Genomic DNA, 115,343 nt, shown 5'->3' with positions numbered 1-115,343 from the left:
CTTTTTTTAAAAGGAATTATAGCAAAACATTTCAGGTTAATAGCTCTGTCTTTTGTAGTAGTTTTTATCTATGGGAGTATGATTTGGTATACATTTCCAATTGATCCAAAAATATCATGGGAAGGTCATTTATCTGGACTGATTGTAGGAGTACTTTTGGCATTCATTATTAAGAAGGGAATTGCAATTCCTAAAAGGTATAACTGGGAGTCCGATGATTATAACCCTGAAGAAGATGAATTCCTAAAACACTTTGATGAGAATGGTAATTTTATCGAGAATCTGCCAGAGCCAGATATTGTGGAAAATATTGAGATTATGTACGAATATAATTCTCTGTCAAATAATAATACTGAAGAAGAGTAGAGGAAACTCTTATCTTTTATAACCTTTGTCTAATACATTCGTATAAAAATACTCCACAGGCTACTGAAACATTTAAAGATGCTATTTCTCCATACATAGGTAGTTTAGCCGTATGATCAGCAATCTTTAGAACAGAACTGGATATTCCTTTTCCTTCACTACCCATTACAATAGCCAAAGGAATAGATAGGTTGATATCATAAATAGAATTATTCGCTTTTTCTGTAGCAGCAATTACTTGTATTCCTGAGGCTTGTAGGTAAAACATAGCGTCTTTTATATGGTCCACTTTACAAATGGGTATTTTAAAAATTGCCCCAGTTGATGTCTTTACGGTATCTGCGCTAACAGGTGCGCCTCCTTTTTTCTGGATAATAATGCCATGTACTCCTGTGCATTCAGCGGTTCTGATAATTGCTCCAAAATTACGAACATCAGACAATTGATCAAGGATTAAAAATAAAGGTGTTTCTCCAGATTCTATAACTTTTAACGTCAGGTTTTCTAAATCATGAAATTCTATAGGTGATATAAAAGCAACTGCTCCTTGATGATTTTTACGAGTAAGTTTATTTAATTTTTCAATAGGAACATATGAAGATGATATGTTTTTGCCTTTTGCTAATTCTAATAATTCTTTAATCAGTTCTCCTTTTAACCCTTTTTGGATGAAAAGCTTATCTATTGTTTTTTCAGAATTAATTGCTTCGATTATAGAGCGTATACCGAAAATTAAGTGCTCTTTATTCATAATTTGAAATTATTAAAACAAAAACATCCTGATGAAATTTCATCAGGATGCTCAAATTTATTGTTAGAAACTAAATAAATTTAATTTTTATTAGCAACAAATGCCGCAGGGCTCCATCCACCTATACCAACTGATGCTCTTGCTGTTATAGTAAGAGTTCCAGTACAAGCGAATAAGAAACCAGTTCCTCTTGTTTCGATAAAACCTTGACCATAAGGGCAGCCAAAGTTGTCACAATGCCAAGCTTCTTGTCTTGCAATAGTCGCTATCCCAGAATTCGGGTCCACACTTATTACAACATTATAATCTTGCTCACCAGTTGCAGGGTTTACATGCTCAAAAGGATTTACCATAGTTATCTCGTTAGGACCTGGTCCAGCAATAACTTCGAATTGTCCGTCAGAACCACTTGCTTCATATCCCCATACATCATTTGTAATAGTATATGTTCCTACCGCTTCTTCAACTGTAAAAGGGCAAGAAATAAAAGTAGTATATACTAAAGCTTGTTGCAAACCAGGGTTGTTAATGTCTCCTAAGAATTGTGTTTCATCAAGACCATTAAATACAGTTCCATCATTACCTGTAATTTCAACAAAGAAATCAAATTGATCTCCAGGTCCTAGATCTGGAACAGTTACTCCCAAAGCAGCGGCAAGATCAGCTGCTGTTATTGAAAGATCGGCAGGGAAATCTGTAATCGTTCTTAAAGGAAATAAAATTCTGTTCTCATCTGCATCCTCAGCTAAATTATAGTTTACGAATATTTCATAAGATGCTACGTTGTCAAAAGGAGCAACTAGTTTTGCTTCAAAAGATGATCCTTCAATATTCGTTACGTCTATTACAGGTGAATCTATGCTATCAAAATATACCCAAGGGGCATTAACGGTGTCAGTAATTTGATTTTTCTCATCGTCTTCGCAAGAGAAAAATAGAGTGGTAGAAAAAACTACCAGACATAATTTTACTAAATTTTTCATATTTTAATTTTTAATTTTTTTTATTAGTCCACAAATCCTTCTGGGTTTGTATCCCAAAATACTGGAACCGCTTGATTTGGCTTTTGTTCAACATTGCTGTTTCTGTCAACCAAGTTACTTGGATATAAGAAAGATCTAATGTAAACACCAGGGTTAGCTAATAACGATGGCTGTAAGTTTTCTGGTTTACCAGTTCTTCTGTAGGTATTGTATGCTTCAATACCATTTCCAAATAATGCGATATAGTATTCTTTTATGATGATTTCTAATCTTTCATCATCATCAGCTGCAGAGTCATAATTAGCAAGAACCTCATCTATATAGTCTTGTACATCTAATGCAGTTGGAGCAAAAGCAGCAACGGTAAGGTCAGGTCTGAAGTTCATTACTTTAGCGAATGACTTTGTCATTCCATCTTCCAAGTATGTTCTTGCGTTACCTGTAGTTCCTAATTCTAGAGCAGCCTCTGCCAACATGAAATCAACATAAGTACTTAACATAATTGGAGAAATACCAGCACCTTGTGCACCAACTGTTCTATCATTTGTTCCATCGAAACTGTTGTCATCGAATCTTCCTCCAATAGGATATACACCCCAGTCTGCTCTGTCATTCTCATCTGGTGGGATACCATCATTATCGTGGTGATCTCTACCGTTATACCCTTCAGCAGCTGTACAGAAAACAGTACCTGCAGGATAGTGAGCAGGAGCAGTTTCTACGATACAAGGTAATGCGTTAGCATCTGTAGAACGGTTTCCTCTATTTCTATAGAAATAATATCTAATTCTAGGATCTGCAGCTGCTTTGTCGTTTAATAATAAATCCATATAAGAGTTAGACTGATAATCAGCTACACCATTATCAAAATTTCTTGCAAATACAGGGTGTCTACTATCTGGATTTGCATCAACAGTAGAATATTGAAATTGGAAATCCTGATCAGCGGTTTGGATATAGTCACCACTAGCAATAATAGCGTTAATACCTGTAGTAGATGCTGCAGCATTTACTAATCTTGTTTGTAAATATAATTTGATCTTTAACGTATTAGCAAAACGAATCCACTTATCCTTATCTCCATCGTAGTAAAGATCAACAGCAGGTTCCGCTGCAGGAGTTTGATTTAAATTCGCGATCGCAGAATCTAATAGGTCAAACATTGCATCATAAATAGCTTGACCACTGTCAAGATTAGGGTTTTCATTTTCTAAACCTAATATAGCTTCAGAATAAGGAATGTCTCCTAAGTAATCAACTAAAGTAGCGATCGAATACGCTTCTATAATCTGTCCAATACCAATGTGAGTAAATAGACTTAGTTCTTGCGCTAATGGAGCCATAGCTCTGTTATCCGCTAAAATACCTGCATAAGCAGTAGTGTATGGTCCATTTAACTGCGCCGGTCCGTATCCATTATCATAGGTTGGACCGAATTGGTGAAGTATACGAGTTACTTCCATTCCTTCTTCGGTTATTCCTTCGAAGAAGGTAGCACCACTTTGTTGGATACTGTTCAGGAAAAAGTCGATATCTGCCTGATCTGGTCTAAGTAAATTCGGACTTTCCAGAATCTCTAGCTCTGTTGTTTCACAAGAATTGAATCCCAAAGCCACAACCAGTAGGAATAAAATTCTTTTTATATTATTTTTCATATTTATCATTTTTGTATTAAATAAAATTAGAAAGTAGCTCTAAAACTAAGACCATATCTTCTTGAACTTGGTCCAGTTATAAAGTCAATACCTTGCCCGTTACCAACTCCTGTACTTAGGGTGTTAGTGTCAAAATTAACGTCATCAGGGAAGTTAAATGCTTTGTACCATAAATTAGATCCAAGTAACGTAATTGATAATGATCCAAAAGGAGTTTTGTTTAAGAACTCTTTTTTGAAATCATAACTAAGACTAACTTCATTTAATCTTAAAGTAGTACCATCATATATTTGCGATTCGTTTGGTCCAAAACCGAAGTTACCAAAAAATACGTTTGTAGCAGTGATAGGAATGTTATTTGGTGTTCCATCTTGGAAAACACCTGGTAGTATGTAAGCTCCTCTTCTGTCTAATGGATTATCAGAGTCTACAACACCACGACCTACAAGAGTAGAAGCAGTTTGTGAGAAAATGTCTCCACCATGTCTATATTGGAAATCAAAAGAGAATTTAAATCCTTTATAAGAGAAAGTATTCTTTAGTGTTCCTGTCCAATCTGGGTTAGGATCACCAATGATTTCAATATCTGTAGTAGCTAAATATAAACCATCACTACCAACAATTGGGTTACCATCAGCATCTCTTTGGATTGCTGTTCCTTGAAGGATACCAAAAGCTTCTCCAGCGATAGCATAGTTTGCAGGTCTACCTCCAATAGAAGCAGTTAGAGCAATTTGATCAGTTGGTAATTCTGTTACAACGTTTTCATCAGCATAGAAGTTACCGTTGATTAACCATTTGAAATTATCAGTTTTCCACGGAGTGATATCAAAATCAACCTCGATACCTTCGTTTTCAGATTTACCTAAGTTTACTACCTTGTTTGTAAATCCAGAAGCAGGATCTAAAGCTTGGTTTGTAATTAAGTCCTTAGTATTTCTTTTAAATAAACTAACGTTTAAACCTACTCTATTGTTGAAGAAACGAGTTTCAACTCCAATTTCAAATTCTTGGAATCTTTCTGGCTTCAAATCTGCATTACCTAATACATTAGATACAGCGTTGCTAGAAATTACATTTCCTTGGGCATCTACGAAAGCTCTAGAATTAAGTCCTAAAGTATTTCTAGTACTAAATGCTCCAGGTGCTCCTGCAGATTCTCCGTACGCTACTCTTGTCTTTAAGTAGTTAAACATATCTCCTTGTAAACCAGGTATAGCATCTGTAGCAATTAACGAGATACTCGCTCCAGGATATAAGATTGAGTTGTTGTCTTGTTCTAATGTAGAGAACCAGTCATTTCTAACAACTCCATTAAAGAATAAGTAATTCTTATAATCTAGACTAACATCTGCATATACACCGATCGTGTTATCTTCAAATTCTAAATCTAAACGACCACCATCGAAATCAGCTGTAGATTGATTAACGAAATTGAAATGTCTTAAAACTCCAAACGCTAACTGCTGAGTACTTAAAGTACCCTCTTGTTGGTATGTATTTCTCCTTGTATTCAAACCAGCAATAAAAGTTAACCCAATATTTTCGTTTAATTGCTCATAACCATTTAAGATTAAACTGTTATCAAAAATTGTGTTTCTAACTTGAATTGTTCTGTAGAATCCTGTTACATCACCATCAACACCACCTTTGTTTTGTCCGTTAGTGTTAAATTCAGTAAACGTATTTAAACCTGCTCTATATGTTAAAGAGTAGTTGTCATTAAAATTATAAGTAAGACTAGCATTACCAAAAATGTTATCTGTTTCCTGAGTAACTTTAGCGTTTGCTATTGTCCATAAAGGATTCTGGATATCATTACCTGATCTATAGTAAACACTTCTTCCGTCTTGTGCTTGGAAAGGTAAACCAAATAAATCAACACTTCTTGGTGTATAAAGAATATCACCAAAAACAGAACTACCACCACCAACAGTTCCACTACCAGCAGATGCTGAAATTGGAGGAGTTTTTAATCTAGAATTTGTATAGTTTGCAGTTCCTTGGAAAGTTATTTTGTTACTTAATTTTGCTTTACCACCAAAACCAATGTTATTTCTAGTTAACTGGTTTCCTGGTGTAAAACTGTCTTGATCAAAATAACTGTAGTTTGCACTAAAAGATGCATTTTCATTTCCTCCAGTCATACCTATAGAAGTATTGGAGATAAAACCAGTCTTGAAAAATCTGTCAACACTATCATAAGGTCTGTAAGCATAATCTGAAGCTGCGATATCTTCAAAACCAACAACTAATGATTGATCAGCTAATTGAGAAAGTGGATTGGCAACGAATTGGTTCCCTGGAGCACCACTTCTATATAAAGAGTTACCACTTATATCTCTGTTAAAACTTGGCCCCCAGTTACTAAAGAAGAATCCGAAGTTTTGATGGAAACCACCACCATATTCATCCTGATACTTTGGTAATACTGCTTCTTCAGCAAAAAGAGATTGAGAAAAAGTAACTTCAAATTTTTTGTTTGAAGCTTTTGCAGCTCCTGTTTTTGTAGTAATAAGAATTACCCCATTTCTACCTTCTTGTCCGTATAATACAGATGCACTAAGACCTTTAAGTACGTTTACGCTTTCGATGTTATTTGGATCAATATCCAAGAATCTACTTGATTCCGTAACGTTGTTAAAGAAAGCATTCTGTTGGTTTGTATTATTAGCGAAAGGAACACCATCTACAATAAATAGTGGCTGGTTACTTCCCGAAACAGTAGATAAACCACGAATAATGATATTTGTTCCAGAACCTGCAGTACCGTTTGTAGATGTGATATTCAAACCAGCTGCTTCACCCGATAGGATTCTACCAAGGTCTGCACTAGACTGTTCTTGAATATCATCAGATGCAACGGTAGAGATAGCATAACCTAAAGATTTTCTTTCTCTCTTAATACCTTGTGCAGTTACAACAACTTCTTCAAGTGTCGCTGCATCTTCTTCAAGTTGTACATTGATGGTGTTGCTGTCCCCAACCACAACTTCTTTTGTTGTAAATCCTAAGTAACTGAAAGAAAGTACAGCTCCTCTGTTCACTTCGATAGTAAAGTTACCATCAAAATCGGATTGAGTACCCTTACTGGTACCTTTTACAACGATGTTTACCCCTGGAAGCGGTAACCCACTATTGTCGGTCACATTACCTGAGATCGTTTTTTCTTGTGCAAACGTTAGTTGCACTACAAACGCCAGCAATAGCGTTAGAATTCCTCTAAACTTTGTTCTCATTTTATAATTTATTTGAATTAGCCAATGCCAAAAATCATAATAATATCTTAATTAAACAACTTTTATTTAGTTAAAAATTAAATTATTGTTCAGGTCAAGTTAATATAATGTGAAATCCCACTATAACGTTGTAGTTCTGTGATTAGGCATATTTTTGGTCTGTTTTTTGGTCGTCAATTTGATGGATTAAACTATTGTTTTAGGATTCATTTTTCAGTCTAAATCTTTTGTTTTGAGTTTGTTATAGTCTGGGTGCGTTCTTTAGGTTTTAGTGGGTAGGGTGGTTTTAAGAGTTTTAATTGATTTCTTGTTGAAATGTTAATTTTTTGGATTTTCTTAAATATGGAAATTGTAGTTAAAATTGACTTGTAATATTAGATTTTTAGTGTTTTTTCTATCAGAAGATGACTTTTTGAGCTATTTGGTGTTTAGAACGTAGCATTCAAGCTAAGGTGTACCTTAGTGTTTGAAAACTCAAAGTTAGCGTCGCTATTTTTTCCGTTAGCGAAGATTATTCTGAATAAACCAGTTTTTGTATTTAGGCCTAATCCAAATCCAAAGCTGGTTAGATTATCGGATATGTTGTTGGTTTCGTCTTCGAAGTAGGAGTAGTCAGTAATTGTGTGTATGTATATGTTATTTGATAAGATATATCGATACTCAGTTGAAAAAACATTGAATAATGAAGCATTGATGCTGTTTTCTTCAAAACCTCTAACAGAATTAATTCCACCAAATCTATAAAGCTCATTAAAAAAAAGATCTTCAGAAAAAATTGCAGCCGAACTATTTTTAATAAAAATGTTATTTCTAGTGTTTAACTTGAATATGTGTTCTATGTTGATAGTTCCTTTTATTTGATTAGTCTTCAATTCATCAGTATTTCGTGTCCCGTATTCTATTTCAAAGAGGTAATTGTTTTTTATTGGAAATAATATGTTGTTTTGTCTTTTTGTATGGTTGAAGCTTATTCCGAAAAAATTAGCAGAATAGTTTTCTATGTTTAAACTTGGTAGTGGTTCGTCTAGAAGATTGTCTGAAGAAATTGATTTGTATCCTAAGGCAATATTATTTTTGTCATTTATTAAATAGTTAAGCTTTAGTTTTTGTTCGGTAATCAAAAAACTAGAGTCTTTTTTGAAAATGTCGAGACCTGCTTCAATACCAATAGGGGATTTGAAAACATAAGGTAGGAATAAATTGGCTTGGAATCTTTGTTGTTCATTTCCGTCACTCTTATATATTAGATTTAATCTTTCTCCAAAATTAAGATTGTTTATCAAATTCAAATTTAGATATCCATTTAATTCAAGGTTGTTGGATTCAGAGTCGTTCGAAAACCCAAGAAATCCATCAAAGCTATTGGCTGATTTTTTTTCTAGATATAAATATACTTTGGTGGAATCTTTTTCAAATAATATTTCAGGAGGTTTTATGTTCTTGCTAAAACCTAGATTGTCGATTGCTTGTGATTTTTTTAAAACATCACTTTTGTTAAAAACGCTTCCCTTTCTTATTTTGCTATTATACTTTAAAAATGAATTTGGAAATTTGGTATAACCTTTTATGATTATATCATCGATTTTTCTTTCAACTCCTCTTTTGCTTATAAGTTTAGCAAAGACCTTTTGCTCTTTTTTTATGATTTCGGTTAAGGAAAGGTTGGTAAATGTGTTTCCTTGGTTTACTAGGTAATTGGTTAGGTGTTGTAAGGTGTTTTCTGTTTTTTCAATGGGGATAATAAATTCTGAAGTGGAGGGGTTTTTAGAGATCTCTTCTATTATTTTTAAGGGTAATGTTTCATTGTCATATTTTATAATAAGCTCGGTGTATTTTTGGTTAAGTATAAAGCTACTTAGAAATGTGGTGTCTGAGGTTTTTGTGATGCCTCGCCATTCTGCGTCAAGGTAACCTGTTTTTAATAATTTTTTGTGTAGGTTGCTCGTTTCTGTTCTTAAATCAATATAATTGTCGAATGTTTTCTTGTAAGAAATGCTATCAATCTTTGCTGTTTCGATAGAATCTTTTCCTTTTACTTGAAGGGTAATCGACGAATTTTGTCCATTACAAAAAGAATGTATACATATATTAAGGACGAAGATGTAAAAATATAAGGTTCTCAAACTGCAATTTAATACTGCTAAAATAACGGAAAATACAGGTATTTCTTACGGTTTAATCCTATCATTTTAAATGTATTTGAAAATTAATGCATTAGGATTTGAATTGCTGAAAAATATTTCTACCTTTGCAGCCCTCTATAAAGAGGTAATTTAAAATTATTTTAATAATAGTGTAAAGCAAATTATGCCAACAATTTCACAATTAGTAAGAAAAGGTAGAGCCAAAATAACTAAGAAGAGTAAATCGGCTGCTTTGGATTCGTGCCCGCAACGTCGCGGTGTTTGTACGCGTGTTTATACTACTACACCAAAAAAACCAAATTCAGCAATGAGAAAAGTTGCTCGTGTTAGGTTGACTAATGGTAAGGAAGTGAACGCATACATCGGAGGTGAGGGTCACAATCTACAGGAGCACTCGATAGTATTAGTTAGAGGTGGAAGGGTAAAAGATTTACCAGGAGTTAGATATCACATTGTTCGTGGAGCTTTAGACACCGCGGGTGTTGAAGGTAGAACGCAACGTAGATCTAAATATGGTGCAAAACGCCCTAAAAAGTAATTAAAAAACTTTAAGAAGAAGACATGAGAAAAAGAAAGGCTAAAAAAAGACCTATTTTACCTGATCCACGTTTTAATGATCAATTAGTGACTCGTTTTGTTAATATGATGATGTGGGATGGTAAGAAATCGGTTGCTTTCAAAATTTTCTATGATGCGATTGATATCGTAGAAGAGAAAAAACAAAACGAAGAAAAAACAGCTTTGGAAATGTGGAAAGATGCGTTATCAAACGTAATGCCACATGTAGAAGTAAGAAGTCGTCGTGTTGGAGGAGCTACTTTCCAAATTCCTAATCCAATCAGACCGGACAGAAAGATATCAACTGCGATGAAATGGTTGATTCAGTTTGCTCGTAAGAGAAATGAAAAGTCTATGGCACAGAAACTTGCTGCAGAGATTATTGCTGCAGAAAAAGAAGAGGGTGCTGCGGTTAAGAAAAGAGTAGATACCCATAAGATGGCTGAAGCAAATAAAGCATTCTCACACTTTAGATTTTAATCACGAACAGAAATGGCTAGAGATTTAAAATATACAAGAAATATTGGTATTGCTGCACATATTGATGCAGGAAAAACTACAACTACAGAGCGTATCTTATATTACACAGGTGTAAGTCATAAGATCGGTGAGGTGCACGATGGTGCTGCTACTATGGACTGGATGGAGCAAGAGCAAGAAAGAGGTATTACAATTACTTCTGCTGCTACCACTTGTGAGTGGAAGTTTCCGACAGAAAATGGTCAGGCTGTTGCAGATACAAAAGGATATCATTTTAATATTATCGATACTCCGGGACACGTTGATTTTACGGTAGAGGTTAACCGTTCTTTACGTGTTCTTGATGGGTTGGTGTTTTTATTTAGTGCGGTTGATGGTGTTGAACCTCAATCAGAAACTAACTGGAGACTTGCAGATAACTATAAAGTACCGCGTATCGGATTTGTAAATAAAATGGATCGTCAAGGGTCTAATTTTATGGCAGTGTGTCAACAAGTAAAAGATATGTTAGGTTCTAATGCAGTTCCTATTGTAATGAATATTGGTGATGAAGCTGATTTCAAAGGAATTGTGGATTTAGTTAAGAACCGAGCTATTGTGTGGCATGATGAAACACAAGGATCTACTTTTGATGTAATTGATATTCCAGAAGAATTAAAAGAAGAAGCGGCAGAGTTAAGAGGAAAACTTATAGAAGAAGTTGCTGCTTACGATGAGGAGCTTCTTGAGAAGTTTATGGAAGATGAAGACTCAATTACAGAGGAAGAAGTTCACGCTGCTTTAAGAGCTGCGGTAATGGACATGTCTATCATACCGATGATTTGTGGTTCTGCTTTCAAGAATAAAGGAGTCCAGTTCCTATTAGATGCGGTATGTCGTTACTTACCTTCTCCAACAGATAAGGAAGGTATTGTAGGTGTTAATCCAAATACTGATCAAGAAGAAATACGTAAGCCAGATGTTAAGGAGCCGTTTGCTGCATTAGCATTTAAGATTGCTACAGATCCTTTCGTAGGTCGCTTAGCATTCTTCCGTGCATATTCAGGACGTTTAGATGCTGGTTCTTATATCTTGAACAATCGTTCAGGTAAAAAAGAGCGTATTTCTCGTATCTATCAAATGCATTCTAATAAGCAAAATGCTATAGAATATATTGAAGCTGGAGATATTGGAGCTGCAGTAGGTTTTAAAGATATCAAAACGGGTGATACGATGTCGGATGAGAAAAATCCTATCGTTTTAGAATCTATGGATTTCCCTGATCCTGTAATTGGTATTGCTGTTGAGCCAAAAACTAAAGCTGATGTTGATAAGTTAGGTTTGGCGTTAGCTAAGTTGGCAGAAGAAGATCCAACATTTACAGTAAGAACAGATGAGGCTTCAGGACAGACAATTATTTCTGGAATGGGAGAGCTTCATTTAGATATTATCGTTGACCGTTTGAAAAGAGAATTCAAAGTAGAGGTTAATCAAGGTCAGCCACAAGTAGAGTACAAAGAGGCTATTACCGCTAGAGCCGAACACAGAGAGGTTTATAAGAAGCAGTCTGGTGGGCGTGGTAAGTTTGCGGATATTGTATTTACATTAGAGCCAGCAGAAGAAGGAAAAGTAGGGTTAGAGTTTATTTCCGAGATTAAAGGAGGTAACGTTCCTAAGGAATTTGTTCCTTCTGTAGAGAAAGGATTTAAAATGGCAATGCAAAATGGGCCGCTTGCGGGTTATGAAGTAGATGCTATGAAAGTTACTCTTACAGACGGTTCTTATCACGATGTGGATTCTGATCAATTATCATTCGAATTGGCTGCTAAGCTTGGTTTTAAAGCAGCGGCAAAAGCAGCTAAAGCTGTGGTGATGGAACCTATCATGAAACTAGAGGTTATTACACCAGAGGAAAACATGGGTGATATCGTAGGTGATTTGAATAGACGTAGAGGTCAGGTAAGTGATATGGGTGATAGAGCGGGCGCTAAAACGGTTAAAGCTACAGTACCACTTTCTGAAATGTTTGGATATGTAACAACATTAAGAACTTTATCATCTGGTAGAGCGACATCTACAATGGAATTTTCTCACTATGCTGAGACTCCTTCGAATATATCGGAAGAAGTGATTGCAGCAGCAAAAGGAGTTAACGCTTAATTTTACAGAAATGAGTCAAAAAATTAGAATAAAATTAAAATCTTACGATCATAATTTAGTAGATAAGTCTGCTGAAAAGATTGTTAAGACTGTTAAGAGTACTGGAGCTGTGGTGACTGGACCAATTCCATTACCAACACATAAAAAGATCTTTACTGTTTTAAGATCTCCACACGTAAATAAGAAGTCAAGAGAGCAATTTCAATTAAGTTCTTATAAAAGACTTTTAGATATCTATAGTTCTTCTTCAAAAACGATCGATGCGTTAATGAAGTTAGAATTACCTAGTGGAGTCGAAGTGGAAATCAAAGTTTGATAAAACTTCCAGTAAGAAAGTCTTACATGAAATGTCCCAAGCTGCGTGCGAGGGAAAAACGGCAAAAATACATTCAGGGTTGAAGTATTTTGACCCTGTTTTTTTGCGAAAATTTAAATAAGTATACTAATTAATAATTAATAAATATGTCTGGGTTAATAGGAAAAAAGATCGGTATGACCAGCATCTTCGACGAGAATGGGAAAAACATTCCATGTACTGTGATCGAAGCTGGGCCATGCGTGGTTACCCAAGTCAGAACTGAAGAAGTGGATGGTTATGAGGCTATTCAATTAGGTTTCGATGACAAAGCAGACAAAAATGCTACGAAAGCGGCTTTAGGTCACTTTAAAAAAGCAGGAACTGTTGCTAAGCGCGAAGTTGTAGAATTCCAAGGTTTTGATGAGGAGTACAAATTAGGTGATACAATCACTGTAGAGCACTTCGTAGAAGGAGAGTTCGTGGATGTAACAGGAACTTCTAAAGGAAAAGGTTTCCAAGGAGTTGTAAAGAGACACGGTTTTGGTGGTGTTGGACAAGCGACACATGGTCAGCATAACCGTTTAAGAGCTCCTGGTTCAATCGGAGCTGCATCGTATCCTGCAAGAGTTTTTAAAGGAATGCGTATGGCAGGAAGAATGGGTGGAGATAAAGTAAAGGTTCAAAACTTGAAAGTGTTAAAAGTAGTAGCTGAAAAGAATCTACTAGTTGTGAAAGGTTGTGTGCCTGGACATAAAAACGCTTACGTAACTATTCAGAAGTAATGAAGGTAGCAGTAATTGATATTAACGGAAAAGAAACAGGTAGAAAGGTAGATCTTTCTGATGCTGTTTTTGGTATAGAGCCTAATGATCACGCTGTTTATTTAGATGTTAAGCAGTACTTGGCGAATCAACGTCAAGGAACGCATAAAGCTAAAGAACGTGCTGAGATCGCAGGTAGTACAAGAAAAATTAAGAAACAAAAAGGAACCGGTACAGCGAGAGCAGGTAGTATTAAGTCTCCAGTTTTCAAAGGTGGAGGTAGAATATTCGGACCTAGACCACGTAATTATTCTTTTAAATTAAATAAGAATTTAAAAAGATTAGCACGTAAATCTGCGCTAAGTATAAAGGCGAATGACAAGGCAATTACAGTGGTAGAGGACTTCACTTTTGATACAATTAAAACAAAGAATTTTACTGCAGTTTTAAAGTCGTTAGGGCTGGAGGATAAAAAATCTTTATTTGTGTTGGGAGAGTCAAATAAAAATGTATATTTGTCGTCACGTAATTTAAAAAGCTCTGAAGTTATAACTTACTCAGAATTAAGTACTTATAAAATACTTAATGCTAAGAATGTTGTTCTTTTAGAGGGTTCTTTGAAAGGAATTGAAACGAATTTAAGTAAATAGAAGCCATGAGTATCTTAATAAAACCTATTATTACGGAAAAGGCTACTGCAGATAGTGAGGTTTATAATCGCTATGGATTTGTGGTAGATAGAAATGCGAATAAGGTAGAGATCAAAAAAGCAGTAGAAGCTGCTTATGGGGTATCTGTTACTAAAGTTCGAACTATTAATGTCCGTCCAGATCGTAAAACACGTTATACAAAAACGGGAATGATCACTGGTAAAACAAAAGCTATTAAAAAAGCTATTGTACAGGTGGCGGAAGGTGATGTAATTGATTTATATAGTAATCTTTAAGACTAAAAAATGTCAGTAAGAAAATTGAAACCAATTACCCCAGGTCAGCGTTTTAGAGTAGTTAATGGGTTTGATGCCATTACTACTGATAAGCCGGAGAAAAGTTTATTAGCTCCGAAAAAAAGATCAGGCGGTAGAAACAATCAAGGAAAAATGACCATGCGCTACAAAGGTGGAGGTCATAAGAAAAGGTATCGTATTATCGATTTTAAAAGAGACAAGCAAGGAATTCCTGCTACTGTTGCTACTATCGAATATGATCCAAACAGAACTGCTTTTATAGCGCTTTTAAACTACCAAGATGGTGAGAAGCGTTATATTATCGCTCAGAATGGGCTGCAAGTGGGTCAGAACGTAGTTTCTGGTAATAATGTTGCTCCAGAAATTGGAAACGCAATGCCGCTTAGCGATATCCCTCTAGGTACTATTATTTCTTGTATAGAATTAAGACCAGGTCAAGGTGCTGTAATGGCACGTAGTGCTGGTTCTTTTGCTCAGCTTATGGCGAGAGATGGTAAGTTTGCTACAGTAAAATTACCTTCTGGCGAAGTGAGAATGGTGTTAGTAAATTGTATGGCTACTGTCGGGGCAATTTCTAACAGTGATCATCAATTAGTTGTTGGTGGTAAAGCGGGTAGAGGAAGATGGTTAGGTCGTCGTCCTAGAACTAGACCAGTAGCAATGAACCCTGTAGATCATCCAATGGGTGGTGGTGAAGGACGTTCTTCTGGAGGTCACCCACGTTCTAGAAAAGGTCTTCCTGCTAAAGGATTTAGAACCCGTTCTAAGACAAAAGCGAGTAATAAGTATATTGTAGAACGTAGAAAGAAATAATAAGATATGGCACGTTCATTAAAAAAAGGACCTTACATTCACTACAAGTTAGAGAAGAAAGTTGCAGCGAATGTTGAGGCTAATAAGAAAACTGTTATCAAGACTTGGTCAAGAGCTTCTATGATTTCTCCTGATTTTGTTGGTCAGACGATCGCAGTTCACAATGGTCGCCAGTTTGTTCCTGTGTACATTACAGAAAATATGGTAGGTCATAAATTAGGAGAGTTTTCGCCAACACGTTCTTTCAGAGGGCACGCTGGTGCTAAAAATAAAGGTAAAAAATAATTTAAGCTATGGGAGTTCGTAAAAGAGAAATGGCAGAAAGAATTAAGGAAGAGAAAAAGCAGATTGCTTTTGCTAAACTTAATAACTGTCCTACGTCACCTCGCAAAATGCGTTTAGTAGCAGATTTAGTTCGTGGTGAAAAGGTAGAAAGAGCGCTTCATATTCTTAGATTTAGTCAAAAAGAAGCTGCACGTCGTTTAGAAAAGTTATTGCTTTCTGCAATAGCAAACTGGCAAGCAAAAAATGAAGACGCAAGCATTGAAGATGCTGATCTTTTCGTAAAAGAGATTCGTGTAGATGGTGGAAGTATGTTAAAAAGATTACGTCCAGCACCGCAGGGTCGTGCACACAGAATAAGAAAACGCTCTAATCACGTTACAATCGTGGTTGCGGCAAAAAATAATACACAAAGCTAATATAAATAGTATGGGACAGAAGACAAATCCAATCGGAAATCGCCTTGGTATCATTAGAGGATGGGAATCCAACTGGTATGGAGGTAATGACTACGGTGATAAATTAGCCGAAGACGATAAGATTAGAAAGTACGTACACGCACGTTTATCTAAAGCTAGTGTATCTAGAGTAATTATTGAGCGTACGCTTAAACTTGTAACCGTTACTATCACTACTGCTAGACCTGGTATTATTATCGGAAAAGGTGGTCAAGAGGTAGACAAGTTAAAAGAAGAGCTTAAGAAGATTACAGATAAGGAAGTTCAGATTAATATTTTTGAAATCAAGAGACCAGAACTTGATGCGTTTTTAGTAGGATCTAGTGTTGCTAGACAGATAGAGAGTCGTATCTCTTATCGTAGAGCAATAAAGATGGCTATTGCGGCTGCAATGAGAATGAATGCTGAAGGTATCAAAATTCAAATTTCAGGAAGATTAAATGGTGCTGAAATGGCACGTTCAGAGTCTTATAAAGACGGAAGAATTCCTTTATCAACATTTAGAGCTGACATAGATTATGCTTTGGTAGAAGCACACACTACTTACGGTAGATTGGGTGTAAAAGTATGGATTATGAAAGGCGAAGTATATGGTAAGAGAGAGCTTTCTCCTTTAGTAGGTCTTTCTAAGAAACAAGGAAAAGGAGGCGACAGAGGAGCCGGACGAGGTGGAAATAATAAATCACGTCGTAGAAAGTAATTTTTTAAAGTAAATTAACAATGTTACAGCCTAAAAGAACAAAATTCCGTAAGCAGCAAAAAGGACGTATGAAAGGTCTTTCTCAAAGAGGTCATACGCTTTCAAATGGAACTTTCGGAATCAAAGCATTAGATTCAAGTTTTGTAACCGCTAGACAAATAGAAGCAGCTCGTATTTCTGCTACTCGTTATATGAAAAGAGAAGGTTCTCTGTGGATTAAAATTTTCCCAGACAAGCCTATTACAAAGAAACCTCTTGAAGTACGTATGGGTAAAGGAAAAGGTGCTGTAGAATATTGGGCAGCAGTTGTAAAACCAGGAAGAATCTTGTTTGAGATAAGTGGTGTTCCTCATGATGTGGCTAAAGAAGCATTACGCTTAGCTGCTCAGAAATTACCAGTTAAAACTAAGTTTATCGTAGCTAGAGATTATCAAGCTTAATAATTGAAGATTATGAAACAATCACAAGTAAAAGAATCGTCGACAGCTGAATTACAAGAGGAACTTGGAAAATATCGAAAAGAATATTCAGATTTAAAAATGGCTCATGCTATGTCTCCATTAGAAAATCCTTTACAAATCCGTAAAGTTAGAAGATCTATAGCGAGAATGGAAACAGAGCTTACTAAAAGAGAATTAAACGGTTAATTCTGCTGAAAGATGGAAAAAAGAAACTTAAGAAAAGAACGTATAGGTGTAGTTACTAGTAACAAAATGCAGAAGTCAATTGTGGTTTCTGAGGTTAAAAAAGTGAAACACCCGATGTACGGAAAGTTCGTGTTAAAAACAAAGAAATATGTTGCGCACGACGAGAAAAATGACTGCAATATTGGCGATACTGTAAAGATCATGGAAACAAGACCTATGAGTAGAACCAAATGCTGGAGATTAGTAGAAGTAATTGAAAGAGCTAAGTAATTATGGTACAACAAGAGTCTAGATTAAAAGTAGCAGACAACACAGGTGGTAAAGAAGTTTTAGTTATCCGTGTTTTAGGTGGTACAAAAAGAAGATACGCCTCTGTAGGAGACAAGATCGTTGTCAGTGTTAAAGAAGCAACTCCAAATGGAAATATCAAAAAAGGAGCGGTTTCAACTGCAGTTGTAGTTCGTACCAAAAAAGAAGTGCGCAGACCAGATGGTTCTTATATTCGTTTCGATGATAATGCATGTGTTCTTTTGAACCCTGCTGGAGAAATGAGAGGAACACGTGTGTTTGGTCCTGTAGCGAGAGAACTTCGTGACAAGCAGTTTATGAAGATTGTATCACTAGCGCCAGAAGTGCTTTAATAGTATTGCAGACATGACAAAACTAAAAATTAAATCAGGAGATACAGTAAAGGTTATTGCTGGAGACAATAAAGGTCAGCAAGGAACTGTACAAAAAGTATTGAAAGATAAGAACAAGGCAATTGTTGAAGGTGTAAACCTTGTTTCAAAACACAAGAAGCCTAGTGCTGCTAATCCACAAGGTGGTATAGTAAAGCAAGAAGCACCAATTCATATTTCCAATTTATCATTGTTAACATCTAATGGTGAGACTACAAGAGTTGGATATAGAATGGAAGGAGATAAGAAAGTGAGATTTTCTAAAAAATCTAATGAAGTAATATAGTTATGGCTTATATCCCAAGACTTAAACAAGAGTATAAAGACAGAATCGTGTCAGCTCTTACAGAAGAATTTAGTTACGGTAATGTAATGGAAGTACCAAAACTTAAAAAAATAGTTTTAAGTAGAGGTATTGGTGCAGCTGTAGCAGATAAAAAGTTAATCGATTACGCTGTAGATGAATTAACAACAATTACAGGGCAAAAAGCTGTAGCTACAATTTCTAAGAAGGATGTTGCTTCTTTCAAATTACGTAAAGGAATGCCAATAGGTGCTAAAGTTACGTTAAGAGGAGAAAGAATGTATGAGTTTTTAGATCGTTTGATTACTTCAGCTTTACCACGTGTAAGAGATTTTAATGGTATTAAAGCAACTGGTTTTGATGGTAGAGGTAATTACTCTTTAGGTATTACTGAGCAGATCATTTTCCCAGAGATTGATATTGATAAGGTGAATAAAATTTCAGGAATGAATATCACTTTCGAAACTTCTGCGAATACTGATAAAGAAGCAAAATCATTGTTAACTGAACTAGGTTTACCTTTTAAAAAGAATTAATTATGGCTAAAGAATCAATGAAAGCCCGTGAGGTGAAGAGAGCTAAAACGGTTGCTAAATATGCTGAAAAGCGTAAGGCTTTAAAAGAAGCTGGAGATTATGAAGCATTACAAAAATTACCGAAAAATGCTTCGCCAATCCGTATGCACAATCGTTGTAAGTTAACAGGAAGACCAAAAGGATATATGCGTCAGTTTGGAATTTCTCGTGTTACTTTCAGAGAAATGGCAAATAAAGGATTAATTCCAGGTGTAACTAAAGCTAGTTGGTAATAACAAAAAATTAATTGGTCTAAGGTTCGGTTAAGAAATAATTGAAAACCAAGATCATAAATATTAAATAATGAATACAGATCCTATTGCAGATTATTTAACTAGAATTCGTAATGCAAATAGCGCTCAACATAGAGTAGTTGAGATTCCTGCATCGAAAGTTAAAAAAGAGATTACTAAGATATTATTCGATCAAGGATATATCTTAAGTTATAAATTTGAGGATAATACAACACAAGGTAGTATTAAGATTGCTCTTAAATACGATAAGTTAACAAAAGAGCCTGTGATTAAAGAATTACAAAGAATCAGTAAGCCTGGTTTACGTAAATACGCAGGATCTAAAGAAATACCAAGAATTCTTAATGGATTAGGTATTGCGATTGTTTCTACTTCTCACGGTGTAATGACTGGTAAGCAAGCTAAGCGAGAGAATGTAGGTGGAGAAGTACTTTGTTACGTATACTAACAGTAAAAAAAGACAAAAGAAATGTCAAGAATAGGAAAAAATCCAGTAACTATTCCGTCTGGTGTCACTGTAGAGGTGACAGGTAATGTTGTTACTGTTAAAGGAAAATTAGGAGAGCTTTCACAGGAGATCGATAGTGTCGATGTGAAAGTAGAAGATGGTCAGGTTGTTCTAGAAAGACCTAGTGATGCTAAAGATCATAGAGCGAAGCACGGATTATACAGAGCTTTAATCAACAATATGGTACAGGGTGTTTCAGAAGGTTTTACTAAAGAGTTAGAATTGGTAGGGGTAGGATATAGAGCTTCTAATCAAGGACAGAAATTAGATTTAGCTTTAGGTTTTTCTCATAACATCGTTATAGATGTTGCACCAGAGGTAAAAATCGAAACTATATCTGAAAAAGGTAAAAACCCGATCGTAAAATTAACTTCTCATGACAAACAATTGGTTGGTCAGGTAGCCGCTAAGATTAGAGGATTCCGTAAGCCAGAACCTTACAAAGGAAAAGGAGTTAAGTTCGTAGGAGAGCAATTAAGAAGAAAAGCAGGTAAATCTGCATAATAACGAAGTTATGGCATTCTCAAAAGATTTAAGAAGATTAAAAATCAGAAAGCGAATCCGCGGAACAGTAAGCGGAACAGAACAACGTCCTAGATTATCTGTTTTTAGAAGTAATAAAGAGATCTATGCACAGATCATAGATGATGTAACTGGTAAGACTATTAGTGCTGCTTCTTCAAGAGATAAAGATATAGCAGCTGCATCAGGAAGCAAAGCAGAAAAAGCTGGCTTAGTTGGTAAAGCTCTAGCAGAAAAAGCTAAGAAAGCAGGTGTAGAAACCGTATCTTTTGATAGAGGTGGATATTTATACCATGGAAGAGTTAAATCATTAGCTGAAGGAGCTAGAGAAGGAGGACTTAAATTCTAAGAAATTATGTATCAAAAATATAAAAACGCAGAATTAGTAAAACCAAGTGGACTTGAATTAAAGGATCGTTTAGTTGGTGTACAACGTGTTACTAAGGTAACAAAAGGAGGTAGAGCATTTGGATTCTCTGCTATCGTTGTTGTAGGAGACGAAAACGGTGTTGTAGGTCATGGTTTAGGTAAGTCTAAAGAAGTTGCTGAAGCTATTGCTAAAGCAGTAGAAGATGCTAAGAAGAATCTAGTACGTATACCATTAAATAAAGGAACTTTACCTCACGAACAAAAAGGTAAGTACGGTGGAGCAAGAGTATTATTAATGCCTGCTGCAACGGGTACAGGAGTTATTGCCGGTGGAGCGATCCGTGCGGTATTAGAATCTGTTGGTGTGCATGATGTACTTTCTAAAAATCAAGGATCATCTAACCCTCATAATGTGGTGAAAGCAACTTTCGATGCTTTGTTACAAATGAGAAGTGCAGAACAAGTTGCTAAGCAACGAGGTGTTTCACTTGAAAAAGTATTTAAAGGATAATAAATTAGGAACGATGGCAAAGATTAAAATTACTAAAGTAAAAAGCGCGATAAACCGTACTCAGAGACAGAAAAGAACTCTAGAGGCTTTAGGTCTTAAAAAGATCGGTCAGGTTGTTGAGCACGATGACACTCCTAATATCCTAGGGATGGTAAATAAAGTTAAACATTTAGTTTCAGTAGAAACAAAATAATATAAGCACATGGATTTAAGTAACTTAAAACCTGCTGCAGGTTCAGTAAAAAATAACAGCAAGCGATTAGGTCGTGGTCAAGGTTCTGGAAAAGGTGGAACAGCTGCTCGTGGTCACAAGGGAGCAAAGTCTCGTTCTGGTTACTCTAGAAAGATTGGTTTCGAAGGTGGGCAAATGCCTCTTCAAAGACGTGTGCCTAAGTTTGGTTTTACTAATATTAATAGAAAAGAATATCAGGGAATCAATTTAGATACACTTCAGAAGCTAGTTGACGCTGGTAAAATAACTGATACTGTAGATCTAGACGTGATATTGGAAACACGTTTAGCGGGGAAAAATGATTTGGTTAAGATACTGGGAAGAGGTGAGCTGAAAGCAAAATTAAAGGTTTCAGCACATAAATTTACAGCCACTGCAAAAGCTGCAATTGAAGCAGCAGGTGGTGAAGCGGTAACCTTATAAAAGATATTTCATGAAATTTATTGATACAATAAAAAACGTTTGGAAAATCGAAGAGCTAAAAAATAGAATCCTAGTAACATTAGGATTGCTTTTAGTATATCGATTTGGAGCACAGGTTGTGCTTCCTGGAGTAGATGCTGCGGAGCTTGCTAATCTAGGAACGCAAACTCAAGATGGTTTACTAGGTTTACTTAATGCGTTTACAGGAGGAGCATTTGCAAATGCTTCTGTATTTGCATTAGGTATTATGCCTTATATCTCTGCATCAATTGTTGTTCAGTTGATGGGGATAGCTATTCCTTATCTCCAAAAATTACAAAAAGAAGGTGAAAGTGGTAGAAAGAAAATTAACCAGATAACTAGATGGTTGACTATTGCAATTACTTTGGTACAAGGTCCAGGTTATATCTATAACTTATTTGCAACACTTCCGCCAACAGCTTTTAGTACAGAAATAAGTCAAACTGTTTTCGTTGTATCATCTGTTATTATCTTAACTACAGGATGTATTTTTGCAATGTGGTTAGGAGAAAAAATCACTGATAAAGGTATTGGTAACGGTATTTCTTTATTAATCATGGTTGGTATCATAGCAACTTTACCACAATCTTTTGTTCAGAACTTTATTTCAAGAACTTCAGGAGAAGGTGGTGATATCATTATGGTATTGATTGAATTAGTGATTTGGTTTGTTATTATTCTAGCTTCAGTGCTATTAGTGATGGCTGTTCGTCAAATTCCAGTGCAGTATGCTAGAAGAACTGCTAGTGGAGGATATGAGAAGAACGTTTTCGGATCTAGACAGTATATCCCATTGAAGTTAAATGCTTCTGGTGTGATGCCAATCATTTTTGCCCAGGCAATTATGTTTATTCCTGCTGCAGTTGCTGGACTTTCTGAGTCTGAAACTTCACAAGGAATTGCGGCTGCGTTCAGTGATATTTTTGGGTTTTGGTATAATGTAGTGTTTGGTTTGTTAATTATAATTTTCACATATTTCTATACTGCTATTACTGTACCAACGAACAAGATGGCTGATGATTTAAAAAGAAGCGGTGGTTTCATTCCAGGTATCAGACCAGGTAGTGAAACAGCAGAGTATTTAGATAAAATAATGTCTCAGATAACATTACCAGGATCTATATTTCTAGCGTTGATAGCTGTTTTCCCTGCTATTGCAGTTAAGTTATTAGGTGTTCAACAAGGATGGGCACTGTTTTTCGGAGGAACCTCCTTATTAATTATGGTGGGAGTAGCAATTGATACAATGCAACAGGTTAATTCATATTTGTTAAACAGACATTATGATGGATTAATGAAAACTGGTAAAAATAGAAAAGCGGTAGCATAATGGCAAAACAACCAGCAATAGAACAAGATGGAAGTATTATAGAAGCATTGTCTAATGCAATGTTTCGTGTGGAATTAGAAAATGGTCACGTGGTGACAGCTCATATCTCTGGTAAAATGCGTATGCATTATATTAAATTACTACCAGGTGATAAAGTGAAATTAGAAATGAGTCCTTATGATTTATCAAAGGCTCGTATAACATACAGATACTAATAATTTTAAGAATATTAGTTAATTAAGATTTTTTGTGTACTTTTGCAGGCTGAAAATCTTGTTAACGAGACCTTCTGAAATGCTAATACGTATTTTCAGGATTTAAACACAAAGAGATGAAAGTTAGAGCATCAATAAAAAAGAGAAGTGCCGAGTGCAAGATTGTGCGTAGAAAAGGCCGACTTTACGTAATTAATAAAAAGAATCCTAGATTTAAACAAAGACAAGGGTAATTATGGCAAGAATTGCAGGGGTAGATATACCTAAACAAAAGCGAGGAGTTATAGCATTAACCTATATCTTCGGAATCGGTAGAAGTAGAGCTAAAGAGATATTAGCTACTGCCAAAGTAGACGAGAGTATTAAAGTTTCTGACTGGGATGATGATCAAATTGGTCGTATTCGTGAAGCTGTAGGAGCCTATACCATTGAAGGAGAATTACGTTCTGAAGTACAACTGAATATTAAGCGTCTTATGGATATTGGATGCTACAGAGGTATACGTCACAGAGCTGGTTTACCACTTAGAGGACAACGTACAAAGAATAATTCTAGAACACGTAAAGGAAGAAGAAAAACAGTTGCTAATAAGAAAAAAGCAACTAAATAATAAGTAGTATGGCAAAGTCAACTTCGAAAAAACGTAAAGTAATCGTTGAATCTATAGGAGAAGCTCATGTAACGGCATCTTTTAACAACATTATTATTTCGTTAACTAATAAAAAAGGAGACGTTATTTCTTGGTCTTCAGCTGGTAAAATGGGATTCAGAGGTTCTAAAAAGAACACACCATATGCTGCACAGTTAGCTGCAGAAGATGCTGCTAAAGTGGCTATAGAAGCTGGATTAAAGAAAGTAAAAGTTTACGTTAAAGGTCCTGGAAACGGTAGAGAGTCTGCAATACGTTCTATTCATAATTCTGGAATAGAGGTTTCGGAAATCATCGATGTAACTCCAATGCCTCATAATGGTTGTCGTCCTCCTAAAAGACGTAGAGTATAAGTAAAAGTGTCCCGAGTTCATTCGGGATCTCTTTTATTAATATATTATAAATCAAAGTAAGTCTAAGAAGAGGAAAAACAATTATCGAAGGAAAGAGACCTTAATTCATAATTACCTCTCAAAATTTAAGTAAAAATCAAATGGCAAGATATACTGGTCCAAAAACTAAAATCGCTCGTAAATTTGGTGAAGCGATCTTCGGAGACGATAAGTCGTTCGAAAAAAGAAATTATCCTCCTGGTCAACATGGAAATAACAGACGTAGAGGAAAGAAAAGTGAATATGCTATCCAATTAATGGAAAAGCAAAAAGCTAAATATACATATGGAATATTAGAGCGTCAGTTCAGAAATATGTTTGAAAAAGCAACAAGGTCACAAGGGATTACTGGTGAGGTTTTACTTCAATTATGTGAATCTCGTCTTGATAATGTTGCTTTTAGAATGGGATTGGCAAACTCTCGTAGAGGAGCTAGACAATTAGTTTCACATAGACACATTACTGTTAATGGAGAGTTAGTAAATATTCCTTCTTACCGTTTAAAGCCTGGCGATGTAGTAGGGGTAAGAGAAAAATCAAAATCTTTAGAAGTTATTCAAAATTCATTAGCTAATAATAGCAAAGTGTATGAGTGGATTACTTTTAATAATGACACAAAAGAAGGTACTTTTGTATCTGTGCCGGCAAGAATTCAAATTCCGGAAAATATCAACGAACAATTCATCGTCGAATTATATTCGAAGTAATAAATAACTCTTAGAAGAAACAATAATATGGCAATATTAAATTTTCAGAAGCCCGATAAAGTTATCATGATCGACTCTAGTGAGTTTGATGGTAAGTTTGAATTTAGACCATTAGAACCTGGATACGGACTGACAGTTGGTAACGCTTTACGAAGAGTTTTGCTATCTTCTTTAGAGGGATTCGCTATAACTTCATTGAGAATAGAAGGAGTAGATCATGAGTTTTCTACAATTTCTGGAGTTGTAGAGGATGTAACTGAGATTATTCTAAACCTAAAACAAGTTCGTTTCAAACGTCAGATTGAAGATATAGATAATGAGTCAGTAACAATTTCCATTTCTGGTCAAGAGCAATTAACAGCTGGAGATTTTCAGAAATTTATTTCAGGTTTTCAAGTTCTTAATCCGGACTTAGTAATTTGTAACATGGATAAGAAAGTTGCTCTTAATCTAGAGATTACTATAGAAAAAGGAAGAGGATATGTGCCTGCTGAAGAAAACAAAAAGGCAAATGCTCCTATTGGAACAATCTTTACTGATTCAATCTATACGCCAATTAAAAATGTAAAGTATAGTATTGAGAATTATCGTGTAGAACAAAAAACAGATTACGAAAAGTTAGTTTTCGAAATTGTTACAGATGGTTCTATACATCCTAAAGATGCTTTAACTGAAGCTGCTAAAATCTTGATTCACCACTTTATGTTGTTCTCTGATGAGCGTATCACGTTAGAAGCTGACGAAATTGCTCAGACTGAAACATATGATGAGGAATCATTACATATGAGACAGTTATTAAAAACTAAATTAATCGATATGGATCTTTCTGTGAGAGCATTAAATTGCTTGAAAGCAGCAGAAGTTGATACATTAGGAGATTTAGTTTCTTACAACAAAAATGATTTAATGAAGTTCCGTAATTTCGGAAAGAAATCTTTAACAGAGCTAGAAGAGCTTGTAAATGTTAAAGGTCTTAATTTCGGTATGGATCTTTCTAAATACAAATTAGATAAAGACTAACACATCATATTTTGCTCTCTGCACGAGGCAGATTGAGCAAGATGATGCTAAATTTTTAATGTCATGAGACACGGAAAAAAAGTAAACCACTTAGGTAGAAAAACTGCACATCGCAAGGCAATGCTTGCAAACATGGCTTGTTCTCTTATTGAGCATAAAAGAATAAACACTACAGTTGCAAAAGCTAAAGCTTTAAAGCAGTTTGTTGAGCCATTAGTAACAAAATCTAAAGAAGATACTACGCACAACCGTAGAATCGTATTCAGTAAATTACGTAATAAGTATGCAGTTGCTGAATTGTTTAGAGATGTAGCAGCAAAAGTTGGAGACAGACCTGGAGGATATACTAGAATTATCAAGTTAGGGAATCGTCTTGGAGATAACGCTGATATGGCAATGATAGAATTAGTGGATTACAATGAATTGTATAACGCTGGTAAGCCTGCTAAAAAGAAATCTACTCGTAGAGGTAGAAACAAAAAAGCTAGTGCTCCTGCAGCACCTGCACCAGAAGCTACTAATTCAGAAGAAGAATAAATGATTAGTATTAATCACACATAATAAAAAAGGATAAACGTTCTGTCGTTTATCCTTTTTTTTTGAATTTTTGTAAAAACTTAAATCCTAAGAAGAGGGAATCGTAATATTAAATAATTATAAAGGATGAAATATCAATCTCGAAAAAAGGCAATCGTTTTATTAGCAGATGGTACTATTTTTTATGGAAAAGCAGTTGGAAGAGAAGGAACTGCATTTGGAGAAGTTTGTTTTAATACTGGTATGACAGGATACCAAGAGATTTTTACAGATCCTTCCTATTTTGGTCAATTAATGGTAGCTACCAACGCGCATATTGGTAACTATGGGACACAAAAAGAAGAGGTTGAGTCTGATTCTATTAAAATTGCAGGATTAATCGTAAAGAATTTTAGTTACGAATTTTCTCGTGATCGTGCAGATAGTTCTTTACAGGATTTTCTAGAGGAGAATAATCTTCTGGCTATATCTGATGTAGATACAAGAGCACTGGTTAGTTATATTAGAGATAATGGAGCCATGAATGCACTGATTTCTACAGAAATTGATGATATCGAGGGGTTGAAAAAAAGATTGGCTGAAGTTCCTGATATGAATGGATTAGAACTTGCATCACAAGTGTCAACAAAAGAGCCTTATTATTTTGGTAATCCTGATGCTACTTATAAGATCTCTGCTTTGGATATAGGAGTTAAGAAAAATATTCTACGTAATCTTTCTGAAAGAGATGCGTATATAAAAGTATTCCCTTATAATGCTACTTTTGAAGAAATGAGCGAATGGGGGCCAGATGGTTATTTCCTATCTAATGGTCCTGGCGATCCTGAACCTTTATCCCAAGCCATTGCTACAGCAAAGGAAATAATCAGTAAAGACTTGCCGTTATTCGGAATATGTCTAGGACACCAAGTTATTGCATTAGCTAACGGAATTGGTACCTATAAAATGCATAATGGGCATAGAGGAATTAATCATCCGGTAAAAAACTTAATTACAGGAAAAGGAGAAATTACTTCGCAAAATCATGGTTTTGCAATCAATAGAGAAGAAACAGAGGCAAATCCAGAAATTGAAATTACTCATGTTCATCTTAATGATGATACTGTGGCAGGTATAAGAATGAAAAATAAAAATTGTTTTTCTGTACAATATCATCCAGAAGCAAGTCCAGGTCCTAATGATTCCGTTTATCTATTTGATCAGTTTATAAATAATATTAAAAACGCAAAAGTAGAGGCTTAAAAAAACATAATTTTTGCAAAACCAAAGGATAATATGTAATAAGTTGATCTATAACGTTATAGTTGATAACTTGTTGTGTTTACTGGTGTTTAAGCAATAAATTAAGAGGTTTTCTGAGGTATTTAAACTAACTCGTTTTGTATATTGCGAAGAATTAAAATTATCCAACAAAAACAAATCAAGAAATGAGTGTAATTATCAATATTCACGCCAGACAAATTTTAGATTCACGTGGTAACCCAACTGTAGAAGTTGACGTGATAACCGAAAATGGTGTATTAGGAAGAGCAGCTGTTCCATCTGGTGCATCTACGGGAGAACATGAAGCGGTAGAGCTAAGAGATGGTGGTAGTGATTATATGGGTAAAGGAGTAAAAAAAGCTGTTGAAAATGTAAATACCATAATCGCAGAAGAATTACTTGGTTTTTCAGTGTTTGATCAGAATTTATTAGATCACACAATGATCGAATTAGATGGAACTCCTAATAAATCCAAATTAGGAGCAAATGCGATCCTTGGTGTTTCTTTGGCTGCTGCAAAAGCTGCTGCTAATGAGCTGAATATGCCATTGTATAGATACGTAGGAGGAGTGAGTGCTAATACATTACCAGTTCCTATGATGAATATCATTAATGGAGGATCTCATAGTGATGCACCAATTGCTTTTCAAGAGTTTATGGTAATGCCTGTAAAAGCTGAAAACTTTACACATGCTATGCAAATGGGAACCGAGATCTTTCATAATCTGAAAAAAGTTCTTCATGATAGAGGATTAAGCACAGCTGTAGGAGATGAAGGTGGTTTTGCTCCTACATTAGATGGTACAGAAGACGCTTTAGATTCTATAGCACTTGCAGTAGAAAAAGCGGGGTATAAGTTTGGAGATGAAGTAATGGTAGCATTAGATTGCGCAGCGGCAGAATTTTATGTAGATGGAAAGTATGATTACACTAAGTTTGAAGGAAAATCTGGAGTAGTTAGAACTAGCGAAGAGCAAGCTGATTATTTAGCTTCTTTAACTGAAAAATATCCAATTATCTCTATTGAAGATGGTATGGACGAGAATGACTGGGATGGATGGAAATATTTAACAGAAAAAGTTGGTGACAAGGTTCAGTTAGTGGGAGATGATTTGTTTGTAACAAATGTAGAGCGTCTTTCTAGAGGAATCGAGAATGGTATCGCGAATTCAATTTTGATAAAAGTGAATCAAATAGGAACGCTTACTGAAACTATTGCAGCAGTAAATATGGCACATAATGCAGGGTATACTTCTGTGATGTCACATAGATCAGGAGAAACTGAGGACAATACCATTGCTGATTTAGCAGTTGCTTTAAATACTGGACAGATAAAAACAGGTTCAGCATCTAGAAGTGATAGAATGGCTAAATACAATCAATTACTTCGAATAGAAGAAGAATTGGGTATGGTAGCGTATTATCCAAAAGAAAAAGCATTTAAAGTCAAAAAATAAATGTACGAAACAGCTCACCATTAAGGTGAGCTTTTTTTTTATATGTAAATCAATAAAAAATTAGGTAATATCCTTTAAGTAATCTTTTTCATATTCGTAAAAGTTATACTTATTTTCCTTAGTCCTAATAATTAAGTATTGGACTTTTTATGGTAATGTAGTGTGTTATGATTAATGAATTATATGATTATTGAAAGTTATATGAAAAATAACTTCAAAAATGATATTTCCTGTGCAAAATTGATAGTGCGATTAATAATATATTAACACTATATTTTGTAATTTAGCAACCCTTATTATAACAGCAAAATTCTAAATAATAACAATGTCAAAAAAAGCTATTTTAGAAATCGACGGTAACAAATATGAGTTCCCTATAATCGAAGGAACTGAAAAAGAATTAGGAATAGATATCAAAACTCTCAGAGGTGCTACAGGTGGTATCACTACAATAGATCCAGGATATAAAAACACAGGAAGTTGTGAGAGTGCAATAACTTTTCTAGATGGAGAAAAAGGAATTTTAAGATACCGAGGATATTCTATAGAAGAATTAGCAGAAAAAGCTGATTTTTTAGAAGTAGCTTATTTGTTGATTTTTGGTGATTTACCAACTGCAGAACAATTAGATAAATTCGATAAAGACATTAAAGAAGAGTCTCATATAGATGAAGACATGAAAAGAATCCTAGATGGATTCCCTAAAAGCGCTCATCCAATGGGTGTGCTTTCTTCCTTAACAAGTGCGTTAATTGCTTTTAATCCTGGATCAGTAGATGTAGATTCAGAAGAAGCAATGTATGGTGCAATTGTAAAAATAATGGCTAAGTTTCCTGTTCTAGCTTCATGGACGATGAGAAAGCGAAAAAGTCTTCCTTTGGATTATGGAGATAGTTCTTTAGGGTATGTAGAGAACTTGAGCAAAATGATGTTTTCAAGACCGAATAAGGCATATGAAGCTAATAAAATTGTAAATGATGCACTAGATAAGCTATTAATTTTGCATGCAGATCATGAACAAAACTGTTCGACATCTACGGTAAGAATTGTAGGTTCTTCTCATGCAGGTTTATTCGCTTCTTTATCAGCTGGTATTTCTGCTTTATGGGGTCCATTGCATGGTGGAGCCAATCAAGCGGTTATAGAAATGTTAGAAGCAATTAGAGAAGATGGAGGAGATACTGCAAAGTACATAGCTAAAGCAAAAGATAAAGAAGATCCATTCCGTTTAATGGGGTTTGGACATAGGGTATATAAAAACTTTGATCCTAGAGCAAAAATTATAAAGGTTGCAGCAGAAGAAGTATTAGGAGATCTAGGGATAGAAGATCCTGTTCTAGATATCGCTAAAGGGCTTGCAAAAGTAGCCTTAGAAGATGAATACTTCGTTAAAAGAAAGCTTTATCCGAATGTAGATTTCTATTCTGGGATTATCTATAGAGCTTTAGGTATACCTACAGAAATGTTTACAGTTATGTTTGCTTTAGGTAGACTTCCAGGTTGGATTGCGCAGTGGAGAGAAATGCGTCTTCGTAAAGAACCAATTGGAAGACCAAGACAAATATATACAGGAGAAACTTACAGAGCGTTTAAATCGGTTTCTGAGAGATAAAAAATACTATATGTATTAAAAAGGGTATTGATTTTTTCAATACCCTTTTTTTATAGATTTATTAAAATATAGCTTATGAGTAGATAGAATTTTAGAATTTCATAAAAAGTTGATATTTTTTTTGAATAAAATTAGTTTCTACATAATCCCTCTTCCTATATTTGTTTAACATGTAGAGTTGATCTATACTATGAGTTTTACCTTAAATTTATTCCATTGAAATTAAACGTAAAAAACGAAACTTCGAGGCTTAGAGCTGTTGTTTTAGGAACCGCTGTAAGTAATGGTGCTGTTCCTAAAGTCGAGGAAGCATATGACCCAAAATCTATAGAGCATATAAAAGCGGGTACCTATCCAAAAGAAGAAGATATGGTGGCAGAAATGACAGCAGTGGCTAACGTTTTTGAAAAGTATGATGTAAAGGTTTATAGACCTCAGATAATAGAAAATTATAACCAAATTTTTGCACGTGATATTGCTTTAGTAATTGAGGATAAATTTATAAAATCCAATATACTTCCGGATAGAGAAAAAGAGATTCAGGCTATCCAGTACGTTATTGATGAAATTGCACCAGATAAAGTTTATAAAGCTCCATCAGATGATATTCATTTTGAAGGAGGTGATATTATGCTTCACAACGATCATATTTTTATTGGAACATATAAAGGCGAAGATTATAGTGATTGTATTGTCGCAAGGACAAATATGAAAGGAGTTTCTTATATTCAATCGCTTTTCCCTAGTAAAATAGTTAAAGAATTCGATCTCAATAAGTCTATGGAGGATCCAAGGGATAATGCTTTACATTTGGATTGCTGTTTTCAACCTGTTGGTAAAAATAAAGCAATTATACATAAAGAAGGTTTTAGAAACTTAGATGATTATCAATATTTAGTAGATCTTTTTGGAAATGAAAATCTATTTCATATAGATAAAAATGAAATGTACTACATGAACTCTAATATATTTTCCATTTCTGAAGATGTGGTAATTTCTGAAAAAGGCTTTACAAGATTAAACTCTTGGTTAAGAGGTTTAAATATAACAGTAGAAGAAGTTCCTTATTCCGAAATAGCAAAACAAGAAGGATTACTTAGATGTTCTACGATGCCGTTAATCAGGGATTAAATGGTGGAGAATTATATAACAACTTTTGTAAAAAGATGAAACAAGTTACAAATACCATAGTAATGATTCGTCCTGTTAGATTTAGGATGAATGAACAAACAGCCGTTAATAATTATTATCAGAAGACCTCAGATGATAAGATAGATGTTAACAAGAATGCTCAAGAAGAATTCGATGCTTTTGTTGGAAAACTGAGAGCGGTTGGTGTAAATGTTATCGTTGTCGAAGATAAACTGGAGAATGATACTCCAGATTCTATTTTTCCAAATAATTGGGTGTCTTTTCATGAAAATGGAGATATTGGCTTATATCCAATGTTTGCAGTTAATAGACGTCGAGAAAGGCGTCCTGAAATTTTAGATGCTGTAGAGAATGAAGGTTTTGAAATCAAAAATGTTGTTGATTATACCTCTGCAGAAGAGGATGATGTTTTTCTTGAAGGTACAGGAAGTATTGTATTGGATAGAGAAAATAGAAAAGCATATTGTGCTTTATCTCCACGAGCAGATGAAGAGTTGTTTATTGAGTTTTGTGAGGACTTCGAGTATACTCCTGTAATTTTTACAGCGTATCAGACGGTAGAAGGAGAAAGATTAGCTATTTATCATACTAATGTAATGATGGGTATTGGTGAGACTTTTGCAGTAGTTTGCCTAGATTGTATAGATGACAAAAAGGAACGCAAAAACTTAGTAAACCATCTGAAAAACGACGGAAAAGAAATTGTAAACATCACTGAAGAACAAGTAAATCAGTTTGCTGGAAATATGCTTCAAGTTGTTGGCGCAAAAGAGCAAAGATATTTAGTGATGTCTTCTGCTGCATTCCATAGTCTAACTCAAAATCAAATTACAACCATAGAAAAGCATTGTGAAATCCTTCATAGTAATTTGGAAACAATTGAAAAATTAGGTGGAGGAAGTGCTCGTTGTATGATGGCTGAAGTATTTCTGCCCGAAAAATAATGAAACTTATCTTCAGTGACTTGTCTATTCATGTCAGCCAGAAAAACATAAAAGAATATAGAAAAAGGTGATGTAATATCTTTTAGTTATTTTTGAGTATTGTAAAAATGATTAAATGCTCTCGAAAAAAACAAAATATGGTTTAAAAGCTTTGACCTATATCGCAAGAAAAAAATGTGAGCATCCGGTTTTGATATCCGAAATAGCCAAAAGTGAAAATATTTCGCAAAAGTTTTTAGAAAGTATATTACTAACCTTGCGTAAAAATGGAATTCTAGGATCTAAAAAAGGGAAAGGTGGTGGATATTATTTAATTAAGCCGCCTAAAGAAATTTCAATGGCTGCCGTCATTAGAGTATTAGAAGGGCCTATCGCGATGCTACCATGTGTGAGCTTAAATTTCTACGAAAAATGTGATGATTGTCCAGATGAAGATGCTTGTACAGTTCATAAACTGATGATAGAGGTAAGAGATAATACCTTAAAAGTTTTAGAAAACAAGACTTTAAATGATTTTATAGAATAAAAAGGATAATTTGTTAATTTTCAATAACTCTAATAAAATCATAAGGACCTTCAATCTTACCCCAAACTTGTTTTCCTTCGCTATCATATCCACGATCCCAAGAAGATATTTTATTCCTGCTCATAACAATATTACTTGTAGTGTATTTAATTTTTTTACTAAAACTACTGGAGCAAGAATTTTTACTGGTTTTTCCTTGATATATGGTCGAAGTCTTTTTTTTAAAATAAACGTCACAACCTGCTCTAACGGTTAAACTGTCAATTGTTAACTGATTAAAAAGAGACGTGTCTTTCCAACCATTAATGTATTTTTTTTGATTAGGGATTATATAGCTGCTACTACTTATGGTAATACTGTCTACTCTTTTAATGTTAATAATTCTTTGGTTATAAATCGCAGTACTTTTTTCTTCATTAAACAGTTCTTGATAGAACCAATAGCCAGATTGATCTTTCCATATTGGGGAGTTAATAAGGCAAACTGCTGCATATCCGGATTCTTCTTTAGCTTGTTTTTTCGAAGAAAACTTACCTGTTAATATCTGTACAAAATCTTCTAATTCAGGATCGTTTACAACTTTACTGTTGCAGTTACATAAGAAGATTAGTGTGATAAGAAAAGGGAGTAATTTCCGCATTTGCCTTTTTTTCAAAAATACTAATATTTATAACAAAAAACGTATTTTATCGATTTAAATTGCCTTTTGTCTATGTTTTATTGTGTTTTGAGAAGAGATGTTTCGTATCATTCCGCCGAAAATAAAGTAATGAAAAGGAACCATAACATACCAATACAATCGTCCCCATATCCCTCTTGGCCTAAAAGTAGCAGTTTGATGAAGTATGTTGTTTTGATCAATATCAAATTCTAACCAGGCTTCTCCTGGTACTTTCATTTCTGCGAATAATAGTAAACGTTTTTCGGTTTTATCTGCTACAAGTACTCTCCAAAAATCTAAGGCATCTCCCGAATTAATTTTATCAGGATTTGTTCTACCTCTTCGTAATCCTACTCCTCCAAAAAACTTATCAATATGGCCTCTTATTTTCCACATCCAATCACCGTAGTACCAACCGGTCTCGCCACCAATTGCCCATATTCTTTCTATAACAAGTTCTGGATCTTTTATTTTTATCTTTTTTTTGTCTTTTAGGCACCCTTTTCTAGGTACCGTAACATATTTTTGAATGTCCTGATTAAATCGACCACTTATCATAGAATCTTTCCAACTTGATACAACCTGGTTCTGCTCTATTTTTATAAATGCTAGTTCTAGAGCTTTGGTATACGTCATAGGTTCTATACCTAGTATTTTTTGTAATCGCTTATCATTAGCAACCACAGGAATACTCATGCTATCTACTAGGTTTAGTGCGAGCTTATAGGATGTAGAAGTTACAAAATATAGCCAATACGAAGAAAGCTTAGGAGTCATTACCGGTAATGTGAAAATAAATAGCTTAATACCTCTAACTTTAGCGTATAACTGAAGCATCTGTTTGTATGTAATAACATTAGGGCCGCTAATGTCAAAGGATTGGTTATAGCATTCAGAATTTCCCAGTACGCCAGTCATAAAACTTAAGACGTCTCTGATAGCTATAGGATGTGTTTTTGTGTTTACCCATTTTGGCGTAATCATTATCGGGAGTTTTTCACAGAGATCTCGAATGATTTCAAAGGAAGAACTTCCGGAGCCAACAATGATTCCAGAACGTAAAACTGTTAAATTAAAATCGCCTTTATATAATGTTTCTTCCACATTTTTTCTAGACCATAAATGCTTAGATAGGTTTTTTTCATTAACTATTCCACTTAAATATATGACCTGTTTAATATTAGTGTTTTTGACTAAAATGTTAAAGTTTTGAGCAGAGATTTCTTCTTTCTTATCAAAATCTGAGGTAGAAGAGCTCATAGAATGGATAAGATAATAAGCTACATCGATCTGGTGTGGTAATTTGCTTGGATCTGGACGCTCAAGAAAATCTATTTCAACAATAGAAATCTTATCGGCCATTTCTTTATCAATAGAAAATCTATCTCTATCTCTTACACAACAGATTACGTCGTGACCTGCATCTAAAAGTAAGGGCAATAACCTCATGCCAATATATCCATTGGCTCCAGTAAGTAATATTTGCATTTTTTTTGATTTGGAATTGCTTAGCGCATTACTAAAAATGTATTTTTTCTTTTATTACAAGATACGAATTGATATCGATAGAACTGGTAGAACCTGATATTTCTTTTATCTTTGCAGCCTGATTTTGAGATCAAATACAATTAATAAAATGACATTACAGCAAATCATTTCAGAACAGGTAAAAGCCGCCATAAAAAAACTGTACAACGCAGATTTAGAATCTGTAGAATTGCAAGGAACTAGGAAAGAGTTTGAAGGAGATATAACCGTAGTAGTTTTTCCTATGCTTCGTGTGGTAAAGGGTACCCCAGTTCAAATAGGGGAGGCCATAGGTGCATATCTTGTCGAAAATGTTGAAGATATTACTTCTTTTAATGTGGTAAAAGGATTTTTGAATCTGGTAATTGCAGATTCATATTACCTAAAATTCTTTAAGGATGTTAAAGACAAAGAAAATTATGGTTTCCTAAATCCAAAAGAAGGAGATAAAGCTGTAATGGTAGAATATTCTTCTCCAAATACTAATAAACCTTTGCATTTGGGACATATCAGAAATAACTTATTGGGATATGCAGTAGCCGAAATTATAAAAGCTAGCGGTAAAAAGGTATATAAAACACAAATTATCAACGACCGTGGAATTCATATTTGTAAAAGTATGGTAGCATGGCAAAAATTTGGTAATGGAGAGACTCCACAATCTACTGGTTTAAAAGGTGATAAATTAGTAGGGAATTATTACGTGAAATTTGATAAAGAATATAAAAATCAGATTGCTACACTAGTAGATGAAGGAAAATCAGAAGAAGAAGCTAAAAAAGCAGCACCAATATTAATTGAAGCCCAAGAAATGCTACGTAAGTGGGAAGCTGGAGATACAGAGGTCGTAGATCTTTGGAATACCATGAATAATTGGGTATATGATGGCTTCGAACAAACGTATAAAGCTTTAGGTGTTGATTTTGATAGTTATTATTATGAAAGTAATACCTATTTACTAGGTAAAGATAATATTGAAGAAGGTCTTGCGAAAGGAGTGTTCTTTCAAAAAGACGATGGTTCTGTTTGGTGTGATCTTACCGATGAAGGTCTTGATGAAAAACTAGTATTAAGAAGTGATGGTACGGCCGTTTATATGACTCAGGACATAGGTACGGCAATTCAGCGAGTAAAGGATAATCCAGATATTGGAGGAATGATCTACACGGTTGGAAATGAGCAAGATTATCATTTCAAAGTTCTCTTTTTGATTCTTAAGAAATTAGGATATGATTGGTCCGATAATTTACATCATTTAAGTTACGGAATGGTAGATTTACCAAGCGGTAAGATGAAAAGTAGAGAAGGTACCGTGGTAGATGCGGATGATCTAATAGTAGAAATGACTGAAACAGCAGGTGAAATTTCTAAGGAATTAGGGAAATTAGATGGGTATAGCGAAGAAGAAAAAAATAATGTTTATAAAACTATTGGTTTAGGAGCATTAAAATATTTTATCTTAAAAGTAGATCCTAAAAAAAGAATTCTTTTTGATCCAGCAGAGTCGGTAGATTTTCAAGGAAATACAGGGCCTTTTATACAATATACCTATGCTAGGATTCAGGCGATTCTTCGTAAAGCAGATTTTAATTGGAAAGAGGAAGTTAGTGATATAGCTCTAACAATCAGAGAGAAAGAACTTGTTAAATTATTAGAGGTATATCCCGAAATTATTCAGAATGCGGCTAAGGATCTTAGTCCAGCGGTGATAGCAAATTATACTTATGATTTGGTAAAGGCGTACAACTCCTTCTTTCAAAATGTATCTATTTTTGGAGCTGATTCAGAAGAAGAAAAGATATTTAGAGTACAACTTTCTGGAGCAGTAGGAGAAACCATTAAATCTGCTTTTGGATTGTTAGGGATAAATGTACCGGAACGCATGTAAACAGAATTCTATGATGTATGGTGCTTGGGTAATCTAATACAAAATGTACTTCCTTGCCCAAGCTTACTTTCTACCTCTAACGTTCCTTGATTAAGTAATATTAATTCATTACATATTTTTAATCCTAACCCTGTTCCTGATTCATTATCTGTTCCTTTGGTCGTTAAGGTAATATCAGAAAACAGTTTTGTGATGTTTTCTTTTGGTATTCCAACACCAGTATCTTTGAAATAGATGCTTACTGAGTCCTTTTGCTCTTTTTTATTTATAGTGAGAGAATCACCAGCTTTGCAAAACTTAACCGCATTAGCGATGATATTTTGCGCTACAATCGTGCACATATCTTTATCTGCAAATACTTTGGTGAAATCAGTAATATTATTAATCAGTTTTACTCCTTTTTCAGAAGCACGAGAAGTAAAGAAGACAATTTTTTCATTGATAACTTCAGTAAAGTCAAAGTCCTTTGGAGTAGCTTTGAGCTCTTTCATTTGAGATTTCGACCAATTTAAAAGGTTGTTTAATAGTATTGAAGTCTGATGTGTGCTATGAGCTAAGATAGGAATGATTTCTTTAAATTCGGTTTCGGAAATAACATCATCTTTTAATAAATTAAGAGTTTTGTCTAAACCATGAATTTCATTTTTTAAATCATGAGAGACTATAGAGAATAACTTGTTTTTTACCTGGTTCGATTGGTTTAGTTCTTTTATGTATTTTGCTCTTTGGATACGCGCCTTGATAATTCCTATGATGAAAATAAAAGCAACTATAAACGCAGCTATGGCTAGGTATGTGTAGATTTTTTGTTTAAATAGTTCTTCTTTAGCTTCTTGTTTTTCTCTTTTTTGTTTATCTAGAGAAGCTTGTTGTTTTTTCTCATTTTCTAATCTACTCTTTACAATATCTATTTGTTGTGTCGTTTCTTTTAATGTGTGTTTTTGATACAAATCCTTGTACTGTTTTTGCCATTTGTATGCATTTAAAAAGTCGCCTCTTGCAGAATCTAGAACAGCATATAGGTCATAAGAGTTGAGAAGGAGTGGAGTAGAATTCATTTTTTCTGATTCTTCTTTGGCAGAAGAAATATAATTTTCTGCTTCTTCAAACTTTTCTGTAGTAATAGCGATTTCGGCTAAGGACAATTTCGTTCTAATCAGCCTTTCTTTGTAGGCAACTTTACCACCAATAAAAAGAGCAGATTCATAATATTTTTTGGCTTTCTGATAGTCTTTTTTGATAAATGATATTCTTCCTAATGCACTATAACTTTCAGCTATTCCGTAGCTATAGTTCTCCTTTTTATTCATCTCCAAGGATTCATTAGAAAAATACAAAGCACTATCTAATTTGTTTTCTTTAATGTAAATAATGGCTATGTTGTGAAGCGTAGAGCCTACGGTATTGGAACCTGTTTTCTTTTTTAATTCCAATGATTGTCTATAATATTTTTTAGCGGGCTCAAAGTTCTTTAAATGGGCATATACATTACCGATGTTGTTGATAGTGGTAGCTAATTTTAGGCTATCTTTTAGTTTCTCATAATAGGAATAAGCTTCTAGGAGATGAATCAAGCTTTTTTCTGCGTTTCCAAGCCTTTGTTCGATAACGGCTTTGTTATTTTGGGTAATAGCTAATCCTCTAGTATGATTTACCCTTCCGTAATATAAGAAGGCCTGATCATAACAACGCAAAGCCTCAAAAAGTTGATCGGTTTGGTTATAAATATTTGCTTTTTCATTATATAGCTTTCCAACCCCTTTATCATATTTTATTTGTTGAGAGATTCGTATGATAGTGTCGGAATATCTTAGACCTTCTTCAAACTTTTCTTTTAGGCTTAAATCATATATGAGATCAGCAGCTAGGTCAATATTCGAGGAATCGGCGATAGAATTTGTTGCATTCACAATACTATCCAACTTTTGATGTTGACTATAGGTATGTGCATACAGAAATAGCGCTACAAACGCTAGATAGTAAGTAGTAGGTTTCATAATAAGATTTAAGGCACTTAAAAATTACAATATTTTTGGGGACTTTATATTTTTTTTAACAAAAAATTTTATTCCTAAGTCATTTTTCTTATTTTTATGGAGACTGACGTTTTACCCCAAAAGATTAGAAGAACACTTCTGTTTATTTCATGAATTACCTAATATCAAGAGCTACCGATACTGATTTACCATTAATGCAGCGACTGTTTTATCAAACAGTAACGATGTATGGTTCGAAAATTTTCACTAAAGCCGAAGTGAAAATATATTCCCGTCTTGCATTGGATAAAAACCATTGGATTCAAAAATTTAAAGATGATTTTATTTATAATGCCAAGCTTAATGGAGAAATAATAGGATCATTTACTCTTAACAAAAATGGTGATATTGAATATATTTTTGTTCATCAAAACTATCAGGGAAGAGGGATTGCAAAAAAACTATATCAAAAATTAGAAGAAGTTGCAAAAGATGCTGGTGTAGAAATGCTTTCGACGCAAATAAATCTCAATACAAAAGCTTTTTTCGAAAAAAATGGTTTTAGAGTTGTTAAGAACATTGAGAAAGTTGCTGGAGGTGATGATGTAGTGAGCTATAGTGGAATAAAACACCTTTAAAAACTAAGACGAAAAAAAGCATTTGGAGTTGTTCCGAGTCCAAATTCCTGTATTTCTTCAATCTGATTTGTATCGTTTAGCGTATAGTATTGATTAAACGTATTTTCTTGGTCCAAAACATTCCATACAGAAACTCCTGTTAATCCACTTAAGTAATTGTTAATTTTAAACTTATACGTAGCAGATAAATCAACTCTTATGTAGTTATTCAGTCTTGAGCTATTTGGAGCTTCATACGTAATAGTATCTCCCATATCATTGTTTGTGAAATCAGGTAGTGTATTAGGTTTTCCACTGTGCCAGTTGATACCTGCAGATATTTTGAGATTATTTCTATTATAAGCAGCGGCAAAGTTAATGTTGTGTCTTATATCTATATTATTAGCAAAATTAGATGGGACAAGATTATTAAAAGAATAAGTGTTGTCCGCATAAGAATAACTAAGCCAGGTACTAAAATTTTTAAACCTTTTATTAATCAAAAAATCTACTCCCAAAACCTCATAAGAACCATGATCATCAGAAAATTCGAATTGATTCTGAAACCCTTGGCTTCTGGTAATGATACCAGATACTTCTTTGCGATATATATCTGTAGATATTAGCCAGTTATTATGATTATAACTAAGCCCAACTGAAATCTGGTTGCTTTTTAAAACAGGAATGTTATTGTCATTGGATAGTACCCATCTCCTGTTTTCAATACCCAAAAAGTCATTTTGAAGGTCAATGATTTGGGAGGTCGATTGACTTTTGATTTCGCCCAAGACCTCTAGCGTAAAATGATTAGAAAATCTCTTATAAAAATTTATTCTTGGTTCTAGAATATATGTATCAAATTTTTCCAAATAATTAAGACGAGCTCCTAAATTACCATATAAAGATCCATCTTTAGAATGGTATGCAAGTTCTGAAAAGATACTATGAGTTCGTATTACTTCTTTTGTCAGATTCCTAAATGTAGGGTTATTAAGGTCTTGCAGATAGGTAATACCTGTTTCATTAAATTGATATCCATTTTTAAAATTGAGATTGGTGTTTATCTTAAATTCAGTATTCAGTTTTAAACCGTTTTCCAATACGTCATTTTCCTGAAGTAGGCGTTGATTATTTTGGATATCTGAGTTTATGGTTTCTAATCGATAATTTGTTCCATAGAGAAGTAGTTCTGTTTTGAATACGTCGCTCCATTTTCTTTGATATAAAAGACCACCGACCAAATTATTTTGTTGGGCACTGCTTTCCCGAGAAATATCTATTTGGTTATCAAAAGAGTTTTCTTGGAAAACTAAATTGTTTCTCATAATGAGTCCATTAATCTTTATTAGGTCTTTATCGGATAATTGATACAACCACCTAAGACTTATATCATAAAAAGAAAACCTTTGTCCAGAATTACCATTACTAATCACTTCAGAATTTTGAAAAGCTTTATCAAAATATTGATTATAAGTAGGTGTTTCTATAACGTCATTAATAGAATGTCGAATGGCAAATTGAACCGAGGATTTTTTGCCAATAGGCGTATCAATGTAAGTGTCGGCACTAATTAGGTTTAGCCCGATACTTGCATCTAATTCTTTATGAACTTTATCAGAAGTGTTCATAGCAATCACACTAGATACTCCATCACCATATGCAGCACTTGAACCATTTTTAAAAACTTGAACATTCTTTGTAAGAAAAGGATTAAAAGCAGATATGAGACCGAAAAAATGACTGGATTGATACATTTTAATTCCATCCCAAAGAATAAGGTTTTGGTCATTTGTTCCTCCTCTTACATTAATATCAGAAACAGTTTCATTTACACTTAAGACACCTGGAAGTGCCTGAATAGTTTGTAATAAATCAGGTTCCACAAGACCAGGAAGAATTCCAAAATCATTATAATCGATCTGTATTGAACCGTCTAATTGTTTATCAATCCCCTTGATTAAATAATCGTTAATCACAATTTCATTGATATATTCAAATTTTGGTGTTAGAAGGATTTTTTTACAAGGTTGTTTAATAAAATCAAAAGCCGAAATTGTTAGAGGTGTATATCCTAAAAAACTAATAGTTATTTTTTCATTTGGAGAATCTATTTGAAGCGAAAAGTTTCCAGTAGAATTGCTGATTACCGAATCTGCCGAACTTACAACAGAAGCGTTGGCTATAACTTTTTGATCAATATCATATAAAATTCCACATATCTTTTGAGGAATGAATTGAATCGTTATCGTATTGTCAGGTAGTATAACATACTCAAATGGTGTGTTTTCTCTTAAATAGACCAGCGCATCATCTAAAGATAAAGTTTCCGGAGGTTTGTTAATAGATATATACTCTAATTCCTCATTTACATATGAGAAATCATATCCGAATTGTTGTTGTACGTCTCTTAAAATAGAGACAAGAGGATATAGTTCTTTTTCAGTTTGACAATAACTAGTAAAAAGAATAAAAAAAAATAGAATAGTAGAAACGAGGATTTTGGGTCGAATCACTCTTTGAATAAAGTTACAGTTTTGTTATTAATCACATATTTCAAACGCATAGGAATCGTAATTGATTTCAATGCTAATTCAATATCTGAATGTACAAAATTACCTGTAAATATTATACTTGGATCGATATTTTTTGTTTTAATTTCAACCCCATATTGCCATTCTAACTCTTTTAAAACTCTGGAATAAGGAGTTTTGAAAAAATAACTTTTGTTGTAGTACCATTTTGGTTCCTTATCATTAACCTTTAATTGTTTGATACCTTTTGAGTCATATACAACAGCATCTCTTTCTCTAAGATACTTTGTTTCTTTGTTAATTGTAACACTTACAACCCCTTCATAACAGGTTACTTCTAGTAAGTTTTCTCTTTGTTTTACATTAAACCGAGTACCTATGACACTAATTGTTCCTAATGAAGTTTCAACGTCAAACTTTTTTCCTTGAGCAACATTAAAATAAGCTTCGCCAGATAAATGTATTTTTCGCTTAGTATTCCAATTCTTTTCATCATATGTTACTAAAGAAGTGGAATTTAATCTAACGGTTGACTCGTCGGGTAAGTTAATTTTGGTTTTTTGGCTTGCTAATGTTTCTACTTTAGTGTTATAATCATTTGAGAAAGCAAAATATAATCCAACTCCAATTACAAAAGCAGCTGCAATACGTAATACTACTTTCAAATAATTCTTACTTGGTGAATTTGTATTTCTAGATTTTAATTGCTGATTCATTTTCTGCATATTCTCTGACACATCAAATTCTGGAGCACTAAATTTTTTAGCGGTCTCTGATATTTTTACATAAGAATCATAGACGTCCAATTTTTTGAACGCCTCTGATTCCTGCTTAGTGAGTTGTTCGTTGTCCAACCACTTTTGTATAAGATCTTCCTTTTTCATAACAAGATTCTTAATTATATAACAATTGGTAGGTCTAAATTCCTACCTGCTTTTTAATTTTTTTAAATTCCCTCTATTTCTGTTCTTAGTTTTTCTAGTGCAGTATAAATTCTTTTTTCTACGGCTTTTCTAGATATTCCTAAAAGTTCAGCAATTTCTTTATGCTTTTTACCCTCAACTCTGTTCATTAAAAAAGCAACACGTTGTGCTTCTGTAAGATTAGAAAGAGCGTTTTGATATTTTAAAAGGTATTCTTTCTCTTCCAAAATGAATTCAGGACTTTCATTGGTGCGATCTTTTTTTTCAGATAATTTATATTTTAATTTTACTTTGTCATGTTTTATCTGATTTAATGTGAGATTATTAGCTACAGTAAATAAAAAGCTTTTGGCTTTGTCTACAGTAACATTACCACAGTTATCCCAAAGTTTCATAAAAGCTTCTTGAACTTGATCTTTTGGATTGACTTGCGAACCGTATTTGAAATAAATGAAATCATGAAGATTTTTAGAATGTTTTGTGAAAAGTTCAGAAAACAATCGTTCCTCACAAATATCCTTAAATAGGGATTTAGGCATTTTGATTTTTTTTCAAATGTAAAAAAAATATAAAGTTGGTGGGAATTTCATCTTTGAAATTGTTATACTAGTTAAATGTAAAGAAGAAAAGAGTATGTGTGTTTTAAGAAAATGTTTTTTGACAATCTTGTTTGGTTGCGGGTTAGTATTAATTTCCTGTCAGGAAGAAGAACAAGAGATTATAGATCCAACTATTGATAATACTATTCCTCAGAATTCTCGACTTGCAGGTCTTATGAGAAATATTGTTACACATGATGGTTCATATGATGACGTCGTAGATGGAGGAAATTGTTTTAGTATTAACCTACCTTATACTATAATACTTAATACTCAGCCAACGATAATCGATTCCATCGAGGATTATAATCAATTTAGTAGTTCAGATGATATAGAAATCCAATTTCCGATTAAAATTACAACAGCTAATCATGTAGTTGAAACTATAGAAAATAAAAATGATTTAAATGCATTAGCGAATACTTGTGAAATACAAGATGAGGATATTGAGTGTGTTGATTTTGTATATCCTTTTGTGTTTGCAACATTTGATTCTGGTAGTAATATATTAGGGACGACAGAAGTGTTTCATGATGCTGAAGTGTTTGGATTTATGGGAAGTTTGAATGATAATACCGTAGTATCTATTAACTATCCTATTCAATTGCTTCTTAGTAATGGAGAATTTTTAGAGGTAGCACATAATACCGATTTACTTTCTGGTATTGAGGCGTTTGAACAATCATGTGAAGAAAATGATGGATAAAAAATGTTTAATTTTTTAACTAAAAAGTTAAACAAAAAGTTAAAAAAGTGCTAAAATCATATTTTGAGGTAGCAATTTTAGAAATCAAGTTGTTTCATCATCGAACAAATAATTAAAAATAAAAACCAATAACATGAAAAATTACTTCAAAAAGGCTTTTTTTGCATTATGCTTAATTTCGATCGTTGCTTGTAGTGACGATGATGATACCACTTTTATCCCTGTTTCAATGACCATCGCGGATTTCGTTGCGGACAATGCGGATTATAGTTCTTTATTTGCAGCTTTAGAAAGAACAAATCTGGATGTTACGTTAAATAGCAATGGAGATTTTACAGTATTTGCACCAAACAATGCAGCATTTACTGAATTCTTAGACGGAGCAGCTTTAGAAGACGTACCAGTTGAAACTTTAGAACAAATTCTATTAAATCACGTTTTAGATGTTAGAGCTCCATCTTCTAGTCTCTCTACAGGCTATGTGAGTAATCTAGCAACAGAGTCCAATAGTAGTGCTAATCTTAGTATGTATATCAATACATCCAGCGGAGTAGTTATTAATGGTGATGTTACGGTAACAACTGCTGATATAATGACCGACAATGGTATTATTCATGCAGTAGATAAAGTTATTCCTCTACCTACTATGCTTACATTTGTAGGAGCTGATAGTAATTTTTCAACCTTAGCTACAGTTGCAACAACTACCACTGGGTTTTTAACAGACTTTGGAGCTGTTCTTAGTGGAGCAGATAGTAATTTAACATTATTGGCTCCAGATAACGATGCGTTTACTGCTTTAGGTGATATTTCTGGTGTTCCAGCGGCTACTATCGAGCAAATTTTATTAAATCATGTGATAGCGGGAACAAATATTTCTTCTTCACTTACTACAAGCTACGGTAACACCTTAGCTACTTTCGGTGATTCTATGGATAATCTAAGTATTTATATTAATACCGATAATGGAGTATCTTTTAACGGAATTTCTACAGTAACTCAAGCAGATATAGTAGCTTCCAATGGGGTTATACATAAAGTTGGATCGGTAATTACTTTGCCTACTGTAGTAACATTTGCAACAGCAGATGCAACTTTTTCTACTCTTGTTGAGGCTTTAACTACATTAACACCTTCTACAGATTTTGTTTCAGTACTCAGTACTGATAATGGTACAGCTCCGGCTCCTTTCACCGTATTCGCTCCGACTAATGATGCGTTTGCAGCAATAACGATCCCAACAAATGAAACGATGTTAACGAATATTTTGAATTATCACGTAGTTGGTGAAAATAATGTGCGATCAAGTCAATTGATAAGTGGTCCGGTAACTACGCTAAACGGAGATGTTACTATTGATGCAACTGCTCCTAGTGTAACAGGAGCCGGTAATACTTCTGCAAGCAATATTATAGTAGTAGATGTACAAGCTGCGAATGGTGTGATCCATGTAATTGACCAAGTGTTATTGCCAGGATTATAAGAAAGTAGCTAAACGAATTACTACCCCAAGATAGATATTACCCTTACAAAGGGCATTTAGAGATTGATCTTTCCATTAGTTCATGACTCAATGCCCTTTTTTTACACACTCATTTTAATATTAACTAATTTAAATTAAAACCTATGAAAACGTTAATCAAAAGATTATCGGTACCCTTGTTGTGCCTTTTCGTAATCAATGTTTTTATCTCTTGTAAAACAGATAATGAACAGTTAAATGAATCAGATCCAAGTTTGATTGAATTTGAAGAATCAAACATCATCAGCTTTGATGAAATAGAAGAAATGACCCAAAATATAATTGATGGGGAGTTACTAGAGCCTGAAAACGAAGAAGAAGCTTTTGGTTTGTCTAAAAATTCTTTATTTGATATTAGTAGAGAAAGAAGAGTATATGATTTTTCTGCATCAATCAATAGCGGGGCTGGAGCAGGAACTAATATTGAAGGTGAACTTCGTTTAAATTTTACTTTATATCATGCTAGTTTTACCATTGTTAGAGGGAACTTGGTATTACCAGATGGCTCAAGAGCACGAACTAGAGGAGCTATTATAAGTGATGGTATTGTTTATCTAATCATAAATCCACCTGGAAGGAATTTAATTTTTGGAATTGGTAGAGTAGATGAAGAAGGGAACTTAGAAGGAGGATTTAGAATTTTTGGTAATGGTATTGGTAGAGGAGAATGGAGTGCGGAATTAATTAAAACAATTTTCCCTGATAAAACAATAGTGGAGTTAATTGTTGAGGATGGTAGATTCACCTCTTTAGTAGGAGCATTACAAGCTACTGATTTAGTAGCGCCTCTGACAGGAGAAGGTCCGTTCACTGTTTTCGCTCCAACCGATGAAGCGTTTGCTGCATTGGATGAAGTTCCAGAATTAGAAGTTTTAAAACAAGTACTGTTATATCATGTAGCGAGTGGGAGATTAAATACCCCACAGTTATTGGCACAGGAAATGATTGAGACATTGCAAGGAGAAAATATAAAAGTTAGTCTAGATGATAATAATGAAATAGTAATTAATGATACCGTAAAATTACTTTCTGCAAACATCGGAGGATCTAATGGAGTAATTCAGGTTATAGATGCAGTATTGATACCGCCATCATTTCAACCACTATCAAGTATTGTAGAGATTGCTGTAGCCACTCCAGAGTTATCAACTTTAGTGGGTGCTTTGCAAGCGGCTGACCTTGTTGATACTTTGAATGGAGACGGACCTTTCACAGTATTTGCACCGACCAATGATGCATTTGCTGCTTTAGAATCGATTCCTAGTGGAGAAGCTCTTACAGAAGTTCTTTTATATCATGTTGCAGCAGGTAAGTTTACGGCAGAAGATTTAATAGCTGGTCAGACGGTTACAACAGTGCAAGGAGATGAGGTAACTATAGAAATGATAGATGGAGAAGTGTTTCTAAATGGCGCTATTAAAGTCATAATTGCAGATATTGAAGCTTCTAATGGTATTGTTCATGTTATAGATGGGGTTTTACTACCTCCTGTTGATTTACAATCAATCGTAGAGATAGCTGTAGCCACACCAGAGTTATCAACGCTAGTAAGTGCATTACAAGCGGCTGATCTTGTTGATACGTTAAATGGAGATGGTCCTTTCACAGTATTTGCACCGACCAATGATGCATTTGCTGCTTTAGAAGCGATTCCAAGTGGAGAAGCTCTTACAGAGGTTCTTTTGTATCATGCTGCAGCAGGTAAGTTTACGGCAGAAGATTTGATTGCTGGTCAGACAGTTACAACAGTGCAAGGAGATGAGGTGACTATAGAAATGATAGATGGAGAAGTATTTTTAAATGGGTCTATTAAAGTTGTAATTGCAGATGTTGAAGCTTCTAATGGTATTGTTCATGTTATAGATGGGGTTTTACTACCTCCTGCTGATTTACAATCAATTGTAGAGATAGCTGTAGGTACACCAGAACTTTCTACTTTAGTGGGTGCATTACAAGCAGCTGATCTTGTTGATACGTTAAATGGAGACGGACCTTTTACTGTATTTGCTCCAACTAATGATGCATTTGCTGCTTTAGAAGCGATTCCAAGTGGAGAAGCTCTTACAGAAGTTTTGTTATATCATGTTGCAGCAGGTAAGTTTACTGCCCAAGACTTATTGGCTGGTCAAACTGTAACTACCGTACAAGGAGAAGAAGTAACTATAGAAATGATCGACGGTGAGGTGTTTTTAAATGAGTCCATTAAAGTGTTATTGGAAGATATAGAAGCTTCAAATGGAATTGTACATGTAATTAATGAAGTTTTAATTCCATCAGCATTGCACTAAAAGAAATAGACATTTGAGTTAGCCATAAATAATTGTCTGAAGAGCTATTAGAAAGAATTTTTAATGTCTTTCTAATAGCTTTTTCTTTTTTTAATGTTAATTGCAGGATGATGTAGAATTCTATCTTAACCATTCTTTATAAATACACTTCAAATCATTAAATTTGCACCATTCTGCTAAAAAAGTAGATGTTGAAAAATCAGAATAAAGTATATGTTTGATAATTTAAGTGATAAGTTAGATAAAGCGTTACATATTTTAAAAGGTCACGGTCAGATTACTGAAGTAAATGTTGCTGAGACACTTAAAGAAGTACGTAGAGCATTGGTAGATGCTGATGTTAATTATAAAATTGCTAAAGATTTTACAGCAACCGTAAAGGAAAAAGCATTAGGTCAAAACGTGCTTAAATCGCTTAAGCCTGGTCAATTAATGGTTAAACTTGTAAAAGATGAGTTAACTGAATTAATGGGTGGTGATGTAGCTGGAGTTAATCTCTCAGGAAATCCTTCTGTCATCTTAATGTCAGGTTTACAGGGTTCTGGTAAAACAACATTTTCTGGAAAGCTAGCGAATTATTTAAAGAATAAAAAAACTAAGAAACCACTTTTAGTGGCTTGTGATGTTTATAGACCAGCAGCGATAGACCAGTTGCATGTTGTTGGTGAACAAATTAATGTAGAGGTTTTTAGTGATAGAGGTAACTCTGATCCAGTTGCTATTGCAAAAGCAGGTGTTGCTCATGCAAAAGCTAATGGATTTAATGTAGTTATAATTGATACTGCAGGTCGTTTAGCTGTAGATGAGGTGATGATGACCGAGATTGCAAATATTCATAAAGCCGTTACTCCAAATGAAACATTATTTGTAGTAGATTCCATGACTGGGCAGGATGCTGTTAATACTGCGAAAGCATTTAATGATTTATTGAACTTTGACGGAGTAATCCTTACGAAGCTTGATGGAGATACCAGAGGTGGAGCAGCTATTTCTATTAAATCTGTTGTAAATAAACCGATAAAATTTATTGGTACTGGTGAGAAGATGGAAGCTATCGATGTGTTCTATCCTTCCAGAATGGCGGATCGTATACTGGGGATGGGAGATGTAGTTTCTTTAGTGGAAAGAGCGCAGGAGCAATTTGATGAAGAGGAAGCAAGAAAGCTACAAAAGAAAATTGCAAAAAATCAATTCGGTTTCGATGATTTCTTAAAACAAATCCAGCAAGTAAAGAAGATGGGAAATATGAAAGATCTTGTGGGGATGATTCCTGGAGCTGGTAAAATGATGAAGAATGTAGATATAGATGATGATGCATTTAAGCATATTGAAGCAATTATTCATTCCATGACACCTGAAGAGCGCACAAAACCTCAAATTATTAATGCGAGTAGAAAAAAACGTATTGGAAAAGGTTCAGGAACCTCAGTTCAGCAGGTAAATCAACTACTTAAACAGTTTGATCAAATGAGTAAAATGATGAAGATGATGCAAGGCGGCGGCGGAAAGCGTATGATGCAAATGATGGGTAAGATGAGGTAACTTTTATAATCAATTAATAATTTTAAATATAGAGTAGGGGCTTACTATGGAAGTTTTAGACGGAAAAAAAATAAGTAACGATATAAAAAACGAAATTGCTGCTGAAGTTCAAAAGATGAAAGATCGCGGCGAAAAAGTTCCACATTTAGCAGCTGTTTTGGTTGGAAACGATGGGGCGAGTTTAACTTATGTAGGAAGCAAGGTAAGAGCTTGTGAAAAAATCGGATTTGAGTCTACTTTAGTTAAAATGCCAAGTACTACAAGTGAGGTAGAATTACTAGCAAAGATTAAAGAGTTAAATGAGAACTCAGATATCGACGGATTTATAGTTCAATTACCATTACCTCCTCAGATAGACACGCAAAAAGTGCTTTTGGCAGTAGATCCTGATAAGGATGTAGATGGTTTTCATCCAATGAATTTTGGGAAAATGGCGTTAGATATGTCAACTTTTATACCAGCGACACCGTTTGGTATATTAGAGCTATTAGAACGTTATAATGTAGATACCAAAGGAAAGCATACCGTTGTAATTGGAAGAAGTCATATCGTCGGTAGACCCATGAGTATTTTAATGGGTAGAAAAGGTTGGCCTGGTAATTCAACAGTTACGCTTACTCATAGCCACACAAAAAATATTACTCAGATTATTTCTCAAGCTGATATTGTGATCTCCGCTTTAGGGGTTCCTAACTTTTTAAAAGCAGAAATGGTTAAAGATGATGCTGTTATTATTGATGTGGGTATTACCAGAGTTGCGGATGATTCTAGAGAAAAGGGGTATAGAATTGTAGGTGATGTGGATTATGAAAATGTAAGTAAGAAAGCTTCTTATATTACACCTGTTCCCGGTGGTGTAGGACCTATGACAATAGCCATGTTACTTAAGAACACTTTGTTAGCAAGAGAAAGACATAGAAAATAAGTTTCTTTTTATTGTTTAGGTGTATATTTAATTAAATAGAAACATCATTACATATAAAAAAGCTCTAGTTTGATTGAACTAGAGCTTTTTTATGCGGCTTATTAGGTTGATATAGAAAGTTGTTATTTAATCCAGTTTGTAGAGTAGAGAACTAAGCAGAAAGGAAAATAAAAGAGGTGCCATAAAAATGGCACCTCTTTTATTTTTACATTTATTATTGGTGATAATAAATTATAATTATGTGTGTTTTTTAATATTTTCCGAACGCGCTTGCGTCAATGTTGTCTTGATCTTCTGCGTTATCACCATAAAGTGTTCCATTTGGTAATAAGTCAAGAGATAAACTATATGAAGGTACATTCATTCCTTCAGGAGTTTTGATCGTATTGTAATCTAAGATATCCTGACCTTTTTCGTATAGAGGGTTCTTTGTAAATTGTCCTTGTCCTCTTCCTTTAGGAGCATTTGGATCTTCTCTCCAATCTTTTCCATAAGCAATAACACAGTAGTACTCACCTTCAGGAATATTTCTTATGTATTGTGTTTGATTACTATTGATATATACAATTCTGATTGTTTCATCGTCTTTTGCTGTTTTACCCATTTTCACAAGTTTTACAACAACATCTGTATTTTTACCAACTTCTATTTTAAGGTAGTTGTCCAACTTATACTCGAACTTACCTTTAAAGTTAAAGGATTTTGGTGTTGCTCCAGATTTGTATGTTTTCTTTTCCCAGCTTGAGAATTTATTTTCTCTTACTGCTTTAGATGGAGCAGCGGCAGCTCTATTAGAAGAACTTGCATTGCTTCCATTAGAAGATGTTTTTGATTCTATAGGTGTATAAGCAGTTTCAGTAGAACCAAGAGTTCTTTTGTTTGCTTCTTCTAATGCTTTCTGAGTTTCAGCTAATTCTGCAAGTCTTCTTTGCTCAGCCACACTCTTATTTTTATTAGCGGCAGCAGCGGCAGCGGCAGCGGCTGTTGCTTCCTGTTCTGCTAATCTTTGTAATCTTTCAGCTTCTGCAATAGCTTTTCTAGCAGCTTCAGCAGCAGCTATTTTAGCAGCTTCAGCATCTCTAATTGCTTTTTCAGCAGCAGCTTTAGCAGCTCTTTTCTTAGCTTCTGCAGCTTTAGCAGCTCTCTCAGCTTCAGCAATACTATTATCTTCTGCTAATAACTTGGTAAGTACGAATCCATTACCATTCTTATATTGTACAGTACTCCAATCACCATATCCAGAACTAATAACGTATACTTGAGTTCCTTGTGGTATCTCACCGATAATATCAAAATTCGCTCCAGGTCCAGTTCTTAACTCTAACTTTGCAGTAGACATTAAATAGCGGTCTAATGACTTTATCTGAGCGAAAGTCGAAGAAGTCATCACCAATAACAAAATAAATGTAAAAATTGATTTCATAATCTTTCTGTGTTTACATAATTAAAATTCAAAAATAAAGCAGATTAGGGTCTATAATCTTTGTATTGCTTTTTTTCGGGTTTACTCTATAATATTATAAAATTTATTCAAATTCATGTTCAAAAATGCGTTCTCAAAAAAGATGCCAAACTTATTTTTTTGACATTTAGAAATTGTTAACGATTTATTGTTTCGTTAAAAATATTTCCAATTTTAAAGAACGTTTTAGTTTGTAAGTTTCTGATTTTAAGCGATTTACACGTGTTTTTTTATAGTGTAAGTTTAAACTTGTTAATTAATCACCTGAAATGAAAACTATTAAACTATAAACAAAAGTAAGTTATTAATCTGAAAAACGCAACTAGTTTTCACTTTATTTACATAAAGTTTTACTTTTTTTTTATTCAATTTGTGTTTTTCAACGATTTTTTTGTGTATTACATCTGATTTATATTGATTTTATTGGGCTTGAAGTCGGTTCGTGTTTTTTGTTAGTTCGTGATAATATTTTTTAGGTTTTTTCGAAGATGTGAATGAAGTTAAAAACTTGAATTTTCACAATATTTTAACATAATTAATTATGCTTGCATAGCTTTTTTTTAAATTTGAGTAGATTGAATTTTACTTTTATTAGATTTATTGTTTTGATAATTAAACAGTTATATTTTTTCTACTATTCGTTTTTATAAAATCGAAAATTGTTTTTGAATTCTTGAAAAGTGGTGTTTCATTTTATCTATTATGGTTTTACCTTGGGGGTATTTTGGAATTTATTTGGCATAATTTTTAGCCATATTTATCTATGGTCAGAAATTGCTGACGGTTTTTTGTATGTACGATTTTAGTGAGAATTTGATTTTTATTCAGAAGAATTTGTTGTTATGCAACTAGAATATGCTTAGTGAGTATTCTTTATTAATTCAGGGAATTTTTTCTGAAAACGTTTTAATCTAGGCACAGAAATATTTTGAATATACCTGTTGTAAGGGTTTCTTTTTTCATAATCCTGATGGTATTCTTCTGCTTTCCAAAATTTTTGAAAAGGCATGATTTCTGCAGCAATTTTTCTATTGATACTTTTGCTTAAAAACTCCTTCTTTTTTGTAATAATTTCCTTTTGCGTATCATTTTGATAAAATATAATGGATCGATATTGGGATCCTCTATCAGGACCTTGACCGTTTATTTGGGTTACATTTTGTGATCCAAAATATACATCTACTAAGGTGGAAAACGGAACTATTTTAGGGTTGTATAGTACTTCAACAGCTTCTGCATGACCGGTCCGTCCTGTATTACTTGATTCATATGTCGGGTTTTCTGTATGTCCTCCGGAATACCCAGAAATAACCTCTTCTACGCCAATTACACTTTCATAAATTGCTTCAACACACCAAAAACATCCACTTGCAAAATAAGCTCGCTCCAATCCATTTATCGGTTCAACTTGAACAGGTGTTATATTTTGTGTTTCTACGTTTGCTACGTTGTTTTTGGTTTGACTAGTTCCTTGGCAGCCAAACAGTAGAATTGAAATAGTAATAGTACTATATAATAATGTCTTCATGATAATAGTTTTTGCCATTAGTAGTCTGAGTTTTGAAAGAAACCTTTCAGGATGCACTTTTAGCAAAATTAATTAGATTCTGAGTAATGAGGTCTTAAAGAAGTTGTAAATAAAGAAGGCTATCATATCGATAGCCTTCTTTGTTTAAGTTTTATTGAATTTTTTACCCATTCATGGATATTAAAAATTCGTCGTTATTTCTAGTTTGTTTAAATCGCTCATTAATGAATTCCATCGCTTCAACAGGATTCATGTCTGCTAAATATTTTCTCATTACCCACATTCTTTGAATTGTGCTTTCGTCTAATAAGATATCATCTCGACGTGTGCTAGAAGAGGTGAGGTCAATCGCAGGGAATATTCTTCTATTAGATATTTTACGATCTAATTGTAATTCCATATTACCAGTACCTTTGAATTCTTCAAAAATAACTTCATCCATTTTAGATCCGGTTTCGGTTAAAGCTGTGGCAATGATTGTTAATGATCCTCCATTCTCAATATTTCTGGCAGCTCCAAAGAATCGTTTTGGTTTGTGCAAAGCATTAGCATCTACACCACCACTTAGAATTTTACCAGAAGCTGGTTGTACTGTGTTGTATGCTCTTGCCAGACGTGTAATAGAGTCTAATAATATGACAACATCATGGCCGCATTCTACTAGTCTTTTAGCTTTTTCTAGAACGATATTGGCAATTTTAACATGTTCATGAGCTTCTTTATCAAAAGTAGAGGCTATTACTTCTCCTCTTACATTTCTTTGCATGTCTGTTACTTCCTCTGGGCGCTCATCAATCAGTAATATCATTTGATACACTTCAGGGTGATTTGCTGCGATTGCATTAGCAACATCCTTTAGTAACATGGTTTTACCTGTTTTGGGTTGTGATACAATCATACCACGTTGTCCTTTTCCGATAGGTGAGAATAAATCCATAATTCTTGTAGAGATAGTACTTTGCTTCTCTGCAATTTTGAATTTCTCCTGAGGGAAAAGAGGAGTAAGGTGTTCAAAAGATACTCTGTCTCTTACTACCTGCGGGTCAAGTCCATTGATTTTATTTACTTTTATTAAAGGAAAATATTTTTCTCCTTCTTTTGGAGGTCTTACTTGTCCTAAAACGGTATCTCCTGTTTTTAATCCAAAAAGTCTTATTTGAGATTGAGATACGTAAATATCATCAGGAGAAGAAAGGTAGTTGTAATCACTAGATCTTAAAAAACCATATCCATCTTGCATGATGTCCAGAACTCCTTCACTTTGAATAATTGCATCAAATTCATAATCGGGTTCTTTATAGCGATTTCTGTTATCTCTATTTCCATTATCCCTGTTTCCGTTATTTTCTTTTTTATTATTGTTGTTATTATTACGGTTTTTGTTCTGGGATTTATCGTTATTCCTGTTTCTATTGTCCTTTCTTTCTTCTTTTCGCTCTTCCTTTTTATCCTCTTGTTTTTTGTCCTCTTGCTTTTTCTGAGGTTTTTTGTTTACAACAGGTTGTTTGTTGCTTTGATTTGTGTCTCTTGCTTCTTTTTTAGGAGTAGTGCTTTTTTCCTGAGCGCCTGTTGCTTCTTTTGCAGTAGCTGTATTCGGTGCTTGAGCTTTTTTTGTGCGTGGTCTTTTTTGACGCGCAGCAGGTTTTGGTTTAGCTTTTTCAGTTTTAGCCGAAGTATCTTCTGTAATGACCTCTTTTACCTTATTAGGGTTCGCCGCTTGGTAATCTAATATTTGATATACCAAGTCTAATTTTTTCATGCTGCGAAATTTAGGTACATTTAAACTTTTCGCAATTTCCTGTAGCTCAGGAAGCTTTTTCGCTTTTAATTCAGAAATCTCTAACATTTAAGTTTGTTATATAATTTAAGGTTCTGGTGTTAAATTTTCTAAAGAAGAATTCTAGGAAAATTTTATTAAGAAGGTAAGTAACCTAATTAAGAATGGGTTACATCATTTGTGATGCAAGTATACGACTTTATTTTTGATTTTTTACACATATTTATAAAAAGAAACTCTTATTTTTGCTTTTCCAAAAGAAGAAGGGGTAATGATACAACGAATTCAATCCATATACTTACTATTAGTAGCGTTAATAGCTAGTGTAGTTTCTACATTAGTACCTTACGGATTTGATCAAGATAAAAATGAATTATTAGCAAAAGATAATCTTTTGGTGTTAGGAATGTTTGCTGGATCTGCGGTTTTAGCAGTGGTGAGTATTTTTTTGTTTAAAAATAGACAGCTTCAATTTGTTTTGGGGCGAATCAATATCTTATTAAACTTTATTTTACTAGGAGTATTTGTTTATTGGTCGCTAACATTATCTGGAGAAACATTGGTTTCAGAGAAAGGTATTGGGATGTTACTTCCTATTATTTCTATCGTTTTATTAGTGGTAGCCAATAAGGCTATTAAAAAGGATGAAAATCTCGTAAAATCAGTAGACCGATTACGATAAACCTAAAATCTTAGTAGTATTAGTGCGTTAGAACCCGGAGTATGCCAACTTCGGGTTCTTATTTTTTACCAAGTTCGATTACTTCTAGATTTTCTATTTTATCCTGATCTATAGTAAATCGCAACATTGTTCTTATTTTATGGAAACCGTGTTTTCCCGCTGCTCCAGGATTCATGTGTAATACTCCGTTTGTTTTATCAGGAATTACCTTTAATATATGAGAGTGGCCACATATAAATAAGTCAGGAGGATTCTTTTTTATTTCTTGTCTGGTATTGCTGTTATATTTTGGTGGATAGCCACCAATATGGGTAATCCATACAGATACTTTTTCGCAATGAAATCGTTGATGTAAAGGAAAGCTTACTCTTGCTTTATCATTATCTATATTTCCATATACCGCTCGAAGCGGTTTTATATTTTCAATTGCATCCGTTACACTTAAGTCTCCTATGTCTCCTGCATGCCAAACTTCGTCCGCTTGTTCTACATAGTGTAAGATCCGATCATCTATATAACTATGAGTGTCACTTAGTAAAAGTATTTTTTTCAAATTGATGTATTGGTTTGGTTTATTATCATATAAATAATCGCAAATATGTTCGTAGAATTAATCTCTTTTATATGAAGTATATTTGCCATCATATTAAAAACAAAAATAGAATAAAGCTTTGAGATATTTTTTAGAACTTTCTTATAAAGGAACTTCTTATCATGGTTGGCAAAGACAGCCTAATGCAATTTCTATACAAGAGGTGTTAGAAAGTTCTTTGTCCTTATTATTAAAAGCAAAAATAGAGATTGTTGGAGCAGGAAGAACAGATGCAGGTGTTCATGCAAAACAGATTATGGCGCATTTTGATTATGAAAAGGATATCGATGTAGACCAATTATGTTATAAGCTTAATTCTCTTCTTCCTAAAGATATTGCAATTCAAAAGATATATTTAGTGCAAGAAGAGGTGCATGCTAGGTTCGATGCTATGAGTAGGTCATATGAGTACATTATTACTTTAGAAAAAGATCCTTTCAGTATAAATCATGCTTACTATCTTAAAAAGGATTTGGACATAGATTTAATGAATAAAGCTGCTAAATTACTGTTAAACTATACGAACTTTAAATGTTTTAGTAAGTCCAAAACCGATGTAAAAACGTATAATTGTACTATTACAAATGCTGTTTGGGAAAGAAATGGCAGTTTGTTGATTTTTAAGATTACGGCTAATCGTTTTCTCAGAAATATGGTTAGGGCTGTCGTAGGAACTCTTGTAGAAATAGGAGAACATAAATTAGATCTTGAAGATTTAAAAGAAATTATAAAAAGTGAAAATCGTAGTGAAGCTGGGTATTCTGTACCAGCTCATGGATTATATTTAACAAAAGTAGCATATCCCAATACTATATACTTAACACAATAATGGCTGGAAAAAGCGGAAAAGCATTTGATTTTAAATTATTCAGAAGATTGATAGGGTATACAAACCCTTATCGATTTACCTTTTATTTCGTAGCGCTATCTGCAATATTGTTGTCAGGATTTGCTATACTAAGACCGCTTTTGCTACAAAAAGCGATTGATAAAAGTTTTATTCCTAAAGACGGTAATTTAATCTTGTTTTATATTGGTTTGATGCTAGGAGTATTACTATTAGAAGTAGTGTTTCAATTTCTGTTTATTTATTTTGCAAACTGGTTAGGGCAAGAAGTTATAAGAGATATAAGGGTGAAACTTTTTGATCATATGTTGAGTTTTAAAAAACAATATTATGATCAATCTGCTGTGGGAAGATTAGTTACTCGTGCGGTTAGTGATATAGAAACCATTGCAAGTATTTTTAGCCAAGGACTTTTCATGATTATTAGTGATCTGCTTAAAATGTTTGTGATTCTTTGTTTCATGATTTATTACAGTTGGCAACTTACATTAATTGTTCTTGCTGTATTACCTTTTATTGTTTTTGCTACCAGAGTTTTCCAAAGAAAAATGAAAACAGCGTTTGAGGAAGTAAGAACGCAAGTTTCTAATCTTAATTCTTTTGTACAAGAGCGAATAACAGGAATGAAGATTGTTCAGCTTTTTACCAGAGAAGAAATAGAGTATAATAGTTTTAAAGAGATTAATGAAAAGCATAAAAAAGGTTGGATAAAAACTGTGTGGTATAATTCTATCTTTTTCCCAATTGCAGAAATGTCGAGTTCGATTACTACTGGATTGATCGTATGGTATGGAGGTTTAAAAGCTGCACAAGGAGATGTAATTACCTTAGGAGTAGTGATTGCTTTTATAGAACTCTCACAGATGCTTTTTAGACCTCTGAGACAAATTGCAGATAAGTTTAATACACTGCAAATGGGTATGGTAGCGGCAAATAGAGTATTTGCAATTCTAGATACCGAATCTAAGATCAATGATTTTGGACAAATAAAGCTTGAAACAATAAAAGGAGCAATTGATTTTGAAGATGTAAGGTTTAGTTATGTTGAGGACGAAGAGGTTTTAAAAGGAATCTCGTTTTCGGTAAAACCGGGAGAAACCGTGGCGATTGTAGGAGCTACTGGTGCTGGAAAATCTACCATTATCAATTTACTAAATAGGTTTTATGAAATAGATGATGGAGTTGTTTCTATCGATAGCAGAAACATTCATGATATTGATCTAAAATCATTAAGGAATCATATCGCAGTAGTGTTACAGGATGTGTTTTTATTTGCAGATACTATTTTTAATAATATTACACTTAACAATCCTGATATCACAGAAGAAAGGGTGGTAAAAGCTGCTAAAGAGATAGGAATCCATGATTTTATAAAAAGTCTTCCGAATGGATATCATTATAATGTAAAAGAAAGAGGTGTAATGCTTTCTTCCGGACAGAGACAATTAATTTCTTTTCTAAGAGCGTATGTAACCAACCCTGGAATTTTAGTGTTGGATGAAGCTACCTCTTCTATAGACTCGCATAGCGAACAACTGATCCAAGATGCTACGGATAAAATTACTCAGGGAAGAACCTCTATAGTAATTGCTCACCGACTAGCTACCATCAAAAATGCAGATAAAATTATTGTAATGGATAGTGGTAAAATTGTAGAGCAAGGAAATCATAACGAACTACTAGAAGTAGAAAATGGGTATTATAAAAACCTCTACGACGTGCAGTTTAGCGAAATGAGGGAGGTTTAATTAATTAACCCGCTTTCTTTTAATATTCCGGAAGCTATTCCTCCGATAATCGCAATTCCAAACACTATTAAACTTATTAATAGAAATCCAACAAAACCTTTAATTATAACTCTCCAATAACTAACATTATATAAGTTTTTGAACAAGAAGGTTGCATAAATAAGTTGTATTAATAAAAATATAGAACTAGTCTCCTCTACGTAGTCTCCAAAACAAAAAGTAATAATGTAGGGTATAAAAGTAAGTATGGTAATATGAGCTATGAGATACGCATTGATTACGTTGTGTTCTAGAAAATTGTACTTTCTGTATTTTCTAAAGACAAAGCGAGACATGAGTGAAAACAGAGGTATTAAGATAAAATATCCTAAGGTTGGAAATTTTTCTACCGATTCTTTTAAAAACTCTACCACCTCAGAATTTTTATCACTTTTATCTATTTCGGAAGCAATGTTAAATGCTTTCTCCTTTATAAAAGTTAAAAGAGTAGATAGGGTAAGAGATAATAATAGATATGATGGTAAGTTTAAATGCTTTTTTCTAACTCCATTGATATAGTCATTAATAACAATGTGGGGTTTTATTGTTAAGTCCTTAATGGTTTTTATAAGGGTACCATCAATATTTAAATATACTTCTGTTATTTCAGCAATTAAATTTTTATAGGTAATTCTTTTTGTAATCTTTTTAGCTCCGCAGTGAGAGCAAAAGTTTACATTTTCAACATTATATCCGCAGTTCTTGCAATTAGAAACTGTAACAGTTTTATCCATTTATTTCTTAGGTGATTTTTAAATATTTGATATTTTAAATAGAAGAGCTTCCGTCGATAGGCATTACACCACTTTGTATCATAATAAAAGCAATAACAATGGAGAAAATAACAAATAATATGCTCATGATTACAAAAAACAATAGTGTTTTTAAGATGATCTTTTTCCAACTTAAGTCATATAGCTTCTTTAAAACATATGCGATGTAGAATATAGAAGCAGAGAATTGAATCCATAGTACTGGATAAAGATTCTCAACAGTTAAAAGTATAGGCAAGGTTATGAAACTTATTACCATGGTAATGTGTGAATAAGCGTATAGATGAATAACCAAATGTTCCGTTAGATTATACTTTTTATAATTTAAAAACACAAGTCTAGATATTAAGGCTAATATCGGAATTGTTAAGAAAGAGGTAACAGATTGGTATTCAAAAGAAATATCAGAGGCTATTTTACTTACTTCTAGTTGTTCTTCGGAGACCATTGTTTTCGCAAAGATATCCTCCATGTATTTTTTTAGAATAAATGTATATAAACTTGCTATGGTAAGAGAAATTGCAAAATAACTAAAAACGTTAATGTATCTTTTTCTAAGTCCATTGATAAATCCATCAATCACATCCTTTGGTTTTGTGAAAAGATGAACGAATGTTCTAATAAAAGAATTATCTAAGTTTAAAAAACGATCACTAAATTCCTGAGTTAAATTTTTAAAAGTAATTCGCTTCGTAATTTTTTTAGCACCACATTCTGGACAAAAGGGAAAGTTGGCAATTTCGAAGCCACAGTTCTTACAATATTTAAGGTTACTAAGTTTATTGTCCATCTATTGTAGATCTTTCTTTATTTTTTCAATCAATTCTTCTGGTGTTTTAAAGATGACAAATTCACCATTTTTTATATAAGATATCTGACCAGTTTCTTCACTTACAATAATAGCTAATCCATCGGTTTTTTCGGTAATTCCTATGGCAGCTCGGTGTCTTAATCCAAATCGTAAAGGGATGTCTCTGTCGTTTGAAACTGGTAATATCACTCGAGTGGCAACAATTCTATTGTCTTCTATAATCATAGCTCCATCGTGTAATGGACTATTTTTATAAAAAATACTTTCTATTATTGGTGTTTTTACTAATATATCGAGTTCATCACCTGTGTTTTTAACAAAGTCTAATGCGGTATTTCTTTTAATTACAATCAATGCTCCTGTAAAGGTATCTCCCATTTTCTGACAAGCTCTTACAATAGCACCCACATCAGTTACACTATCTTCTGGAGTGTCTCTTATGAATTTTAATTGTCGCAAAAATTTTCTTCTTCTACCAAAGTTTGTAGATCCAATCATGAGAAGAAATTTTCTAATCTCTTGCTGAAAAACAACAATCAACGCAAACATCCCTACGCCAATAAACTCGCCTAAAACACTACTAAGCATCTCCATCGCTAGAAACTGAGTCAGCTTCCAGACAAGATAGATCATTACGATTCCTATAAAAATATTGATGGCGGCAGTACCTTTAACCAATTTATACATATAGTAGAGTAGCAGTGCTACCAACACGATATCTAGGATATCTAATATTCTAACATTGATTAAATCCAAAGGCGGTCTTTTTGTAAAAATAGAAAAATTAGCGAAACTCTGTTTCAGATCTTTTATTCAAAATGATTAATCCGTAAAATTATTGTATTTGTTTACTAGATTTACACACTCTATAGCTTCTTTTACATCATGAACTCTTAATATAGAAGCTCCTTTTAACAAAGCAATGGTATTGAGAGAAGTAGTACCATTCAGCGATTCAGAAGGAGTGCTATTCAGAGTTTTATATATCATCGATTTCCGAGAGACACCTGCAAGGATGGGAAGCTCTTGTAGTTTAAGTAGCTCTAATTTATTCAGCAGTTCAAAGTTCTGATCAATATCTTTAGCGAATCCAAAGCCAGGATCAATAATAATATCGTTGATACCCGCTAGTCTTGCTTCTGCTACTTTTTGAGAAAAATAAAACTGAACTTCTTTCACCAAATCCGAATATTGATTTAGCGATTTCATAGTTTGTGGGGTACCCTTCATATGCATCATAATGTATGGGACTTTTAATTGACCTACAATGCCAATCATATCCGTATCAAGATTGCCCGCTGAGATATCATTTATAATTGCCGCTCCAGCATCAATACATTTTGTGGCGATACTACTTCTAAAAGTGTCTATGGATAAAATTGCATTTGGAAATTTTGAAAGAATTAAACTTACAATAGGTAAGACTCTTTTCTCTTCTTCATCAATAGAAATATGGTCTGCTCCTGGTCTAGAAGAATAAGCGCCAAGATCAATAAATGTAGCTCCTTCTTGCAGCATTTTTTCTACCTGCAATAAGATTTGTGAATCATCTTTATATTTTCCTCCATCATAAAAAGAATCTGGAGTTAGGTTTAAAATTCCCATTACCTTCGGGGAACTGAGATCAATTAAAGACCCTTTGCAATTGATAGTCATAGAAAGGTTTATGCTATATTTTTAATGTTTATTTGGTATAATTGCCATATTAAAGCGAAATTTACGCAAAATTCAACAGTTATATGCAAGATACGTCTACCCAATATGACGCAATAATCACCAAATGTCGTGATTTATTTACTAAGAAAATGAAAGATTATGGAAGTGCCTGGAGAATCTTAAGATTACCATCTCTTACAGATCAAATTTTTATAAAAGCACAACGAATTCGTGGGCTACAGGAAAATAAAGAAAGAAAAGTAGATGAAGGAGAAGTTTCGGAGTTTATTGGGATCATTAATTATAGCTTAATGGCTTTGATTCAATTAGAAAAGGGAGTGGTAGATCAGCCAGATTTATCTGTAGATTTGGCGACAGAATTATACGATAAGCATATCAATATCACTAAAACATTAATGATGAATAAGAATCATGATTATGGCGAGGCTTGGCGTGATATGAGAGTAAGTTCACTTACCGATCTAATCTTACAAAAACTATTAAGAGTAAAACAAATCGAAGATAATAAAGGTAAAACTATAGTGAGTGAAGGGATTGATGCAAATTATCAGGATATGATTAATTATGCCGTATTTGCGATGATTCATTTGGGTGAAGCAAATTAATTTTTGATTTTATAAAATACTGTTAAACTAAAAATAACAAGGTATAAACCCTTTATCTTGTTCGCGATAACTTATAATCTCCATATTAATGATGAAAATACTAGTTGGTTTTTCCAGAATATTTGTAGCAGCACTTTTTTTATTTTCAGGATTTATTAAGCTAAATGACCCACTTGGGTTCTCTTATAAATTGCAAGAATATTTCAGTGAAGGCGTTTTAAATATGGAGTTTTTGATTCCGATTGCGTTATTACTAGCAGTGTTTCTATGTATTTTTGAAATTATTGTCGGAATCACCTTATTACTCGGATATTTACCAAAGTTTACGGTTTGGTCGTTATTAGGCATGATCGTTTTCTTTACATTTCTTACGTTCTATTCAGCATATTTCAATAAGGTAACAGATTGTGGATGTTTTGGAGATGCACTTCCATTAACTCCTTGGGAATCTTTTACGAAAGACGTGATTCTCTTAGTATTCATTCTTATTTTGTTTTTTGGAAGGAAATATATCACACCAATTCTTCCAGAGAATTCACATAAGTGGATCGTATTTGTATCCTTTACAGCTTGTTTGGCATTTGCGTATCATGTACTAATGCATTTACCAACTTTTGATTTTAGAGCCTATAAAATTGGGACTAATATTGAAGAAGGAATGTCAGTGCCCGAAGGAGCTCCTGAGGCAGAATTTGAATATTCATGGAAGTTTGATGTAAATGGAAAAGAAGAAATTATCAAAACTAGCGGAGAATATCCTCAGGTAGATGGCAAATATATTGGAGTAGAAACTAAAATGATCGAGGAAGGATACATTCCACCAATTCATGATTTTGCGATAGAAAAAGATGGAAATGATTACACCGCCGAGTTTTTAGAAAAGGAAAATGTGGTTCTCATCGTTATGTATAATCTTTCTAAGAGTGAAGGAGAAGGAATGAGTGTTATCAAGGGATTAACAGATAAAGCAATGGCTCAAGGGTATGATGTGATAGGGCTTACAGCCTCATCTCCTGAAGCAGTGGCACAGAAAAAAGAAACATATAATCTTAATTTCGATTTTTATAGTACCGATGAGACAGCGCTTAAAACAATTCTAAGATCCAATCCTGGAATTGTGAAGTTGAACAAGGGAACCATTACCGAAAAACTACATTGGAATGATGCCGATCAGCTGATTTTAGATAAAGTAACACCTTCCAAGCCTAGAATAAATGCAGAACTAAAGTCTAAATTAGATAGTATTGCTAAACTAGATCAGAAGTTTAGGAAATTAATGCAAGCTAAAACAGTTGAAGAACGTGATAGTATTGCGAAGTTGGTAGGAGCTACTGAGGAAGAAGCTTTGAGTGATTATTGGTTCCAACAAAATAAAATTGATTCTTCGAATACAGTATATATAGAGCAGGTATTTAAGCAATATGGGTATCCTGGTAAATCTCTTGTAGGCGAACCTACAAATAAAGCTGCTTGGTATGTAATTCAACATTCTGATAAAATAGATAAATACCTTCCTTTAATTAAAGAAGCTGGAGAAAAAGAAGAAATTCCTTTTAGACTTGTGGCAATGATGGAAGACCGATATTTGATGGGTAAAGGAGAAGAGCAAGTATATGGTACACAAGGAATGACATTTAATTCTGATACCAATAAACCAATTGATATTATCTGGCCCATAAAAGATGCGGAAAGTGTGAATGAAAGAAGAGTAAAAGCAGGATATAATACTACAATTGAAGAGTACGCAAAGCTCTTGTATGGCGATACTTTTGAATATAAAGTTTATACCTTAGAAGAAGTAGAGCAGTTAAAGCAAAAGTCGAACTAATATGATTTCGTACTTCTATAAATTAGGGTATGCATTACTTACTTTATTAGGAGTGATAACAGTAATCTTTCTTTTATTTACAATTCTTCCTGGTGATCCTGCTCAGATGATGATGGGGCAAAACGAAAATCAGGAACAATTAGATATTATCAATAAAAAATATGGCTTTGATTTGCCATTGGCAACACAATACCGATACTATCTAAATGATCTGTCTCCCATTTCTTTTCATAGTACTCAAAAGGATGACTTTTCCTATTTCGATACAAAAAAGTATGTTGGAACATCTTTATTAAACATCGGTAATGTACACATGATTCTGAAATACCCCTATTTAAGAGAGTCTTTTCAGAAAAACGGAAAGAAGGTAAGTCAAGTCATTAAAGAAACCTTACCTAATACAGTGGTTTTAGCTGTTTCTGCAATTTTTATAGCTATTTTATTGGGGATTACCATGGGTATTATTAGTGCGTTGACCAAAGATCAATGGCCAGATCGATTATTGCAATTGGTTAGTACAATCGGTATGAGTGTTCCTTCTTTTTTTAGTGCTATTATTTTTGCTTGGTTGTTTGGTTATGTGTTACATGAATATACCAATTTAAATATGACAGGTAGTTTGTATGAGGTAGATGATTTTGGAGAAGGAACGTATATTCAATGGAAAAACTTACTATTGCCAGCAATCGTATTGGGAGTTCGTCCACTGGCAGTAGTGACTCAATTAATGAGGAATTCTTTATTAGAAGTAATGAGTCAGGATTATATAAGAACTGCTAAAGCAAAAGGTTTGTCTCTATTTCAGATTATCCGCAGACATGCATTGAAGAATGCATTAAATCCTGTAGTGACCGCCATCTCTGGATGGTTTGCATCCATGTTAGCAGGAGCTGTTTTTGTAGAATATATTTTTGGATGGAATGGACTAGGGAAAGAAATTGTAGATGCCTTAAATACTTCAGACCTTCCAATAATTATGGGTTCGGTTATCGTAATTTCTTCTGTATTCATTCTAATCAATATATTTGTAGACGTTATCTATAAATGGTTAGATCCCAGAATTAGAGCATAACGATAGTGTTAAAAATGTAACCAAATAAAAACCACACAAATAAATTAAAATTAATGAGAGCAAAAATTGTAGCAGGAAACTGGAAAATGAATAAAAACCTTGCTGATACAGGAGTTTTACTTTCTGAGTTAAAAGAAAAACTAAACATATCAACAGAAGCCCAAGTAATAGTGGCGCCAACTTTTACGAATCTTTATTATGCTTTTGAAGAATTAAAAGGATCCAATATTGGAGTGGCAGCACAAAATATGCATCAGGCAGAAAGTGGAGCCTTTACCGGAGAGATTTCTGCAGATATGTTAAGTAGTATTGGAGTAAAGACTGTTATTTTAGGTCATAGCGAAAGAAGAGCGTATTTTGGAGAAACGGATGAATTGTTAGCCGAAAAAGTTACGACCGCTTTAAAACATGGTATGACAATTATATTTTGTTTTGGAGAAGAATTAGAAGAACGTAAAAGTGATAATCACTTTAATGTTGTCGAAAGTCAGTTAAAGAATGCATTATTTAAGTTGGATAGTGAAGCTTGGAAACAAATAGTATTAGCATACGAACCCGTTTGGGCAATCGGAACAGGTGAAACTGCAAGTCCAGAACAAGCACAAGAAATGCATGCGTTTATACGTAAAACAATTGCAGAAGCATATACAGCAGAGATTGCAGAAGAAGTTTCTATATTATACGGTGGTAGTGTGAAACCAAATAATGCCAAAGAAATTTTTGCTAAACCAGATGTTGATGGTGGTTTAATAGGAGGAGCTTCTTTAGATGCAGAAAGTTTCTCTGCGATCGCAACCTCTTTTTAAACACTAGATATTATTATAAAACAGAAAGGTATTCGCTAAAACGAATGCCTTTTTTGTTGCACAAAAGATTAACTTTGCGCTTTAATTTTTAGTATATGACAGTACCAGTATATATAGGGTATTACTTTACCATACAGCCATTACAACCTGCTACCGAGATTTTGATCGCAGAGTTAGGTTATGCAGGTTTTGAAAGTTTTGTGGAAACAGAAAATGGAGTGGAAGCATTTATTCAAAAACCAGAGTGGAATGAGCATATTTTAGATAACATCCATATTCTAAATTCGGATGAATTCGAGATTACTTATACAACCAAAGAAATAGAACAGGTAAACTGGAATAAAGAATGGGAAAAGAATTTTAATCCCATTGTAGTGGATGATATTTGTGGTGTTAGAGCTCCTTTTCATGAAAAGTCGGATGTGATATATGATATCGTCATAGAACCTAAAATGTCATTTGGAACAGGGCATCACGAGACTACACATATGATGATCCAACATTTACTGAAAGCTGATTTAGAAAATCAAAAAGTGTTGGATATGGGTTGTGGTACAGGTGTTTTGGCAATTTTAGCAGAGATGCGTGGTGCACAACCTATCGATGCAATTGATATAGACAATTGGTGTTATTTGAATACTGTAGAAAATGTAGAACGAAATCATTGTAGACATATTACAGCATACGAAGGAGATGTTTCCTTGTTAGATGATAAAAGATATGATGTAGTTATAGCAAATATTAATAGAAACATATTATTAAAAGATATATCTAGGTATGCAAAAACACTAAAATCCAAAGGACAACTTTTTTTAAGCGGTTTTTATAGCGAAGATTTAGAGCTAATTACTAAAGAATGCAATGCAAATAATTTAGAGTTTGTAAATAGTTTGGATAGAAACAATTGGATAGCAGCTTGTTACAAGTTAAAATAATCTAATATACGATTCGTTTTTCTGTATGAAATAGTATATTTGTATAAAAATAAGGAGATGAGCACACAAGAAAAGGTTTTAGAAGAAGTTTTAGAAAAAACCACAGAACAAAATAATAATGAAATTGTTCTCTATAATGATGATGTAAATACTTTTGATCATGTTATAGAAACTCTGATTTATACGTGTGAGCATACACCAGTTCAGGCAGAACAATGCGCAATGTTGGTACATTATAAAGGAAAATGTACGGTAAAAACTGGTGCTTATGAAGAATTAGTACCCAGATGTTCGAAACTGCTTCAGGCTGGTTTAAGCGCAGAAATTGTTTAACAAAAATACTTATAAAGAAACGCTCAATATATTTTGGTATTGAGCGTTTTTTTTGTTTGAAATTAAAATTATGTTGGAGTATACTATAGCTACCTCTTTACTATGGGCTAGTTAAAATAGAAGCCTTGCTGAAGAGTTTAATAGTAATGATATTGCAGCATTGAATTATCTATACTAAGATCTTATTACCTTTTGTGATCTGATAATCAGAGTGTAAAAATTATGAAAACCCAACTTCGGTTGGTTTTTTTATGTTTATTATGTGTTCGGTCCTTAAGCTAATGGAAAAAAGAATGATGATGTATTCTTAAGTTTTTTTACAAAAAGTCATCAATAAATAGATGTTAATAAATTTTTAACATTATTTAGTTAAAAATTTATGATATGTAAGAAAAAACTTTCTGATTATTATCAGTGTAATTTTGTTTGCATTTATTTAACATCGGTCGAAATATCATTGTTGTGTCCTTAGATTTGTTAATTTATTGTAAAATTTCAAGTGCACTTCATCGGTTATATTGTGTGAATTAAAGATGAGGTTTTGTTAGATTTTTCGCAACTTTGTTGCATTTAATTTATCCTTTTTAAGTATTGATAGAGAATAGTTTAAGGAATTAACTGATATATCCAAAAAAATATCATATCTTCATCCCGCTTTAAATTTAAAAAGATTCAAAGCTTGTTAAATTAATAGCAATAAAATAGGTTTACTTATGAGAATCTATTTTAGAAAAAAGTAACTACACAAACTCAACTTTTTTAAAATGAAAAAAATCAAAGTATTAGCGCTTTGCGCTATCGCGGCTGGTGTAATAACATCTTGCCAAAAAGACGAAATTAATAACGATCTTCAACCAGAATCAATAGAGCTTAGTAAAGATCTTCAAGACAAAATGTTAGCTGCAGGTGTTAACCCTGGTGACGCTTATATCAAAGATATGGTTAACCCATTAACAGGAGATTCTGAGAAAATGGTAGTGTCGGGAGACATCAATATTTTCCTAAAAACTTTAGAGGCTGATGGATATGCATTAGGAGATACTGAAGATGGTAACAAGCAATACAGAACAAACAACTTAGTTTCTTCTGGAAACAGAACCATTGATATTTTAGGTTTCACAGGTTCTTGTTGTGCTTTATCAAGTAGAATGCAAACGGGTCTTCAGTGGGCAGTAAATAACTATAACAGAATCAATACTACATTAAATTTCAGATTAACATTTGGAACAAATTTCCAAGCTGCTGATATGGTAGTATATGATAATGGACAAGGTGGACAAGGTGGTTCTGCAGGATTCCCAGAAGGAGGTAGACCATTCAAGTTTATCCAGATCTTAAGTGGTATGGCTAGCGCAAGTAATAACGTTAATGAGCACGTTATTGGACACGAAATAGGACATGCTTTAGGTTTCAGACACACAGACTACGCTCGTAGAAGATGTGGTGGAGCTAATGAAGGAACTGCTGGAGTTGGAGCAATCAATATCCCAGGAACGCCTTCTGCTAACCAGTGGGGACAGAGTGGTTTAGACTCTGGTTCTTTAATGATTTCTTGTTTCGACGGAAGCGAGGATGGAGAATTTTCTAACTTCGATATCGTAGCATTAGAATTCCTGTACTAAAAAATAAATCCTATCGTGCATAGGTATATATAAAAAAGCTTTGAATCCATAATGGAGAAACCATCTCAATACTGTTGAGGTGGTTTTTTTATTCTAGGAGGGTTAATATCCTAAGGCTCGACTCGCTAGTAAAACATAAACAGTGTGAGCACTAGAAGTCCTTTGAATACTCCGTGAACTTGCTCCCGAGATTTTTACTTTCAGGTAGATTCTTATTATAAAGTACATGTAGTATACAGCTCAATATATGGTGATGTACTAGAGCGTGTTATTTCCTATTGCTACTAGGAATAGATAGTACATACTTCTTGTAATTGTTTCTTTAAATGGTTTTAACGTGATGGAGTTTTAAAAGAAGCTGCTAGAAATCGATTCTGAAGGATAAATTTGGCGTAATTCCAGCAGATATAGTATTTACTTCTTGTAATAAAAAGTCATTGTTGTCATCGAATCTAATATTGTAAGTTCGATTTAGGGTGTTTTCCTTATCATACAAATTGAATAAAGAGAACCCGATCTTGCTTCTCCAGGTATCACTTTTAGACAACTTAAACTTATAAGAAGCAGAAAAATCTAATCGGTGATAGGTGTTTAATCTTTCGCTATTAGTTTCTCCATAATCAATGAATAGAAATCCATTATCTTCTGTTATTCCTGATGCGGGAGTATAGGGTCTGCCATTTCTAATTGTCCATCCGAGAGAGAATTCAAAATTATTCCATTGATAACTATGAATCCATGAAAGAGAATGTTGAACATCAAAATTCCCAGGAAAATAATTACCGTCGTTTACATTTTCGAATTTAAAATCTTGGTTAGTGTATGAATATCCAATCCAAGTTCGATAATCGCGAATTCTTTTTTTGATTAACAAATCAATTCCAAAAACTTTGCTTTCTCCAGTTTCCAAATCTAACACCCCATTAAATCCATTAGCAAAGGATGTTAAGCCTTCGGTATCTTTATAGTATCCTTCTATATCAATATGCCAATTATTCTTGTTAATAGTAAACCCTCCTGATATTTGATCACTGCTCAGCATAGAAACAAATTCTGAATCTGCCAATAGCCAAATCTGATTATCCAGATTAAAATCGTTAGGTAAATAATTTGCAACCTGACTAATTACTTGATTTCTCCTTTCTGCAGCGATTTTAGTAATTATATCATTAAATATATTAAACTCTATATTGATTCGTGGTTCCCAATATGTTTTGTCTAGAACAGAAAAATAATTGCTTCTGATCCCTGCACTTAGTTTGAATTTTTCGTTTAAGTTTAACTTGTATTCTCCAAATACAGCATGTGTAATATTATTATCGCTTTCATCGAATGTGAAATTATCTGCCGAATAGTCGGCATTGTATGTTACATCATTACTAGAAAAATCATATCCTATCGAAAGACTATGTTTTGAATTGATGCTCCAATTGGTGTGAACTGATGCTCCTGCATCTCTGATGGTATTCGTTTCTATAATGTTGTTATTTAAAAAAAGGAAACCATCGCTAGAAGCCCTAACTTCACGCAGTCCGTCATAATTAAAATTATAGTTCGAAAAGTAAATATTGGCAGAATGAGAAAAGTTGTTACTCCATAGTTTTTCCCATTTTATGTTTGCTCCCTGATTTACGAACTCTAAGTTGTCTTTTTGGTTCTCATCGAAAGGTTCGCTAAAACCTTGTATGTTTTTAATATTTAAAGTGTAATCGAGATTATTATTGGTAAAAATAGAACTAATAGTAAGCTTGTCGTTTTGTTTGTTGTTTTTTGATAAATCTAAAATAGCTTTGAGAGTTAGGTCTGTGAAATAAAATATATTTTCGTTTTCAACAGTTTCTTGATCGAGATTTTGATTGTCAACAAAGAATCGGATGCTTTGAAATGCTCTATCAGAATAACTTCTAAAAGTAGGTGTTTCAATAAGATCAGTAAAGGCTCTTCTTGCAGAAATGATAACACCTAGCCCGTCATCTACAGGAGCTTCAAAATAAGCATCGATATTAGTCATATTGATGCCAACTCCAAATCCTAAATCCTTAGGTATTTCGTTTTTCGATTCTATATCAACTACACCAGAAATTCTATTTCCGTATTTAGCTTCTGTACTACTTCTGGAAAGTTTTATGTTTTCCGTTATGTAAGGGTTAAAGATAGAGAGCAGATCAAAAAAATGACCAGAACTGTACATTTTAATACCATCCCAAAGTATAAGGTTATGATCTGGTGTTCCTCCTCTTATATGAAGTCCGGAAGCGGTTTCTGTAGGACTTTGAACCCCTGGTAAAAACTGAAGTGTTTGTAAAATATCTGGTTCTACCAATCTTGGTAGAATACCTAGTTTACTGGGATCAATATTTATGGCACTATTTGCTCCTTGTCGAGATATTCCTGAAGTAACATACTCTGTAATAACAACTTCGCCTAGTTGAAAGTCATCTTCCTTCATTAAGATTTTAATGCAATCTATGTTTTCCAATTCTTTTGCTATGAAATATCTATTTTTATAGCCCAAAAATCTAATATCGATTGTATCATTTGGTTTTGCTAAATGAAGCTGGAAATATCCATTATCGTCAGTAGAAGTGGTTTTAGATTGATTCCGATTAACGACTAGAGCTTCTTGTAAAGGATTTTGTCTTCTATTATCTAAAAGATATCCACAAATCGTTATTCTCCCTACCTTTTTTTTCTTACGAATTACATAATATCTATCGTTAATTTTTTCGAAAAAAATAGAGGATTGACTTTCTATTTCTTTTAGAATGTCTGAAAGGATGTTTTTGGAAGGAGTTGTAACTTGTTGTTTTTTAATAATTTCTGGGTTAAAAGAGAATTTAATACTATAGGAGTCTTCAAGATTTTTTAAAACTTCTTCTAAAGAAATTTTATCATAACTTAATGACTCTGTTTTTTGCGAAAAAGAGGGTAGGTGTAGAAGGATTAAGAGGAGAAAAAAAAATGATTTCATTTATTCTTTAACGAGAACTATGTTGTTTTCGTTGTTAAAAGTATATGAAATTTCCATAGGAACAAAGATTGTTTTTAATGCTAATTCAATATTTTGGTGACTATAGCTGCCTGTAAAACGTTTATTAAGGTCAATTTTTGCAGTATCAAATGAAATATTAAACTGATTTTCTAAGGATTGAATCACCTGATTCAGTGGTGTATTCGTAAAAGTAGTTTCACCAGATAGCCAACTTGGTAATGAGGATTTGGTGTTCCAGTTTTCTACGACAGAATTCGCAATTCTAAACGCATTTCCTTTAGTAAGTGTTGCTTCGCCAGTACTTTCTGATCCAATAGCTTTTACTTTTCCTTCATGGCAGATAACTTCAAAAAAATCTTTTCTGGTATTCATGTTAAATTGTGTTCCTAAAACTTGAACAGTACCGGAATTAGATTCTACAATAAAATTCGAACCTTTTGTTACTTTAAAAAAGGCTTCTCCTAACAGGACCACTTTTCTACTATCATTCCAATCAGATTTTTTGTAGGATAATTTTGATTTTGAATTTAAAATTACCTCCGATCCATCTAAAAGTTGAACCGTCATTTGTTCTCCATAATTTGTAGTGTAAACAGTAGAACGATTAAAGAAAAAGAAAAGACCAATAAGAACTAGTAGCGTAGCGGCAATACTATAAATCCATTTTGGGGCAAAAGAAATTACTTTAGTGCTGTTAGTAGCATCAAGCATATTTTTCTTTATCTTTTGCAGATTTTCCTTTTTGTCATAAGCCGGAGACTCCAACATTGCTACCTTATCAACAATCACCTTGTATTTCTGATATTCCTCAGAATTTTCAAATTCCATTTTCTCCTTTGGGTCAAGGTCGTTGTTGAGCCATCGAGCTAAAAATGTTTCGTCTGAATACGGATTTTGCATTTGTTTTTTTGTTCTTCGTTTATGCTTTCTTTTTAATTAACAGTCTTATGTTGAATTACCCTACATAAAATTATAAAATATCTCCTAATTTTTCTCTTAAACTTACTAGCGCATAATGTATTCTCTTTTCTATAGCTTTTACAGAAACCCCTGTCATCTCAGCTATTTCCTTGTAGGATTTTTTGTCTATTCTTGATAATAAAAAGGTCTCTCGCTGTTTTTCAGGAAGATCGTCAATGGCTTTTTTAAGTTTTGCCATAAACTCTTTTTCTTCAATTATAAACTGAGGGTCTTGATTATTCAAATCCGAATGCGGCTTTTGTTCGTATTTTAGAACTACCTTCTTGTGTGCAATATGATTTAGTAAATTGTTATTTGCAACTGTAAATAAGTAAGATTTGGCTTTGTAAAAAACTACTTTCTTGCAATTTTTCCATAATTTGATAAAAGCATCCTGTATAATGTCTTCCGCAAGACCAAGGTCACCGCATTTGTAATAAATAATATTGCGCAAGGACTCGGAACAATCGTCAAAGATTAATTCGAAATTTTTTTCATCACATACAGATTTCTTTTCCATAATAATTCTCGAAGATATTTATTTTCCGGAGATATTAAAATTTATTGTTTTAACAGTTTTATGTAGCTTCTATTGTTACACTTAAAAAACATCGTTTTTGAAATTAAATTTTATTGAATTCCTACAAAAGTTAAAGAAATAATAAATAAATTTTGTATTTAACTGGTAATGAGGGTGTTTTAATTTATGAATTTTAAAAAAAATAGATTATGTTAGCGAAATTAAAAAAAAACAATAGAAAAAGTAGGGTTTTCTACCTTTCGATTGTTTATTATAGAAGTAACTCAACAAAATTTGTTTAAATGAAAAAAATTATTCTTGTTATTGTTGCGTGTTCGTTTTGGTTCGCGGGTACTGCACAATTTAATTCTTCGGCTCCTTGGATGAAAGAGCTTAATGCGCAAAAAAAGTCTTCCGGTGATAATGAACCTTTAAAATTCCAAGAAATTGTAGATGCTTTTAATGATTATTGGAAGGATAAAGATCATACTAAAAAAGGTTCTGGATATAAGCCTTTTAAAAGATGGGAGAATTTTTGGAAGGATTGTTTAAATGATGATGGAACCTTAATGAGCCCAAAACAGATTTGGGATGCTGGAATGCAAAAAAATGCATTACAAAGTAAAATGGTTGATAACAGTAATTGGGTGGCTATCGGTCCAGATGATATTATAGATAGATCATTTTCTAGCGCAAATATTGGACGTGTAAATGTTGTAATCGTAGATCCAGTAGATTCTAATAAATATTACGCTGGTACACCAGCAGGTGGTATATGGAGATCTTTAGATGCTGGAGCTTCTTGGGAACCTCTATCTGATGAATTGCCTCAGATTGGAGTTTCTGCGATAGCAATAGATCCTGTGGATACAGATATCATTTATATCGGAACAGGAGATGATGATGCTAACGATACAGTGAGTGTTGGAGTATTGAAATCTACAGATGGTGGACAAACTTGGAATACTACTGGTTTAACTTTTACTGTGTCTAGTGCAAATAATATAAGTGAGATTTATTTAGATCCTACAGATAGAAATAAGGTATTTGTTTCTTCGAGCAGAGGTTTTTATAAGTCTACAAACGGAGGGACTAATTTCACAAGGGTATTTAACGGAGATTTAAATGATATGAAATTAAAGCCAGGAGATTCTAATGTAATATACGCGGTCTCAGATACTCAGGTGTTTAGATCTGATGACAATGGAGATTCGTTTTCTACCATCACTAGTGGGTTACCATTAACAGGAGGTACAACAAGACTTGCATTAGATGTAACTCCTGCAGACCCAAATTATGTTTACGTATTAAGTGCTGGAACGGGTAATGTTTTTCAAGGAATTTATAAATCTACAGATAGTGGAGTGAATTTTACTAAAACGGCTTTTACAAATACAGATATTTTTGGAGCTGGTCAGGCATGGTATGATATGGCGATAGCTGTTTCTGATACTGACGCTGATGAAATTTATACTGGAGAACTAGATATATGGAAGTCTACTGATGGAGGTGATAACTTTACTCAAGTTAATAGATGGTCCGTGAGAACAGAATCTTATACACACGCGGATATTCATTTCTTACGTTTTTTTAACGGAGATTTATATTGCGGTAGTGATGGAGGTGTATTTAAGTCTACCAATGGAGGAAATACTTTTGCCGACCTAACCCAAAAAATGCAGATAGGTCAGTTTTATGAAATTGCTGTTTCTAAATCAAATGGTAAATCCAGAAAAATGGCTGGTGGTTTGCAAGATAATGGAAGTTTTGGACTTACTACTGCTGGAGAATGGAATGTTTATGGAGGTGGAGACGGTATGGATGCTGCTATTGATCCTAATAATGATAATAACTATTATGGTTTCATGCAGAATGGTCAAAACCTATGGATCTCAACTAATGGTGGTCTTACACAAACAGCTAGAGTTGCTCAACCAGCTGGTTCTACAGGAAACTGGGTTACTCCATTATTAATGAATAGTGAAAGTGAATTGTATGCTGCTTATAATGCTATTTACAGATTAGATGGAAATGCTTTTACTCAAGTTTCTCCTAATTTCACAGGTAGCTCTGATTCTAGAAACAGAATTGATCAATTCGAAATAGACCCTTCTAATCCAGATATTATGTATGCCACAATAAATGAGACAATGTGGAAAAGTACAGATAGAGGTGTTTCTTTTACAGAGGTAGAGTCTTTTACGTTATCAATATCTTCAGTAAATGTGCATAGCAGTAATAGTAACATTGTTTATGTTACAACATCTGGAAGATCAGGTGGTGTATTTAGATCAGATGATGGAGGGTTAAATTTTACAGATATTACAGGAGATTTACCAAGTATACCTAAAATGGTAGTTAAACATCAAGGGTTGCATTCTGATAATCCTTTATATGTAGGAACGACTATAGGTGTTTACAGAACTGATGATACAACTCCAGGAGTTTGGGAAGCATTTGATAATAATCTTCCTAACGTACCAGTAAGAGATTTAGAAATAAATGTAAACGATGCTAATATTACTGCAGCGACTTATGGAAGAGGAGTATGGCAGTCTACTATTCCTGTAGAACTAGCACAAGATGACATACGTTTGGTAGCTATCAATTCTCCAGGATCAGAAATCAATTGTGGTGCTGTTTCGCCTTCTTTTACTGTTAAAAATAATGGTACTAATGTAATTTCATCAATTGATATCGAATACGTAATAGATGGTAATTCTAATACAACTACTTGGTCCGGTACGATCAATTCTAACGAAACAGCTGTAATTGATTTACCTGTGTTAAATTTAGATTTAGGAGAGCACAGCATAAATGTAATTGCTGCTGTAGCTAACGATACAAATGATGGCAACAATTCTATAGAGGTTAAGTTTAATACGAATAGTAGTTTCAGTGTGTCTGAAGGAGTAAATGATTTTGAAGATGCTAGTGATGAGTTGTTGACAAGTGGTGGAGTTTTATGGGAACGAGGAGTGCCTGCTGGGACTTTATTGAATGCCGCAGCATCTGGTCAAAATGCCTATGCGACTAATTTAGATGGAAACTATATAGATGGTACTTCAAGTTATTTGATCTCTAAATGTTATGATATGACAACTGTTGGAGAAAATCCTGTTCTTAAATTTAATATGGCTTTTGATATTGAATTAGATTGGGATTTCATGAATGTAGAATATTCTACAGATGGAGGTGCAGTTTGGAATATTCTTGGTACTGCTAATGATCCTAATTGGTATAATAGTAATACTGCAGTTAATTTAAGTAACTGTGCTACTTGTCCTGGTGCGCAATGGACTGGAACTGATACTACGATGAAAGAATATAGTTATGACCTTTCAGCATTTTCTGGTGAAAGTAACTTTGTTTTCAGATTTAACTTTGTGTCTGATGGAGCGGTTAATAATGAAGGTGTGGTTATTGATGATGTTGTTATTGAAGGAAATACACTTAGTGTAGAAGAGGTAGAAAACAGACCAGCACTAAGCTTGTTCCCAAATCCTTCTAGTGGTATTTTTAATATACAATGGAGAAATGCTGCTAATGTTTCTTATACCGTTTCTGATTTAACAGGAAAGGTAATTGCATCTCAAAAAGGATTAATTTCTTCTGATAATTCTGCTCAAATCAATTTATCTAGCTATGCAAGAGGAATGTATTTCCTTAACGTTAATTTAGATGGTATAGAGGAGACTCAAAAGATTATTAAGAACTAAATATTCTTTTTGTTGGATAGGAAGTATATCTATCAATAAAGAAGAATAATTTAATACAAAAGAAAGGCTGTCAGCAATTTATTGCGGACAGCCTTCTTCGTTTTATCTGTCATCACTATTTAAAAAAGATGGATCTAACGATCAGTTTTCGTTTAATAAACAAAGATATTCCAAAGAGAATATAGAATACACTTTTGAAAGTATACCAAAAAGTAAACTGATAAAAAGCTCCTGAAGGAACACCACTTGGTTTTGTAATGATGAGTGTGTGTAATACTATCCTTAGTAATCCATAACCAATTAATAATATGCTCCAATATTTAATTAGTTTTGGAGTGTTTTTTTTCTTTTTAAATAAATATAAGAAGGGAGATGTTAGTATTATCATTATCAAAAAAGGGTAGAATATACCTGCTAAAAGATATTCAATACTTTTAATGATAATGGGAATAAAGCTTACAATTAATAAGATTTCATATAGTTTGTTGTGTAATGTTTGTCTTTCAGGTCTCATTGTGCTAGTTTTTTAAAAATTTTGAAAACGAAGTTTGTGGAGGATAATAGGTAGTCAAAATTGATAGTTTCATAAGTGTCTTTGGGAGTATGAATAAAAGGTGTTGTATCTCTTTTAGCATATTCTTCAGAAATTCCAACAGTGTTAAAACCCTCATCAATAAATGATTTATGATCAGAAGAGCTTACTGTAGTGCTGTATATGGGAATGTGGTATTTCTTAGCATTGCTTTCATATAGATTTTTAAGCTTCTTAGAGGGTAACTCTATTTCAATTCCATAATTTTGATCCTTGTCCCATCCCATCATATCTATAGTGTGTACAGAATGTATCTTTCTATTCATTTTTTTTAGCATTTTTGCGTAAGCTTTACTGCCGACTTCTCCATCCTCCTCTTGATCGAACAAAACGATAAGAAAATTGATGTTTCTTTTCTTTAGTTTTGCGAGTTTATAGGCAATGGCTAGGCTTAAGGCTACTCCCGTAGCATTATCAATAGCGCCAGGACAATTACGTTCAGAATCATAGTGTCCTCCAAATAGTAGGTATTCATTGCTATCTGTAGTAGCAGGTAATATCGCAGCAACGTTAATTCCCTTTACGGGTGGTAAACATAAATCAAGTAATGGATTTCCGTTTGAGGTACGGTAATAATGATTTTCAAGTTGCCAGCCCATTGAAGATAAATAATCAGATAGATAATTTGCAGTAATATCGCGTTCTTTAGGTGATGCCCTTTGGTTTAAATAGATTTTATCTTTAATAGGAGTCTTTCCTGTTAATTTTTGTAAAATTTCCATTTGTATTGAGGTTATGTCTTTCTCTGCTGCTAGTTGATTTTGAGAATTAGATAAAAAAGGAGTTAATAGTAGGCTAACAATACTGAGTTTTTTTAATAAATTATTCATTTACATTTGTTTAAGTGTTTTTCAAATCTATATGTAATCATTCCTTTGAGCTAAATTTTATGATCAATATAGATGTGTATACTGCACACTATATAAATTTATGGGTGCATATGTATGTATGTGTTTTTGTAGCGCATTGGTCATTGTTTTAATAGTGTTTATCCATTAAATTAGTTGAGATCATCAAAAAGAAATACATTTGGATTATGTCTAAGCGTTATAGAGAATATTTTCATGCCATACTTGTTGGAACTATTATTCTCATTTCTGTCATTGGAATGGTTCGATTCAAAAGGCTTGAAGAACTTTCGGGATTACCAATTCATGATTATTATTTTTATGTATTTCAACTTATCTTTTTGCTTACTATTGGATACATTATAATACGTTGGTTTTTCAATTTGTGGAAACAATATCAAACACTTAAAAATGATAAGAACAAGGCTGAATTGATGCTATTGAAAAGTAAGGTGGATCCTCATTTTTTCTTTAACACGTTGAATAATCTATATGGTCTCGCGATAGAGAAATCGGAGAAGGCTCCTGATGTAATCTTAAAACTTTCGGAAATAATGCGTTATACTATTTACCAAGGAGCGGAAGATGTGGTGTCTATACAACAAGAAGTAACGTATTTAGAACAATATATTGAGATTCACTTGTTAAGATATAAAAAAGATGTAGCTATTTCTTTTAAAAAGGATATAGATGATTATCATCTAAAGATAGCTCCATTGTTGCTTATCATGCTGCTAGAAAACGCTATTAAGCATGGTGTGGAAAGTATGATTACAAATGCATATGTTAAAATAAATTTGAGTGTAAAAAGTAGTACGTTGTCTTTTGAAATAGAAAATAATTTTAAGTCAAATACTAAAAATGAGAATAAAGAGGGTATAGGTTTGAAAAACTTAAAGAAAAGACTTCAGTTGTTATATCATAAAAAACATCAATTAACACTTAGTGGGGATCATGATGTTTTTAAAGCAAATCTAGAGATAAAGTTATGATTAGGTATGTGATTTTGGATGATGAGCCTATCGCACATCGGATTATTGAAGGTTTTGCAGATAAACTCCCAATGTTGCATAAGGTTGGAAATGCATATAACGCATTCGAAGCACTTTCTCTTTTAAAAGAAAGTAAAACAGATCTATTGTTTTTGGATATTAATATGCCAGAGTTAAGCGGCTTCGAGTTTTTAAAAACGCTTTCTCTCCCTCCAAAAATAATTGTTACCTCTGCTTATAAAGAATTTGCACTAGAAGGATACGAGTTGGACGTAATGGATTATTTATTAAAACCTTTTGCATTTGAACGATTTCTAAAAGCTGTTAATAAAGTGATTCTTTTAGAAAAAAATGAAATACCGTTAGAAGGCTCGGAAAGGAATCAGTATATATTTATAAAATCAGGTAAGAAACAAATTAAAATATCTTTAGATGATATTCTTTTTATCGAAGCTGCTGGAAACTACTGTAAAGTATTTCTGGAAAATCAAATGATTCTTACCTTATATAAAATTTCTACCCTCGAAAAAGAGTTACCCTACAATTTTTTGAGAATACATCATTCATTTATCATATCAAAAGAAAAGATCCAAATTATAGAGGGCAATCAAATTAAAATAGGTGATCATAGCATTCCTATTGGACAAACCTATAGAAGTACTGTGAATAAAATGTTGTCGAGATAAGAGGAAAGCTTTCTAGAGCTTAAAAAAAATATAAAAGAGGCTGCATAGTACAGCCTCTAGTAAGTTTGGAAATTATGTTAATTCAAGGTGGCAATAGGCGCAGTATGTCCTCCTTTACTTACGGATCCATCAGTAGCAGTACTATTACCTCTTAATAGTAATATTCCAGCTACGTGTGGTGAGGCCATAGAAGTACCTGAAATTCTATTAAACTGTCCGTTTAACCAAGTTGACCAAACATCTGTTCCTGGAGCCCAACGATCAACACTTCTTCCGAAGTTTGAACCAGAGGCAGGAGCATCTGTGTTAGTCATATTACCTACAACCCAAGTATTAGGGGTTTGTAATAATTTTGGAGAATAAAATTGAGTGTCGTCATTGCTATTACCTGCCGATGTAGCTCCATAAGTGGTACGCTCTAAGTTTCTAAATGCATCATCTATTGCTTGCGAGGTAAATCGACTATTGAAACCTACACTAAAATTCCAGGTTTCACCGGTATTTGCGTTATCCGCAACATAATCTACTCCTTGAATTAGACCGTCAACAGTACCATTTCCATCGGCATCTAGAACTCTAACGGCAACTACGGTTGCGCCGTATGCCACACCAATAACTCCAGAGCCGTTGTTTCTGGCAGCAACTGTTCCTGCTACATGTGTTCCATGTCCGTCTTCATCTACCCAAGATCCACCAACAAAACTTATGCTTTGATTCGTGTCTATAGTTAAATCGCTATGAGGGGCAATACCGCTATCTATTATCCAACAAGTTTTGCCGACACCATTTCCTCTACCTACTCGATTTATACCCCATGGTAAAAACTCTCCATTACTCAGCTGTGAGTCATTGATTACAGCTTTGTTTTGTACTGTAGGAGGAAGACTGCTTACCGGTTTACCAGATTTAAAATTTGCTTTTAGTATATAATTCGGTTCTACATAAGCCACTGCAGGATCTTCTCTAAGTGATGTTGCCTGTTCTGCAGATAGATTTCTAGCAGTAAAACCTTGTATTGCTTTGGAGTAAGTGTTTTTGATATTCTTAATCGAAATTCCCTGTCGGGATAGGATTTTGTTGGATTTATTTTCTATTTCTGCACTTTTACCGGAAATGGATTGATCCTGATGGTATACTATGATATATTCACCAGGTATGGCCTGATTAGCTCCTATATCATTTACGATATCTATTTCAGATGCTGTATCGTTAAAGGTTTCTTCATTCTTTTCACAACTATAAAATAGAAATGAAAAAACGGTAATTGTGCTTAAAATTCTAAATCTAATCTTCATGATTTTGAGTTTTGTGTTAAGGTTTAATTTAAGAGTATGATGAGCGATTAGTTTGTGTACTCATCTCTATTATAAACGTTCGAAAAATGAAAATCCCTAAAAAGGAATTGATGTATTGTATAAGCGGAATATTCCGCTGTATAAAACGTTGAAAACACTAAATAAACAACAGAAATAAATTGAACGATTTTAACAAAAGAAGAGTTAATTCTTAGTGTTTTTTGTGAATTAATACGATTGTTGTAATGAAAATAAGGATTGTGTTGATAAAATTTTAATGGGTAGGAATAGGCTAAATTTTAGAAAAATGTCATGCTTCTTTACTGTTGTATTTACTTTGTATATATCTATAATTTGTTTCCTGCTCTCTATTTGGTTTGTTACCACAAAATATCTTGAATCCTTATTATCCGAGTGTCATAAAACTATTTTTTTGTTCGTATTCGGATTCTTGAACGAGTTCAAATTATACAAACAAAAAAGCTCACCATTTGGTGAGCTTTTCATTCTTAAGTGACCTCGGCAGGATTCAAACCTGCAACCTCTTGAGCCGTAATCAAGTGCACTATTCAGTTATGCTACGAGGCCTTTTTTGCGGGTGCAAATATATGTGAAAATTATAAATTAAAAAACTATTTTAAAATTTCTTTTTTAAAATTTTCAGTGATTTTATAAGCTTCTTGTAAATCATGATCCTGCACCAAAAGCTCACTCGAATTTTGAAAAGTTCCAAAACCTGCTAATCTTGCAGATTCATCATGATTTTTAGTTATGGTAGCAATGCCTGCCTCATTTAGTAAAAAAGCTAACCTGTTTGTAAGAATAGATGTTCCGGTATATAATTTTACGTATGTTCCCATAATTCGATATTTTTAAATGTTTTTTTAGGTGGGATGCATTATGCATCCCACTCTTAAATTCTACTCTTTAGATGTTTTTTGAGACATCATTTTTTTTGCTAAGTCCGCGCCAATTAGTGATTGTAATAGGTTGGCATTCTTATCTGATTTTCCTCCGTCCTGAATGTAAATTTCAGGTAGTTTTAGATCCTTTAATTGCTTGGCAACGTTTACAGAGGTTTTAAATTCCCATTCAGCTCGCTCCTGTGGTGTAAGACCAGCATTTACCAGCTTTGCATTCTCGTAAGACTGTGCGTCTGCCATTGTTTTCTGAGTTTTTGCTTTAAACTGTGCTACTTCATAGTTTTTTCTCTCTTCGATAAGATTGAATTCTGCCACCTTAGCTTTTGTTTCAGCTTCAATGGTTTTCTGAATTTGCTCTTTTTCTAAGCGAGCCCTTTCTGCAGCTTTTTCAGCTTCTCCACGTGCAATCTCTTTTTGCGCTCTATAAAATTCGCGTTCTGCCTGCTGTTTTTCTAATTGTGTCTGTGCTACTTCTTCTTTCTGTAACTGAAGACGTTTGTCAAACTCAGGCTCCCAGTCGATTTCAGTTACAACTGCTTGTACCACCGTTAAACCATATCCTCTTAATGAGTTGCCTTTCTCGCGAACAGGCTCTCCATTATGATATTTTATACGAAATCTCTTTTGTTTCGATTCTTTATTAGGAATAGTTCTTACTGTAGTACTATCACCAATAGTTTCTCTGGTTTCAGTGGCAATAAACTCTTCCAAAACATACATTCCGTTTTCTAGCTGATCTTTGAAATACCGATCAAAATCAGATGCTTGTCCAGATATATAATCTTGTGCATCCATAAGTTTACAAGTATTCTTAATAGACTGATCTATGTTAGGGATAATTCTGGATCTGATTAAGTTTTTCTCCGTTTTGTTACGATCTGCCACAGATAAAAATTGATCTTCGTCTGCGGTGTTGATACTAATCACCACCGAAGTAGCGATTCTCGCTTTTACCGCATCGCTAAATGCCCAATATTTTGCTTTGTCTACGTTGGCGTATTTGCTTTGCTCACCCAACTCGTTTTTCTTGTTAGGGATGACGTATTTAATAGGTAATTCAAACTGAATAGGGATCAATCTTCCCCACATCTTAGTGTTGATTCCCTGATTAACTACTGCTTTTTGACTTCCCCAAGGATATTGCACTGCATACGCAGTTCCTGGTTCTGCATAGAAAAACATCCCAGAGATAACACTCATACATAATCCAATAAGGATCATAGCAATGTTTCTTTGTCTAGTGAATTTGTGTAATAATTTTGATTCTTTGAAAAATGGTTTGATGATGAAAATAGTAACTCCAATAATAACCATTATGATTCCTAAATATGTAAGCATAGTAATGACTTTTTAAACTGTTAGTTATTTATAATTAATCAAAAAGAAAGACTATAGTTTACATGATTTCTAGGTTTTTAAATTGAAAATAATTGTTATCGTATTGTTGTACATTTTTAAAATATAGTATTAGAAGTTTATAAAAAAATATTTTGGAAGAAATCTATGAAAGTGAATATTTTTTGTAATCTAAAAAAAGGTTTATGTTTTAATATGTAATTGTATTCTTTTTAATATTGTTTTAAAGTATAACTTAAAGTAGGTATTTTGATAAATAATTGTAAGAATTGAAGGCTCTTTTTTGAGATGGTTTTATAATCCAAGAGGCTTTTGATAATTTTTGAGGCTCTTTTTTCGATTTTCATTATTTTGCAACTATGAACATAAAAGAACTGATAAGAGATATTCCTGACTTTCCTAAACCAGGAATTATATTTAAAGATATTACTCCTTTACTAGCTAATTCTGAAGCTTTGGTATATGTAGCAGATCAACTTGCTGAATTGATTCCTACTAATGCTAAAGTAGATAAAGTAATTGGTATCGAAGCTAGAGGTTTTATTTTAGGCGGAATGATTGCGCAACGATTAGGTGCTGGATTTGTGCCGGTTCGTAAAAAAGGGAAATTACCGTCAGATACTTATAGTAAGAGTTATGGGTTAGAATATGGAGAAGATGTTTTAGAAATCCATCAGGATGCTATCAAAAAAGGAGAACGTATATTAATTCATGATGATGTGTTGGCAACTGGTGGAACGGCAAAAGCTGTTTGTGAATTGGTAGAACAACTAGGAGGCGAAATCGTACAGTGTAATTTTATTATGGAATTAAGCTTTCTAAATGGAAAAGATAAACTTGATTATCCTATAGCTTCGGTATTACAATATTAGCAGAAGGGACAAATAACAAGAGTCTTTACCGCGGTAAAGACTCTTGTTATTTTTGTGTTGTTCATTAAAAAATTATTTTTTGGTAATCGCAATGATGGCGCCATCTTTTGCTTTATCTCCATATAGGCTAACGGCAATATTAGATTTTAGGAAATCTACTTCTTCCAACTTATCGGCTTTGGCTAATTCATCCAACGTTTTGAAGTCTGCTTCTTCTCCATCTATAATGATTAATTTCTCGATATCTGGATCATCTACAAAACTGTACTTCTTAGATTTTCCAAAATTCGCAGGGAACTGCTGATTGTTAAAAAATATATTCCCATCTTCATCTTCGTTAAAATCAAAAGAATTCATGATTTGATCTTTTAATTTTCCAATGTTAAAATGTTTCCCATTGAAGAATATTGAATCCCCTTCCTGGTCAAAATCAAAATTGAATCTTAAATTTTGGTTTTTTAAAATACTGTCCAAATCAATAGTTTGATGATTAAAACCAATTTGATTTCTCCAGGAGTTAATATCAAACATTCCTGAATTTGTTATGTACAAATTACCATTTTTATATCCAAGTTCTACATCAGATATGGGTTCTGATGAGGAAGAGGAATATTTACTTTTCGCATTTCCCTTTTTTAAAACGATGCTTAAACTAGTAATTTCATCTTGCTCATTAAACTGTATCTTTTCGATAATTAACTCAATACCACTTTCAGAAAAAAAGTCCTTTAGGTCTTCTAGCTCCTTTTCAGTGGTGTCTTTATTAATTGTTGCAATAATCTCATTAGGTTGCAAAGTATATTGAGCGGAGTCTGTAGGTAGTTTGGATGTAAATGCTGTTAAGGAAAGTATACCTAGTATACCCATTCCTAAAAAGATCCATTTTTTCATACTAAATATTATTTTTCGGGTTTCGATTTTTAATTGAAATGAATTCGATTATAAATACGAAAACGGAATAAAGATGTTGCAAAAAAGATCTTTTATTGTCTTGTAAATTTCTGAAAGTAAGATTTATAAAGCTCTTTTTGTGACATATAATCTCCACCCAAAAATAAGTAGCTGAAGTTTAGAGGCTTTACTTAGATCTAAACTTTTTTTTGTAAAGCTAGGGAGTAATATTTTGTTAACTCTAGCTAAAAAAATAAAGAATGGTTTTGTCATATCAATAAATCATAAGGTATGAAGAAAATCTTTCAGATATAAAAGTAAGCAATTTTGAAGGATTAGATAATTTAAAAAAACTCACTTGATTTTAAGTGAGTTTTAATATCTACTGTATGATGGACGTATTACTTAGTTAGGATTTCAACTACACCATTTTCAGCTTCAACACCGAATTTTTTTAGTGCTTTTTCGCCTTTATAAACGTTTACAGACTTAATTTTGTTTTTGTTTATACTACCAAGCATACTCTGATCTGCTTTTTTTCCGTTAATGAATATTAACGGTTTTTTACCATCTTCAGTGGAGCCAAATCGAATATCCTCATTATCTATATGAATGTCTAAACCAGTTTCTTTTTTATAGTTCTTTTTGGCATATTTCTTAGTGGTAATCTGAATAACTCCATCTTCTGCTTTTTTTCCGTATTTCTCAATGCCTTTTTTACCTTTAAGTACTTCTACTGTTGCGATATCATCTGATTTTAGTTTTTTGACATCTTTTTGACTAGCTTTTTTACCATCTATATAATAAAGAGGTTTCTTTTTAGAATTGCCATCAAACTTAAAGGTGGTTTCATGACTGTCAGAATGGAAATGAATACCGTCTTCATCATCATTACTTTTGATTATGAAACTATTTTCACCTTTCTTTTTGGATAGTTTGTGTTTAGATTCTTCATTAATAATGAAATAGCTTTGTCCTTCATCATCTGATTGTATTTCTATACTTTGAATATCAACATGTTTGCTTTTTCCATCTTTGCTGATCCAAATATTCTTGTTTCCAGACTGACCGATATTAATCTTTTCTTCCTTACTGTCATAGGATAATACCAAAGGATTGATGGGTTTGTCATCGGAAACAGAAAAATTAGCATTGCTTTTACTAGAGGTTACTTCTATGCTGATGCTTGTGATTTCGTTACCACTATTTCTTTCGATATCGCTAAAACTTACTTTTACGTCGTACTCGTTTTTTAAAATACGCTTTACTCGCTCTAGTTCTTCTTTTGTAGATGTTTTGTTAATAACAAACTCGATAGTGTTTTTCTTTTTGATTTTGGAAACCTGCGATTCGACGATCTTGTTTTTCTGTGAATTAATTTTTGGTTTTTCAGTTTTCTGAACAGCACCTATTTTTTGTTTAGTAGGAAGATTTTTAGTAGGATACCTGTTGTCTGATGAAATTGTAACCTCTTCCTTTTTTGGGGATTCTAGTTCATTTTCTTTTTTAGTGATATCGGATATCGAAGAGATTTTGTCGTTAGAAGTAATTACTTCTTCAGGAATATCGGCCTGATCGATATATCGTATTTCAGTTTTGGTATTAAAACTCCATAAAAATAAACTTAGTAATGGAAGGATGATAGTGGCTTTCCATAGATTCCTGTGATTTGACTCTTTTTTGTTTAACATAACGATTCGTTTTTTGATTAATGATTGATAAAAATTATTTGTGATTGATGAATAATTATTTGCTGATACTTTGACTAATGTTAATTGATAATCCTTTATAGAAGAAAGGTCTCTAGTAGCTTCCTGATCGGCTATAAACTCCAAATTTTGTTGTAAACTTTTTTTGTATAACCATGAAAGAGGGTTCATCCATTGGAATATTACAAATAAATTGATAAGTAAGATATCAACGCTATGGTATTGCGCAGCATGGATTTTTTCATGTTTCAGGATCATTTCTAATTCTTTAGAATCATGTAGTAAGGGATTGAAAATAATGTATTTGAAAAATGAAAAGGGTGCAATATCTTCTTTGGTTTTTACAAAAGAAAACCCCTCATCTTGACAATTATGGCTTTTATTTAAAATTTTGCGCAATGAAAAAAGTTGAATTGCAAAACGAACTAATAGTATTGATGTAGTTACCAGATAGATACCTAAAAGAACGGACCACCAATCGATAATTGAAGATGTTGCTACAACTTGTGTAGGAGTATCAGTACCATATTCAATAAAATGAAAATTGGGTTGCTCTATAAATTTTATTTGGGTAAACTCTAAGAAGGGTAATAAGATTGCTCCAAGTACTCCCGCTATCAAAAAATGTCTATTTGCAGAAAAGAAAGTGTCTTTTCTCAGTAGAAAGAAATAGACAGCGTAGAACAATGAAAGTATGATACTCGATTTAAGTAAATATAATAGAAACGCCTCCATAGCTTTATTTTTTTTGTTCAATTACATTTAAAATCTCTCTTAGTTCTTCAGCAGTAATTTTTTCTTCTTTGGCAAAAAAGGAAACCATGTTTTTGTAAGAGTTGTTGAAGTACTGGGTCATTGCTTTACCTACAAAATTGTTTCTATAGGCTTCTTTAGTTATGACTGGATAGTATTGATGTGTTTTTCCAAAAGCTTTATGATCGATATATCCTTTTTCTTCAAGATTTCGAATGATCGTAGAAACTGTGTTATAATGCACTGTGTTGTTTAATTCAGCTTGTACTTCTTTTGCAAATGCTTTTTCTAGCTTCCATAAAGCTTGCATAATTTCTTCCTCTTTATTGGTGAGTTTTTCCATAGTCTCATTTATTTGAGTTCAAATATATAACTACAAATCTAGTTTCACAACTATTTTTATAGTTATTTAACTATTTTTATAGTTTTTAATTGATTTCAGGGTGTTTGATTTGCTAAAAAAAGGCTGTAACATTTACTAGATATGATATACTTATTCTATATTCGCAATCAAATTAATAGCATATGATTCAGAGTATACTTTTTGTGGTAATTGGTTTTGTTTTACTCGTGGTAGGAGGAGAGTATTTAGTGCGTTCTTCAGTAGCATTATCGTTTCGATTAAAGTTGTCGAAGATGGTTATCGGGCTTACTGTGGTATCGTTTGCTACTTCTGCACCTGAGTTATTGGTGAGTTTGCAAGCTGCATTGGGTGGATCGGCTGACCTTTCATTAAGTAATGTAATTGGATCTAATATTGCTAATATCGGTTTGGTTTTAGGGATAACTGCATTAATTGGTCCTTTGGCAATTGATAAAGACTTTTATAAGTTTAATTGGCCAGTTATGGTGTTATTGTCTTTAGTATTGTATGTTTTTCTTGACAATGATGGTGTGCTTACTAGAATAGAAGGTGGTGTTTTATTAGGTTCTTTGTTGGTATATATGTTTTTGTTGATTAAAAGAGCAAGAAAGCAGGCCGATAGCTCGGTTGAAGATGTGGACGATTCTTTAGAAAGTGTATCTAATTTTAAAATGATACTTTGGTTGTTAATTGGTGGTGTTGCTTTGTATTTTGGTTCTGAATTATTAGTAGAAGGAGCAAAAGATATTGCTACTAGAATGGGGGTGAGTGAGGCGGTAATAGGTCTTACTATGGTAGCTGTAGGAACTAGTGTACCTGAGTTGGCAGCATCTGTGATTGCTGCGTTAAAACAGGAAAAAGCAATCTCGTTAGGAAATCTTATTGGATCCAATATTTTTAATATTGCTTCGGTATTAGGAGTGACTTCTTTAATCCAACCTATTTCTGTTACGGATACTCGGTTGATGAATATTGATATTTTTTGGATGTTAGGTTTTGCTATGATATTATTACCGTTAGCTTTTATTCCAAAAAAAATGGTCCTCGGTAGGCCTAAAGGATTCTTAATTTTTGCAGGCTACTGTATTTTTATAGCCTTGGTTTTTATAGGTTAGTTTCAAAAATAAACATCGTATTAGTAAAGTTTGCTTTTAATAAGTTTCCTATAGTTTTGTTTAGTTGTTATTGCAAGTTAATCATGGGCGTACAGTCTTATTTTGCTTGTGTATAATGTTTCTTTTGTATTGACTTTTTAAAAGGTAAAGAAGTTAATAAGTAAGAAACCTAGCTTTCTTTGTTTTGGATCGCATTTAATGTTATTATAAATAAAAAAACAGCCTTCAATTACGAAGGCTGTTTTTGCGTTTAACAACTTTAGTTAGTTACTATCTTTATGTTATGCTGTAACTGGTATTTCAGCAGTTTTTACAGTCTTAACAATTCTTGCAGCAATTTTGTATGGGTCTCCATTAGAAGCTGGACGACGATCTTCTAACCAACCTTTCCATCCTCTTTCTACAGTTATGATAGGAATTCTAATAGATGCTCCTCTGTCGGATACTCCATAAGAGAATTCGTGTATCGACTGTGTTTCGTGTTGTCCTGTAAGTCTTTGGTCATTAAACTCTCCGTAAACTGCAATATGTTCTGCAGTTACAGGTCTGAATGCTTCACAAATTGCTTCGTAAACTTCTTTAGAACCACAAGTTCTTAAAATCTCGTTAGAGAAGTTTGCGTGCATACCAGAACCGTTCCAGTCACCTTTGATTGGTTTTGGGTGGTACTCAATGTAGTATCCATATTTTTCAGTTAATCTGTCTAGTAAGTATCTAGCTATCCAGATTTCATCTCCTGCTTTCTTAGCTCCTTTAGAGAATAATTGAAATTCCCACTGTCCACTAGCAACCTCTTGGTTGATACCTTCGAAGTTAAGACCTGCATCGATACATAAGTCAGCATGCTCTTCTACGAAATCTCTTCCGTGAGTATTTTTTCCTCCTACAGAACAATAGTACATTCCCTGAGGACCTGGATATCCACCTACAGGAAACCCTAGAGGTAACTGAGTAGTTTTATCCATAATAAAGTATTCTTGTTCGAAACCAAACCAGAAATCATTATCATCATCATCAATAGTCGCTCTTGCATTTGATTCGTGAGGTGTTCCATCAGCATTTAAAACCTCAGTCATTACTAAATATCCATTTCTTCTTGTTGGATCAGGATAAATAGCAACAGGCTTTAATAAACAATCAGAAGATCCTCCTTCTGCTTGCTTGGTAGAACTACCATCAAATGACCACATTGGGCAATCTTCTAGTTTCCCACTAAAATCTTCTTCAATTTTTGTTTTACTTCTTAGATTAGCAGTTGGTTTATAACCATCTAACCAAATGTATTCTAATTTAGCTTTACTCATAATTAACACTTTATAAATTGAACTCTTAAAGGTTTCAAAATTAGTTTTATTTTGTGATAACGGAAAAAAAATAGGGGGTCAAATGTATTTTTTTTATTAATTTTTATCAACACCCTACTTTTTTGCAGGGTATTTTAGTTTTATTTTAATTTTTATGGAGCATTTTTTTGATTTTAGCAATAAAAACTTCTTTTATATTTGCAAATAAATTTTCTTGATTATGGCAACACTTAGATTCGAAGCATTAAAAGAAACCTTAAATCGTAAATCTGTAATAGTTACAGAAACCGAAAGAAGGTCTGTATTGTTTGGTGAAAACGTTTTTAATCAGGCAACTATGCTTCAGTATCTAACCAAAGATGCTTACAATAGCGTCATGGATGCCATTGATAATGGTGCTAAAATTGATAGACAAATAGCAGATCAAATTGCATCAGCTATGAAGGAGTGGTCTTTATCTAAAGGTGTTACACATTACACACATTGGTTTCAGCCACTTACTGGTGCTACAGCAGAAAAACATGATGCATTTTTTGAAACTATTGGCGATGGTCATGGAATTGAAAAATTTGGAGGAGGTCAATTAGTGCAACAAGAACCTGATGCGTCTTCATTTCCGCATGGTGGTATTCGAAATACATTCGAAGCTAGAGGATATACTGCCTGGGATCCATCATCTCCAGCATTTATATATGGTACAACACTTTGTATTCCTACAGTTTTTGTCGCTTACACTGGAGAAGCTTTGGATTATAAAACACCATTGTTAAGAGCTTTGCACGCTGTGGATCAGGCTGCAACTGGGATTGCTAAATATTTTGATAAAAACGTAAAAAAAGTGAATGCCTCTCTAGGATGGGAGCAAGAGTATTTTTTAATTGATAAAGCTTTAGTAGAATCAAGACCAGATCTTGTAATGACAGGAAGAACCTTGTTAGGACATTCCTCTGCAAAAGGGCAACAATTAGATGATCATTATTTTGGTAGTATTCCAACGAGAGCACTGAATTTTATGAAGGACCTAGAAGTGGAATGTATGCTTCTTGGAATTCCGGTAAAAACAAGACATAACGAAGTAGCTCCAAATCAATTTGAATTGGCTCCGATTTATGAAGAAACAAATCTTGCTGTGGATCATAATTCATTGTTGATGGATATCATGGAAAAAGTGGCTGCTAGACATCATCTAAAAGTATTATTGCATGAAAAACCATTTGCAGGAGTAAATGGATCTGGAAAACATAACAATTGGTCTTTGGGTACGGATACTGGAGTCAATTTGTTAAGTCCTGGAAAAACACCGATGAGTAATTTACAGTTTTTAACGTTTTTTATCAATACAATCAAAGCGATTAATGAGTATGAGGAACTAATGAGGGCTGGTATTGCTTCTGCAAGTAATGATCATAGATTGGGAGCTAACGAAGCTCCACCTGCAATCATGTCCGTTTTTATTGGTGAACAGCTTACTTCCGTACTTAAGGATCTAGAAGGAGTAACCGATGGGAAATTGTCTCCAAAAGAGAAAACAGATTTAAAACTCAATGTAGTTGGTAAAATTCCGGAAATTTTACTCGATAATACCGACCGTAATAGAACATCTCCTTTCGCCTTTACAGGAAACAAATTTGAGTTTAGAGCAGTAGGTTCTAAAGCTAATTGTGCGAATCCTATGACAATCCTAAATACCATTGTAGCCAAACAATTGGTGGATTTTAAAAAGGAAGTAGATCTTTTAATTGATAAAAAAAGCCTTAAAAAAGACGAAGCAATTTTTAATGTATTAAGAGAGTATATCAAAACATCCAAGGATATTCTTTTTGAAGGAAATGGTTACGGAAAAGATTGGGAGAAAGAAGCTAAAAAAAGAGGGCTAAGTAATAATAAAACCACACCACAAGCACTAAAGGTAAAGATTTCTAAAAAAACACTTGATCTTTTCGAAAAGATGAGTGTGATGAACAAAATAGAAGCCGAGGCTAGATATGAAATCGAAATAGAAGAGTATGTAATGCGTATACAAATCGAAGGCAGAGTGTTGGGTGATATTGCCCGAAATCATATTATTCCAACAGCGATTAAGTATCAAAATATGCTAATCAATAATGTTTCTGGTCTAAAGAATTTATATGGAAATGATTTCAAGAAATACGGAAAAGAGCAAATGGATATTATCGAAAAGATTTCTGAACATATAGGTGCTATTAATATGAAGGTTAATGAAATGATTGATGAAAGACGAAAAGCAAATGCTTTAGAAAATCTCGAGAAAAAGGCAATTGGATATTGTGAAAAAGTAAAGCCTTTATTTGATCAAATTCGATATAACTGTGATGAATTAGAGCTGTTAGTAGATGATGAGTTATGGCCTTTAACTAAGTACAGAGAGCTTTTATTTATTAGATAGGTAAGAATTTACTGACCAAGATGTTTTTTTGTTTTATTTTTAACAAAAAATTAATATCTGTTAAAACCTTGAGAAAATCGCATAAAACTCTGTTTGTTATGGGTTTTCCGTAATGCATTTTATCGAATTCTTACTAATATTATAAAAATCCCCTTAATGTTTTCATAAATTTGTTTTGTTTCTAAAAAACAAAAGGATTCCCCTGTTAGGAATATCTCCCCAGATTTTTCATTGAAAACCCGATTTCAGATAGTGTTAAGGATTGTCTGAGATTGAATCATGCGCCCCAAAATAAAGAATTGAATTATTAATCAAATTTAATATATTTTACGTATGAAAAAAGTAATTTTTAGTCTAGCAGCTTTATTAAGCGCGTCAGTGATGGTGGCACAGTCAAACGCCAGTAGTGTTGATCAATCAGGTGATGCCAATGCAGCAAATATTACGCAAGTTGGTTTAGCAAACACTAACACAACTACTCAATTGGGATCGGGTAACAGCGCAGAAACCATTCAGGGTAGTGAAGCATTTGCTTCTAGAAACGGAGTTGTAACTCAGATGCAAACAGGTGATAAGAATACTGCATTTGCTCAGCACGAAGAAGACAGAAACGAGGTGTATCAGGTTCAGATTGGAAACGGTAACTCTGCTTCTGCTACTCAAAATCTTTTAAACTTTGGAGGAGATAACCTTTCTGAGCAACTTCAAGAAGGAAATGGTAATACTGCTACGATTTCTCAAGAAGGAGCAGGATTCTTTGGTGATGGATCTTTAAACTACGCTGGTCAAGGGCAATTTGGAGATGCAAATACTGCTACAACTTCTCAAGGTGGAGAAGAAAACTTTAGTTTAATCATTCAGTCTGGTTCTTTTAACACAGCTTCTATGGCGCAAGTAGGAGATGTAAACTTAGCAGATCAAAGACAAACAGGTGAGGCTAATTTAGCTGCTGGAGAGCAGTGGGGAACAAGCAATACTTTAATCCAGTCACAAACTGGTGGAGGTAATATCGCAACTTCTCTTCAAGGAAGTAGCTTCTTTGACTCTAGAGGAGGTATCGTAGATCAACTACAAGAAGGTGATGAGAACGAAGCTTTTGCTCAGCACGAAGAAGATAACAACTTTATTATCCAAACTCAAATTGGTGATGGAAACTCTGTTTCTGCTTCTCAAAACTTAGCTTTCTTTGGTGGTGAAAATACAGCAAGCCAATTCCAATTAGGAAATGGAAACGTTGCTACAGCTACTCAAGAAGGAGATTTCGGTCTTTTCGGAGAAAGTAACTTAGTATTACAAGGACAAATTGGAGACGAGAACACAGCTATCTCTTCTCAAAACGGAGCTAGTAATGTTAGTGATATCTTTCAGTTAGGAGATTCTAACTTTGCACAAGATACTCAGTTTGGACAAAGCAACACTACTTTTGTAACTCAAACTGGAGAGTCTCACAGTAGCATTATTCTTCAAAGTGGAACTGGAAACGCAGCTGTTGTAACTCAGTCTGGTTCTGGAGAACTATAAGAAATAATTTAATATATTTGAAAGGGTTATGCTAGCTAAGGTTAGCATAGCTCTTTTACTACTTTTAAAACCCTTTACTGATGAAAAAATATTTCGCATATTGTTTAGTGATAGTATCCTTACTTTTAGGTGAGAATATCTATGCTCAGAATAACGACGATCAGGATGAGTCATTGGTAGAGAGCCAGGAACGATTCATTACATTAAATCAATTACAAAATAACTCAGTTGTGCAAGCTCAAAGAGAAAGCTTTATGAATAATAACTCTGTTTTTATTCAGCAAGTGGGGACAAACAATCAGGTTTTTTCAACCATAACAGCGCAAACTTCTGATATTCGATTAAATCAGAACGGAGAACAAAACTTGATTGATATTAATGAGACTTCTAGGGATATCGAAAAGTTTATTACTCAAAACGGTAATAATAATCGTGTTATTGATTTTTCCTTTAATCCAGAAGTTTCTACCAATTTAGAAATTCTTCAAGATGGAGATAATCTTTCGTTTGAAAAGTTTGGTAGTAACGAATTATCAAATAATCTAAAATTTAAGATGACTGGAAATGCTCGTACGATTATCGTAAGAAGTTTTTAAGGTACTAAAAAGCGGTTTGTTTTATGCGTTTTAAACTAGCTGTAATATTTCTGTTTATATTCCAATTTGCTAGTAGCCAGTTTACCAATACTGATGTTATTGCTAAACTAAAGACAGAAAGAATTGATGATATTATTTCCGTAAATGCGGAGGCAACCAACGCCACCGAGGTATACAAAAGTTTAAAATATACGTTTTCAATTTTTAGAACCGATACCACAAAAACTGTTTCCAAAAGTAATCAAGAAGAAAGATTTACACTAGAAGCTAATGAACAAAAAAGTCTTACTAATACTACAATTGGTGTAGATGAGAAAGATAAAATTGTGATGCTTTTATTAGTCTATGAAGAAGACAAGATTGTGGGCAAAGCTCGAATTGCCTTTAATGAAAAAGATCAAAAAAAAGAAAAAGAAGAAGAAGAGTATGTTGAGGATGATGGTATTGTTTTAAAAGGTATTGTTATCGAAGAAACCAAAACAAAACCTGGAAAGGATTTTTATGATTTCTTTTATACTTCCTATACCTTAAATAGAATTAACGGTTCTAAGATAGTCGGCGTTTATGAAAAACTTAGTTTTGGTAGAAGCACCATCATTCAAGTAAAAATAGAAGATAAAGTCATTCATGAATTTTTAGGTAAACCAGATATCGAATATTTGGAGCAAATGTCAAAGGTTTCGATTCGAAGAGTTTATAAATATTTCAAGGATTTAAAGAAACAGAAAAGAGATATTTTTCAGTATTAATAATTACTTATAAAAATGAAGTCAATAATAGTCACTATAATACTTGTCTTTTGCTCGTATCAATACAGTATGGGTCAAGACTTGATTTATAGACCCAAGAATCCAGCTTTTGGAGGTGATACTTTTAATTATCAATGGTTGTTGAGTTCTGCAGAAGCTCAAAATACATTTACAGATGAAAGTGATTCTGATGGAGATAATAGATCAGAATTGGAGAGATTTACCGAAAGTTTAAACAATCAGTTGCTTAGTCAGATATCCAGAACTTTATTTAATGAGCAGTTTGGGCAAGAAGGTCTTACCGAAGGTACTTTTAGTTTTGGAACACTGTTTATAGAGATTTTTCCATCGGGAGAAGGTTTGGTAATTAATATTTTAGACACTAGCACAGGAGATCAATCCCAAGTAATAATTCCTAATTAAATTTTAATGTATCACAAGTTTTATCAAGTAATTCTAGTAATTACTTGTGTCATATTGTTATCCGGATGTGGAACATATTTTAACCAACCCATCACGGTAGAACAAGCAAGAATAGGGGAAGACACAAAATTCACTCAAACACTCAGAGATTTACCGGTACCAAAAGAACCTGTGGTTGTAGGAGTCTATAAGTTCAGGGATCAAACTGGACAATATAAACCTACTGAAGCAGGAAGTACTTTTAGTACTGCAGTTACTCAAGGGGCAACAACAATATTAGTGAAGGCATTGGAAGATTCTAAATGGTTTGTGCCTATCGAACGAGAGAATCTAAGTAACCTGCTGAATGAACGTAATATTATTCGTTCTACAAGAAAAGAATACCGAAAAAATAAAAACACGAATGAGCCACAATTGCCTCCACTTTTATATGCAGGTATTATTTTAGAAGGAGGGATTGTTTCTTATGATTCTAATATTATTACTGGCGGATTAGGAGCAAGATATTTTGGGGTTGGTGGATCTACTCAATACAGACAAGATCGTATTACTATTTATTTAAGAGCTGTTTCTACATCTAATGGAAAAATCCTAAAAACGGTATATGTTTCTAAAACAATTTTATCACAGGCGTTGGATGCTAGTTTCTTTAGATATGTGAAGTTTAGTAGGTTGCTAGAAGCGGAAACAGGATTTACTAAGAATGAACCAGGACAAATAGCAGTTTCTGAAGCGATAGAGAAAGCTGTAGAATCTTTGATCATTGAAGGTATTGAAGATAGATTGTGGAGTCCTGCAGCGGATCAGCAAGAGGTAAATGAACTTTTAGCAGACTACAATGCGGAAAAAAATGAAGCACAAAATACAGGACTTTATGAGCGTTATTTTAAGGAAAGACGTGGAAAAAAATCACTTTTTGTAAATGGAGGATTGGCATTAATTAGCGGTGATTATAATAATGCGGATTTATCATATTCTGCCAGAGTAGGAGGTAAATGGTATTTTAATCCATACATCAACGCTAATGCCAGTTTAAGTAAGTTTCAATTACGAAATGAAGAAGCATTCTCAGAAGGGTTTAATGCGATCGATATCAATGCTGAATTAACACTCTTGCCTTTTGAAAAACTTACACCTTTCTTTTTCGGAGGTTTAGGAACTGTAAATTCGGATGATTTTGATCGAACATTTTTTAAATTTCAATATGGTGGTGGAATAGAATATTTAGTTACTGATCAAATAGGAGTAGCGTTTAATGCTACTCATAATCTTGTTTTAGGAGATAAATTAGATAATGTATCGCAAGGTAAAAGAGATGATCAGTATTTTAATTTCTCTTTAGGACTCAATTGGTATTTTAAAAGTCCGTTAAAAATGGATAAAGAGTTACGTAAACAAAAACGTAGAGAAGAAAAAGAACTTCGAAAGTTAAAAAAAAGAAACAGACAAGTAATTGAAAATGGTGAGGTTCCTAAAGGATAATGCCTAAAACTCTTATGGAAATGAAAAGATATTTTATAAAATTAGTATTGGTTTTTACTGCGGTATTAGTGAATTCCTGTAGCGAAGATACTATCGATTTAGAAGGTTTAGGATCAGTACGTGGACGAGTAGTGGCTGTGGGTACCAATGAACCGTTAGAAAATGTAAAAATTTCAACAAATCCATCTTCTAGTACTGTTTTTACAGATGAAAATGGAGAATATTTAATAGAGAATATTCCTTCTGGAGATTATTCGTTAGCAGCTCAGCGCGATGGACTTTTGGCTCAATTCGAGGCGATATCTATCATTGCAGATCGAGAATTGGAGATCGTTTTTGAAATGGATATAGAAACTGCAGGGAATAGACCGCCTGATGCAGCTGTTCTAGATACTCCAGCAGACAATGCTGTAGATCAACCAGTAGAAGTTACATTGGTCTGGACTGGTGCAGATCCAGATGAAGATTCACTTACATATACAGTAACTTTGAGAAATGATGAAAATACAGATGTCGAGATATTCGAAAATATTACGGATACAACTTATGTGCTTACCGATCTTCAGTATAACGTAAAATACTTTTGGCAAGTAAGTAGTAGTGATGGAATTAATGATCCTGTAAATAGTAATACTTTTGCTTTTGAAACAGCAAGTCCTCCTAATAATCGAATTATTTATACTAGATCCGTTAGAGATAATAGTGTTATTTATTCTGCAAATGAGCAAGGGGATACAGAAATTCAATTAACTTCTGAAACTAACAATAGTTTTAGGCCAAGACGTCATGTTGCTACAGGGAAAATAGCATTCTTGCAGTCAGTAGGATCAGATACACATTTATTTGTTATGAATGAGGATGGAACTCAGGTTTCCCAGGTAACCTCTCAGGTGTCAGTTGCGGGATTTGATTTAGGCGAGATTGATTTTTCATGGTCCGATAATGGTGCAAGGTTATTATTTCCTAATCAAGATAAATTATATAGTATTGATGTTGATGGTAGTGGACTAACTCTTGTGTACCAGACATCTGATGGAGATCTAATTACAGAGGTGGATAAAAATGATAATAATGGAGTGATTGCTTTAAAAACTAATAATCTAGATGGTTATGAGGTGGAGATATTTACAATTAATGCAGCTGGAACAGTTCTAGAAACTATTTTAACTGGAGTTTCTGGAGCTGCTGGTAGTATTAATCTTTCTGTTGATGGCACAAAATTATTATATAATCAAGATATTTCAGGTTTTGAGAGTAGTGATTACAGACAACTAGATTCTCATTTGTTTATCTATGATTTTGGCGACAGTTCACGTTTAGATATTTCTATTCAGAAACCATCGGGGACTAATGATTTAGATGCACGATTTTCTCCAAATGAAGCTGCCGTGATTTTTGTGAATACATCTAATGATGGAATATCACAAAGAAATATTCAAACAATGACAATTCTTGAAATTGCGAATAGGGAAGATCTTATACTCAATGCCTCTATGGCAGATTGGGAATAATCTTAATGTCTTACAGAAAATACGAGAATTGCGATTTACTTCTAATAAATCGCAATTCTTAGTACTAAAATCGAAATTAATTCGATTATCTTTGCCCTTTACTAGTGGTATAATACAATAATAATGAGTCAAGAAGTAAGTAAACGCTACGCTCAGCGAGGTGTTTCGGCATCTAAAGAAGATGTTCATAGTGCAATAAAGAATATCGATAAGGGTCTTTTTCCACAAGCATTTTGTAAAATCGTTCCTGATTATCTTACAGCAGATGAGGACTATTGTTTAATAATGCATGCAGACGGAGCTGGTACAAAATCTTCTCTTGCTTATATGTACTGGAAAGAAACAGGCGATGTCTCAGTTTGGAAGGGGATAGCACAAGATGCATTAATAATGAATATAGACGATTTATTATGTGTAGGAGCTACGGATAATATCATGTTGTCTTCTACCATTGGTAGAAATAAAAATTTAATTCCTGGAGAAGTAATTTCTGCAATTATTAATGGAACAGAAGAGTTGTTAGAGGAGCTTAAAGGCTTTGGAGTTACAATTCATTCTACCGGTGGAGAAACTGCTGATGTGGGTGATTTGGTGAGAACAATTATCGTAGATTCCACAGTAACCGCAAGGATGAAACGTAAAGATGTTATTGATAATGCGAATATTAAGGTTGGTGATGTGATTGTAGGCCTTGCATCTTTTGGTCAGGCTACGTATGAAAAGGAATATAATGGAGGAATGGGTAGTAATGGGCTTACTTCAGCAAGACACGATGTGTTTCATAAGGTGTTAGCAGAGAAATATCCAGAAAGCTTTGATGCCGCAGTTCCTTCTGAACTTGTGTATTCAGGAAAAACAAAGCTTACGGATGCAGTAGAAAATGCTCCCATAGACGCAGGTAAACTTGTATTGTCTCCTACTAGAACTTATGCACCAATTATAAAAAAGATATTATCTAAATTTGATAGTGATACGATTCATGGAATGGTACATTGCAGTGGAGGAGCACAAACTAAGATTTTACATTTTGTAGAAAACCTTCATATTATCAAAGATAATTTATTTGATGTACCTCCTTTGTTTCAGTTAATACAAGAAAATTCTGGAACTGATTGGAAAGAGATGTATCAAGTGTTCAATATGGGGCATCGAATGGAGTTGTATGTTTCTCCTGAAATTGCAGATGAAATTATTAGTATTTCTAAAAGTTTTGATGTGGATGCTAAGGTTGTAGGTCGAGTAGAAGAAGCTGCATCCAAAAAACTTACTATACAGAGTGAGTTTGGTGAGTTTATGTATAGCTAAATAATCCCTTTTGTTTTGTGAGCATATTTTTCCCTTAGCAATTGTAGTTTTGGGTGTATGTAACGTTTACAAAATGGTTTTTCAGGATTATTAGTATAATAGTTAAGAAGTTCTTCTCTTGATGACTGAAATGATTGAAATTTTAGGATTTGAGTAATTAACTTATTATCAAAATCGGGATTTAGTTTTGAGATAATAGCAGCTATAACTTCTTTTTCATGATCATTAAAATAATAAATTGCACTTCTGTATTTTTTTCTGAAACTATGATTAGAAGTACTTTTATGTGTATGTAAATGGATTTCTATTAAATCATGTAACTCAATTGTTTGAGGGTCATAGGTTACGACAACTGCTTCAGAAAAATAATTATTTTGATCAGTGCTGGCAATATAGCCTTGTTCTACTTTTATGATTCCACGTAAGGACTGAAAAACAGCTTCTGTACACCAATGACATCCACCTCCAAAACCAATTTTTACATAACTCATAATTGTAAAAATCGTAATTAAATCCTTTATTAGTACTTTTAAATTAATTAAATAGTTATGGGGAATCCAATAATTAATATAAAGAAAGACGCTACAGATATTGTGTTTGAAGTATGTGCATTTATAGGTTTGGGAGTTTTGTTATTACTTCCGATTGTCTATAATGCTGATCTTCCAGATCAAATTCCAACACATTTTAATGCAAAAGGCGAACCAGATAATTACAGTTCTAAAACCTCAATTTGGGTGCTACCAGTAATTGGGTTGTTGATGGTAGTAGGTCTTTATATTCTTAATAAGTTTCCTCATAAGTTCAATTACCCTTCGAAAATATCAGAAGATTCAGCTCCTAGGTATTATAAAATAACCACTAGATTAATAAGAGTAATTAATTTAATCATTGCATGGTCTTTTGCTTATATTTTATATGGTTCTATACAGGTTGCGATTGGGGCTTATGATGGTTTAGGAAATTGGTTTTTGCCAGTATTTATTGGTGCTTTACTCGGTGTAATGATATATTTTATTTTGAAATCTAGGAAAATTACTAATTGATTTTCGAGAGCTCGAAACATTTGTTCAAGCTCCCGAGAATGTAAACTTTGGTCTGTAAGGTGTTATCCGAGTTCTTTGTTAAATTGAATTGTTTCTGATTCGTTGTCCTCTTCTTTTGTTTCTATGAGTTCAATTGTGTTATCATCATTGAATTTACCTTCTTTTTTCTGATAGAAGATGGGTACAGGAATCATTGCGACCATAATAATAAATAATACTAAGACAATTCGTCTTATTGCTTTTTTAAATCTTTTCATTTTTAAAATAGTGTAAACCACTAGCAGGTACGATAGTGGAATTAATGATATTTGAAATAAAGGATTAGGTCTTTTGGAAGACCTATATTTTAAACAAAAAGACTTTCTTCTTCAGAAGAATAAGTAGGGATGTGGAATAATAAATGATACTTAATTTCCGATGAAATTATCGTATCAAGTTTTTTATACATGATCGAAGCAATAGTTTCATGGTGCTTCGAAATTGAACTTAGTGTGGAGGTAATAATAAAATAGGAAGACTTATTAAACGCATTCCCTAAAGAAATTACTTTAACTAAGCTTTGCTTATCAGAAACAACAAGTTCAATATTTTCTTGAAAAGAAATAGGTGATGTATAATTAGAATATCCTCCAATGCCCAAAAAGAGCAAAAGAGTCATAAACCAACTAAAAATCAGCTTTTTGTTGTATGTATTATTGTTTCCAGTCATATGAGTTGTAAAGATACATTTTTTTGAGTTACAAGATTGTTGTTTAGATTCAGAAAATGCGTATGACCTTTGCTCAAAAAAATGTACTTTTGTAAATTCCACGGACAGGACAGATAGAATTATGATTGATAAATTAAATATTGTTAAGCAGCGATTTGATGAGGTGAATGATTTGATCATTCAGCCTGATATTATTGCAGATCAAAAAAGATATATAAAGCTTAATAAAGAATATAAAGATCTCAAGGCATTAATGGATGAAAGAGATCGGTATATCGAGTTAACGGATAATAAGAAAGAGGCTGAAGAAATTATTTCAGATGGGAGTGATCCAGAAATGGTAGAAATGGCTAAAATGCAGTTAGATGAGGCTAAAGAGGAGCTACCTGCTTTAGAAGAGAAAATTCGTTTTATGCTTGTTCCTAAGGATCCGGAAGATGCTAAAAATTGCGTGGTCGAAATTAGAGCGGGAACAGGTGGTGATGAGGCGAGTATTTTTGCGGGAGACTTATTTAGAATGTATACTAAGTATTGCGAAGGAAAAGGATGGAGTACTAGCGTAGTGGATCTTAGCGAAGGAACTAGTGGCGGATACAAGGAGATTATTTTCGAAGTGAATGGAGAAGATGCGTATGGAACCATGAAATTTGAAGCAGGAGTGCATCGTGTGCAAAGAGTTCCACAGACAGAAACGCAAGGTCGAGTGCATACCAGTGCAGCTACTGTAATGGTATTGCCAGAAGCTGAAGAGTTTGATGTAGAATTGGATATGACAGAAGTAAGAATTGAACGAACCACTTCTACAGGACCAGGAGGACAGTCAGTGAATACCACATATTCTGCTATTAAGTTACATCATGAGCCTACAGGAATGATCGTAAGTTGTCAGGATCAGAAATCATCCCACAAGAATTTAGAAAAAGCACTAAAAGTACTTAGATCGAGATTATATGAATTAGAACTTGCCAAAAAGCAAGCTGCAGATTCTGAAAAGCGTAAAAGTATGGTTTCTTCTGGAGATCGTTCTGCTAAAATTAGAACTTATAATTATCCGCAAGGTCGTGTTACAGACCATCGTATCGGGTTAACTTTATATGATTTAAGTAATATCATAAATGGAGATATTCAGAAAATTATTGATGAACTTCAGCTAGTAGAAAATACAGAGAAATTAAAAGAATCCAACGAAGTTTTTTAGTCTTAATATGATTATAAGACTAGAGAAAAGGATTTCTTTAAGAAGACAAAAAGAGGAAAGTTTTAAAACTTTCCTCTTTTTTATATAATATACTTGGTTAGTTATTTTAACGTGTATGATTTTGGTGCTTCTTCTACTTTTTTTGCTCGGACTACGAAATAAAGACCAACTAAAATAAAAGGTATGCTCAGCCATTGTCCTGTAGATAGGGCATCCCCTAAAGCATCTTCAAAACCACCTTGACTCTTTTTAACACTCTCTACGATAAATCGAACAATAAATATCAACATCATATACATACCAAAAAGGAATCCTCTATTGTTTCTTTTGTCCGTTTTCCAATAAATAAACCAAAGAATCAAGGATACAAAGATATATCCAAAAGCTTCGTATAATTGTGCAGGATGTCTATAAGGAATGGCCTCTAAAAGGTTTGCGAATTTAGGATTATTTACCACTGCAGAATAAGCCTCATTTACATTTTTAATTCCAGTTTCCCTTATCACTTCTGCTTTACTTAGACCATCACGGATAAATTTTACCCCAAATGGCGAATCTCCTGAAGGTTCTCCTATAATTTCTGAATTAAAGAAGTTTCCTAAGCGAACAAAAATACCTCCAAATGCTGCAGGAATAGTTACTCTATCCATTACCCATAATGGGTGTTTTTTTAATACATTTTTAGAGTAATAATACATAGCAATGATAAATGCAATGGCAGCACCATGGCTTGCAAGTCCTCTAAAACCAATGAATTCAAACGCAGGATTAAACTTAAACGGTAAAATGATTTCAAGGAGATTGTTTCTGTAGTAGTCCCAATCATAGAAAAATACATGACCAAGCCTAGCTCCTAATAGTGTTCCTATGACAGCATAGATAAAAACAGAATCTAGTTTTTCCATAGAAATCTTTTCGCGGATGTATATTTTTTTCATCAAATACCATCCTAGAGAAAAAGCAACAACAAACATTAGGCTGTAGAAACGAACGACAAAAAAACCAAGATCCAATCCTTCGATCGGATTCCAAACTATTTTAGAGAATATCATATAGAAATCTATTTTTCTAGGGTAAATATAGGTATTTAATTGAAGTCAAAATTATAATTGAAATAATATTGAGTTAAACTATCATATGATTGAGTTAACTTTTCTTTTTGCAGCAAGAATCAGGAACAGGATCATATCCGCTGCCTCCCCAAGGATGGCAACTAAAGATACGTTTTATAGCAAGTTTTCCACCTTTGATTAATCCGTGTTTTCGAAGCGCTTCTAAACTATAATGCGAGCATGTTGGCTGATATCGACAAGTTGCAGGTGTTAGTGGAGAGATGAAATTTTGATAAAACTTAATCAATCCAATAAAAGGAGCTGTCAAAATTTTTCGCAACGTTATTCTAGAGCTCAAAATATATTAGTTAAGGGTAAAGCTGGTTCCTTCTCGACCATCTTTTAACTGGATACCCATTGCTAGCAATTCATCTCTTATTTTATCACTAGTAGCAAAATCTTTGTTTGCTCTAGCCTCAGCTCTTAAATTGATTAACAATTCTACCGTGCTAGAAAGCTTATCGCTAATATCTGAAGATGCTTCATTAATATTTACTAGTCCTAAAACATCAAAGACAAAATCATTTATTTTTGTTCTAAGATTTTCATAATCCTCCTTAGAGATAGTAGCTTTTTCTTCTTTTACAGAATTGATGAATTTTACCGCTTCAAATAGTTTAGCTATCAAAATCGGACTATTAAAGTCGTCATTCATGGCATCGTAACATTCTTTTATCCAATTTTGAACATCGAAACCATTGGTATTATCGCTGATTTTTAGATTTTCTAAGGTTTTAACGGATTCCATTAACTTGTAGAAACCTTTTTCAGAAGCTTCTAAAGCATCATTAGAAAAATCTAAAATGCTTCTGTAATGAGCTTGTAACATGAAAAAGCGCGCTACTGTTGGAGCAAAAGCTTTATTCAATTTATCACTCTCGCCACTAAATATTTCTGCCGGAGATAGAATATTTCCAGTGGATTTTGACATTTTTTTACCATCTAACGTCAACATGTTAGCATGCATCCAGTAATTTACTGGTGTTACTCCACAAGCGGCTTCTCCTTGGGCGATTTCACATTCGTGATGTGGGAATTTAAGATCCATTCCTCCCCCATGAATATCAAATTTTTCGCCTAAGTATTTTGTGCTCATTACGGTACATTCTAAATGCCATCCTGGGAAACCGTCACCCCAAGGTGATGGCCATCTCATAATATGTTTAGGTTCTGCTTTTTTCCATAAGGCAAAATCCTGTGGATTTTTCTTATCACTCTGAGCAGTCAATTCTCGGGTATTAGCAATCATATCTTCTAGATTGCGGCCACTTAATTTTCCGTATTGATTAGTTTCGTTAAATTTCTTTACATCAAAATATACAGATCCGTTAACTACATAAGCAAATCCGTTATCAATAATAGTTTTAATAATCTCAATTTGCTCCACGATATGACCAGTAGCTGTAGGTTCTATACTCGGTGGAATGTTGTTGAACTTCGCTAAAATATTATGAAAATCCAAGGTGTAACGTTGTACAATTTCCATGGGTTCTAGCTGTTCTAAACGTGCTTTTTTAGCAACTTTATCTTCACCTTCATCAGCATCATTTTCTAAATGACCAGCATCTGTGATATTACGAACATAACGTACTTTATATCCTAGGTGTTTTAAATATCTATAGACTAAATCAAAAGAAATAAATGTTCTGCAATTCCCTAAATGTACGTTACTATAAACAGTAGGTCCACAAACATACATGCCTATGTTTCCTTCTGTTATAGGAATAAATACCTCTTTCTGACTAGAAAGAGAGTTGTAAATTTTAAGTTCCTGAGTTTTGTACAACGGAGTTGCTACCATAATTTTGATTGTGCTTATTGTGATTGATTAATAAATGTGGATTAAAATCTAGTGTCTAATTTAATGTAGTCTAAAAATTCTCTACGAACAGATTCTTCTTTGAATTTACCTCCAAATTCGCTAGTAACCGTACTACTTTCGATATCTCTAATTCCTCTAGAGTTTACGCATAAGTGTTTTGCATCTATCACGCAAGCAACATCTTTAGTGTTTAGTACTACCTGAAGATCCTGAACTATCTGCATCGTCAAACGTTCTTGAACCTGTGGCCTTTTTGCATAATAATCCACGATACGATTCATTTTTGATAGGCCAACAACGGTACCGTTAGAGATATAAGCTACATGTGCTCTTCCTATAATGGGGAGTAGGTGGTGTTCGCAAGTAGAATAAACAGTAATGTTTTTTTCAACAAGCATTTCACCATATTTGTAGTTATTATCAAAAGTAGAGGCTTCTGGTTTTCGCTGCGGGTGTAAGCCTGCGAAAATTTCATTTACAAACATTTTTGCAACTCGTTGTGGAGTTCCACTTAGACTATCATCATCAAGATCTAATCCTAAGGTTTCCATAATGTGTCTTACATCTTCTCTAATCAAAGCGATTTTTTCTTTATCACTTAATTTAAAAGCATCTTCTCTTAGAGGTGTAGTTGCGCTAGTAGCTACATGATTATCACCTAGCGCTTCAATAGCTTCAAGGGCCTTGTCTATCTTCACAAGTTCAAATTTTTGTTATTACTTCAAGAATTATAATCGTACACTTGTGTTTGCAAATGTTTATTATCTAAAATTGAAAGAAGATTACTTGTACTTACAATTTTAAGGTATTCTTTTTTTAATTTCCTACATTTTATAATCAAGTTAAATTCTAAAAATTGTAATTCAAAAGAAATCAATTATAAAACAGGCTGCAAAGATACAATTTTGTCTTTTTACTTAGTAAAAGCTATGTTAACAATTATAAATATTCTTGTGGTTTTCTAGACACTTTCTTAAAAATTAGTAAATTTAATTCCTACACAAGAAAATAGACTAACCTACGTTATATAAAATATGTCAAAATTACTACCTCAAATCTTATTTTATTTTGCGCTATTTGGCCTTTGTGGTCAATATGTCAATGCTCAGGATTTTGATACTGCCTGTCAGAATTCTCAACCCTTTTGTTCTGATGAATCGTTAGAACTTACTTTTCCCAATACAACTGGTGATATCAGTGGGCTAGGAGAAGTTGGGTGTTTAAATACTACTCCAAACCCTTCTTGGTATTTTATTCTCATAGATGAACCTGGCGAATTAGTCTTTGATATTCGTCAATGGGTAGATGCTGATGTAGATAGTCGTTTAGATCGTGATGAACGACAGTTAGATGTTGATTTTATCGCGTGGGGACCATTCCAGACATCTTTTATTATCGATTGCGAAGATCAGCTTTCTCGTGGATGTGACCTTAATGGAGATGGTGAGAATATACGACCAGCAGAGTGTGTGAACAATGTAGATGAGCCAGATTTTTATATTAATGATGAGGATAATACAAATATTGTAGATTGTAGTTATGCAAGAACCTCAGATGATAATTTTATTGAGACTTTTACGATTCCTGATGCTCAAACAGGTGAGTTTTATATTGTGTTAATCACAAATTTCGCTGATGAAGCAGGAGTAATTCAATTAGAGCAGACCAATCTTGGTGAAGATGGAGCAGGAACTACAGATTGTAGTGTGTTGGAACCTGGGATACCACAAGATAGAATAGCCACTTGTGGAGAGTTTCCTTTAACAATAGAAGGTAGGTTTCCAGCAAGTTCAGGTCCTCCTGCGGTTCCAGCTGCGGTAACATTTCAATGGGCTAGAGCAGATTTAGGAGATACTAATTTTGTGGATATACCCGGAGCTACATTTCCTTTTTATGATAATGTTACTTCAAATGGGATTTATCAATTGAGGGGTTTTGATTCAAACGGTATCGAAGTGCCAGACTCACCAGATCAGGTATCTGTATTAGATGTTTCGCAAATAGCTTTTCAGGTAGATTATACTATAACAGAAGAATCTTTTTCAGGGTTTTATACACTTACTGCAGAGGTATCTACAGATCCTATAGTAGAGGCGGAAGGCTTTACTGACTTTGAATACCGATTGGACAGAGATATTAATATGGATGGAGTGTTTGTTGAGTATAGAGAATATCAATCATCACCCGTTTTTGAACAGGTTCCTCCTGGAGATTATAGAATCGTTGCTAGATATGCAAACTGTCCAGATAATGAAAGAACCTCAGTGGATATTATGATTCTGGGATACCCTAAATATTTTACACCTAATGGAGATGGTTTTCATGAAACATGGAACCTTATAAATCCAGAAGATCAACCTACTCCCGCGTTAGTGTATATTTTTGACAGACACGGTAAATTGTTAAAACAATTAAATCCAACTGGGCCTGGCTGGGATGGAACCTATAATGGAAATTTAATGCCTTCTTCTCAATATTGGTTTAGAGTAGAATTTAATGAGCAATCGGATCGGGATCCGAATAGAGGTAGAAGAACTTTTTCTGGAAGTTTTTCTCTAATTCGATAAGAAATAAAAAAGGAGTTGATGCTAATCAACTCCTTTTTTATTTTGCGACTTTATATCTTTTATAAATTGAGACTGAGTGTAAATGTAAGGTTGTCTCTATAACTATCTACAAAAGCAAAATTGGTGAACGAAGAATTTGGATAAAATTGCTGATTTCGTTGTTGCTCAGAATAGTCATAGGCTACATCAAATTTAACTTTCCCAAAATTATAACCAATACCAAGAGATAGACCAGTTCTATCTCCAAGAGTTATTTCGTCCTGATATGGACTTTCTTCGTAGCTGTAACCACCTCTAAAACTCCAGTTTCCATTTCTTAATTCTCCTCCAATTCTAAGAGTAGAAGCTCCTTGTAAAGTATTTTCTATTTCTCTGTTCAAATCTGAAAAATCATCAAATCCATCTGAATCAAATTCAGTTGATCCATAATCTTTGTATGAATAATCTAGGCTAATAAGACCTCGTTTTCCAAATAAGATAGCAACACTTCCAGTTGCTCTTGCTGGAGTTCGTAATTGATACTCCGGAAAAATATTGATTACATTAGGGTCGACAACATTAATATTTCCTGTGGTGTTAACCGTTCTAACGCGTTGCGAAGTCTCTTCTTCAATATAATACCATGTTGGTGACTCGAAGGAAGCTCCTAATCTTAAACGATTAGATACTTTTAAGATTCCACCTACTTGTGCAGAAAATCCCGCACCAAAGGTAGATAATCTATTAGTAAAAGAGATTTCATTTATACTACTTCCAGCATTATTATTGAACTCATCAAATATGGTAACTCTATCATAATTGATAAAATGTGAATTTAAATTGAATCCCAAATGGAATCTTTCGTGTATTTGCATTCCTGCATTTACGGTAAACTTACCATTAAGTCCTGTGCTTTCGTAATAATAATCTTGATCAACTGGATTGTTGATGTCTGTAACTACAGCAGAAGAATAATTTACATTATCAGGATCACTTGGGTCATCTGCGATGATGATACCACTTTGATTTCCTAAAAAAGCTTGTTGATATCTAAAACCATTATTGCCACTATTTTCACCAAGATCTATATAAACATCTTGGACGCTTTCATTTCCTGTAGTCGGTCCAACGATTGAAAGTGGCACACCTTGAGCCTGTGCTACAAAATATTCGGCAATCGAATTGTTACTACTTCCAAAAGCAAATAATTCTTCAGCAAAATCGGTTGTTTGGTCATAAGCAATTCCTAATGATATTCTGCCAATTTTGGAGGATTCATTTCTGTTATTGTATACAAAAACAGCTCCTAATTGATTAAAATTTAGATTAGTAAAAGAGGATTCGTTAAAACCATTTAGATAGCTTACATCATTTTGAATATTAGATGATGAAAGTGTAATAGATCCTGATGAGTTAAGAAATACAGCAGAGCCTGCAGGGTTGATTTGCAAGGCAGAAAGATCGCCACCTAAAGCTCCAAATGCTCCACTCATTCCTCTAAAGCGAGCTGTTCCTAAAATTTCTTGTTGAGAAAATCTAACCGCATCAGTGATATCCTGCGCATTTGTTAAAGAGAAGGACAATATGCTTATAATTAAAAATATCTTTTTCATATATGGATTCGATAAATAAGAGAAACTCTTAATTATTTATATATAACAAGTAAATACGATCAAGATATTAGTAGGGTATTAAAATGCTATAAATATCTTGATCGAATAAACTGTATTATACTGTAATAGGTTTATTTGTTATAAATGAAATTAAGTAGAGGTAACTACTTGTGTTGTATTATCTTCTTCCACCACGACTTCTTCCGCCACGGCTACCACCTCTTGATCCGCTGCTTCTAGATCCACCACTACTTCGGTAAGAACCAGAACTACGACTACTTCTTGAAGATCCTGAGTAACTTCTAGATCCAGAACTTCTGGAGCTCCTAGAGCTTCCGCTATAGTTTCTTGATCGAGAACTACTCCTGTTAGGGCTAACAGATCTTGATCTTGAGTAATTTCCGTTATTAGAGGATCTAGTTCTTCCAGAGTATGTAGAAGTTCTTGTACGTCTATTATTGTTAGCAGAAATTCTTCTCCTATTATTATAGGAACTTCTGTTATTATAATTTCGGCTTCTGGATCTATTATTAAAAGATCTAGATCTTGCATTGTAAGCGCTTCGGCTTCTGAAATTACTAGCGTATGCATTTCTAAAGCCACGATTTCTAAATCCTCGATTGTATGCTATTCTGTTACGTCCATAAAAACCATATCCGTAGTTGTAATAAGGAGGACACCAGAATCCGCCGCCATACCAGTATGGGTTACCCCATCCGAATCCAGCATTCCAGCCCCAGTTGTTCCAGCCCCATCCAAATCCAGGACCCCAACCAGCATTCCAACCCCAAGAGTTGAATCCCCAGTTGTTCCATCCCCATCCAATACCAGGACCCCAGGCATTCCAACCCCAGTTATTCCATCCTGTATTAATGATGTTGACAGATACTTCGTCATAATCACTACCCCATGTAGGTTGACCACCTTCATAGTTTAAAGCTACATCAGTAGTGTCTGCTGGATTGTAATTATCACTAGAATAAGAATCTATATCAGTAAAAATCGCATCTTGTTCAATTACATTGTCAATCTGAGCAGATTTTTCTGAAAAATAATTAGAATAATAATTTGAATTAGATTGTGGTGTGGTTTCAGTTGGTTGAGGTTCATAGTTCCTTTGGCTTCTTGCTTCACCATAAATACCATCATCATACGATACATATTCATACGAGCCACAAGATGTCAACATAAGAACAGAGACTGCTAGGAAAGTCCCCACAGCTCCATTTTTTTGAAAATAATTTTTAAGTCGCATATCTCCTTATTTTATTGTTGAACAATACAAATTTAGTTAGTTTTGCGCTAACTATTTTTTATTTAACAAAGTCACAACATTTGTGCCAAATAGCAAGTTATGAGCAAAAATCTAACGAAACGTAGTGAAGATTATTCTAAATGGTATAACGAATTAGTCGTAAAGGCTGATTTAGCTGAGAATTCAGCGGTAAGAGGGTGTATGGTAATTAAGCCCTATGGGTATGCAATTTGGGAGAAAATGCAGGCTGAATTGGATAAAAAATTTAAAGAAACAGGTCATCAAAATGCATATTTTCCTCTTTTTGTGCCTAAAAGTCTCTTTGAAGCAGAAGAAAAAAATGCAGAAGGGTTTGCAAAAGAGTGTGCTGTAGTTACCCATTATAGATTAAAAACAGATCCAGACGATGCTTCGAAATTAATAGTGGATCCAAACGCAAAATTAGAAGAAGAACTTATAGTACGTCCTACTTCTGAAGCTATAATTTGGAATACCTATAAAGGTTGGATACAGTCTTATAGAGATTTGCCGATATTAGTGAATCAATGGGCAAATGTAGTAAGATGGGAGATGAGAACACGTTTATTTTTGAGAACGGCGGAATTTTTATGGCAGGAAGGACATACGGCTCATGAAACAAGACAAGAGGCTATTGCAGAAACGGAACAAATGAACAACGTATATGCAGATTTTGTTGAAAATTTTATGGCGATTCCCGTTGTAAAAGGAAGGAAGACAGAGAGCGAACGTTTTGCGGGTGCTGAGGATACTTATTGTATCGAAGCGTTAATGCAAGATGGAAAAGCACTTCAAGCTGGAACCTCTCATTTCTTAGGGCAAAACTTTGCAAAAGCTTTTGATGTGAAATTCACCTCTAAAGAAGGAAAACAAGATTATGTTTGGGCAACTTCTTGGGGAGTTTCGACAAGATTAATGGGGGCGTTGATTATGACGCATAGTGATGATAATGGGTTGGTTTTACCTCCTAATTTAGCTCCAATTCAAGTGGTTATTGTACCTATTTATAAAGGAGAGGAGCAGTTAGATCAGATTTCGGAAGTAGCAAATCAGTTAGTTGCGGATTTAAGAGCTAAGGGGATTTCGGTAAAATTTGATAATCGAGATACACATAGGCCTGGAGCAAAATTTGCGCAGTATGAATTACAAGGAGTGCCTTTGCGCATTGCGATAGGACCTAAGGATTTGGAAAAAGGAACTGTGGAGCTTGCTCGTAGAGACACATTGTCAAAACAGTTTGTACAAAAGGATGATGTTGTTAACACCATTGAAGCTTTATTAGTGGAAATCCAGGAAAGTTTACATTTAAAAGCAACTCAGTATAGAGATAGTCATATTACTGAAGTAAATTCTTTTGAAGAGTTTAAAGAAGTTTTAGAGAATAAAGGAGGGTTTATATCTGCTCATTGGGATGGTACAGCAGAAACAGAACAAAAGATAAAAGAGCTAACAAAAGCTACTATACGTTGTATTCCTTTTGATGCGAAAGAAGAAAATGGTGTTTGTGTGTATAGCGGAAACCCTTCTAAAGTAAGGGTGTTATTCGCAAAAGCATATTAATTTTAGAAAAAAATAAAATAACACTTGCGCCATTAAAAAATAGTTGTATTTTTGCATCCGCAATTAGGCAAACAACTATGGCCCGTTCGTCTATCGGCTAGGACGCCAGGTTTTCATCCTGGTAAGAGGGGTTCGATTCCCCTACGGGCTACGAATAAAAAAATAATTGCAAGTTTAGAGTGAAAGCTATAAATTTGCACTCCTGGAAAAAGGAAAATGGCCCGTTCGTCTATCGGCTAGGACGCCAGGTTTTCATCCTGGTAAGAGGGGTTCGATTCCCCTACGGGCTACGA

Annotated in this window: 112 protein-coding genes and 3 tRNA genes (1 of these 115 running past the window's edge); 75 read left to right on the top strand and 40 right to left on the bottom strand. The window is 33.7% G+C overall.

Features of this window, described 5'->3' with window-relative positions:
• Positions 1–366: the 3' end of a rhomboid family intramembrane serine protease gene (locus Q1B37_RS18110; RefSeq protein WP_299900901.1), read on the top strand. 378 nt of this gene lie to the left of the window's left edge; the window shows 366 of its 744 coding nt (coding positions 379–744); its start codon lies off the left edge, out of view; it ends in the stop codon at positions 364–366.
• 16 nt (positions 367–382) lie between these two features.
• On the opposite strand, the gene rlmB is transcribed toward Q1B37_RS18110, so the two are convergent.
• The 5 genes from rlmB to Q1B37_RS18085 all read right to left on the bottom strand — a co-directional run bounded on the left by rlmB (position 383) and on the right by Q1B37_RS18085 (position 9,117).
• Positions 383–1,117 carry a 23S rRNA (guanosine(2251)-2'-O)-methyltransferase RlmB gene (gene rlmB / locus Q1B37_RS18105; RefSeq protein WP_299900898.1) on the bottom strand — a complete coding sequence of 245 codons (735 nt, stop codon included), beginning with the start codon at positions 1,115–1,117 and terminating at the stop codon, positions 383–385.
• A gap of 80 nt (positions 1,118–1,197) precedes the next feature.
• Positions 1,198–2,100 carry a hypothetical protein gene (locus Q1B37_RS18100; protein ID WP_299900895.1) on the bottom strand — a complete coding sequence of 301 codons (903 nt, stop codon included), beginning with the start codon at positions 2,098–2,100 and terminating at the stop codon, positions 1,198–1,200.
• A gap of 23 nt (positions 2,101–2,123) precedes the next feature.
• Complete coding sequence (locus tag Q1B37_RS18095; RefSeq protein ID WP_299900892.1) at positions 2,124–3,755, bottom strand: SusD/RagB family nutrient-binding outer membrane lipoprotein; 1,632 nt, start codon at positions 3,753–3,755, stop codon at positions 2,124–2,126.
• A 26-nt stretch (positions 3,756–3,781) separates the two neighbouring features.
• Positions 3,782–6,994 (bottom strand): SusC/RagA family TonB-linked outer membrane protein, encoded by a 3,213-nt coding sequence (locus Q1B37_RS18090; protein WP_299900889.1) that lies wholly within the window; start codon positions 6,992–6,994, stop codon positions 3,782–3,784.
• 428 nt (positions 6,995–7,422) lie between these two features.
• Positions 7,423–9,117, bottom strand: coding sequence for a BamA/TamA family outer membrane protein (locus tag Q1B37_RS18085; RefSeq protein ID WP_299900886.1), 1,695 nt, complete (start codon positions 9,115–9,117; stop codon positions 7,423–7,425).
• A gap of 184 nt (positions 9,118–9,301) precedes the next feature.
• On the opposite strand from Q1B37_RS18085, the gene rpsL reads away from it, so the two are divergent.
• From rpsL to Q1B37_RS17895, 38 genes are all read left to right on the top strand, one after another.
• A complete protein-coding gene (gene rpsL / locus Q1B37_RS18080) occupies positions 9,302–9,676 on the top strand; it encodes a 30S ribosomal protein S12 (protein WP_024770883.1) in 375 nt (124 codons plus the stop codon).
• A 23-nt stretch (positions 9,677–9,699) separates the two neighbouring features.
• Entirely contained in the window at positions 9,700–10,176 is a 477-nt protein-coding gene (gene rpsG / locus Q1B37_RS18075; protein ID WP_219009333.1) for a 30S ribosomal protein S7, read from the top strand.
• A gap of 12 nt (positions 10,177–10,188) precedes the next feature.
• Entirely contained in the window at positions 10,189–12,315 is a 2,127-nt protein-coding gene (fusA, locus tag Q1B37_RS18070) for an elongation factor G (protein ID WP_299608401.1), read from the top strand.
• Between the two features lie 10 nt (positions 12,316–12,325).
• Entirely contained in the window at positions 12,326–12,631 is a 306-nt protein-coding gene (rpsJ, locus tag Q1B37_RS18065) for a 30S ribosomal protein S10 (RefSeq protein WP_010181931.1), read from the top strand.
• Between the two features lie 146 nt (positions 12,632–12,777).
• Positions 12,778–13,395 (top strand): 50S ribosomal protein L3, encoded by a 618-nt coding sequence (gene rplC / locus Q1B37_RS18060; RefSeq protein WP_299608399.1) that lies wholly within the window; start codon positions 12,778–12,780, stop codon positions 13,393–13,395.
• Positions 13,395–14,024 carry a 50S ribosomal protein L4 gene (gene rplD / locus Q1B37_RS18055; RefSeq protein WP_299900883.1) on the top strand — a complete coding sequence of 210 codons (630 nt, stop codon included), beginning with the start codon at positions 13,395–13,397 and terminating at the stop codon, positions 14,022–14,024. Before rplC ends, rplD begins: the two co-directional genes overlap by 1 nt.
• 5 nt (positions 14,025–14,029) lie before the next feature.
• Positions 14,030–14,320 (top strand): 50S ribosomal protein L23, encoded by a 291-nt coding sequence (gene rplW, locus Q1B37_RS18050; protein WP_299900880.1) that lies wholly within the window; start codon positions 14,030–14,032, stop codon positions 14,318–14,320.
• Between the two features lie 9 nt (positions 14,321–14,329).
• Complete coding sequence (rplB, locus tag Q1B37_RS18045) at positions 14,330–15,154, top strand: 50S ribosomal protein L2 (protein WP_299608393.1); 825 nt, start codon at positions 14,330–14,332, stop codon at positions 15,152–15,154.
• Between the two features lie 6 nt (positions 15,155–15,160).
• Positions 15,161–15,439: a 30S ribosomal protein S19 gene (rpsS, locus tag Q1B37_RS18040; RefSeq protein ID WP_027392549.1), complete on the top strand. Its 279-nt coding sequence runs from the start codon at positions 15,161–15,163 to the stop codon at positions 15,437–15,439.
• Positions 15,440–15,447: 8 nt separating this feature from the next.
• Positions 15,448–15,855, top strand: a complete 408-nt coding sequence (gene rplV / locus Q1B37_RS18035; RefSeq protein WP_299608390.1) for a 50S ribosomal protein L22 — start codon at positions 15,448–15,450, stop codon at positions 15,853–15,855.
• A 10-nt stretch (positions 15,856–15,865) separates the two neighbouring features.
• Positions 15,866–16,594: a 30S ribosomal protein S3 gene (gene rpsC, locus Q1B37_RS18030; RefSeq protein WP_027392547.1), complete on the top strand. Its 729-nt coding sequence runs from the start codon at positions 15,866–15,868 to the stop codon at positions 16,592–16,594.
• 20 nt (positions 16,595–16,614) lie between these two features.
• Positions 16,615–17,034 carry a 50S ribosomal protein L16 gene (gene rplP / locus Q1B37_RS18025; RefSeq protein ID WP_299608388.1) on the top strand — a complete coding sequence of 140 codons (420 nt, stop codon included), beginning with the start codon at positions 16,615–16,617 and terminating at the stop codon, positions 17,032–17,034.
• 12 nt (positions 17,035–17,046) lie between these two features.
• Entirely contained in the window at positions 17,047–17,241 is a 195-nt protein-coding gene (gene rpmC, locus Q1B37_RS18020) for a 50S ribosomal protein L29 (protein WP_299608386.1), read from the top strand.
• 12 nt (positions 17,242–17,253) lie between these two features.
• A complete protein-coding gene (gene rpsQ, locus Q1B37_RS18015) occupies positions 17,254–17,511 on the top strand; it encodes a 30S ribosomal protein S17 (protein WP_025741866.1) in 258 nt (85 codons plus the stop codon).
• 2 nt (positions 17,512–17,513) lie between these two features.
• On the top strand, positions 17,514–17,882 hold the full coding sequence (gene rplN / locus Q1B37_RS18010; protein ID WP_027392543.1) for a 50S ribosomal protein L14: 369 nt from the start codon (positions 17,514–17,516) through the stop codon (positions 17,880–17,882).
• A gap of 13 nt (positions 17,883–17,895) precedes the next feature.
• Positions 17,896–18,207 (top strand): 50S ribosomal protein L24, encoded by a 312-nt coding sequence (gene rplX, locus Q1B37_RS18005; RefSeq protein ID WP_219009323.1) that lies wholly within the window; start codon positions 17,896–17,898, stop codon positions 18,205–18,207.
• A 2-nt stretch (positions 18,208–18,209) separates the two neighbouring features.
• Complete coding sequence (rplE, locus tag Q1B37_RS18000) at positions 18,210–18,761, top strand: 50S ribosomal protein L5 (RefSeq protein WP_219009322.1); 552 nt, start codon at positions 18,210–18,212, stop codon at positions 18,759–18,761.
• A gap of 2 nt (positions 18,762–18,763) precedes the next feature.
• A complete protein-coding gene (gene rpsN, locus Q1B37_RS17995) occupies positions 18,764–19,033 on the top strand; it encodes a 30S ribosomal protein S14 (protein ID WP_140597674.1) in 270 nt (89 codons plus the stop codon).
• Positions 19,034–19,103: 70 nt separating this feature from the next.
• Positions 19,104–19,502: a 30S ribosomal protein S8 gene (gene rpsH / locus Q1B37_RS17990; protein WP_219009320.1), complete on the top strand. Its 399-nt coding sequence runs from the start codon at positions 19,104–19,106 to the stop codon at positions 19,500–19,502.
• A gap of 21 nt (positions 19,503–19,523) precedes the next feature.
• A complete protein-coding gene (gene rplF, locus Q1B37_RS17985) occupies positions 19,524–20,066 on the top strand; it encodes a 50S ribosomal protein L6 (protein ID WP_299900877.1) in 543 nt (180 codons plus the stop codon).
• A gap of 10 nt (positions 20,067–20,076) precedes the next feature.
• Positions 20,077–20,433, top strand: a complete 357-nt coding sequence (gene rplR / locus Q1B37_RS17980) for a 50S ribosomal protein L18 (RefSeq protein WP_219009318.1) — start codon at positions 20,077–20,079, stop codon at positions 20,431–20,433.
• A 6-nt stretch (positions 20,434–20,439) separates the two neighbouring features.
• A complete protein-coding gene (gene rpsE / locus Q1B37_RS17975; RefSeq protein WP_219009317.1) occupies positions 20,440–20,964 on the top strand; it encodes a 30S ribosomal protein S5 in 525 nt (174 codons plus the stop codon).
• Between the two features lie 13 nt (positions 20,965–20,977).
• Entirely contained in the window at positions 20,978–21,157 is a 180-nt protein-coding gene (gene rpmD, locus Q1B37_RS17970) for a 50S ribosomal protein L30 (protein WP_027392536.1), read from the top strand.
• A 9-nt stretch (positions 21,158–21,166) separates the two neighbouring features.
• The gene (gene rplO / locus Q1B37_RS17965; protein ID WP_219009316.1) at positions 21,167–21,619 is read left to right on the top strand and encodes a 50S ribosomal protein L15; all 453 of its coding nucleotides are present in this window, start codon (positions 21,167–21,169) and stop codon (positions 21,617–21,619) included.
• Between the two features lie 10 nt (positions 21,620–21,629).
• Positions 21,630–22,970 carry a preprotein translocase subunit SecY gene (secY, locus tag Q1B37_RS17960; protein WP_299900874.1) on the top strand — a complete coding sequence of 447 codons (1,341 nt, stop codon included), beginning with the start codon at positions 21,630–21,632 and terminating at the stop codon, positions 22,968–22,970.
• Positions 22,970–23,185 (top strand): translation initiation factor IF-1, encoded by a 216-nt coding sequence (gene infA, locus Q1B37_RS17955; RefSeq protein WP_010181908.1) that lies wholly within the window; start codon positions 22,970–22,972, stop codon positions 23,183–23,185. The genes secY and infA overlap by 1 nt, the downstream gene beginning before the upstream one ends.
• 116 nt (positions 23,186–23,301) lie before the next feature.
• Positions 23,302–23,418 (top strand): type B 50S ribosomal protein L36, encoded by a 117-nt coding sequence (ykgO, locus tag Q1B37_RS17950; protein ID WP_013621733.1) that lies wholly within the window; start codon positions 23,302–23,304, stop codon positions 23,416–23,418.
• A gap of 2 nt (positions 23,419–23,420) precedes the next feature.
• Entirely contained in the window at positions 23,421–23,795 is a 375-nt protein-coding gene (gene rpsM / locus Q1B37_RS17945) for a 30S ribosomal protein S13 (RefSeq protein ID WP_073316874.1), read from the top strand.
• Positions 23,796–23,803: 8 nt separating this feature from the next.
• On the top strand, positions 23,804–24,187 hold the full coding sequence (gene rpsK / locus Q1B37_RS17940; protein WP_299608368.1) for a 30S ribosomal protein S11: 384 nt from the start codon (positions 23,804–23,806) through the stop codon (positions 24,185–24,187).
• A 140-nt stretch (positions 24,188–24,327) separates the two neighbouring features.
• Positions 24,328–24,933 (top strand): 30S ribosomal protein S4, encoded by a 606-nt coding sequence (gene rpsD, locus Q1B37_RS17935; protein ID WP_219009313.1) that lies wholly within the window; start codon positions 24,328–24,330, stop codon positions 24,931–24,933.
• Between the two features lie 27 nt (positions 24,934–24,960).
• Positions 24,961–25,953, top strand: a complete 993-nt coding sequence (locus Q1B37_RS17930) for a DNA-directed RNA polymerase subunit alpha (protein WP_027392530.1) — start codon at positions 24,961–24,963, stop codon at positions 25,951–25,953.
• Between the two features lie 63 nt (positions 25,954–26,016).
• Positions 26,017–26,490, top strand: coding sequence for a 50S ribosomal protein L17 (gene rplQ, locus Q1B37_RS17925; RefSeq protein ID WP_299608361.1), 474 nt, complete (start codon positions 26,017–26,019; stop codon positions 26,488–26,490).
• 126 nt (positions 26,491–26,616) lie between these two features.
• Positions 26,617–27,732, top strand: coding sequence for a glutamine-hydrolyzing carbamoyl-phosphate synthase small subunit (gene carA / locus Q1B37_RS17920; RefSeq protein ID WP_299608359.1), 1,116 nt, complete (start codon positions 26,617–26,619; stop codon positions 27,730–27,732).
• Between the two features lie 185 nt (positions 27,733–27,917).
• Complete coding sequence (gene eno / locus Q1B37_RS17915; RefSeq protein ID WP_299900871.1) at positions 27,918–29,210, top strand: phosphopyruvate hydratase; 1,293 nt, start codon at positions 27,918–27,920, stop codon at positions 29,208–29,210.
• A gap of 325 nt (positions 29,211–29,535) precedes the next feature.
• A complete protein-coding gene (locus Q1B37_RS17910; protein WP_299900869.1) occupies positions 29,536–30,822 on the top strand; it encodes a citrate synthase in 1,287 nt (428 codons plus the stop codon).
• Positions 30,823–31,038: 216 nt separating this feature from the next.
• The gene (locus tag Q1B37_RS17905) at positions 31,039–31,953 is read left to right on the top strand and encodes an amidinotransferase (protein WP_299900866.1); all 915 of its coding nucleotides are present in this window, start codon (positions 31,039–31,041) and stop codon (positions 31,951–31,953) included.
• A 35-nt stretch (positions 31,954–31,988) separates the two neighbouring features.
• Positions 31,989–32,918 carry a citrulline utilization hydrolase CtlX gene (ctlX, locus tag Q1B37_RS17900; RefSeq protein ID WP_299901168.1) on the top strand — a complete coding sequence of 310 codons (930 nt, stop codon included), beginning with the start codon at positions 31,989–31,991 and terminating at the stop codon, positions 32,916–32,918.
• 115 nt (positions 32,919–33,033) lie between these two features.
• On the top strand, positions 33,034–33,444 hold the full coding sequence (locus Q1B37_RS17895; protein WP_299608311.1) for an Rrf2 family transcriptional regulator: 411 nt from the start codon (positions 33,034–33,036) through the stop codon (positions 33,442–33,444).
• Between the two features lie 13 nt (positions 33,445–33,457).
• On the opposite strand, the gene Q1B37_RS17890 is transcribed toward Q1B37_RS17895, so the two are convergent.
• The gene (locus Q1B37_RS17890) at positions 33,458–34,084 is read right to left on the bottom strand and encodes a chromophore lyase CpcT/CpeT (RefSeq protein ID WP_299608309.1); all 627 of its coding nucleotides are present in this window, start codon (positions 34,082–34,084) and stop codon (positions 33,458–33,460) included.
• A 54-nt stretch (positions 34,085–34,138) separates the two neighbouring features.
• Positions 34,139–35,593, bottom strand: coding sequence for an SDR family oxidoreductase (locus Q1B37_RS17885; RefSeq protein ID WP_299900863.1), 1,455 nt, complete (start codon positions 35,591–35,593; stop codon positions 34,139–34,141).
• A 148-nt stretch (positions 35,594–35,741) separates the two neighbouring features.
• Between Q1B37_RS17885 and argS the strand changes: the two genes are divergently transcribed.
• Positions 35,742–37,520 carry an arginine--tRNA ligase gene (gene argS / locus Q1B37_RS17880; RefSeq protein ID WP_299900860.1) on the top strand — a complete coding sequence of 593 codons (1,779 nt, stop codon included), beginning with the start codon at positions 35,742–35,744 and terminating at the stop codon, positions 37,518–37,520.
• Positions 37,521–37,528: 8 nt separating this feature from the next.
• Here the strand turns inward: argS and Q1B37_RS17875 are convergent, their stop codons facing one another.
• Entirely contained in the window at positions 37,529–39,517 is a 1,989-nt protein-coding gene (locus Q1B37_RS17875; RefSeq protein ID WP_299608304.1) for a tetratricopeptide repeat-containing sensor histidine kinase, read from the bottom strand.
• 149 nt (positions 39,518–39,666) lie between these two features.
• On the opposite strand from Q1B37_RS17875, the gene Q1B37_RS17870 reads away from it, so the two are divergent.
• A complete protein-coding gene (locus tag Q1B37_RS17870; RefSeq protein ID WP_299608301.1) occupies positions 39,667–40,134 on the top strand; it encodes a GNAT family N-acetyltransferase in 468 nt (155 codons plus the stop codon).
• Here the strand turns inward: Q1B37_RS17870 and Q1B37_RS17865 are convergent.
• The 3 genes from Q1B37_RS17865 to Q1B37_RS17855 all read right to left on the bottom strand — a co-directional run bounded on the left by Q1B37_RS17865 (position 40,131) and on the right by Q1B37_RS17855 (position 44,106).
• Positions 40,131–42,626: a TonB-dependent siderophore receptor gene (locus Q1B37_RS17865; RefSeq protein ID WP_299900858.1), complete on the bottom strand. Its 2,496-nt coding sequence runs from the start codon at positions 42,624–42,626 to the stop codon at positions 40,131–40,133. The genes Q1B37_RS17870 and Q1B37_RS17865 overlap by 4 nt on opposite strands.
• The gene (locus Q1B37_RS17860; protein WP_299900855.1) at positions 42,623–43,528 is read right to left on the bottom strand and encodes a FecR family protein; all 906 of its coding nucleotides are present in this window, start codon (positions 43,526–43,528) and stop codon (positions 42,623–42,625) included. Before Q1B37_RS17860 ends, Q1B37_RS17865 begins: the two co-directional genes overlap by 4 nt.
• A 62-nt stretch (positions 43,529–43,590) precedes the next feature.
• The gene (locus tag Q1B37_RS17855) at positions 43,591–44,106 is read right to left on the bottom strand and encodes a sigma-70 family RNA polymerase sigma factor (protein ID WP_299608294.1); all 516 of its coding nucleotides are present in this window, start codon (positions 44,104–44,106) and stop codon (positions 43,591–43,593) included.
• Positions 44,107–44,224: 118 nt separating this feature from the next.
• Between Q1B37_RS17855 and Q1B37_RS17850 the strand changes: the two genes are divergently transcribed.
• The 5 genes from Q1B37_RS17850 (at position 44,225) to Q1B37_RS17830 (ending at position 51,149) form a co-directional block, all read left to right on the top strand.
• Positions 44,225–44,872: a hypothetical protein gene (locus Q1B37_RS17850; RefSeq protein WP_299900853.1), complete on the top strand. Its 648-nt coding sequence runs from the start codon at positions 44,225–44,227 to the stop codon at positions 44,870–44,872.
• A gap of 133 nt (positions 44,873–45,005) precedes the next feature.
• Positions 45,006–46,355, top strand: coding sequence for a fasciclin domain-containing protein (locus Q1B37_RS17845; RefSeq protein ID WP_299900849.1), 1,350 nt, complete (start codon positions 45,006–45,008; stop codon positions 46,353–46,355).
• Between the two features lie 143 nt (positions 46,356–46,498).
• Positions 46,499–48,682: a fasciclin domain-containing protein gene (locus tag Q1B37_RS17840; RefSeq protein WP_299900847.1), complete on the top strand. Its 2,184-nt coding sequence runs from the start codon at positions 46,499–46,501 to the stop codon at positions 48,680–48,682.
• 213 nt (positions 48,683–48,895) lie between these two features.
• The gene (gene ffh, locus Q1B37_RS17835) at positions 48,896–50,224 is read left to right on the top strand and encodes a signal recognition particle protein (protein ID WP_299608285.1); all 1,329 of its coding nucleotides are present in this window, start codon (positions 48,896–48,898) and stop codon (positions 50,222–50,224) included.
• Positions 50,225–50,270: 46 nt separating this feature from the next.
• Positions 50,271–51,149, top strand: coding sequence for a bifunctional 5,10-methylenetetrahydrofolate dehydrogenase/5,10-methenyltetrahydrofolate cyclohydrolase (locus tag Q1B37_RS17830; RefSeq protein WP_299608283.1), 879 nt, complete (start codon positions 50,271–50,273; stop codon positions 51,147–51,149).
• A gap of 250 nt (positions 51,150–51,399) precedes the next feature.
• Here Q1B37_RS17830 and Q1B37_RS17825 read toward each other — a convergent pair whose 3' ends face one another.
• From Q1B37_RS17825 to rho, 3 genes are all read right to left on the bottom strand, one after another.
• The gene (locus Q1B37_RS17825; protein WP_299900845.1) at positions 51,400–52,572 is read right to left on the bottom strand and encodes an SH3 domain-containing protein; all 1,173 of its coding nucleotides are present in this window, start codon (positions 52,570–52,572) and stop codon (positions 51,400–51,402) included.
• Between the two features lie 898 nt (positions 52,573–53,470).
• Positions 53,471–54,139 carry a peptide-methionine (S)-S-oxide reductase MsrA gene (gene msrA / locus Q1B37_RS17820; RefSeq protein ID WP_299900842.1) on the bottom strand — a complete coding sequence of 223 codons (669 nt, stop codon included), beginning with the start codon at positions 54,137–54,139 and terminating at the stop codon, positions 53,471–53,473.
• A gap of 163 nt (positions 54,140–54,302) precedes the next feature.
• Positions 54,303–55,985, bottom strand: a complete 1,683-nt coding sequence (gene rho, locus Q1B37_RS17815) for a transcription termination factor Rho (protein ID WP_299900840.1) — start codon at positions 55,983–55,985, stop codon at positions 54,303–54,305.
• A 202-nt stretch (positions 55,986–56,187) separates the two neighbouring features.
• Here rho and Q1B37_RS17810 point away from each other — a divergent pair, with 202 nt between their 5' ends.
• Positions 56,188–56,598, top strand: a complete 411-nt coding sequence (locus tag Q1B37_RS17810) for a DUF4293 domain-containing protein (protein ID WP_299608274.1) — start codon at positions 56,188–56,190, stop codon at positions 56,596–56,598.
• Between the two features lie 58 nt (positions 56,599–56,656).
• Here the strand turns inward: Q1B37_RS17810 and Q1B37_RS17805 are convergent, their stop codons facing one another.
• Complete coding sequence (locus Q1B37_RS17805; protein ID WP_299900837.1) at positions 56,657–57,151, bottom strand: metallophosphoesterase family protein; 495 nt, start codon at positions 57,149–57,151, stop codon at positions 56,657–56,659.
• A gap of 118 nt (positions 57,152–57,269) precedes the next feature.
• Between Q1B37_RS17805 and truA the strand changes: the two genes are divergently transcribed.
• Positions 57,270–58,019 carry a tRNA pseudouridine(38-40) synthase TruA gene (truA, locus tag Q1B37_RS17800; protein ID WP_299608270.1) on the top strand — a complete coding sequence of 250 codons (750 nt, stop codon included), beginning with the start codon at positions 57,270–57,272 and terminating at the stop codon, positions 58,017–58,019.
• Entirely contained in the window at positions 58,019–59,785 is a 1,767-nt protein-coding gene (locus tag Q1B37_RS17795; RefSeq protein ID WP_299900834.1) for an ABC transporter ATP-binding protein, read from the top strand. The genes truA and Q1B37_RS17795 overlap by 1 nt, the downstream gene beginning before the upstream one ends.
• On the opposite strand, the gene Q1B37_RS17790 is transcribed toward Q1B37_RS17795, so the two are convergent.
• The 4 genes from Q1B37_RS17790 to folP form a co-directional block, all read right to left on the bottom strand.
• Positions 59,782–60,558 (bottom strand): DUF3667 domain-containing protein, encoded by a 777-nt coding sequence (locus Q1B37_RS17790; RefSeq protein ID WP_299900832.1) that lies wholly within the window; start codon positions 60,556–60,558, stop codon positions 59,782–59,784. The two genes, Q1B37_RS17795 and Q1B37_RS17790, sit on opposite strands and share 4 nt — an antisense overlap.
• 34 nt (positions 60,559–60,592) lie before the next feature.
• Entirely contained in the window at positions 60,593–61,387 is a 795-nt protein-coding gene (locus tag Q1B37_RS17785; protein ID WP_299900829.1) for a DUF3667 domain-containing protein, read from the bottom strand.
• Positions 61,388–62,164 (bottom strand): diadenylate cyclase CdaA, encoded by a 777-nt coding sequence (cdaA, locus tag Q1B37_RS17780; RefSeq protein WP_299608262.1) that lies wholly within the window; start codon positions 62,162–62,164, stop codon positions 61,388–61,390. It abuts the gene before it with no gap.
• Positions 62,165–62,230: 66 nt separating this feature from the next.
• On the bottom strand, positions 62,231–63,064 hold the full coding sequence (gene folP / locus Q1B37_RS17775) for a dihydropteroate synthase (RefSeq protein WP_299900827.1): 834 nt from the start codon (positions 63,062–63,064) through the stop codon (positions 62,231–62,233).
• A gap of 83 nt (positions 63,065–63,147) precedes the next feature.
• On the opposite strand from folP, the gene Q1B37_RS17770 reads away from it, so the two are divergent.
• From Q1B37_RS17770 to Q1B37_RS17740, 7 genes are all read left to right on the top strand, one after another.
• Positions 63,148–63,690 (top strand): DUF1599 domain-containing protein, encoded by a 543-nt coding sequence (locus Q1B37_RS17770; RefSeq protein WP_299900825.1) that lies wholly within the window; start codon positions 63,148–63,150, stop codon positions 63,688–63,690.
• A gap of 88 nt (positions 63,691–63,778) precedes the next feature.
• Entirely contained in the window at positions 63,779–65,518 is a 1,740-nt protein-coding gene (locus tag Q1B37_RS17765) for a BT_3928 family protein (protein ID WP_299900823.1), read from the top strand.
• A 1-nt stretch (position 65,519) separates the two neighbouring features.
• The gene (locus tag Q1B37_RS17760) at positions 65,520–66,590 is read left to right on the top strand and encodes an ABC transporter permease (RefSeq protein ID WP_299900820.1); all 1,071 of its coding nucleotides are present in this window, start codon (positions 65,520–65,522) and stop codon (positions 66,588–66,590) included.
• 53 nt (positions 66,591–66,643) lie between these two features.
• Positions 66,644–67,396, top strand: coding sequence for a triose-phosphate isomerase (gene tpiA, locus Q1B37_RS17755; protein ID WP_299900817.1), 753 nt, complete (start codon positions 66,644–66,646; stop codon positions 67,394–67,396).
• Between the two features lie 95 nt (positions 67,397–67,491).
• Positions 67,492–68,331: a 50S ribosomal protein L11 methyltransferase gene (gene prmA, locus Q1B37_RS17750; protein ID WP_299900814.1), complete on the top strand. Its 840-nt coding sequence runs from the start codon at positions 67,492–67,494 to the stop codon at positions 68,329–68,331.
• A gap of 57 nt (positions 68,332–68,388) precedes the next feature.
• Positions 68,389–68,664 carry an ATP-dependent Clp protease adaptor ClpS gene (locus Q1B37_RS17745; protein WP_299608246.1) on the top strand — a complete coding sequence of 92 codons (276 nt, stop codon included), beginning with the start codon at positions 68,389–68,391 and terminating at the stop codon, positions 68,662–68,664.
• Between the two features lie 764 nt (positions 68,665–69,428).
• On the top strand, positions 69,429–70,286 hold the full coding sequence (locus tag Q1B37_RS17740) for a M57 family metalloprotease (protein WP_299900811.1): 858 nt from the start codon (positions 69,429–69,431) through the stop codon (positions 70,284–70,286).
• A gap of 361 nt (positions 70,287–70,647) precedes the next feature.
• Here Q1B37_RS17740 and Q1B37_RS17735 read toward each other — a convergent pair whose 3' ends face one another.
• The 3 genes from Q1B37_RS17735 to Q1B37_RS17725 all read right to left on the bottom strand — a co-directional run bounded on the left by Q1B37_RS17735 (position 70,648) and on the right by Q1B37_RS17725 (position 74,758).
• Positions 70,648–73,257, bottom strand: a complete 2,610-nt coding sequence (locus Q1B37_RS17735; protein WP_299900808.1) for a TonB-dependent receptor — start codon at positions 73,255–73,257, stop codon at positions 70,648–70,650.
• Positions 73,258–74,178: a FecR family protein gene (locus Q1B37_RS17730; RefSeq protein ID WP_299900805.1), complete on the bottom strand. Its 921-nt coding sequence runs from the start codon at positions 74,176–74,178 to the stop codon at positions 73,258–73,260. It abuts the gene before it with no gap.
• Positions 74,179–74,248: 70 nt separating this feature from the next.
• Positions 74,249–74,758 (bottom strand): sigma-70 family RNA polymerase sigma factor, encoded by a 510-nt coding sequence (locus Q1B37_RS17725; RefSeq protein ID WP_299608237.1) that lies wholly within the window; start codon positions 74,756–74,758, stop codon positions 74,249–74,251.
• Positions 74,759–75,060: 302 nt separating this feature from the next.
• Between Q1B37_RS17725 and Q1B37_RS17720 the strand changes: the two genes are divergently transcribed.
• A complete protein-coding gene (locus Q1B37_RS17720; protein WP_299900802.1) occupies positions 75,061–78,477 on the top strand; it encodes a T9SS type A sorting domain-containing protein in 3,417 nt (1,138 codons plus the stop codon).
• 510 nt (positions 78,478–78,987) lie between these two features.
• On the opposite strand, the gene Q1B37_RS17715 is transcribed toward Q1B37_RS17720, so the two are convergent.
• Entirely contained in the window at positions 78,988–79,899 is a 912-nt protein-coding gene (locus Q1B37_RS17715; protein WP_299900800.1) for a M28 family peptidase, read from the bottom strand.
• Positions 79,900–80,105: 206 nt separating this feature from the next.
• Between Q1B37_RS17715 and Q1B37_RS17710 the strand changes: the two genes are divergently transcribed.
• Together Q1B37_RS17710 and Q1B37_RS17705 are read left to right on the top strand one after the other, a co-directional pair.
• A complete protein-coding gene (locus Q1B37_RS17710; RefSeq protein WP_299900797.1) occupies positions 80,106–80,909 on the top strand; it encodes a histidine kinase in 804 nt (267 codons plus the stop codon).
• Entirely contained in the window at positions 80,906–81,595 is a 690-nt protein-coding gene (locus tag Q1B37_RS17705) for a LytTR family DNA-binding domain-containing protein (protein WP_299900795.1), read from the top strand. The genes Q1B37_RS17710 and Q1B37_RS17705 overlap by 4 nt, the downstream gene beginning before the upstream one ends.
• Before the next feature lie 77 nt (positions 81,596–81,672).
• Here the strand turns inward: Q1B37_RS17705 and Q1B37_RS17700 are convergent, their stop codons facing one another.
• From Q1B37_RS17700 to Q1B37_RS17685, 4 genes are all read right to left on the bottom strand, one after another.
• Positions 81,673–82,890, bottom strand: a complete 1,218-nt coding sequence (locus Q1B37_RS17700; RefSeq protein ID WP_299900793.1) for a S8 family serine peptidase — start codon at positions 82,888–82,890, stop codon at positions 81,673–81,675.
• A 514-nt stretch (positions 82,891–83,404) separates the two neighbouring features.
• Positions 83,405–83,478: transfer RNA gene (locus Q1B37_RS17695), tRNA-Arg, on the bottom strand.
• Positions 83,479–83,522: 44 nt separating this feature from the next.
• Positions 83,523–83,750, bottom strand: a complete 228-nt coding sequence (locus Q1B37_RS17690) for a DUF2007 domain-containing protein (protein ID WP_299900790.1) — start codon at positions 83,748–83,750, stop codon at positions 83,523–83,525.
• 60 nt (positions 83,751–83,810) lie between these two features.
• The gene (locus Q1B37_RS17685) at positions 83,811–85,151 is read right to left on the bottom strand and encodes an SPFH domain-containing protein (RefSeq protein ID WP_299900787.1); all 1,341 of its coding nucleotides are present in this window, start codon (positions 85,149–85,151) and stop codon (positions 83,811–83,813) included.
• A 377-nt stretch (positions 85,152–85,528) separates the two neighbouring features.
• On the opposite strand from Q1B37_RS17685, the gene Q1B37_RS17680 reads away from it, so the two are divergent.
• On the top strand, positions 85,529–86,041 hold the full coding sequence (locus Q1B37_RS17680; RefSeq protein WP_299900784.1) for an adenine phosphoribosyltransferase: 513 nt from the start codon (positions 85,529–85,531) through the stop codon (positions 86,039–86,041).
• Between the two features lie 72 nt (positions 86,042–86,113).
• Here the strand turns inward: Q1B37_RS17680 and Q1B37_RS17675 are convergent, their stop codons facing one another.
• From Q1B37_RS17675 to Q1B37_RS17660, 3 genes are all read right to left on the bottom strand, one after another.
• Entirely contained in the window at positions 86,114–86,932 is an 819-nt protein-coding gene (locus Q1B37_RS17675) for a hypothetical protein (RefSeq protein WP_299900781.1), read from the bottom strand.
• A 401-nt stretch (positions 86,933–87,333) separates the two neighbouring features.
• A complete protein-coding gene (locus tag Q1B37_RS17665) occupies positions 87,334–89,376 on the bottom strand; it encodes a M56 family metallopeptidase (RefSeq protein WP_299900776.1) in 2,043 nt (680 codons plus the stop codon).
• A gap of 4 nt (positions 89,377–89,380) precedes the next feature.
• Complete coding sequence (locus tag Q1B37_RS17660; RefSeq protein ID WP_299900773.1) at positions 89,381–89,737, bottom strand: BlaI/MecI/CopY family transcriptional regulator; 357 nt, start codon at positions 89,735–89,737, stop codon at positions 89,381–89,383.
• Between the two features lie 182 nt (positions 89,738–89,919).
• On the opposite strand from Q1B37_RS17660, the gene Q1B37_RS17655 reads away from it, so the two are divergent.
• Positions 89,920–90,873, top strand: coding sequence for a calcium/sodium antiporter (locus Q1B37_RS17655; RefSeq protein ID WP_299608171.1), 954 nt, complete (start codon positions 89,920–89,922; stop codon positions 90,871–90,873).
• Between the two features lie 281 nt (positions 90,874–91,154).
• On the opposite strand, the gene Q1B37_RS17650 is transcribed toward Q1B37_RS17655, so the two are convergent.
• The gene (locus Q1B37_RS17650; RefSeq protein WP_299608168.1) at positions 91,155–92,177 is read right to left on the bottom strand and encodes a glutamine synthetase beta-grasp domain-containing protein; all 1,023 of its coding nucleotides are present in this window, start codon (positions 92,175–92,177) and stop codon (positions 91,155–91,157) included.
• Between the two features lie 220 nt (positions 92,178–92,397).
• Here Q1B37_RS17650 and Q1B37_RS17645 point away from each other — a divergent pair, with 220 nt between their 5' ends.
• The 8 genes from Q1B37_RS17645 to Q1B37_RS17610 all read left to right on the top strand — a co-directional run bounded on the left by Q1B37_RS17645 (position 92,398) and on the right by Q1B37_RS17610 (position 102,171).
• Complete coding sequence (locus Q1B37_RS17645; RefSeq protein WP_299608166.1) at positions 92,398–94,584, top strand: glutamine synthetase III; 2,187 nt, start codon at positions 92,398–92,400, stop codon at positions 94,582–94,584.
• A 333-nt stretch (positions 94,585–94,917) separates the two neighbouring features.
• Positions 94,918–96,105 (top strand): hypothetical protein, encoded by a 1,188-nt coding sequence (locus tag Q1B37_RS17640; RefSeq protein WP_299900770.1) that lies wholly within the window; start codon positions 94,918–94,920, stop codon positions 96,103–96,105.
• A gap of 80 nt (positions 96,106–96,185) precedes the next feature.
• Positions 96,186–96,701 (top strand): hypothetical protein, encoded by a 516-nt coding sequence (locus tag Q1B37_RS17635; RefSeq protein ID WP_299608161.1) that lies wholly within the window; start codon positions 96,186–96,188, stop codon positions 96,699–96,701.
• Between the two features lie 23 nt (positions 96,702–96,724).
• Positions 96,725–97,450 (top strand): CsgE family curli-type amyloid fiber assembly protein, encoded by a 726-nt coding sequence (locus tag Q1B37_RS17630; protein ID WP_299900767.1) that lies wholly within the window; start codon positions 96,725–96,727, stop codon positions 97,448–97,450.
• Between the two features lie 15 nt (positions 97,451–97,465).
• Positions 97,466–97,873, top strand: a complete 408-nt coding sequence (locus Q1B37_RS17625) for a curli production assembly/transport component CsgF (RefSeq protein ID WP_299608156.1) — start codon at positions 97,466–97,468, stop codon at positions 97,871–97,873.
• A 6-nt stretch (positions 97,874–97,879) separates the two neighbouring features.
• Positions 97,880–99,355 (top strand): CsgG/HfaB family protein, encoded by a 1,476-nt coding sequence (locus Q1B37_RS17620; protein WP_299900764.1) that lies wholly within the window; start codon positions 97,880–97,882, stop codon positions 99,353–99,355.
• A gap of 20 nt (positions 99,356–99,375) precedes the next feature.
• A complete protein-coding gene (locus tag Q1B37_RS17615; RefSeq protein WP_299900761.1) occupies positions 99,376–100,866 on the top strand; it encodes a carboxypeptidase regulatory-like domain-containing protein in 1,491 nt (496 codons plus the stop codon).
• A gap of 123 nt (positions 100,867–100,989) precedes the next feature.
• The gene (locus Q1B37_RS17610) at positions 100,990–102,171 is read left to right on the top strand and encodes an AIR synthase related protein (RefSeq protein ID WP_299900758.1); all 1,182 of its coding nucleotides are present in this window, start codon (positions 100,990–100,992) and stop codon (positions 102,169–102,171) included.
• On the opposite strand, the gene Q1B37_RS17605 is transcribed toward Q1B37_RS17610, so the two are convergent.
• Complete coding sequence (locus Q1B37_RS17605) at positions 102,168–102,662, bottom strand: peptide-methionine (S)-S-oxide reductase (protein WP_299900755.1); 495 nt, start codon at positions 102,660–102,662, stop codon at positions 102,168–102,170. The genes Q1B37_RS17610 and Q1B37_RS17605 overlap by 4 nt on opposite strands.
• A 57-nt stretch (positions 102,663–102,719) precedes the next feature.
• Between Q1B37_RS17605 and Q1B37_RS17600 the strand changes: the two genes are divergently transcribed.
• Positions 102,720–103,217, top strand: a complete 498-nt coding sequence (locus Q1B37_RS17600; protein WP_299900753.1) for a DUF1648 domain-containing protein — start codon at positions 102,720–102,722, stop codon at positions 103,215–103,217.
• A gap of 62 nt (positions 103,218–103,279) precedes the next feature.
• Here the strand turns inward: Q1B37_RS17600 and Q1B37_RS17595 are convergent, their stop codons facing one another.
• Both Q1B37_RS17595 and Q1B37_RS17590 read right to left on the bottom strand, forming a co-directional pair.
• Positions 103,280–103,474, bottom strand: a complete 195-nt coding sequence (locus tag Q1B37_RS17595; RefSeq protein WP_299608140.1) for a hypothetical protein — start codon at positions 103,472–103,474, stop codon at positions 103,280–103,282.
• Positions 103,475–103,563: 89 nt separating this feature from the next.
• Positions 103,564–103,926 carry a hypothetical protein gene (locus tag Q1B37_RS17590; RefSeq protein ID WP_299900750.1) on the bottom strand — a complete coding sequence of 121 codons (363 nt, stop codon included), beginning with the start codon at positions 103,924–103,926 and terminating at the stop codon, positions 103,564–103,566.
• A gap of 121 nt (positions 103,927–104,047) precedes the next feature.
• Between Q1B37_RS17590 and prfA the strand changes: the two genes are divergently transcribed.
• On the top strand, positions 104,048–105,124 hold the full coding sequence (gene prfA / locus Q1B37_RS17585; protein ID WP_299608135.1) for a peptide chain release factor 1: 1,077 nt from the start codon (positions 104,048–104,050) through the stop codon (positions 105,122–105,124).
• A gap of 101 nt (positions 105,125–105,225) precedes the next feature.
• Here the strand turns inward: prfA and lgt are convergent, their stop codons facing one another.
• The 4 genes from lgt to folE all read right to left on the bottom strand — a co-directional run bounded on the left by lgt (position 105,226) and on the right by folE (position 108,756).
• Positions 105,226–106,176 (bottom strand): prolipoprotein diacylglyceryl transferase, encoded by a 951-nt coding sequence (lgt, locus tag Q1B37_RS17580; protein WP_299608132.1) that lies wholly within the window; start codon positions 106,174–106,176, stop codon positions 105,226–105,228.
• 94 nt (positions 106,177–106,270) lie between these two features.
• The gene (gene yidD, locus Q1B37_RS17575) at positions 106,271–106,516 is read right to left on the bottom strand and encodes a membrane protein insertion efficiency factor YidD (protein ID WP_299608698.1); all 246 of its coding nucleotides are present in this window, start codon (positions 106,514–106,516) and stop codon (positions 106,271–106,273) included.
• A 24-nt stretch (positions 106,517–106,540) separates the two neighbouring features.
• A complete protein-coding gene (gene cysS, locus Q1B37_RS17570; protein WP_299608129.1) occupies positions 106,541–108,037 on the bottom strand; it encodes a cysteine--tRNA ligase in 1,497 nt (498 codons plus the stop codon).
• Positions 108,038–108,078: 41 nt separating this feature from the next.
• Complete coding sequence (gene folE / locus Q1B37_RS17565) at positions 108,079–108,756, bottom strand: GTP cyclohydrolase I FolE (RefSeq protein WP_299608126.1); 678 nt, start codon at positions 108,754–108,756, stop codon at positions 108,079–108,081.
• A gap of 336 nt (positions 108,757–109,092) precedes the next feature.
• Between folE and Q1B37_RS17560 the strand changes: the two genes are divergently transcribed.
• Positions 109,093–110,625 carry a T9SS type B sorting domain-containing protein gene (locus tag Q1B37_RS17560; RefSeq protein ID WP_299900748.1) on the top strand — a complete coding sequence of 511 codons (1,533 nt, stop codon included), beginning with the start codon at positions 109,093–109,095 and terminating at the stop codon, positions 110,623–110,625.
• A gap of 59 nt (positions 110,626–110,684) precedes the next feature.
• Here the strand turns inward: Q1B37_RS17560 and Q1B37_RS17555 are convergent, their stop codons facing one another.
• Positions 110,685–112,217, bottom strand: coding sequence for an outer membrane protein transport protein (locus Q1B37_RS17555; protein WP_299900746.1), 1,533 nt, complete (start codon positions 112,215–112,217; stop codon positions 110,685–110,687).
• A 178-nt stretch (positions 112,218–112,395) separates the two neighbouring features.
• Entirely contained in the window at positions 112,396–113,472 is a 1,077-nt protein-coding gene (locus Q1B37_RS17550; RefSeq protein ID WP_299900744.1) for a hypothetical protein, read from the bottom strand.
• A 99-nt stretch (positions 113,473–113,571) separates the two neighbouring features.
• On the opposite strand from Q1B37_RS17550, the gene proS reads away from it, so the two are divergent.
• The 3 genes from proS to Q1B37_RS17535 all read left to right on the top strand — a co-directional run bounded on the left by proS (position 113,572) and on the right by Q1B37_RS17535 (position 115,340).
• On the top strand, positions 113,572–115,050 hold the full coding sequence (gene proS / locus Q1B37_RS17545; RefSeq protein ID WP_299900742.1) for a proline--tRNA ligase: 1,479 nt from the start codon (positions 113,572–113,574) through the stop codon (positions 115,048–115,050).
• Between the two features lie 79 nt (positions 115,051–115,129).
• Positions 115,130–115,201 (top strand) — tRNA-Glu (locus Q1B37_RS17540).
• A gap of 67 nt (positions 115,202–115,268) precedes the next feature.
• Positions 115,269–115,340 (top strand) — tRNA-Glu (locus tag Q1B37_RS17535).
• Positions 115,341–115,343: the final 3 nt, after the last annotated feature.

Origin of the sequence: uncultured Aquimarina sp. (assembly GCF_947492965.1) — a bacterium.
In the GTDB taxonomy this organism is placed as follows: Bacteria; Bacteroidota; Bacteroidia; order Flavobacteriales; family Flavobacteriaceae; genus Aquimarina.
The sequence above is the reverse complement of the archived record's forward strand: the minus strand, read 5'-3'. Positions and strand labels throughout refer to the sequence as shown.

Coding starts and splice junctions, on each gene's coding strand:
- rpsN (WP_140597674.1), top strand. CDS start 18,764: ATGGCTAAAGAATCAATGAAAGCCCGTGAGGTGAAGAGAGCTAAAACG.
- lgt (WP_299608132.1), bottom strand. CDS start 106,176: ATGATATTCTCTAAAATAGTTTGGAATCCGATCGAAGGATTGGATCTT.
- Q1B37_RS17810 (WP_299608274.1), top strand. CDS start 56,188: ATGATACAACGAATTCAATCCATATACTTACTATTAGTAGCGTTAATA.
- tpiA (WP_299900817.1), top strand. CDS start 66,644: ATGAGAGCAAAAATTGTAGCAGGAAACTGGAAAATGAATAAAAACCTT.
- rplF (WP_299900877.1), top strand. CDS start 19,524: ATGTCAAGAATAGGAAAAAATCCAGTAACTATTCCGTCTGGTGTCACT.
- Q1B37_RS17645 (WP_299608166.1), top strand. CDS start 92,398: ATGGCAACACTTAGATTCGAAGCATTAAAAGAAACCTTAAATCGTAAA.
- rplW (WP_299900880.1), top strand. CDS start 14,030: ATGAGTATCTTAATAAAACCTATTATTACGGAAAAGGCTACTGCAGAT.
- rpsG (WP_219009333.1), top strand. CDS start 9,700: ATGAGAAAAAGAAAGGCTAAAAAAAGACCTATTTTACCTGATCCACGT.
- infA (WP_010181908.1), top strand. CDS start 22,970: ATGGCAAAACAACCAGCAATAGAACAAGATGGAAGTATTATAGAAGCA.
- eno (WP_299900871.1), top strand. CDS start 27,918: ATGAGTGTAATTATCAATATTCACGCCAGACAAATTTTAGATTCACGT.
- rlmB (WP_299900898.1), bottom strand. CDS start 1,117: ATGAATAAAGAGCACTTAATTTTCGGTATACGCTCTATAATCGAAGCA.
- rpmD (WP_027392536.1), top strand. CDS start 20,978: ATGGCAAAGATTAAAATTACTAAAGTAAAAAGCGCGATAAACCGTACT.
- Q1B37_RS17840 (WP_299900847.1), top strand. CDS start 46,499: ATGAAAACGTTAATCAAAAGATTATCGGTACCCTTGTTGTGCCTTTTC.
- rpsQ (WP_025741866.1), top strand. CDS start 17,254: ATGGAAAAAAGAAACTTAAGAAAAGAACGTATAGGTGTAGTTACTAGT.
- Q1B37_RS17690 (WP_299900790.1), bottom strand. CDS start 83,750: ATGGGAACATACGTAAAATTATATACCGGAACATCTATTCTTACAAAC.
- ffh (WP_299608285.1), top strand. CDS start 48,896: ATGTTTGATAATTTAAGTGATAAGTTAGATAAAGCGTTACATATTTTA.
- Q1B37_RS17910 (WP_299900869.1), top strand. CDS start 29,536: ATGTCAAAAAAAGCTATTTTAGAAATCGACGGTAACAAATATGAGTTC.
- Q1B37_RS17785 (WP_299900829.1), bottom strand. CDS start 61,387: ATGGACAATAAACTTAGTAACCTTAAATATTGTAAGAACTGTGGCTTC.
- Q1B37_RS17825 (WP_299900845.1), bottom strand. CDS start 52,572: ATGAAATCAATTTTTACATTTATTTTGTTATTGGTGATGACTTCTTCG.
- cysS (WP_299608129.1), bottom strand. CDS start 108,037: ATGGTAGCAACTCCGTTGTACAAAACTCAGGAACTTAAAATTTACAAC.
- Q1B37_RS17735 (WP_299900808.1), bottom strand. CDS start 73,257: ATGAAATCATTTTTTTTTCTCCTCTTAATCCTTCTACACCTACCCTCT.
- rpsJ (WP_010181931.1), top strand. CDS start 12,326: ATGAGTCAAAAAATTAGAATAAAATTAAAATCTTACGATCATAATTTA.
- carA (WP_299608359.1), top strand. CDS start 26,617: ATGAAATATCAATCTCGAAAAAAGGCAATCGTTTTATTAGCAGATGGT.
- Q1B37_RS17550 (WP_299900744.1), bottom strand. CDS start 113,472: ATGCGACTTAAAAATTATTTTCAAAAAAATGGAGCTGTGGGGACTTTC.
- Q1B37_RS17555 (WP_299900746.1), bottom strand. CDS start 112,217: ATGAAAAAGATATTTTTAATTATAAGCATATTGTCCTTCTCTTTAACA.
- Q1B37_RS17845 (WP_299900849.1), top strand. CDS start 45,006: ATGAAAAATTACTTCAAAAAGGCTTTTTTTGCATTATGCTTAATTTCG.
- rplQ (WP_299608361.1), top strand. CDS start 26,017: ATGAGACACGGAAAAAAAGTAAACCACTTAGGTAGAAAAACTGCACAT.
- Q1B37_RS17725 (WP_299608237.1), bottom strand. CDS start 74,758: ATGGAAAAGAAATCTGTATGTGATGAAAAAAATTTCGAATTAATCTTT.
- Q1B37_RS17870 (WP_299608301.1), top strand. CDS start 39,667: ATGAATTACCTAATATCAAGAGCTACCGATACTGATTTACCATTAATG.
- Q1B37_RS17590 (WP_299900750.1), bottom strand. CDS start 103,926: ATGACTGGAAACAATAATACATACAACAAAAAGCTGATTTTTAGTTGG.
- Q1B37_RS17720 (WP_299900802.1), top strand. CDS start 75,061: ATGAAAAAAATTATTCTTGTTATTGTTGCGTGTTCGTTTTGGTTCGCG.
- Q1B37_RS17860 (WP_299900855.1), bottom strand. CDS start 43,528: ATGAAAAAGGAAGATCTTATACAAAAGTGGTTGGACAACGAACAACTC.
- Q1B37_RS17660 (WP_299900773.1), bottom strand. CDS start 89,737: ATGGAAAAACTCACCAATAAAGAGGAAGAAATTATGCAAGCTTTATGG.
- proS (WP_299900742.1), top strand. CDS start 113,572: ATGAGCAAAAATCTAACGAAACGTAGTGAAGATTATTCTAAATGGTAT.
- Q1B37_RS17760 (WP_299900820.1), top strand. CDS start 65,520: ATGATTTCGTACTTCTATAAATTAGGGTATGCATTACTTACTTTATTA.
- rplV (WP_299608390.1), top strand. CDS start 15,448: ATGGGAGTTCGTAAAAGAGAAATGGCAGAAAGAATTAAGGAAGAGAAA.
- Q1B37_RS18090 (WP_299900889.1), bottom strand. CDS start 6,994: ATGAGAACAAAGTTTAGAGGAATTCTAACGCTATTGCTGGCGTTTGTA.
- Q1B37_RS17895 (WP_299608311.1), top strand. CDS start 33,034: ATGCTCTCGAAAAAAACAAAATATGGTTTAAAAGCTTTGACCTATATC.
- Q1B37_RS17795 (WP_299900834.1), top strand. CDS start 58,019: ATGGCTGGAAAAAGCGGAAAAGCATTTGATTTTAAATTATTCAGAAGA.
- Q1B37_RS17620 (WP_299900764.1), top strand. CDS start 97,880: ATGTATCACAAGTTTTATCAAGTAATTCTAGTAATTACTTGTGTCATA.
- Q1B37_RS17665 (WP_299900776.1), bottom strand. CDS start 89,376: ATGGAGGCGTTTCTATTATATTTACTTAAATCGAGTATCATACTTTCA.
- rplN (WP_027392543.1), top strand. CDS start 17,514: ATGGTACAACAAGAGTCTAGATTAAAAGTAGCAGACAACACAGGTGGT.
- Q1B37_RS17600 (WP_299900753.1), top strand. CDS start 102,720: ATGGGGAATCCAATAATTAATATAAAGAAAGACGCTACAGATATTGTG.
- ykgO (WP_013621733.1), top strand. CDS start 23,302: ATGAAAGTTAGAGCATCAATAAAAAAGAGAAGTGCCGAGTGCAAGATT.
- rpsK (WP_299608368.1), top strand. CDS start 23,804: ATGGCAAAGTCAACTTCGAAAAAACGTAAAGTAATCGTTGAATCTATA.
- secY (WP_299900874.1), top strand. CDS start 21,630: ATGAAATTTATTGATACAATAAAAAACGTTTGGAAAATCGAAGAGCTA.
- rplX (WP_219009323.1), top strand. CDS start 17,896: ATGACAAAACTAAAAATTAAATCAGGAGATACAGTAAAGGTTATTGCT.
- Q1B37_RS17630 (WP_299900767.1), top strand. CDS start 96,725: ATGCGTTTTAAACTAGCTGTAATATTTCTGTTTATATTCCAATTTGCT.
- Q1B37_RS17855 (WP_299608294.1), bottom strand. CDS start 44,106: ATGCCTAAATCCCTATTTAAGGATATTTGTGAGGAACGATTGTTTTCT.
- rplE (WP_219009322.1), top strand. CDS start 18,210: ATGGCTTATATCCCAAGACTTAAACAAGAGTATAAAGACAGAATCGTG.
- rpmC (WP_299608386.1), top strand. CDS start 17,047: ATGAAACAATCACAAGTAAAAGAATCGTCGACAGCTGAATTACAAGAG.
- Q1B37_RS17675 (WP_299900781.1), bottom strand. CDS start 86,932: ATGAAAAAATGGATCTTTTTAGGAATGGGTATACTAGGTATACTTTCC.
- rpsE (WP_219009317.1), top strand. CDS start 20,440: ATGTATCAAAAATATAAAAACGCAGAATTAGTAAAACCAAGTGGACTT.
- Q1B37_RS17790 (WP_299900832.1), bottom strand. CDS start 60,558: ATGGATAAAACTGTTACAGTTTCTAATTGCAAGAACTGCGGATATAAT.
- Q1B37_RS17890 (WP_299608309.1), bottom strand. CDS start 34,084: ATGCGGAAATTACTCCCTTTTCTTATCACACTAATCTTCTTATGTAAC.
- rpsC (WP_027392547.1), top strand. CDS start 15,866: ATGGGACAGAAGACAAATCCAATCGGAAATCGCCTTGGTATCATTAGA.
- prmA (WP_299900814.1), top strand. CDS start 67,492: ATGACAGTACCAGTATATATAGGGTATTACTTTACCATACAGCCATTA.
- Q1B37_RS17635 (WP_299608161.1), top strand. CDS start 96,186: ATGAAAAAATATTTCGCATATTGTTTAGTGATAGTATCCTTACTTTTA.
- rpsL (WP_024770883.1), top strand. CDS start 9,302: ATGCCAACAATTTCACAATTAGTAAGAAAAGGTAGAGCCAAAATAACT.
- rplB (WP_299608393.1), top strand. CDS start 14,330: ATGTCAGTAAGAAAATTGAAACCAATTACCCCAGGTCAGCGTTTTAGA.
- Q1B37_RS17885 (WP_299900863.1), bottom strand. CDS start 35,593: ATGCAAATATTACTTACTGGAGCCAATGGATATATTGGCATGAGGTTA.
- rpsD (WP_219009313.1), top strand. CDS start 24,328: ATGGCAAGATATACTGGTCCAAAAACTAAAATCGCTCGTAAATTTGGT.
- rho (WP_299900840.1), bottom strand. CDS start 55,985: ATGTTAGAGATTTCTGAATTAAAAGCGAAAAAGCTTCCTGAGCTACAG.
- Q1B37_RS17830 (WP_299608283.1), top strand. CDS start 50,271: ATGGAAGTTTTAGACGGAAAAAAAATAAGTAACGATATAAAAAACGAA.
- folP (WP_299900827.1), bottom strand. CDS start 63,064: ATGACTATCAATTGCAAAGGGTCTTTAATTGATCTCAGTTCCCCGAAG.
- Q1B37_RS17710 (WP_299900797.1), top strand. CDS start 80,106: ATGTCTAAGCGTTATAGAGAATATTTTCATGCCATACTTGTTGGAACT.
- Q1B37_RS17705 (WP_299900795.1), top strand. CDS start 80,906: ATGATTAGGTATGTGATTTTGGATGATGAGCCTATCGCACATCGGATT.
- Q1B37_RS17730 (WP_299900805.1), bottom strand. CDS start 74,178: ATGCAAAATCCGTATTCAGACGAAACATTTTTAGCTCGATGGCTCAAC.
- msrA (WP_299900842.1), bottom strand. CDS start 54,139: ATGAAGACATTATTATATAGTACTATTACTATTTCAATTCTACTGTTT.
- rplR (WP_219009318.1), top strand. CDS start 20,077: ATGGCATTCTCAAAAGATTTAAGAAGATTAAAAATCAGAAAGCGAATC.
- Q1B37_RS17685 (WP_299900787.1), bottom strand. CDS start 85,151: ATGCTTACATATTTAGGAATCATAATGGTTATTATTGGAGTTACTATT.
- Q1B37_RS17605 (WP_299900755.1), bottom strand. CDS start 102,662: ATGAGTTATGTAAAAATTGGTTTTGGAGGTGGATGTCATTGGTGTACA.
- Q1B37_RS17765 (WP_299900823.1), top strand. CDS start 63,779: ATGATGAAAATACTAGTTGGTTTTTCCAGAATATTTGTAGCAGCACTT.
- Q1B37_RS18095 (WP_299900892.1), bottom strand. CDS start 3,755: ATGAAAAATAATATAAAAAGAATTTTATTCCTACTGGTTGTGGCTTTG.
- Q1B37_RS17650 (WP_299608168.1), bottom strand. CDS start 92,177: ATGAGTAAAGCTAAATTAGAATACATTTGGTTAGATGGTTATAAACCA.
- Q1B37_RS17615 (WP_299900761.1), top strand. CDS start 99,376: ATGAAAAGATATTTTATAAAATTAGTATTGGTTTTTACTGCGGTATTA.
- rplP (WP_299608388.1), top strand. CDS start 16,615: ATGTTACAGCCTAAAAGAACAAAATTCCGTAAGCAGCAAAAAGGACGT.
- rplD (WP_299900883.1), top strand. CDS start 13,395: ATGAAGGTAGCAGTAATTGATATTAACGGAAAAGAAACAGGTAGAAAG.
- Q1B37_RS17875 (WP_299608304.1), bottom strand. CDS start 39,517: ATGAAACCTACTACTTACTATCTAGCGTTTGTAGCGCTATTTCTGTAT.
- Q1B37_RS17595 (WP_299608140.1), bottom strand. CDS start 103,474: ATGAAAAGATTTAAAAAAGCAATAAGACGAATTGTCTTAGTATTATTT.
- rplO (WP_219009316.1), top strand. CDS start 21,167: ATGGATTTAAGTAACTTAAAACCTGCTGCAGGTTCAGTAAAAAATAAC.
- Q1B37_RS17700 (WP_299900793.1), bottom strand. CDS start 82,890: ATGAAGATTAGATTTAGAATTTTAAGCACAATTACCGTTTTTTCATTT.
- rpsM (WP_073316874.1), top strand. CDS start 23,421: ATGGCAAGAATTGCAGGGGTAGATATACCTAAACAAAAGCGAGGAGTT.
- Q1B37_RS17930 (WP_027392530.1), top strand. CDS start 24,961: ATGGCAATATTAAATTTTCAGAAGCCCGATAAAGTTATCATGATCGAC.
- Q1B37_RS17770 (WP_299900825.1), top strand. CDS start 63,148: ATGCAAGATACGTCTACCCAATATGACGCAATAATCACCAAATGTCGT.
- rplC (WP_299608399.1), top strand. CDS start 12,778: ATGTCTGGGTTAATAGGAAAAAAGATCGGTATGACCAGCATCTTCGAC.
- rpsH (WP_219009320.1), top strand. CDS start 19,104: ATGAATACAGATCCTATTGCAGATTATTTAACTAGAATTCGTAATGCA.
- Q1B37_RS17680 (WP_299900784.1), top strand. CDS start 85,529: ATGAACATAAAAGAACTGATAAGAGATATTCCTGACTTTCCTAAACCA.
- rpsS (WP_027392549.1), top strand. CDS start 15,161: ATGGCACGTTCATTAAAAAAAGGACCTTACATTCACTACAAGTTAGAG.
- Q1B37_RS17640 (WP_299900770.1), top strand. CDS start 94,918: ATGAAAAAAGTAATTTTTAGTCTAGCAGCTTTATTAAGCGCGTCAGTG.
- Q1B37_RS18100 (WP_299900895.1), bottom strand. CDS start 2,100: ATGAAAAATTTAGTAAAATTATGTCTGGTAGTTTTTTCTACCACTCTA.
- Q1B37_RS17560 (WP_299900748.1), top strand. CDS start 109,093: ATGTCAAAATTACTACCTCAAATCTTATTTTATTTTGCGCTATTTGGC.
- prfA (WP_299608135.1), top strand. CDS start 104,048: ATGATTGATAAATTAAATATTGTTAAGCAGCGATTTGATGAGGTGAAT.
- Q1B37_RS17655 (WP_299608171.1), top strand. CDS start 89,920: ATGATTCAGAGTATACTTTTTGTGGTAATTGGTTTTGTTTTACTCGTG.
- Q1B37_RS17745 (WP_299608246.1), top strand. CDS start 68,389: ATGAGCACACAAGAAAAGGTTTTAGAAGAAGTTTTAGAAAAAACCACA.
- ctlX (WP_299901168.1), top strand. CDS start 31,989: ATGAAACAAGTTACAAATACCATAGTAATGATTCGTCCTGTTAGATTT.
- Q1B37_RS17740 (WP_299900811.1), top strand. CDS start 69,429: ATGAAAAAAATCAAAGTATTAGCGCTTTGCGCTATCGCGGCTGGTGTA.
- Q1B37_RS17625 (WP_299608156.1), top strand. CDS start 97,466: ATGAAGTCAATAATAGTCACTATAATACTTGTCTTTTGCTCGTATCAA.
- fusA (WP_299608401.1), top strand. CDS start 10,189: ATGGCTAGAGATTTAAAATATACAAGAAATATTGGTATTGCTGCACAT.
- argS (WP_299900860.1), top strand. CDS start 35,742: ATGACATTACAGCAAATCATTTCAGAACAGGTAAAAGCCGCCATAAAA.
- Q1B37_RS17610 (WP_299900758.1), top strand. CDS start 100,990: ATGAGTCAAGAAGTAAGTAAACGCTACGCTCAGCGAGGTGTTTCGGCA.
- Q1B37_RS17715 (WP_299900800.1), bottom strand. CDS start 79,899: ATGAATAATTTATTAAAAAAACTCAGTATTGTTAGCCTACTATTAACT.